Consider the following 111216-nt stretch of genomic DNA (forward strand, 5'->3'; position numbering starts at 1 on the left):
CGGCCACGCCGACCGTTTCCTGCAGCTGCTTTTCACCGGCATGCCAGGGCGAGGGGCGCTGGCTGGGAATCGGTTCCATGGTTTGCCCTCCTTGTGAAAAGGGCTGCCGGGCGGGCCGGCAGCCTCGGGTCGGCTCAGGCGGCCTGCAGGCCGGCGGCGGTGCGTTGCATGGGCACGAAGCCCGGCAGCGCTTCGATGCGGGCCAACCAGGCACGCACATTCGGGTAGGCCTCCAGCGACACGTTGCCCTCCGGCGCATGGGCGATGTAACTGTAGTTGGCCACGTCGGCGATGGAGGGCTCGGTGCCGGTCAGGAACGCCGTCGAGCCCAGCTCGCCTTCCATCACCGTGAGCAGCACGTGGGCACGGTTGATCACTTCATCGGCGTTGAACGCCGCACCGAACACGGTGATCAGGCGCGCTGCGGCCGGGCCATAGGCCACCTGGCCGGCGGCCACCGACAACCAGCGCTGCACCTGGGCGGCGCCGACGGCGTCTTCGGCCAGCCAGCGGCCTTCGCCGTAGCGCTTAGCCAGGTAGACGAGGATGGCGTTGGAGTCGTTGACCAGGGTGCCGGCGTCATCGATCACCGGCACCTGGCCGAAGGGGTTGATGGCCAGGAAGTCGGCCTGCTTGTGGGCGCCGTTGGCCAGGTCGACGAAAACCAGCTCGGTGGGCAGCTGCAGCAGCGAGAGCATCAGCTCCACACGGTGGGCGTGGCCGGACAGCGGGTGGCGGTACAGCTTGATGGCGGGACGGGACATGGCGGTGACTCCTTATGGGTTCGGGTGGTTCACCGTGAACCGCCCGGCTGGGCGTTCACGACGATGGAGCCATGTTGAGCCCACGCACCGCCGAGCAGAATCACCATCAAAGGCAATCCACTCTTTCAGTTTCTGAAATAACGGGATGAGGCGGTCATGCCCGTGCAGCGGCCTTCTGTAGGGGCGAATTCATTCGCCCAGCAGCACCATCGTGGGAGCGAATTCATTCGCGATGGAATACCCGTCCATGCGCAGCCCTGTGCCGGCTGGGGGCCTTTCGCGGCTAAAGCCCACAGAGGGGTACCTGCGGGGCTATGCATCGCTGTGTTGGGCCTCGCTGCGCTCGGCACCAACCTACGGCACCGTGCCCTTGTAGGTCGGGTGCAACCCGGCTCAGCCCTCGAACGCAGGGTGCGCGAGCAGCCGTGGCACGGCGAAGTCGAGGAAGCTGCGCACCCGGGCGGCGGCGCGGCGTCCTTCGCGGTAGAAGAGTTGCACCGGTACGGGCTCGGCGGCGAAGGGTTCCAGCAGCCGTTGCAACTGGCCGTCGTGCAGCTCCTGGTGCACCTCGTAACTCAGGCAGTGGACCAGGCCGAAGCCGGCAACGGCGGCGCGGATGGCCGCCTGGGGGGTGCTGCAGATCAAGCGGGGCACGACCTTCACCGCGCCGCCGGCAAAGCGCCAATCCCCCGCATGGCCGGTGGACGAGGTCGCGATGGTGCGGTGCTCCTGCAACGCCTCGGGGCTTTGCGGGCGCCCCCGGCGCGCCAGGTAGGCCGGGGCCGCGCACACCACCGGTCGCACCCGCCCCACCGGCACCGCGAAGCCGGAGGAATCCGGCAACTGGCCGACCACCAGGGCCACGTCCACGCCCTCCTCCAGCAACCTGGGCAGGGCCTCGCACGCCTGGATGTTCAGCGAGAGCTCGGGGAAGGCATTGAGGTAATCGAGTGCGATGGGGGTGAACACCTGGTGCGCCATGAGCAGCGGCATGGCCAGGGTCAGTTGCCCCACGGGTTGCGCGTGCAACCCGGCCACGGAACGCTCCGCCTCGCCGAGCTGTTCGAGGATGCGCCGGCAGCTTTCGGCGAAGCGCTCGCCGGCCGGGCTCGGGCTCACGCCACGGGGGCTGCGTAACAGCAGGGCCGAGCCAATGCGCGCCTCCAGCGCGGCGACGGTGCGCATCACCGTAGCCTGGGACAGTTCCAGCGCCCGCGCCGCCGCCGCCAGGCTGCCGGCCTGGGCCACGGCCAGGAACACCTGCATCTCGCGGTGTTTACTCATCGCCCGGCCGCGCGCAGGGCGCTGTCGGCCCGCAGGCGCGTCACGCAATGGTCGATGAAGGTGCGCACCTTGGCCGACTCCCGGCGCCCGCCCTGCTGGATGATGTGCACCGGCAACGCCGCGGTCTCGAAGGCATCCAGCACGGTTTCCAGCTCACCCCGGGCCACGGCGCCCGCCACCTGGTAGGACAGCACCCGGGTATAGCCCCAGCCCAGGCGCGCGGCGTTGATCGCCGCCTGGTTGGAGCTGACCAGCAGGCGCGGCGTGGGCGTGAAGCCGAAGGGCCCGTCGGGCCCCTCGAACTGCCAGTGGCGCAACAGCCCGCTGGCGGAGGACATGACGATGGGCGCGTCCTGCAGCTCTTGCGGTCGGCGCGGCCGCCCCACCTTGTCGAGGTAGCCGGGTGCCGCGCACACCACCGGGCGTATCTGCCCCACCTGCAGCGCCCCGTGCTCGCCCTCGCGCAGGTGGCCGATGCGCACCGCCACATCCACGCCCTCCTCCACCATGTTCACCACGCGGTCCACCAGCAGCGCGTTGATCTCCACTTCCGGGTAGGCGTCCAGGTACTCGGCGATCAGCGGGATGAGGTACAGCTCGCCGAACATCACCGGCGCCGTCACCGTCAGCCGCCCGCGCGGGCGCACATGGCTGCCGGCGGCCAGCTCCTCGGCCTCTTCCAGTTCCAGCAGGATGCGTCGGCAGTCCTCCACGTAGCGCCGCCCGGCCTCGGTCAGGCGCAGGCTGCGTGTGCTGCGGGCCAGCAGCAAGGTGCCCAGGCGCGCCTCCAACGCCGCGATGGCGCGGGTCACGCCGGGTGGCGACATGCCCATCAGCTTGGCGCCGCCGGCGAAGCTCTCCGCCTCGGTCACCGCCAGCAGCACCTTCATTTCCTGGAACCTGTCCACCCTCACCGCCCGGCATCACGCCCCATTTTCGAGAGGACCACAGCTTAGCGCCCGGCCCCCGTCGAAGACGAGAGACAGTGCAACCCACACCACGACGCCGGCCGTTGTGTAGGGTGGATGGCGCTCTTTTCATCCACCAAAGGATCTTGCAGCCCACACCGCCGCCCACCTCGTGGGAGCGAATTCATTCGCGATGGAATACCCGACCACGCGCAGCCTTGTGCCGGCTGCGGGTCCTTCGCGGCTGAAGCCGCTCCCACCGGGGGCGCTCGCAGCGAGGCCGAACCCCACACCTGTCCAGGCTCCGGCGCCTGCTTTACCATGCCGCGCCGCACTTGCATCGAGGCCTTCCATGAGCACGCCCAGTTTCCGCAACGCCACCCTCTCCGACACCGACCGCTGCTACCAGATCGAGATTTCCGCCTATGAAGGCGACGAGGCCGCCACCCGCGAGAAGATCGAGACGCGCATCGCCCAGTACCCGGAAGGCTTCCTGATCCTGGAGCAGGACGGCGAGGTGGTGGGTTTCATCAACAGCGGTTGCGCCCAGGAGGTGGTGATGTCCGACGAGGCCTTCAAGGAGCTGGTGGGCCATGACGCCGCCGCGCCAAACGTGGTGATCATGTCGGTAGTGGTCGACCCGGCGCAGCAGGGCAAGGGCTTTTCCACGCTGCTGATGCGCACCTTCGTGCAGCGCATGCGCGAGATGGGCAAGGCGACCATCCACCTGATGTGCAAGGAGCGCCACGTCGAGCTGTACCGGCGCATGGGCTACGCCTATGTGCGGCCCTCCCCGTCCGACCATGGCGGCATGGCGTGGCACGAGATGGTCATGACCCTGTGATCGCCCGCATCAAGGTCGACAAGGCCTGCCCCGTGGTGCTGCGCCAGCGCGACAGGCTGGAGGTACTCGCCTTCCTCCACCCCATGGCGGGCCGGCAGCTGGTCAAGGGCAGCGTCGAGCCCGGGGAAGGCAGCGCGGCGGCGGCCGTTCGCGAGTTGGCCGAAGAGGCCGGCATCCAGGGCGAGGTGATCCTCGACCTGGGCACCTGGCAAGCCAGCACCACCGGGCACACCTGGGCCTTCCACCTCTGCCGGGTGGCCGCGGACCTGGCGGATGCCTGGAGCCACCACACGGCCGACGATGGCGGCCATGTGTTCCGCTTCTTCTGGCACCCGCTGGACGAACTCCCCAACGAGGAATGGCACCCGATCTTCCGCGACGCCCTGGCTGTCATCCGGCAGCGGCTGGCGGAAGCGGCCGCAAACTGACCCCTGAGCCGCTCGGGCCTGTAGAATCACCGCCTTTTTCCTGTGGGTGAACGATGCGGATCAGCAGTGGGCGAAGTGCGACGGTGTGTGGACTGGCGGCCATCCTCCTGTGGAGCACCGCCTCCGGGCTGATCCGCAGCGTGAGCGGCTTCTTCGGCCCCATCGGCGGTGCGGCGCTGATCTACAGCCTCGGCGCCGTCCTGCTCATCGCCCTGCTGGGCCGGCCGCGCCTGCGGTCCAGCTCGCGCTTTTACCTGGTCACCGGCACGACGCTGTTCGTCACCTACGAGATCTGCCTGTCCCTGGCCCTGGGCTACGCCCTCGACAGCAACCAGGCCATCCAGCTCGGCGTGGTCAACTACCTGTGGCCGAGCCTCACGGTGCTGCTGGCCATCGTCATGAACCGTCAGCCGGCGCGCTGGCTGATCCTGCCCGGCACCGCCATCGCGCTGTTCGGCATCCTCTGGGTGGTGAGCACCGATGGGCTGTCGCTACCGAGCCTTATCGCCAACGTGCAATCCAACCCGCTGAGCTACAGCCTGGCGGCGGCCTGCGCCATCACCTTCGCGCTCTACTGCAACGTCACCCGGCGCTATGCCCGGGGCGAGAACCACGTGGCGTTCTTCTTCATCCTCACGGCGGCCGTGCTCTGGCTGAAGTTCGCCTTCGCCGGCCAGGCACTGCCTGAGTTCACCCTGCGTGGCGGCGCCGAACTATTCGCCGCCGGCATCGCCATGGCCGGCGGCTACGCGTTGTGGAACATCGGCATCCTGCGCGGCAACCTCACCCTGCTGGCCACCGCCTCCTACTTCGCCCCGGTGCTCTCCTCGGCCTTCGCCGCGGCCTGGCTCGGCGCCAGCCTGACGCTGCAGTTCTGGCAGGGTGCGGTGCTGGTCACCGCCGGCTCACTGATCTGCTGGCACGCCACCCGGGAGCGCAAAGACCAACGCTGATCGCGCTTCCGATCGCGGGCGGAGGGCTCTAAGATGGCCCTCCACACACGTCAAGGAAGCCGCCAATGAGCACCCGAGGGAACGACCGCCAGATCGACAACATCGAGTTCAACGTCACCGACATCGCCCGCAGCAAGGCCTTCTATGGCGCGGCCTTCGGCTGGACCTTCACCGACTACGGCCCCACCTACAGCGAGTTCACCGACGGCCGCCTCACTGGCGGCTTCACCACGGGTGAGCCGGTGCGCCCGGGTGGCCCGCTGGTGATCCTCTACGCCGACGACCTGGCACAGACCCAGAGCCGCCTGCAGGCCGTTGGTGCCACCATCAGCCGTGAAACCTTCGCCTTCCCCGGCGGGCGTCGCTTCCACTTCATCGACCCGGACGGCTACGAGCTGGCGGTGTGGACCGCCGAATGACGGCGCTGCGCATACGCCCGATAGAGGCCGGCGAATGGCCGACCTACCGCGACCTGCGCCTGCGGGCCCTGCGCGACTCGCCGGAGGCCTTCGGCAGCACCTTCGCGGCGGAACACACGCGGTCGGACGACGCCTGGGCCAGCCGGATCGCCAACGCGATTGCCTCCGGCAATGACAGGGTGCTGTTCGCGCTCGACGAGAACGCTGCCTGTGGGTTGCTCTGGTGCCGCCGCTCGGCCAGCGAGCCCACCGTGGCCGACCTCTACCAGATGTGGGTCGACCCGGCACGCCGTGGCCTCGGTGCCGGCCGCGCGCTGCTGGCCGATGCCCTGGCCTGGGCGCAAGGCCTGGGGGTGCACCGCGTGCACCTCGGCGTCACCCTGGCCGAGAGCCCGGCCATGGGCCTGTACCGCGCCCAGGGCTTCCGCCCCGTCGGCGAGCCGGAGCCGCTGCGCGAAGGCTCCGCGCTGCTGGCCCAGGCCATGGAGCTGGAGCTGCCCGCCAGGGCGGGCTGAGGGCGCGCTACTTCGCCTTGAGCTTCTGGTAGCTCTGGTTCATGTCCTTGGCCCAGCCGTCGATCACGCCCGTGACGTCGCCCGGCTTCATCACCTGGTCGCTGTTCTCCAGCGGCCGCCCGGTGCCCTTGCGCACCACCTGGGCGATCACCTTGTTGCTGCCGCCATCGAGGAACTGCGCCTCGGTGGCCAGCTCGGTCTCCTGGTCGCGGATGCCGCTGGCGGTGCTCACCGCCGCCGCCAGCAGTGCCACGGGAACGACCTCATAGGGCTTGAGTCCCTCGGTCTTGCTGCTCACCCCGGTGATCGCCGCACGCACGACGATGACGCCGGGCCCGGGCTTGGTGGCCAGCGACAGGCTGTTGCTGATTTCGCGCTTGAGCGCCATGTCGTAGTAGCGGGTGATGCCGTCGAGGGTGCTCTGCGGGATCTTCTCGGTGGCCTGGGGGCGCGGGTAGAACTGGGTGGGTTCGACGTAGACGGCGGTGTAGCGGCCGATGTCCACCTTCGGATCGATCCAGCGCATCACCTCCGCGCCGGAAGGCGTGGTCGCCTTCTGCAGGCTGTCGTAACTGGAGAGGAACCCGGAATACTCATCCGGCTGGGTCACCGTACTCGAGCAGCCGACCAGCGCGGTGGACAGCGCCAGCGCCACGCCCAACGCCAATGCATGTTTCATCGAAGACTCCTTGTCCGAGCAAGTTTGGGAAGGCTGGAAGCGTCGGCGACGCCCTCACGTCATCGCCCCACGGGCACACCACCGAAGGTCTCGCACGGATGTGAGAAGTCGACCCCCGGCGCCTTGCCCCCGCACCCGAGCGCGAACGTGATCGAAACGGTGGATGCCGGATTGACGCTAGCAGACTCCCGCCAACTGCCAAGGAGGATCGAGCGAAACGCCTCTCCAGCAACCCTGGCGGCCCCGGTCTTCTAACGCGAGGCCAGCGGCTCGAGGAAGCGCTCACGCAACCGCGCGCGCAGGTCGTCGTCGATACCGAGCCCGTCCCTGAGGAACCCCTCCACCGTCCCGTAGTCCTCGCGCATCGCCTGCAGTGCCGCTTGCAGGTATTCATGCCGGACCTCCAGCAGAGGCTGCAGGATGGCGGGATCGGTACGCCCGCCGGAGGCCTGCCGGACCCGCTCGCCGATGCGCCGGTTCCTGTCCTCCAGGTATGGGTTGGAGGCCAGGTAGTCCTCCATCACCGTGTCTTCCGGCACGCCGAGCGCCAGCAGCAGGACGGCGGAGGCGAAGCCCGTGCGGTCCTTGCCGGCCGTGCAGTGATAGAGGACGGGCGTGCCCTGCTCGTCGAGCAGGCCATGGAGCCAGTCGCGGAAGACCTGACGGTGCTCGCGGACGAAGCTCCTGTTGGCGATCACCAGGAAGTCCTCCAGCCGGAGGTCGCCGATATCCCCGCTGTTGATGCGTCGGCTCAGCTCGCGCACGTCTATATTGCCCGCACGCACCGGCATCTCCACCCGCAGCGCAGCCAGCTCCGGCGACAGGCGATCGGGGGCGTCGTCGATCTCTTCGCGGCTGCGCAGGTCGACCAGGCGACGCAATTGCAGGCGCTGCAGCTCGCGCTGGTCGACCTCGTCGAGCGCGTCGAGGGTGCCGGCGCGGTAGAGCAGGCCCCACTTCACCGTGCGTCCATCTGCGGTGCGATAGCCGCCCAGGTCCCGCAGGTTTGGGACGCTGGGCAAGGCGAAGAGGCGCTGCGCCTCCCGCTCGGCGACGGGCAGGTCACGGGCCAGCGGAAGGCCGGCGGCGCTGGCCGGGCCACAGAACAGCACGACGCTGAGAACCAGGCAGATTCGGGTCATTTCCATTGTTCCTCGGTGGGTCACTTGGCGCGCTTGCGCACGGCGGCAGGGGTGAAGTCACTGGCATCGTGGGCAAGCTCGGAGAGGCGTATCGGTGCGTGCTCGTTGGTCAGCCGATCCACCAGGTAGGCACCGGAGATGAGGTCGTGGTAGACCGACGGCCCGGCTTGGTAGCTCCGGGTGTCGTAGGCGTAGAAGGTGGTCTGCAGGTTGGTGCGCCACAGGTAGTCGCGCGCGTCGTAGCTGTCGGCGAGCACGGCCCCCCAGGTGTCCTCGTCGATGTAGAAGCGGCGCTTGGCGTAGACGTGCCGCTTGCCGGTCTTGAGCCGGGCCTCCAGCACCCACACCCGGTGCAGCTCATAGCGCAAGGCGGCAGGATTGGGGTGGCCCGGGGTCTCGGTGAGGGCCGCCAGGCTCAAGGCCGGGTCGTTGATGCGGTAGTTGTGATAGGGGATGAACAGCTCCTTCTTGCCGAGCAGTGTCCACTCGTAGCGATCCGGCGCACCGTTGAACATGCGGCTGTCGTCGTTGACCCGCAGGCTGCCGCTGGCGCCGCTGGAGGGGTTGTCATAACCGACGTTGGGGGCCCGTCTGACGCGCCGGCTGCCAGGGTCGTACTGCCAGCTTTGCTGCGCATTGGCGAGGGGATCGACGAAGCCGTGGCCGAAGGTGATCTTGCCCAACTCGCGGGTCGGCTCCAGGGTCTTGTACATGAAGTGGCTGAGGATGGGAGCCTCGACCTCCACGCGGGGGTTATCGGGGTTGGTCCACACGTTGAACGTCTGGTGATGTTGCACCTGGCGTGCCCGCTTGCCGTTGGCCAGGGTCACCACCAGCGTATAGATCCCCTCCTCGCCGGGACCGCGCCCCTGGAGGGAGTGGTTGAGGATCAGCTCGTTACCGCTGCGTGGTATCGGGAAAGGCGATCCGCCGAAGGCGCCGGTGACGCCATGGCCGTCCTCGGTCAGCTTTGCTGTACGGCCATTCTCACGGAGGTGGCGCTCGATGTTCTCGCTGGCACGGAAGTCGCGATGGCTCGGGTAGACGTCCATCCAGTAGCTCTGCGGATAACGCTTGAACAGCGCCACCTGGCCATCGCTCAAGCGCTCCTGGTACTGCCCGACGTTCACGGCCGTGATGCGGAACAGGGGGCGCTCGGAGGCATAGGGATCGGGCTGGAGCGAGCCACTGCCGGCGAAGTCGACATGCTCCGGCGCACCGCGCCAGCGCCCGCTCCAGGCCGGGATGCTGCCATCGGCATTGCCGGCTCGCTCCGCGCCCATGGGCGTGAGGTCCTGGTCGAGACGGGCGAGCTCGGCCTCACTGAGAGCGGCCTCGGTCAAGGGGCTGAGGCCGATGGCGGCGGCGAGGAGAAGGTGACGCAAATCGGATTGGCGGGACATGGAAGGTCCTCCTGTCGTATGGGGTCGAAGGTGGTCAGAAGCTGTACTTGGCGCTGAGGGCGATGTGGTCACGGTCGGTCTGGGCGTTGTCGGCCGGGGTGCCGAGGTAGGCGTTGTAGCTCGCCTCCAGCGACAGGTTGCCGAGGTATTCCCAGGTCGTGCCGACGGACAGGCGGTTGCGGCCCCGGCTGTAGCTGCCCAGGGAGGACTTGCCGTTCACGCCCTGGTTGAAGGAAACCGGAATGGACAGGTCCCAGCCGGGCAGGACCTCGATGTAGCGCGCGTTGGCCCTGAGGGTGTAGCCCCATGCAGAGCGGTCGTTCCACAGCTCGTCGCTGGCGGCGCGCCCGGCCAGGTGCGCGCTGTCGTTGTCGAGCACGCGGTTGTAGCCGACCTCGCCGTTGAGGGTGAAGTTGTCGGCGAACGGCGTGTGGCCGAAGCCGTGGGTCACCGACAGCAGCGCCTGGCCGGTGCGGCCCCGCGCGGTGTGTCGGGCGCCGCCGATGTTTACCGCCAGCGGCAGGTGGTTCTGCACGCTGATCTCGCCATTGACGTTGGTGTCCACCACCACCGTCGCGAAGCTCGCGCCGTAGAGGTCGATGTCGTCGAAGTAGCGGGCACGGTAGGTGCCGCGCCTGCTCAGGTTGTCCACCACCGGCGTCTTGGCGTGATAGCGCAGGCGGTAGACGCCGAACTCGGTGTTGTTCAAGCGCTCGGCGACGTAGCGCAGGGCCAGGCCGAACTGGCCGCTGTCGCCGGGCTCGTCATCACGCAGGCGCTGCAGCTTCCCGGTGGAGTTGCTGAAGCCGCCCTTGTCGATGAGGTCGGTGGTGGAGAAATAGTTGCCGACCGCACTGAGTCGGGTCTTCTTCCACTCGTACTGGTAGTAGGCCTGCAGGTCGAGCGTTTCGGTGAGGCCGAAGGAGGCGAACAGCTGGCCCACCGGCAGGGTGCGCTCCTTGACCTCGACACCCGGCACGTTGGACTTGGTGGCATCGAAGGGACTCATGGCCGAGGCGACACCGTTGCCGTTGTAGACGCTTTCGCCCCAGTAGACCACCTGCCGCCCGAGGCGCAGGTTGAGCGGTCGTCCGTCGATGTGCCAGGTGCCGTAGAGGTAGCTGTCGAGCATCTCAAAACCACCGCCATGGGCGTCGCGGGTCTGCGAGGAGAAGCGGTCGGGGCGCGAGCACTGCCCGGCGGCGAAGCAGTTGGAGGTGCCCGTGCGGTTGTCGTTGCCACGGTGGTAGACGTCGTCGTAGTAGGCGCTGCCACGGATGAACAGGCCGAAGTCCCTGCGGTAGCTGATGTCGGCGTCGCTGACGATGCCCAGGCGGTGGCTGATCAGGCTGCCGCGCTTGAACGCGTTGTTGCCGTCGTTGCCGTTGGCGTTGTTGTTGCCACCCAAGGCGTGGGCCGGCTTCTCCGTACGCCAGGCCAGCCCGTAGGAGATCACGTGGCTGGCCTGGATCTTCACATCGTCACTGGGCTCGTAGAGCGCCGCAGGGGCAGTGGTGCTGGCCAGCAGTAGGCCGGCCAGGGCCGGAAGGGTGAAGCACGCTGTTGTTGTCATTCTTGGCCTCCAACCCGGTTGGCGAGATGCCGCCGGGCTCAGTCATGGGGGAGGCCACTATCGAAACCAGACACAGGGCCGGCCATAGTCCGTTGGGACTAGGCGCACCCATGACGGTCCCTGGCGCGCCAGGCACCGGGCGCGGCCGAACGTCACGGCGCAGAGCGGCGCGGGGTGATCGGCGCGCGTCCCCGGGCCAGGCGGGCAAGGCACCGTCGTACGCAGGCCCGGGCCATTTCCACGGCAGGAAGCGCCCATCCGCGCGAGGCGCATCGGAGCCCGGCGGACGAGCGCCGCGCAACGATTGCGTAAGGTTCGCCAGCGCCCCGTAAAGCCTGCGTAACGACGCGAGACAGGGCCCCGGCTTGCTGCTTAATTGAGGCGCACCACCTCTCAAGCGGGCCCGTGAAGATGTCTTCGGTTCAAGCCAGTCTCAGCAGCATTCCCCCCGACCCACTCCAGGCCGTTGGCCTCGCCGAGGGCCTCCTGCAGCGCCGCGACGGCGGCCAGGTATTGATCATCGTCGAGCGCCGGGAGGACTGGTCCTCCTACATCCCCAGCGAGGAGATGCTCACCGCGCGGGAGTACCTCGAGCAGTCGCGAGGCGGCGAGCTCGACAAGAAGGTCCAGGTCATCAACCTGTGCCGCCACTACAAGTACCTCGGCCACGGCTACTACTGCTCGCTGCTGGCCGAGGCGCGCGGGCACAAGGTCATCCCCTCGGTGCGCACCATCAGCGAGCTGGCGCGCAAGTCGCTCTACGGCCTGGCCCTGGACGACCTGGAGAAGTCCCTGGAAGAGGCCCTCGCCCAGCACCCCTGGGCCAACACCGAAGGCTTCACCCTCAGCCTGTACTTCGGCCGCACCGACTTCGAGCCGCTGCAGGACATCGCCCGCCAGCTGTTCGAGGCCTTCCCCTGCCCCATCCTCCTGGTGGACGTACGCAAGGGCGACACCTGGCGCATCGCCGGCCTGCGCCCGGGCTCGCTGCACAAGCTGCGCGAGGCCCAGGAAGACCAGTTCGCCAGCGCCCTCGACGGCTTCAACCGCAAGGTCTGGCGCCTGCCGCGCTCGCGCCGGGTGGCACGCTACGACCTGGCCATCCTGCACAACCCGGACGAGCCCCTGCCGCCCTCCAATGCCAAGGCCCTGGAGAACTTCGTGCGGGTTGGCAAGCGCCTGGGCATCGAAGTGGACCTGATCGAGAAGAAGGACTATTCGCGCCTGGCCGAGTACGACGCGCTGCTGATCCGCGAGACCACCAGCGTCGACGACCACACCTACCGCTTCGCCAAGAAGGCCGAGAGCGAGGGGCTGATCGTGATGGACGACCCGGCCTCGATCCTGCGTTGCACCAACAAGGTGTTCCTCACCGACCTGCTGCGCAGCCACGGCCTGAGCATGCCGGCCACCGAAATCCTCTACCGCGACAACCCCCAGGAGCTGGACAAGGTCGGCGAGCGCCTGGGCTTCCCCCTGGTGCTGAAGATCCCCGACGGCTGCTTCTCCCGCGGGGTGATCAAGGTGGAGAACCTGCAGCAGTTGCGCGAGGCCAGCGCCGGGCTGTTCGAGCACTCGGTGCTGCTGCTCGCCCAGGAGTTCCTCTTCACCGAATACGACTGGCGCATCGGCATCCTCAACCGCCGGCCGATCTTCGCCTGCCAGTACTTCATGTCCAAGGGCCACTGGCAGATCGTCAACCACAAGGCCCAGGGCGCCGAGGTCATCGGCGAATGCCGCACCCTGCCGGTGGAACAGGCGCCCAAGGCGGTGGTGGAGCTGGCCTTGCAGACCGCCAACCTGATCGGCGACGGACTCTACGGCGTCGACCTCAAGGAGGTGGACGGCAGCGTCAAGGTCATCGAGGTTAACGACAACCCCAACCTCGACGCCGGCATCGAGGACGCCCACCTGCGCGATGAGCTCTATAGCCTGGTGCTGGAGGACTTCATCCGCCGCCTCGAACTCAAGCGCCGTGGCGGCGCCCACTGAAGGAGCACGGCCCATGCGCCAGAGCTACAGGCTGACCGACGGCACCCTGCGCCCCTGCACGGACGACGCGGCGCCGCTGCAGCTGTGCATCGCCCCCGAGGCCGAGGAGCTGGAGTGGCTGCGCAGCCGCTTCGGCCTCGACGCCCATGCCCTGGCCTCGGCCCTGGACCCGGACGAGGTGGCCCGCGTGGAATTCCGCGCCGGCTCGCTGTTCCTCATCTGGAAGCGCCCGGAGAACTACTCTGGCGGCGAGCGTTTCGCCTTCGAGGTGTCCTCCTTCGGCATGCTCCTGGACGAACGCCAGTTGGTGCTGATCTCCAACGCCGACTCGCTGCTCGGCGGCCTCGCCGGGCGTCACGACCTGCACCAGCCGCTGGATGTGCTGCTGGCCATCCTGCTGGGCAACATCCACCACTACGAGGGCCACCTCAAGGTGATCAAGCTGGTCGCCCGCGAACTGCAGCAGCGCTTCAACCAGAGCCAGCACAACCGCCACCTGCTGCAGATGCTCGGCCTCAGCGAAAGCCTGGTGTATTACCTCAACGCCATCCACGGCAACGGCGCGGTGCTGGCCCGCCTGCGCAGCCAGGGCGAGCGCCTGGGCTTCCCCCCGGCAAGCCTGGAGCTGCTCGACGACCTGATCATCGAGAACGACCAGTGCATCAAGCAGGCGGAAATCTATTCCACGGTGCTGGCCGGCCTCATGGAGGCGCGCGGCAGCCTGCTGAACACCACCATGAACGAGATGCTGCGCAAGCTCACCCTGATCAACGTGGTGTTCCTGCCGCTCAACCTGATCGCCGGCATCGGCGGCATGTCCGAGTTCAGCATGATGACCGCCGCCATCCCCTGGTGGCTCTCCTACCCGCTGTTCGTCCTCGCCCTCGCCGTGCTGGCGGGTGTGATGCTGCTGGCCCTGCGCCGGCTGGTGGCCGCCCGCGCATCGCCCCCGGCCAGCTGACGCACCCCCTCCCACTCGCAACCGCCGCCGGGCATCCCGCCCGCTGGCATCACTCACCCCAAGGAAGCCTCATGGAACCCCTGCACATCGCCCTCAGCGTCCTCGTCGCCATCGTCGCCCTGAGCATCGCCATCAACTACGTCGACAGCCGCATGAAGCCCGGCGACCTGGCGCGACAGGCGCGCGACAAGGCGTCGCGACGGACACCCCGCCGCTAAGCCCCTCGCGCCGGGCGCAACCGTGCCCGGCCCCCTGCCTGAGCCAGGAAGCGCCATGAATTTCAGCTTTCGCGATGCCCGCCCCGACGACCTCGACGCCCTGCTCCACCTGGAGAACCAGTGCTTCGAACTCGATCGCCTGTCGCCGCGCAGCTTCCAGTGGATGATCGCCCGCGCCCACGCCAGCCTGGCGGTGGCCGAGGCCGCCGGCCGGGTCATGGGCTACGCGCTGCTGCTGTTCCACCGCGGCACCTCGCTGGCGCGGCTCTACTCCATCGCCATCGCCCCGCAGGCCCGTGGCCACGGCCTGGGCAAGGCGCTGCTGGCGGAGGCCGAACGCCGCGCCCGCGACCACGACTGCGCCTACCTGCGCCTGGAGGTACGCCCGGACAACCCGGCCGCCATCGGCCTCTACGAGCAGGCCGGCTACCGCCGCTTCGCCTGTGTCGACGACTACTACCAGGACCACGCCCAGGCGCTGCGCTACGAGAAGCGCATCGTCCAGCGCCCGCTCGAAGCCGCGCGGGCGGTGCCCTACTACCAGCAGAGCACCGAATTCACCTGCGGCCCGGCCTGCCTGATGATGGCCATGGCCGGCCTGCAACCCGGTCGGCCCCTGTCGCGGCGCGAAGAAGTGCAGCTGTGGCGCGAGGCGACCACGGTGTTCATGACCTCCGGGCACGGCGGCTGCAGCCCCCAGGGGTTGGCCCTGGCCGCCTGGCGCCGGGGCTTTCGCGTGCGCCTGCAAGTCAGCGTGGCGGGCCCGCTGTTCCTCAGCGGCGTGCGCAGCGAAGGCAAGCGCGAAGTGATGCGCCTGGTGCACGAGGCCTTCTGCGACGAGCTGCGCGCCAGCGACGTGGAACAGGTGCCCGCCAGCCGCCAGGACCTGCCGGCGCTACTCGCCGAAGGCGGCCTGCCGCTGGTGCTGATCAGCAGTTACCAGCTGACCCGCACCAAGGCCCCGCACTGGGTGCTGGTCACCGGCTGCGACGAGGATTTCGTCTACCTCCACGACCCGGACATCGACCACAGCCGCCACCGCCAGGCGCTGGACTGCCAGCACATGCCGGTGAGCCACGCGCGCTTCCAGCGCATGCGCCTGTTCGGCGGCAACAAGCTGCGCGCCTCGGTGGTGCTCTACAGCCAGGCTGGCAACCTGCCTTGATGGACGAACGCCCATCCGCCGACTAGCGTTCAAGAACCTTCCCCATGCAGCGAGCCCACCCCATGAACAGACTCCGAATCGCGCTAGCCTCCGCCGCCCTGCTGGGCAGCGCTCTCACCCCGACCCTCGCCAGTGCCGATGTCGGCTTCGGCGTCGGCCTGAGCTATGTCTTCGGCAGCGGGGGCGGCCTGTCCGTGGGCGTCAAGGCCTTCTCCAACGACGAGGACAACGAAACCGTCGGCTCCCTGGGCCTGGACTACCTGGTGCAATCGGGTGCCTTCCGCCCGAACATAGGTGTCGCCTACCAGGGCGAGGGCTACTTCAGCGGCGCGGATGTCGGCTACAACCTGGACAGCCAGTCGGTCGACTTCGGCCTCGGTGGCGGCTGGTCCAACAGCGACGACGACCACAAGACCCCGGCCCCCGCCCCGGCTCCGATCCTCATCTGATCGGCCACCGCAGCACCAACCTGAAACCCCGCCTGGCGCGGGGTTTTCTTTGGCTGCAGCGTCAATCCACCGCCAGGCGCATGGACAGCTCCACGTCCTCGGCGAAGGGCAGCGAGAGGTAGCCGCTGTTGGCCTCACGCACCCGCGCCAGGTACTCGGGGCAGTGGTCGGCGTTGTCGGCGATCACCAGCGCGCCGGGGCGCAGGCGGCTTTCCACCAGGGCGAGGATCTCCGGGTAGAGCGCCTTGGCACCGTCGAGCAACAGCAGGTCGATGGAGTCGGGCAGGTCGCTGGCCAGGGTGCGCAGCGCATCGCCCACGCGGAACTCCACCAGGTCCTCCAGACCGCCGGCGGCGAGGTTGCCCCGGGCCCGCGCCACCTTGGTGGGCTCGAACTCGCTGGTGATCAGGCGGCCGCCGCCGTTGTCACGCAATGCCGCCGCCAGGTGCAGCGTGGAGATGCCGAAGGAGGTGCCGAATTCGACTATGGTGCGCGCACCGCTGCTGCGCGCCAGCAGGTACAGCAGGCGGCCGGTCTCGCGGGAAACGGGCAGCGCGACATCCTTCAGGCGGCCGTAGAACTCGCGGTATTCGGTCTTGCTCCGCATCAGCCGCGCCACCTCGCCTTCGGGGAGGTCGGTCAGGCTCGGCGCCAGGGTCTGCCAGGCCGTTTCGGCCTCGGCGAACAGGCGGTCCAGCAGGGCGGCAAGGTGGGTATCGGTCAGGGTGTTCATGCAAGGTCTCCAGGAGTCATTGAGCGCATCGTTGGCGCCGGAATAGAATGCGATCAATTCGTCATCTTTTACTATTCGCATTGCCAGGCCCCGCCATGACCGAACGCCAGAACCCGCGTATTACCTCGCGCAAGCAACCCCAGCAGGCCCGCTCCAACGAGCTGGTGGCCACCATCCTCCAGGCCGCTATTCAGGTTCTGGCCAAAGAAGGCGCGCAGCGTTTCACCACCGCCCGGGTGGCCGAGCGCGCCGGTGTCAGCGTCGGCTCGCTGTACCAGTATTTCCCCAACAAGGCGGCCATCCTCTTCCGCCTGCAGAGCGACGAGTGGCGTCAGACCAGCGAGCTGTTGCGCCGCATCCTCGAAGACCTCGCCACCCCGCCGCTGGCGCGCCTGCGCACCCTGGTGCACGCCTTCCTCCATTCCGAATGCGAGGAAGCCGATATGCGCATCGCCCTCGACGACGCCGCCCCCCTCTACCGCGACGCCCCCGAGGCACGGGAAGCCAAGGCCGCCGCCGGGCGCATCTTCGAAACCTTCATGGAAGAGGTCCTGCCCCACGCCTCCGAAGCCGCCCGCACCCTGGCCAGCGAGCTGATCACCACCACCCTCGGCACCGTGGGCAAGCAATTCTCCGAGCGCCCGCGCACGAAGGAGGAGATCGAACGCTACGCCGACGCCATGGCCGACATGCTCTGCGCCTACCTGGAATCGGTCGCCGCGCGGGGATAGAGGGGGAACCGCCCCCGCGCGGGCATGACCGTTGTGGGTGGATGACGCTCTTTTCATCCACCAGGCGGAGTCGAATGCAGCACCGAGTGACGGGCACTCGCACCCCGAATGCACGACGCCTCCCGAAGGAGGCGCCGTGGTTCAGCCCAGGGGGTGGATCAGGCCAGGTCGAAGCGGTCGAGGTTCATCACCTTGGTCCAGGCGGCGACGAAGTCCTTGACGAACTTGTCCTTGCCGTCGGCGCTGGCATACACCTCGGCGATGGCGCGCAGCTGCGCGTGGGAGCCGAACACGAGGTCGACGCGGGTGCCGGTCCATTTCACCTGGCCGGTCTTGCGGTCGCGCCCCTCATAGCTGGTGGCCGAGGCCGGCTTCCATTCCACGCCCATGTCCAGCAGGTGGGTGAAGAAGTCGTTGCTCAGCACCCCGGGGCGGTCGGTGAAGACGCCGTGCGTGCTCTGCCCCACGTTGGCCCCGAGCACGCGCAGGCCGCCCACCAGCACGGTCATCTCCGGTGCGGACAGAGTCAGCAGCTGCGCCTTGTCCACCAGCAGCTGCTCGGCGGAAACGCTGTAGCGGCCCTTGAGGTAGTTGCGGAAGCCGTCGGCGATGGGCTCCAGGAAGCCGAAGGATTCCACATCGGTCTGCTCCTGGGAGGCATCCATGCGCCCCGGCGTGAAGGGCACGGTGATGCTGTGCCCAGCGCTCTTCGCCGCTTGTTCCACCCCGGCGCTGCCGGCCAGGACGATGAGGTCGGCGAGGGAGATCTTCTTGCCGCCGGCCTGGGCGCCGTTGAACTCGCCCTGGATGCTTTCGAGGATGGCCAGCACGTTCTTCAGTTGCTCGGGCTGGTTGGCTTCCCAGGAGCGTTGCGGCTCCAGGCGCAGGCGCCCGCCGTTGGCGCCGCCACGCTTGTCGGAACCCCGGAAGGAGGACGCGGCGGCCCAGGCGGTGGACACCAGCTGCGCCACCGACAGGCCCGAACCCAGCACCTTGGCCTTGAGCGCGGCGACGTCGGCATCGTCCACCAGCGGGTGGTTCACGGCGGGGATCGGGTCCTGCCACAGCAGTTCCTCGGCGGGCAGTTCCGGCCCCAGGTAGCGGGACAGCGGCCCCATGTCGCGGTGGATCAGCTTGTACCAGGCGCGGGCGAAGGCGTCGGCGAGCTGGTCCGGGTTGGCCAGGAAGCGCCGCGAGATCGGCTCGTAGATCGGGTCGAAGCGCAGCGCCAGGTCGGAGGTGAGCATCGACGGCGCGCGGCGCTTGCTCGGGTCGTGGGCGTCGGGGATCTTGCCATCGCCCGCCCCGCCCTTGGGCCGCCACTGGTGGGCGCCGGCCGGGCTCTTGGTCAGTTCCCACTCGTAGCCGAAGAGGTTCTCCAGGTACTCGTTGCTCCAGCGTGCCGGGGTCGAGGTCCAGGTCACCTCCAGGCCGCTGGTGATGGTGTCGCCGCCCTTGCCGCTGCCGAAGGCGTTCTTCCAGCCCAGGCCCTGCTCTTCCAGGCCGGCCGCCTCGGGCTCGGGCCCGACGTTGTCGGCCGGGCCGGCGCCGTGGGTCTTGCCAAAGGCGTGGCCGCCGGCGATCAGCGCCACGGTTTCCTCGTCGTTCATCGCCATGCGGCCGAAGGTCTCGCGAATGTCCTTGGCCGAGGCGAGCGGGTCCGGGTTGCCTTCGGGGCCTTCCGGGTTCACGTAGATCAGGCCCATCTGCACGGCGGCCAGGGGGTTCTCCAGGTTGCGCTCGCCCTGGTTGGTGCGGCTCTCTTCCTCGGCGTGCTTCCCGGGTTCTGCCACCAGGGTGCCGTCGCCCGGCTCCTGCACCGCCTTGGTGTTGCCGTAGCGCTCGTCACCACCGAGCCAGACGGTCTCGGTGCCCCAGTAGACGTCCTCGTCCGGCTCCCACACATCGGGGCGGCCGCCGGAGAAGCCGAAGGTCTTGAAGCCCATGGATTCCAGGGCGACGTTGCCGGTGAGAACGATCAGGTCCGCCCAGGACAGGTTGCGCCCGTACTTCTGCTTGATCGGCCAGATCAGCCGGCGCGCCTTGTCCAGGCTGACGTTGTCCGGCCAGCTGTTGAGCGGGGCGAAGCGTTGCTGGCCGGTGCCGGCGCCGCCACGGCCATCGCCGGTGCGGTAGGTGCCGGCGCTGTGCCAGGCCATGCGCACGAAGAGCGGGCCGTAGTGGCCGAAGTCGGCGGGCCACCAGTCCTGGGAGTCGGTCATCAGGGCGGTCAGGTCGCGCTTGACCGCAGCGAAGTCGAGGCTCTTGAAGGCCTTGGCATAGTCGAAGTCCGGGTCCATCGGGTCGGACAGGGAGGAATGCTGGTGGAGGATTTTCAGGTTGAGCTGGTTGGGCCACCAGTCACGGTTGCTGGTGCCACTGCCAGCGGCATGGTTGAACGGGCATTTCGATTCGGTCGACATTTTGATCCACCTCGGGTCGCGTTGGTCCATCTGCCCAACCCGCGCAGGCCGGAACACCGAGGAGCGGACCCGACGCAAGGCCGTCACGGCCACGCGGGAGCGCTGACTGGCAGGGTGTTCCAACCACGGTTGCAGCAGGACTCTGTTGTTATCCCTTCATCAGTTGGCGTCGGTCCAAGCCCAACGCCAGATCAAGACTAGACCCCCTGCACCGGAGGTCTAATAGAGCGAGCATTGGGGGTCGATAGCCTGGCTCTGTCAGCCGCCAGCATCCGATCGGGTCCATCAGGCTCATCGGCTCCACGCCCTACTGGCGCGGAGCCGATGTTCGAAGCGGTGTAACTACTGCGCGAGGAAGGCCAGCAGGTCTTCGTTCAATTGCTCCGAGTGGGTCACGGCGAAGCCATGCGGTGCGCCGGCGTAGACCTTGAGCTCGGCACCGGGGATCAGCTCCGCCGCCAGCTTGCCGGTGGCCTCCAGGGGCACGATCTGGTCGTCGTCGCCATGGATCACCAGGGTGGGTACATCGACCTTGGCCAGGTCGCCACGGAAGTCGGTGCCGGCGAAGGCGGTCACGCAGTCGATAGTGCCCTTGAGCGACGCCAGCAAGGCGATGTTCAGGGTCTGGGTGAGTACACCCTGGGAAACCTGCTGGCCGTGGTTGATGCCGTAGAACGGCGCGGCGAAGTCGGCGATGAACTGCGCGCGGTCCTGCAGCAGGCCGGTCTTGATGCCGTCGAATACCGCCTGGTCGACGCCCAGCGGGTGGTCGGCGGTCTTGCCGAAGATCGGCGTCACCGCGCCCAGCAGCGCCAGCTTGGCGACGCGGCCGGTGCCGTGGCGGCCGATGTAGCGGCTGACGTCGCCACCGCCCATGGAGAAGCCCACCAGGGTCACGTCCTGCAGGTCCAGGTGCTCGATCAGCTGGGCGATGTCGTCGGCGAAGGTGTCGTAGTCGTAGCCATTCCACGGCTGGCTGGAGCGACCGAAGCCACGGCGGTCGAAGGCGATGGTGCGGTAGCCGCGGCTGCTCAGGTACTGCATCTGGTATTCCCACATGTCGGCATCCAGCGGCCAGCCATGGCTGAACAGCACGGGCTTGCCGCTGCCCCAATCCTTGTAATAGAGCTCGGTGCCATCACGGGTTAAGAACGTGGTCATGCAAACCTCCAGTTGAACGTTGTTGGGATAGGTGGTGCTGGAGCGGGCCATGCGCAACCGCTCAAGCCCGCACTATCCCCTCCTCGGATAACAGTGGGATTGCACGTGTGTGCTGCGCTCTACGCCACCCTGCGAAGGTGCCCCAGACAACACCGCTGCCATCCCCGTCGTGGGCGAGCTCATTCGTGATGGCGCATCCGGCCATTCCCAGCCGGGTGCCTACGCTGGAGGTCTTTCGTGGCTGAAGCCGCTCCCACAGGAGATACCCTGCGGCCCCAGCCCCGCTTACCCGCGCTTGCGCTGCCTGAACGCTGCGGGCGATTCGCCGAGGTGCTGGCGGAACACGCGGCTAAAGGAGGCCTGGCTCGGGTAGCCGACCTCCAGGGCGATGGCGCCGATGCTCATCGCCGTGCCCAGCAGCAGCTGTTGCGCACGCTCCAGGCGCAGGCGCGTGACCAGGGCGCCGGGCGAGGTGCCGGCGAGCTGGGTGAAGTTGCGCATGAAGCTGGAGCGGGACATGTTCGCCTCGGCCGCCAGGGCCTCCACCGGCCACTCCCGCGAGAGGTCCGCCAGCAGCGCCAGCGCCGCCTTGCCCAGGCGCCGGTCACGCAGCAGAGCGAAGATTCCCGGCAATTCATGCTGCTCCTGCAGGTAGGCGCGCATCACCAGGGTGAAGAGGATCACCGACAGCCCATCGACCATCGCCTGGTTGGCCACCTCCTCGCCTTCGGCTTCCAGGCGCATCAGTTCCACCACGGCGGCCAGCCGGCCCTGCATGGCCTCCCCGGCCGGCACCACCAGCACATCCGGCAGTGCCTCCAGCAGGGTCGCACCCGGGCTGTAGTGGATGCGCCCGCAGAGCATCTCGAAGCCCTCCCCGCCCTGGCCGATGCGCAGCAGCGGGATGCGCCCGGGCTCTTGGTACGGGGGCGGCGGGGTGCGCACGCGTCCCGTCTGGTCTGCCTGCAACAGGTGGGAGTCGCTACGCGGCAGCAGCAGGATCTCCCCCGCGCGCAGGCGTCGGGGCGGCTGGCCGGCGAGTTCCAGGCGGCACTCGCCGCGCAGCAGGATGTGGTAGCTGGCCTGGCCCGCCGGCAGGCGTGGGTGGTCCAGGGCCCAGTTGCCGTGCAGCTGGCAGCGCAGGTCCAGCACGCCACGCAGGTTGGCCAGGTCGATCAGGTGGTCGAATGCATGCATTGGGACATTTCGGCAAAGGGATGGGCAGGAATGCAAAACGCCGGGAGCGCGCCAGCGGGACACTCTCCTCACCGGCCGATCACCGGCCCCGTGCAAAGCTAGGAGAAGCCATCATGCTGTTCAACTGGTCCGACTACGTTCCCGCCGTTAAAAAAGCCTTCGGCAAGCTCGGCAAGTCCCATCCCAAGATGCTCGCCGCCTACCAGGCCCTGGGTGCCGCCGCCAGCGATGGCGACGCGCTCGACGCCAAGACCCGCGAACTGATCGCCATGGCCGTGGCCGTCACCACCCGCTGCGACGGCTGCATCGGCGTGCATGCCGAGGCCGCGCGCAAGGCCGGCGCCACCGAGGCCGAACTGGCCCAGGCCCTGGCCACCGCCATCTCGCTCAACGCCGGCGCCGCCTACATCTACTCGCTGCGTGCCCTGGAGGCTTTCGAGCAGACGGCCTGAGGCCAGGGGCGGGTCAGGCTTCAGCCGACAGCTCCGCCCTCGTCCCCGCCGGGCCGCGTCCGGCGGGTGCCGTACGCAGGCACAGCTCGGCGCGGAAACCACCCTGCTCGCGGTTGCCCAGGCGCACCTCGCCGCCGATACGGCGCATCACCCGCTCGACGATGGCCAGGCCCAACCCGGCGCCATCGCTGGTGCCCTGGCTGTAGAAGCGGTCGAACAGGCGCGCCAGCTCCGCTTCCTCGACGCCGGGCCCGGAATCCAGCACCTGCAGCCGCACCCGGCCCTCGTCCGAGGCCTGCAACACCACACTGATCTCGCTGCCCTCGGGGGCGAAGTTCAGCGCGTTGGCCAGCAGGTTCTGCAGGGCGATGGCCACGCTGTCGGGCTCGCCGATCACCCGGCAATCGCCCTCCGCCGCCAAGGCCAGCTCGACCCGCCGCTGGATGGCCAGGGGCGCGAACTCCGCCAGTTCCTCGCGCACCAGCGCTTCGAGGTCGACCACCTGCTGCTCGGTCTCGCCGGTGTCGGGCTCCAGTCGCGCCATGGTCAGCAACTGGCTGGCGATGCGGGTGGCGCGCTGCACGCCCTGCTGCAGGAACACCAGGGCCTCGCTGCGCTCCTCGACGCTGTCCGCCTGCTGGGCGTTGCGCGCGTGGATGCGCAGGATCGCCAGCGGCGTGCGCAGCTCGTGGGCGGCGTCGGCGATGAAGCGGCGCTCGCGCTCCAGCAGCCCCTTGAGCAGGATCAGCTGGCGGTTCAGCGCCGCCTGCATGGGCGCCAGCTCCGGCGGCAATGGGTCGAGTTCCAGGGGTTCGAAGCTGTCGGCATGCCGCGAGCGGATGATCCGTGCCATGCCCTGCAGGGGCTTGAGCCCCCAGCCGATCATCGCCCAGATCACCAGGGCCATGAGCGGCACGCCCACCAGGGTCGGCCAGAGGGTGTGGCGGACGATGCGCTGGATCAGGTCCTGGCGGATGTCGTCGCGCTCGCCCACCCAGATCAGCAGGCCCTGCTCCGGGTCGTCGAGAAGGAAGCCGCACCACTCGTTGCCGTTCTCGAAGAAGTCATGCAGCCCGACACGAGCCGGCGGACCCGCAAGCCGGGGGGCCCCGGCGGAGCGCGCCAGCAGCTCGCCCGAGGTCGACCAGACCTGGAAGGTCAGCCGCGTCTCGTAGGGGTGGGCGATGCCGGCCTCGCCCACCCGGCTCATGGCGCGGTCGAAGGCCTTGTACAGCCGGGCCCAGTCCAGTTCGCCGGGTTCGCGTTGTTCCAGCACGCCCTGCAGCAGGCGCGCGCCCTGGGCCAGCTGGGCGTCGTAGATTTCCTCCACCTCGTGGTGGGCGTCGCGGAAGGCCAGCACCGAGATGAGCACGCTGCCCAGTACCACCAGGGCGGTGACCGGCAGCAGCACCCGCGCGCGGATCGAGATCACGGCCGCAGCTCCACCACGTAGCCCACGCCGCGCACGGTGTGGATCAACCCGCTGAAGAGCTTCTTGCGCAGGTTATGGATCAGCACTTCCAGGGTGTTGCTGGCACCGGGGTTCTGCCAGCCGTAGAGCGCATTGCTCAGCCGGTCGCGGGTCACCACCACGCCGGGGCGCACCAGCAGCTGGTAGAGCAGCTGGTACTCCATGGGCGTGAGCGCCACGCGCTCGCCCTGGTAGGTCACCTCCTGGGTGGCCGGGTCGATGGCGATGCCGGCGTGCTGGATCAGCGGCTGCGCGCGCCCCTGGCTGCGCCGCAGCAGGGCGCGGATACGGGCCTTGAGCTCGTCCACGTCGAAGGGTTTGACCAGGTAATCGTCGGCGCCGGCATCCAGGCCACGAATACGGTCCGCCTTGCCATCCCGGGCGGTGAGCACGATCACCGGCAGGTCGCCATTGGCATGGGCGCGGCTCTGCTGCAGCACCTCCAGGCCATCCAGCCGGGGCAGGCCGAGGTCCAGCAGCATCAGGTCGAAACGCTCGGTGCGCACGGCATGCAGCGCGCTGGGGCCGTCCTCCACCCAGTCCAGCCGGTAGCCTTCGCCGCGCAGGGCGACGCGGATGCCCTTGGCCAGGGCCTGGTCGTCTTCAACCAAGAGGACACGCATGGGTTCACCTTCGAAGCGGGGATGGGTGGGCAGGCGCGAAATGATGCCCGCAGCGGCGCGGCGACCTGTACGGACGACTGTTACCAGCCATTACAACCTAAGCTTTCCTTAAGTTTCCGTCGGCATGGTGACGCTCCCAGCCACGGAGAACCCCTCATGCGCAACCTGCTGCTCGTCCCCGCCCTGCTGCTCGCCACCTCGTCCGCCTTCGCCGCCACCGAATGCACCACCGCCGACCGCGCCACCTGGCAGGACCCGGACAAATTCCAGGAGAAGCTCAAGGCCGACGGCTACCAGATCAAGAAATTCAAGGTCACCTCGGGCAACTGCTACGAGATCTACGGCTTCGACAAGGACGGGCGCAAGGTCGAGATCTACCACGACCCGGTGTCCGGCAAGGCGGTGAAGACCGAGATCGAAGACTGATGGCGCGGGCGACGATCCTCCTGTGGGACCCGCTGGTGCGGGTGTTCCATCTGTCGCTCGCCGGGGTCTTCGTCGCCAACTACTTCTTCAACGAGGCAGGCGACGATTGGCACGTCTGGCTCGGCTACTACGCCGCCGCCTGGCTCGCCGTGCGCACGCTGTGGGGCTTCGTCGGCCCGCGCAGCGCCCGCTGGCGGGATTTCTGGCCGACACCCGCGCGGCTCGCCCGGCACATGCGCTCGCTGGTCATCGGCCCGCCGCTGCATCGCCTCGGCCATTCGCCCCTGGGCGCGCTGGTGATGCTGCTGATGATGACGGCCATCCTGCTGCTGGCGGTGAGCGGCTTCCTCATGCAGGAAGTCGACGCGCTGTGGGGCGAGGACTGGCCCCTGGACGCCCACGTGTTCATCGCCGACGCCTTGCTGGCACTGGTGGGCCTGCACGTGCTGGCCGCCCTGGTGGAGAGCCTGCGCCTGCGCGAGAACCTGCCGCTGTCGATGCTTACCGGGCGCCGCCGCCCGCCCGAGTGAGCCCCATGCCCCTGCCCTGCACAGGAACCCGCCCCATGCGCCTCGCGCTACTGCTCGCCCTGACCCTGGCCGCCACCGCCGCCCGCGCCGACATCCCCCACGCCGACATTCAGTGCACCGACGCCGCGCGCTCCACCTGGCTGCCGCAGTCGCAGTTCCGCGCACAGATGAAGGCCCAGGGCATCCAGATCACCAAGTTCCTGGTCACCGCCGGCAACTGCTACGAGATCTACGGTTTCGACGCCCAGCGGCACAAGGTCGAGCGCTACCACGACCCGGTCAGCGGTCGCTCGATGAAGGTCGAGCAGGTCCGCCCGCGCAACTGAATTTCACCACACGCCACCCCTGCCTCCGACGCCACAGCCAGGATGCCTTCCCGTGCACACCTTCTCCCCTCTCGGCCCGCGCTCACGCCTGATCGCCGGCCTGCTGATCGTCGCGCTGTTCAGCGGCGCCTGGATCGGCCACCCCGCGCGCGCCGTCGCGCCCTTCGCCGCCAGTGCCCAGGGGCCGGCCACCGCAAGCCCGCTCCTGGCGCAGCAGGCCAGCCGTTTTGCCTCATCCAACCTGGACGACTTCGTGCATTCGGCCTCCATCGCCGAGCTGCCCGGTGACGACCTGATCGCCGTGTGGTTCGCCGGCAGCCGCGAAGGGGCCGCGGATGTGCAGATCCGCGCCTCGCGCTTCGACGCACAAGCCGGCGAGTGGACCGCCGAGCGCGTGCTGGCCACCCGCGAGAGCACACAGGCCGCCGTGCGCAAGCACATCCGCAAGCTGGGCAACCCGGTCATCGCCCTGGCACCGGACCGCCGCCTGTGGCTGTTCTACGTCTCGGTCTCGGTGGGCGGTTGGGCCGGCAGCGCGATCAACCTGATGGTCTCCGACGACCTCGGCGAAAGCTGGTCCGAGCCCCGCCAACTGGTGACCACGCCCTTCCTCAACATCAGCACCCTGGTGCGCGCCACGCCGGTGTTCCATGCCGACGGCTCCATCGGCCTGCCGGTCTACCACGAGTTCCTCGGCAAGTTCGCCGAGTACCTGTACCTGGACGCCAGCGGCCAGGTGCGCGACAAGTTCCGCATCAGCAAGGGCAAGCACTCGCTGCAGCCGACCATGGTCCCGCTGGACGAGCGCCGGGCCGTGGCCCTGCTGCGCTACGCCGGCGACACCCACCACCGGGTGCTGGCCAGCCGCACCGAGGATGCCGGGCGCAGCTGGAGCGAGCCGGCGCCGGTGGAGCCGAGCAACCCCAACTCCTCCCTCGCCGCGGTCGGCCGCCCCGACGGCAGCCTGCTGGTGGCGCTCAACGACCTGGAGGACGGGCGCTTCCGCCTGACGCTCTACGGCACCGACCCGCAGATGCGCAACTGGCAGGTGCTCAGCGAACTGGACGAATCGCCCGATCCCTGGGGCGAGCCCTTCGACCCGCAGGTGTACCGGGAAATCATCGGCCACAAGTTCCGCAACACCGGCGGCGCGCGCCTCAAGGAGCGCGAGGCGGTCTTCCTCGACCTCGCCCAGCAGCGCATGTGCGCCCGGGACGGCTGCGCCTTCGAGTACGAGTACCCCTACTTCATCCGTGGCAGCAACGGCACCTACCACCTGGTCTATTCCTGGAACGACATGTTCATCAAGCACTTCAGCTTCAACGAAGCCTGGCTGAGGGAACGCCAATGAGCCTCGCGCTGTGGCAGGCCCACCTGGCCCTCACCCTCTTCGTCTTCCTGCTGCTCACCCGCAACGGCAACCGCCCGGGCTGGAAGCTGGCGAGCCTCGCGCTGAGCCTGGGGCTCGGCTTCCTGCCGGTGCAGGGCATGCCGCTCGCCCTGTTCATCCGCAGCTTCACCGACGACCTGTCGCTCGCCAGCCTGGTGCTGCTGGGCTGGTTGGCAGCCCAGAGGCTTGGCCTGGTGCCGCTCGACGACAGGGGCCGCGGCGAGGCCCTGGCGCTATTCGCGGTATTCGCCCTGGCGCTGTACCCGGCCACCCTTGGCCTCAGCTATGTCGACCCCTATCGCCTGGGCTTCGAGCCTCGCCCGCTGCTGCTGGCCTGCGGGCTCGCCGCGCTGGCGCTGCTGTACCGGCACAACCCGCTGGGCGCCGCCATGCTGGTGCTGCCGACCCTCGGTTTCACCCTCGGCCTGAAGGCCTCCGGCAACTACTGGGACTACCTGATCGACCCGCTGCTCGGCCTCTACTGCTGCGCCTGGGCCCTGCAGGCGCTGATCCGCCGCGTGCTGCGGGCGCTGCGCCGCCCCCGCGCGCCCTTCCCTCCCGCCACCGAGGCCAACCTATGACCTGGCTGCACTCCCGGCGCCTGCGCTACCTGGCCGGCGTCGCCGCCACCCTGTTCCTGCTGTTGCTGGCACTGCGCGCGCTGTTCTTCTTCGGCTTCTCCGCCTTCGATGCCCGTGCCCTGCTGAGCGACGGCGACCTGGCGAAGACCCTGGGCATCGGCCTGGCCTTCGACCTGCGCCTGGCCATCCTGCTGGTGCTGCCGCTGGCGCTGCTGGCCTGGCTGCCACGCTGGAACCTGCTGCGCAGCGCCGGGCTGCGCCACCTGGCGCGCACCTACCTGGGGCTGGCACTGCTGGCGATCCTGCTGGTGTACATCCTCGATTTCGGCCACTACGCCTACCTCGGCGTGCGCCTCAACGCCACCGTGCTGCGCTTCGTCGAGGACGCCGGCATCTCCGCCGGCATGGTCTGGCAGACCTACCCGGTGCTGTGGATCACCCTGGCCTGGCTGGCCACCGCCGCCGCGACCTTCTACCCGCTGCTGCGCCTGGAACGCGCCACCCTGGCCCGCCCCCCGCGCACCATTGGCCGCCTGGCCGTTGCCTGGGGCAGCGCCTGCGTGCTGCTGGCAACCCTGTTCGGCCTGCTCGGGCGTGTCGACAGCCTGAACCTGGAAAACCCGGTGCCCCTGCGCTGGAGCGACGCCTTCTACAGCGGCAACAGCGAGATCGCCGCCCTGGGCCTGAACCCGGTGCTGTTCCTCTACGACACCCTGGAGGTGAAGCCGGTGGACTTCGACGAGGAGCAGGCCCGCCTGCACTACGACCTGATGGCGGACTACCTGGGCGTGACCCGGCGCGACGCCCAGGCACTCGACTATGTGCGCGAGCAGCCCACACAGCCGGGGATCGGCAACGGCCAGCGCCCGCCCAACGTGGTCTTCGTCATGCTCGAATCCCTCGGCACCAGTGCCGTGGGCGCCTACGGCAACCCGCTGAACCCGACGCCCAACCTCGACCGCCTGGCCAACCAGAGCTGGTTCTTCAAGCACTTCTATGTGCCGGTCACCGGCACCGCCAAGACCGTCTGGGCGAGCATCACCGGGGTGCCGGACGTCTCCCGCCAGGAGACCGCGACGCGCAACCCGCTGATCACCCGCCAGCACACGCTGATCAATGCCTTCGACGGCTACGAGAAGCTCTACATGATCGGCGGCAACGCCGGCTGGGCGAATATCAACGCGCTGATCCACCAGAGCATCGACGACGTGCGCCTGGTGGAAGAACGCCACTGGCGCTCGCCGCGGGTGGATGTCTGGGGCATCTCCGACCTGGACTTCTTCAAGGAGAGCGACGCGATCCTCCGCGCGCTGCCGAAGGACCGCCCCTTCTTCGCCTACCTGCAAACCTCCGGCAACCACCGGCCCTTCACCATCCCCCGCGACAACGACGGCTTCCAGGCCGAGCAGCGGCCCCTGGAAGAGGTCCAGCGCCATGGCTCGCGCAGCCTGGAGCAGTACAACGCGGTGCGCCTGCTGGACTTCAACATCGGCCGCCTGTTCGAGCTGGCCAAGGCCGGCGGCTACTACGAGAACACCCTGTTCGTGCTGTTCGGCGACCACAACACCCGCATCAGCCAGATCCCCCACATGCCGCCCGCCTTCGAACAGCTGGGGCTGGAAAGCAACCACGTGCCGATGATGATCCACGCGCCCGGGCTGCTGGCGCCGCGCACCTTCGACGAAGCCGTGGGGCTGGCGGACTTGCTGCCCACCGTGGCCGGGCTGCTGGGTGTCGACTACCGCAACGGCGGCATGGGCCGGGACATCCGCCAGGCGGCACCGGAGGGCGAGCGCGTGGTACCGCTGGTGCTGCGCGAGGGCACCTTCCCGGTGATCGGCGGCGTCACCCGCGACTTCCTCCTGCAGATGCAACACGACGGCAGCGCGCCGACCCTCCACGACCTCCGCTCGCCGACGCCGCTGGAGAACGTCGCCGAGCGCCACCCGCAGGAATTCCAGCGCCTGCTGGCGCTGACCCGGGGCATGCACGAAACCTCGCGGGTGATGCTCTACCGCAACGTGCGCCACTGACATCACCCGGCGGCGTGATGGCGCGTCGCCAATTTTTAACGGACTTTTCACATCCGCCCCGCTACGATGCACGCCTCTTTGGGGAGTAGCCTGTCGCCGAGCCCTTCGGCGGCGTCCGTATCAACATTCTCGGCAACCTGCCGTGGTGCGGACACCTTCTGGTTGGTGAGACCATCGACATGGCCGTGCCGGCGTCGGGCGCGTGGTCATGTCGTGGACTCGGCCCGACTGGAAGAAGCACGTGAACCCGATTTCCCTCGTCATGCTCGCCCTGGCCATGTCCACCGATGCCTTCGCCGCCGCCATCGGCAAAGGCGCCAGCCTGCATAAGCCGCGCCTCAGCGAAGCCCTGCGCACCGGCCTGATCTTCGGCGTCATCGAAGCCATCACCCCGGTGATCGGCTGGCTGATCGGCCAGGCCGCCTCCAATTTCGTCACCGAATGGGACCACTGGATCGCCTTCACCCTGCTCCTGCTGCTCGGCCTGCACATGATCTACGCCGGCCTGCGCCCCGAGCAGGACGAGGCGCCGGAGAAAGCCCGCTCCCACTCGTTCTGGGTGCTCGCGGTCACCGCCTTCGCCACCAGCATCGACGCCCTCGCCGTGGGCGTGGGCCTGGCCTTCGTCGATGTGGACATCTGGGTCGCGGCGCTGGCCATCGGCCTGGCGACCATGACCATGGTCACCCTGGGCGTGATGCTCGGCCGCGTGATCGGCACCGCCATCGGCCAGAAGGCCGAGATCATCGGCGGCCTGGTGCTGATCGGCGTCGGCGCCGCCATCCTCTACGAACACCTGGTGATCTGATGCCGCTTCCGTCAAGGGTGGCGTGCTAGAGCAGCACGCCCTTGATCGGCTGCACCGGCTCGGGTGCCGGTTCGTCCAGCAGCTCCAGCACCGTGATCTCGATGTTGCGGCACATGGCGTTCAGCGGCAGGTCGTTGGGCTGGGTGTCGAAGGGGTCGGAGATCTGGTCGCCCAGGGCGTCCAGGCCGAAGAAGGTGTACGCCAGCACGCAGACCGCGAAGGGCGTGAACCAGCCGATGGCGTCCACCAGGCAGAACGGCAGCAGGAAGCAGTACACGTGGACGATGCGGTGCAGCATGAGGATGTAGGGATAGGGGATGGGCGTGTTCTTGATGCGCTCGCAGCCGCCCAGCACGTACGACAACCGGGTCAGTTGCTCGTCGAGGGTGGCCTGGACCCTCTCCCCCGCCCCCGCTTCGCGGCTCGCCGCCATCACCCGCTGGCCGATCAGCCCCAACAGCGCGCTGGGCACGTTGCCCTTGCCCGCCAACTGCGCACGGGTGGGCTCGTCCAGCAGGCGCTGCACGTCGGCACCATCGCCACCGCCACGCAGGTGGTCGCGCAACGCATGGCTGAAGGCGGCCAGCGCATCCACCAGCCGGCGGCGCTCGGTTGGCGCCATGGCCGGGGTCAGGCTCAGCAGTTGGCGGGTCAGGTTGCGGGTGACGATCAGCAGCTCGCCCCACAGCGTGCGCGCCTCCCAGAAGCGCTGGTAGGCCACGGTGTTCCTGAAGCCGAGGAAGATCGCCAGGGTCAGCCCCCAGAGCGTGAAGGGCGTGGCGGTGAGGATCACCTTGTAGTGATAGAGCGTGCCGTGGGTGGCCACCACCACCGAGCTGATCAGCACGGTGAACAGCACCTTGCGCCAGATGGCCGGGATGATCGACCCCTTGAGGGAGAACAGCAGGACCGGGATCGAAGGATTCTGGGGGCGCGTGATCATCGGATAGGGCTCGGCAGGTACGGCGGGGATGGGCGCAACTATAGAGCCTGGCGACCCCGTTTGGCCTGCGACGCACAGCAGCACCCGAGGTGCGGGCAAGGCAAAGTGTACCGCTCCGGCCGTTCGCAACTGAGCATTGATCGGCATCGCTGTATAAAATTTAATACTGCGCCTCGGTACCGTGCCGATACAGCCTTGGAGGGCAAGAATGACTGCATCAGCAGCGAAGGAAGCCGTGGGCGAGCACTACAGCCTGGACGCCATGAAGTACGCGCAGAGCATGACCTGGCGCGCCATCGAACAGCTCTCGGAGCTGATTCGCCCCGGCATGCTGGAATCCGAGGCCACCGCCCTCGGCAAGCAGGTGCTCACCGACCTGGGCATGCAGCGCATCTGGCACCCGCTGCTGATCCGCTTCGGCGCCAACACCCTGAAGACCTTCAAGCAGCGCTCCGATGGCGACCCGCGGCTCGGCGAGCACGACATCTATTTCATCGACCTGGGCGCGGTGTGGGACGGCCACGAAGGCGACGCCGGCGCCACCTTCACCACCGGCAATGACCCCGAGATGCTGGCCTGCGCCGCCGCCTGCAAGACCCTCTTCGACCAGGTCGAGCGCTACTGGCGCGAAGAACAGGTGGCCGGCCAGGAGCTGTACCGCTACGCCGCCGAACAGGCCGAGGCCATGGGCTGGGTGCTCAACCTCGACATCAAGGGCCACCGCGTCAGCGACTTCCCCCACGCCATCTACCGCGCCGGCGACCTGGGCGATTTCGCCGCTTGCCCCAACGTCGGCCTGTGGATCCTGGAAATCCAGCTGGCCCACCCGCAGCGGCCCTTCGGTGCGTTCTACGAGGATCTGTTGGCCTAGCACCGTTGGGCCTCGCTGCGCTCGGCGCCAACCTACGGCGCCGTGCCCAAGCCGAACCATGGTGCCGACCGGTGCGTAGGGTGGATGGCGCTCTTTTCATCCGCCAGGCGGCCTTGCAGCCACACGCATGCCCACCTCGTGGGAGCGAATTCATTCGCGATTAAGCCTTCGGCCACTCGCAGCCGGGTGCCGGAGGCAAGTCTTTCGCGGCTGAAGCCGCTCCCACAGGGAGCCCGCCGCGAGGCCGGGTTCTGTCGTTGGTCGACACCAAGCGAAGCCGCTGGAAAAGTCGACTAATCTGCATATTCGAAGACTGCGGTATTACGGAGCTACTCACCGGGAAGGAGGTTGAGCAACAATTCTCGCCGTCATGCGCCAGTGAAGTTCAGCATGGAAAACCTACTGTCTCTGCTTTCTGAAACCGTTCCCGACGCCAAGACGGTCGAGCAACTCACTCGTCCGTTGCTGACACTGCTCAGCAAGGTCACCGGGATGGAGTCCACCTACCTCACCACCATCGACCTCGATGCCGGCGTCCAGCGGGTGGAGTTCGCCCGCAACGCGGGGGATATGGAGATTCCCGAAGGGCTCGCCGTGCCCTGGGGAGACACCCTGTGCAAACGCGCGCTCGATGAGAACCGCCTTTATTCGGACGATGTCTCCGAATGCTGGGGGGACTCCGAGGCGGCCAAGGCGCTGGGCATCCGCACCTATGTCAGTGCTCCGCTGCGGGCCCGCGACGGCCGGCTGCTGGGCACCGTGTGCGCGGCCAGCGCCAGCCAGATGGCGCGCGCGCCGGAAGTGGAACCGACACTGTTGCTGATGTCCGGCCTGCTGAGCTTTTCCCTGGAGCGGGAAATCCTCGTGGAGCAGTTGCAAAGCACCAATGCGGAGCTGGCCCGGCTGGCCCTGACCGATGCGCTGACGGGGCTCTACAACCGCCGCGCCATCCTCGCGGAGATTCCGCGCCTGCTGGCCCTGGCCCGGCGCGAGGACCGCTACTTGCTGGTGGGGGTGGTGGACCTCGATGGCTTCAAGGCCATCAACGACGAACACGGCCACCAGTCCGGGGACCTGTTCCTCACCCAGGTGGCCACCAACCTGCAGAACGGCCTACGCACCAGCGACATGCTCGGCCGCACCGGTGGGGACGAGTTCATCGTCGTGGCCCTGGGCCCGCGTGGCGAGCAACAGGACCTGGCCAGCGAAATGAGCCGTGCCGCCACGCACCTGCAACAGCGTCTGGCCAGTGCCACCGTCGGGCACTACACCTTGAGCGGCGAGAGCAGCATCGACTACTGCGGTGCCAGCGCCGGCGTGGTGGCCCTGCTGCCCGAGGGCGTCGACGCGGAGGAAGCGATCAAGCGCGCCGACCGCGAGATGTACCGCATCAAACAGGAACGCAAGCGCAACGCCGCCACCATGCACTGAGCCTGGGCGCCCGTCGGTGGGCGCTCAGATCTTCGGGCCGATATGCCGGCGCAGCACCGCCAGTTCGATGAACTCCGGCGCCTGCACGGCATTGGCGCTCAGCCCGGTGGCGGCTTCGCGCTTGGCCGCGCGAACCAGCTGTTCGCGGTCCAGCCCCGCGTCCACGGCGGCAGCCAGCACGGCCTCCAGGGCCACCCAGAGGGCGTCGTTCACGGCGGTGTGGCGAATGTCTTCCATCGGTCTCGTCCTTCTGCAAGAGAGGGAAAGGGTAGACCAGTCGGGCAACCCCGCTCCCCCGCCTTGCCGCCGGCCGTCGCGGCTGCTTTTCTTCTCACGCTTCAGGCGCAGATGGACTGAACGCCTGGCCGACTTCGCCGCTCATAGTTGTTGACCAGCCCACGCGCGGAACCTGACCCACGACATGGAATCGCCTCAAGACACCCCCCGCGAGAATGCCCCGCCCGCCACCCCCGGCTTCCTGCGCAACGGCGGCGAGATCGCCGCGCTGCTGCAACACGGCCACTGCAAGGACTCACCGCTCGGCCCGCCCGAAGACTGGTCCCCGGCGCTGAAGACGCTGATGGCCACGGTGCTGCCGGCCAAGGCGCAGATCGTGCTGTTCTGGGGCCCTGACTACGTGGCGCTGTACAACGACGCCTACGCGCCGAGCATCGGCACCAAGCACCCACGGGCCCTGGGCCGCCCGGCGCAGGAAAACTGGAGCGAGCTCTGGGACGACCTCGAACCCCTGCTGCGTGGCGTTCGGGACACCGGCGAGACCTTCGTCGCCAAGGACCGCCCCTTCTACATCGAGCGTCACGGCCACGGCCACGGCGAGACCGTCTACTTCGACGTCTCCTACTCGGCGGTGCGCGAGGCCGATGGCACGGTGGGCGGCGTGCTGTGCATCGTCACCGAGACCACCGAACGGGTTCGCTTCGAGCACCGCCAGGCCTTCCTCCTCGAACTGGGCCGCATCCTGCCCTCGATCACCGATCCCGAGCGCATCGCCACCCTCACCGCACGCCGCCTCGGCGAGGAACTGGGGGCGGCGCGGGTGCTGTTCGGCGAGGACAACGGCGACGGGCAGACCTTCAGTGTGCGCCATGAATACCTGCGCGACGCCCGCTCCGCCGCCGGCCACCACCGCTACCGCAATTTCGGCGCCCACCTGCTGGCCTCGCTGCAGGCGGGCGAAAGCGTCGCGCGCGACGACCTCCACCAGGACTCCGGCCTGGGCCCCGGCGAAAGGGCACTGGCCCAGGAGCTTGGCCTGGCCGCCACACTGCACGTACCGGTGCTGCGCCATCAGCAGTTGGAGGCGATGCTGGTCATCCACCACGCGCACCCCCACGTGTTTTCCGAACAGGAACGCCGGCTGGTGGAAGAAACCGCCAAGCTGGCCTGGATGCTGATCAGCCACGCCCGTGCCGAGCGCGCCCTGCACGCCAGCTCGGCGCAGATATCGGCCATGTTCGACCAGGCCAGCGCCGGCATCGCCGTGTACGACCGCACCTGGCACTTCACCCTGGTCAACGACCGCTACTGCCAGATCGTCGGCCGCCCGCGCGAGGCCCTGCTCGGCCTGAGCCTGCCGGAAATCGCCCACCCGGAAAGCCCCTCCGCACGCCTGCACCTGCGCACCCTCGACACCGACTCGCCCTTCGAGATGACCGAGCGCTACGCACGCCCCGACGGCAAACCGGCCTGGGTGCACAGTCAGATCACTCCGCTGGTGGATGAGCAGGGCAACGTCAACAGCATGCTCTGCGTGTGCATGGACATCAGCTCGCGCGTCCAGGCCGAGGCGCAGTTGCGGGAGCTGAACGAGGACCTGGAGGCCCGCGTCACGGCCATGGTCGCGCAGCGCGAAACGGCGCTGGCGCAACTGCACGAAGCCCGCAAGATGGAAACCATCGGCCAGCTCACCGGCGGCATCGCCCATGACTTCAACAACCTGCTGACGCCGATCATGGCCTCGCTGGAACTGGTGCGCCGGCGCGTGGATGACGAGCGCAGCCGCACCCTCATCGACAGTGCCCTGCAGGCCTCCGACCGCGCGCGGGTGCTGGTGGCACGGCTGCTGACCTTCGCCCGCCGGCAGACGCTCAACCCCCGGGCGGTGGCCCTGAGCGTGCTGGTCAATGACATGCGCGAACTCATCGAGCGCTCGCTGGGGCCGATGATAGACGTCGAGGTGAACATTCCCGGCCGCCTGCCGGCCGTGGTGGTCGACCCGCACCAGCTCGAACTGGCCATCCTCAACCTCGCGGTCAACGCCCGCGACGCCATGGAGGGCCGTGGCCAGCTGACCCTCGCCGCGGCGCTGGACACCGTGCCCGCCGGCCGGGTACAGGGCCTCGCCGAGGGCCGCTACGTCAGCCTGAGCGTCAGCGATACCGGCAGCGGCATGGACGAGGTCACCCTCGACCGCTGCCTGGAGCCCTTCTTCACCACCAAGGGCGTGGGCAAGGGCACCGGGCTCGGCCTGTCGATGGTACAGGGCCTGGCCGCGCAATCCGGTGGCGGTATCGACATCGGCTCCGAAGCCGGCAAGGGCACCCGGGTGACCTTGTGGCTGCCCATCAGCGCCGAACAGGGCAGCCACGAGACGCCCCTCGCCGACGCCGCGCCAGCGCCACAGAAACCCACCCACGTGCTGCTGGTGGACGACGAGGAGATGGTCCGCCAGACCGTCGCCCTGCAACTGCAGGACCTGGGCTACCAGGTGACCGAAGCCAGTTCGGCCAGCGCCGCGTTGCGCATCATCGAACAGGGCCCGCTGCCAGACGTGCTGGTCACCGACCACATCATGGTCGACCAGACCGGCGCCCAGCTCGTCGAGGAATTGCGCCAGCGCAAGATCGCCCTGCCGGTGCTGATCATCACCGGCTTCGCCACCCTCACCTCGGCGCAACTCCAGGGTACCGAGGTGCTGAGCAAGCCCTTCCGCCGCGCGGAGCTGGCCGAGCGCCTCGCCAGGCTGGTGGAGGCGGCCGGCTGAGCCCGGCCCCTTGCCCTCCTCCGCTTCGCTCCCTATCCTGCGCCGGTCGCGGTCAATCCCGCGGCCGGGTTTGACGACCCGAACATACTGGCGCGAATGCGTAGCCAAGGCGCATGCGAAAAACGGCGGACGTTTTTTGCAGGCATCGGCGCGCATGCAGTTTTTAGCTGCTCTGCTCTATGGCAGATCGCGCAGGGAGACCCTCGCGGGTCTGCCGGTTTCCAGTATGCCGGTTCGTCAACCCTGCGCGGTCTGCCACCCTAATGTTTGACGACGTTGGTGGCAGTCTTCCAATTCATACTGGAGCTCCACTATGCATGACGCATCCACCCCCATCGTTTTCCAACGCCACAACCACCAGTTGCGCACCGTGATGGTCGACAACCAGCCCTGGTTCGTCGCCCACGATTTCGCCCGCCTGATCGGCGCCCTGCGCCCCTACCGCATGACCCGCCTGGTGGACCCGCACCAGCGCCGTGTCGTGGTGCTGCGCCACGCCAGCGGTGGCCGCGAGGAGGTGCTGGCCATCAGCGAGGCCGGTGCCTATCGCCTGCTGTACCGCTTCAACCACCCCGAGCATCGCGGCATCAGCCGCTGGCTCAGCGAAGAGGTGGTACCCATCCTGTACGACCAGCACCGCGACGACGAGGCCACGCCACGGCGGGCCTACATGGTGTGGGCCGAACACCCGGTGAACGCCTTGAAGTGGCAGAGCGAACTGTGGATCGCCCGGGGCGACCTGCCGGTGTTCCTCGCCGCCCACGATGACCCCGCACTGAGCGATGAACCGAGCTGGAAGCGCCTGCGCTGACGGCAGGGGCGCACCCAGGCTATGCCTGTAGGTGGGAGAAAAATGGCTCTGTCTGCGTTCGCTGCTGTGAATTCAATGAAAAGGCTCAAGAACAGTGCTTGAAGCGTCTTTCTGGATTCCTGGAACGCCCACCCATGGGTTTCGCTTCGCTCTACACCATCCTACGAAAGCCGCCAGCCGCGGCGCATACCGGTGGTGATGCGCACATCCAGGCATAGCCAAAAAAAATCCACCTGGGCCAAGTGAAAACCCGGGTGGATGAAGAGGTGAAGGTCACACCTTTAATGGGAGGGCGGGCCGGCTCGATAGGTTCAGGCTACTTGCTGTGCTCCGGCGACGACGGCCCCTCCACCGCGCCCCGTGGCCCGGCGATGCCCCAGTAGACAAGGCCGAGTATGGGGAACAGCGAGATGCCCAGGGCCCACAGCGCCTTGGTGCCCACGGTCTTGTCGCTGCGGAAGACGCTGATGATGGCCCAGATATCGAGCAGGATCAGGATCGCCGCCATGGCGATCCAGAAATAGGAAAAGGGTGCGGACATGATTGTCTCCTCCGCTGGTGGCGATGACGGGGAGCCGCCGCACACAGCGCTCCCCCTTGCAACATTGGAAGAGCCTGCCACCCCACAGGTTCAGGGAATCGAGCCCTGAAAAGCCACCAGGGTGGGCCTTCGCCACCGCGTGAACATCACCGCGCCATCGCCGAGTCATCACGAAAACCGTTTGTCGATCAATCGCTTAGCGAAGCGCGAGGCGAGGCGAACAATTCCGCCGGGCTCCGTTCAGAGTTCAGGTAGGGCCAATCCCGGCCTGCCTGAAAGGAGCACCATCATGAGCAACAAGAACCCCGGCAACTTCAGCAACGACCGTGAAAAAGCCTCCGAAGCCGGCCGCAAGGGTGGCCAGAGCAGCGGCGGCAACAACTTCGCCAATGACCGCGAGAAAGCCTCCGAAGCGGGCCGCAAAGGCGGCCAGAGCAGCGGTGGCAACCGTAACTCGTAAGTCGTAGTACGCAGCCCGGGCTTCGCTCAGGCGAAGCCGGGGCTGGACCTCAATCCGCCTCGCCGCCTTCGAGGCCCATCTGCCGCCGCAACGCATCCACCAGGTCCGCCAGGGCTTGCCGCCCGCTCCGCCCCTCGCCTCTCCTGCGCTGATAGAACCCAAGCTGGAACTCCGCCCCGCTGCCCGCCTCGGCCAACCATCGCGCCCGGCTCAGCGCCGCCTCGTCGCCCACGGCCCGCGCCTGTTCGCCGACCTGCCCGAGCACCGACTCCAGCCAGCCCCCGAAACCGGTGACGACACGCGTGTGCGGGTCGACGAAGCGCCCGTGGCGGCCATGGCGCATGGCCTGCCAATGGTTCTCACGGGTGATCAGACGCGTCAGCGGGTCGCTCACCCAATGGGGCTCGTCGCCCTGGGAGGCGACCGCCACCATGGCGCGGAACAGCCCGGCGATGCACAGCACATCATCGAGCCGCGGGCAGGCATCGGCGATGCGCAGCTCCAGCGTGGGGAAGCGCGCGGAAGGCCGCAGCGCCCACCAGACATCGGCCTCGGTGCGGATCAGCCCGGAGCCCAGGAGCAACCGCCGGTAATCGTCATAGGCCGCCTCGTCGGTGAAGTGATCGGGTATGCCCATGCGCGGCCATTCCCCGCAGGCCGCCTGGCGATAGCTCAGCAACCCGGATGGGCGCCCCTCCCAGAACGGCGAGGAGGCGCTGAGCACCAGCAGCAAGGGCAGCCAGGGCGTGACCCGGTTCATCACCCGGATGCGGTCCAACCCCTCGGCGATACCCACGTGCACGTGCAGGCCGGACAGCACGCTACGCCTGGCCACCAGTTGATGATCGTCGAACAGTTGCTGGTAACGGGCCGGCGCGCTGCTCCTCTGCTGGCGCCAGCCGCCCAGGGGATGGGTGCCCACCGCGAGGATGCCCAGCCCGTGCGGGCGCCCCAGCGCGTCGAGCGTGGCGCGTACACCAGCCAGGCAGTCACGGGCCTCGTCCAGGCTGTACAGCACCGGTGTGGCGATCTCGATCTGGGTGGTGAACATCTCGGTCGCCAGCCGCTCGCCCAGCGCTTGCCGGCAGGCGTCGACGTAGCGTTGCACCGAGCGCCGGGCCAGCCCGCGCGTCGCGAGGTCGGTGATGAAGTACTCCTCTTCTATCCCGAAGCCACCCGGCGAATCGGTTGCCATCAGCATTCTCCTTCAGTGATGCATCCCAAGAGGACGCCCGTCGCCCCCGCCCGGTTCCAGTCGTTTCGCCTGGCGAATTAAGTCGGAATCTTTTCCGGCCTGGCCCCCTCACAACCAAGAGGTGCAAAAGCGCCCGTACGAGAGCAGCGAAGCGCCCGCTTCGCGAGGTCCTGCCCGTTCCGGAGAAACTGCCGATGTCCGTTCTCAGCCCAGTCGATACCACCCAGGCCGATGTGCCCCTGGCCATGGCCCCGCTCGGCCCCGCCCAGCGCCTGTATCAGGAGCTGCTGCAACAGCCCGCGGACAGCCTGGACGATGCGCGGGCCTTCCTTCACGAACAACTGCGGCAGGCCGCCGCGCTGCCTTGCGACCTGCCGGGCGAGCCCGCCGACCTGGCGGCCTGGTCCCGCCGCAACGCCGCCCAGGTCACCCACCAATACGCGGCGTACCTGGAAGAGCGCCGCAACGGTGCGGGCCGCCGCTACTTCGGCGACCGCGCCCATGCGCTGTACTTCCTCCGTGGCGTGGCGCCCACCAAGCTGGTGGATGGCGCCTGGCTCCATGGCACCCTGCGCCACTGGCGCGACACCCGCTTCACCCCGCTGGTGCGCACCTTTCTCGAGGAGCTGGGCGATGGCGTGGCCGCGCAGAACCATGTGCTGCTGTACCGCCGCCTGCTCGCCAGCCACGGCTGCGACGACCTCACCGGGCTGGACGATGCGCACTACCTGCAGGGCGCCACCCAGCTCGCGCTCGGCGCCCTGGCCGAGGAGTTCCTGCCCGAGGTCATCGGCTACAACCTGGGCTACGAACAGCTGCCGCTGCACCTGCTGATCAGTGCCTTCGAGCTCGACGAGCTGGACATCGACCCGTACTACTTCCAGCTCCACGTGACCATCGACAACAGCGCCACCGGCCATGCGCACAGGGCCGTGCAGGCGGTGCTGGACAACCACCCGCCGGTGGCCGACGCCGAGGACTTCTACCGCCGCGTCAGCCTCGGCTATCGCCTCAACGACCTGGGCCTGGGCTCCCGCGCGGTGATCGCCGACTTCGACCTGGAGCGCGAGCTGCTGGAGATGTTCGAGCGCAAGCGCGGCGTCGCCGGGCAGGTGCACTCCGACTACTGCCGCATCGAAGGACGCACCGTCAACCAGTGGCTCGGCGCCGACGAAGGCATCGCCGGCTTCCTCTCGGCGCTGCAACGCCGGGGCTGGATACGCCGCCACCACGACCCCGCCGAGAGCCGCTTCTGGCAGCTGGTGCAAGGTGAGCGCGCGGCGATGTTCGGCGTGTTCTCGCTCTACGAGCAGCAACTGCTGCATGACTGGATCGCCGGCACCTGGGAGCGCCCCGGCACGGGCGCGCTGTCCCGCAATGGCGTGTTCCGCAGCCGCCACCGGCAGCCGCACCTGCCCTCCCAGGAGCGCCAGCGCCCCTCGCTGCAACCCCGGGAAAACCCCGAGCAGCGCCAACTGCTGGACGAGCTGCAGCGGCTCGACGAAGCCCGTTACGAAGCGCGGCTGATCGAGCTGCAGGGCCCCGCCACCCACTGGACGCCGGCCGGGCTGCTCGCCACCCGGCTGTTCTCCGAACTGACCCGCTGAGGAGCGCACCTTGTATTACCCCCTGGATCACCTCGGCGTGGCGGCCGACCACCCGCTGCTGCGTCTGGGCCAGTTGCTGGCCAAGCGCGGCTATCGCTTCACCACCATCACCCCGCTGTCGCACCAGCGCGTCAATGCGCGGCCGGGCAACCGGGAAGCGCGCACCCTGGAGGACGTCTTCGGCTGGAGCCGCCCCTTCCGGGAGTCGCTGGTGGGCGATGAGCTGTTCGCCTTGCTGCGCGAGGCGGACGCCCTGGAAGCCCAGGGCGAGCTGTGGTCGAGCCGCATCCGCTGGTCCAGCCTCGACGGCCACCTGTTCGTGCATTCGCGCTACCCGACCACCGACGCCGACGCGGTGTTCTTCGGCCCCGATACCTACCGCTTCGCCCAGGCCCTGCACCAGCACCTGGCGGGCGAAACGCGCACCGCCCTGCGGATCGCCGACATCGGCTGCGGCGCCGGCCCGGGCGCCCTGCTTGCGGCACTGGCCAAGCCCCAGGCGGAGGTCCTGGCCCTGGACATCAACGACCGCGCGCTGACCTGCACCGCCGTCAATGCGTGGCTGGCCGGCGCGGCGAACCTGATCCCGCGGCACAGCGACCTGCTGCATCAGGTGGACGGGGCGCTCGACCTGATCATCGCCAACCCGCCCTACATGCTGGACCCGGCGGAGCGCGCCTATCGCCATGGCGGCGGCGAGCATGGCGCCGGGCTCTCGCAGGCGATCATCGAGGCCGCGCTGGAACGCCTCGCCCCCGGCGGCTCGCTGCTGCTGTACACGGGGGTGGCGATGTTCGGTGGCCGCGACCCGTTCCGCGACAGTTTCCAGCCGCTGCTCGACGCCCATGCCTGGCCGTGGCGCTACCGCGAAATGGATCCGGACGTGTTCGGCGAGGAACTGGACAACCCCCTTTATGCCCAGGCCGACCGCATCGCCGCGGTGGTGCTGGAGCTGACGCGCCCGGCCGATGGCTGAGTGCCCCACGACGAGGACCACGCCATGCAGGACGATAAGGACGACCCCATCAACGACCCCGGCAACGAAGACCCGGGCTCCGCCGTCGAACGGCTGCCCGAGGACGATGCCGAGGTGCACCCGGACGACCCGGACATTCAGGGCGACGATGGCTCGGGGGACCCGCAATGACGCCCGCCCCGGTACCGCCCGAGCAGGCTGCCGAGGGCCGGACGCGCATCATCACCTGTGAGAAGGACCAGCAGTTCCACATCGGCAACGATGTGGTGATCACCATCACCGAGATCCGCGGCTTCTCGGTGAAGATGGCCATCGGCGCGCCGCGCTCCGTACCGGTGCACCGCGAGGAAATCTACCGGCGCATCCAGCAGGCGCTGGAAGCCGAGCAGCGCAAGACCACGGGCGCCCGCGAACCCTGACGGGCGAACCGCAGCGGGCGCCCTGGACTCAGGCGGGCACTTCGACCTGCACGGGCAGGTGTTCGTTGGCCGCGGGTTCGCCAGCCTTCGCCGCGCGCTTGTGGCCACGGAGGTTCTCGAAACAGAAGTTGGTCGCCTCCACATACCCTTCCGCCGAGCCACAGTCGAAGCGCCGCCCCTTGAAGCGGTAGGCGAGCACGCACCCCTGCCGGGCCTGCTCCATGAGCGCGTCGGTGATCTGGATTTCGTCACCCTTGCCCGGTGCGGTGCGTTCGATGTGCTCGAAGATGTCCGGCGTGAGGATGTAGCGGCCGATGATGGCCAGGTTGGAGGGCGCATCCTCCGGTTTGGGTTTCTCCACCATGCGCTCGACCCGCACCAGGTCGTCGCGCAGGGCATCGCCGACGACGATGCCGTACTTGCCGGTCTCCTCCCAGGGCACCTCTTCGATGGCGACGATGGAGCAGCGGAACGTGTTGTAGAGCTGGACCATCTGCGCGAGCACGCCATCACCGCCGGGGTTGAGGCACAGGTCGTCGGCGAGGACCACGGCGAAGGCCTCATCACCGATCAGTGGGCGGCCGCAGAGGATGGCGTGGCCCAGCCCCTTCATTTCCACCTGGCGGGTATAGGAGAAGGTGCATTCACTGATCAGCCGGCGGATGCCGCCCAGGGCCTGCTCCTTGTCGGTGTTGCTGATCTGCTGCTCCAGCTCGTAGCTGATGTCGAAGTGGTCCTCCAGCGAGCGCTTGCCACGCCCGGTGACCATGGCGATCTGGTGCAGCCCGGCCGCCAGTGCCTCCTCGACGCCGTACTGGATCAGCGGCGTGTCCACCACCGGGAGCATCTCCTTGGGCATCGACTTGGTGGCAGGCAGAAAGCGCGTGCCATAGCCGGCGGCGGGGAACAGGCATTTCCTGATCATCGGGGCATCTCCTTGGTATGGGTGCAGTGAGATGCTGACTGCCGGCATCGCCGCTCGGTTCAAGGAAAATGGGCTGAGCGCGGGCGCGGTCTATGCTTGGTTTTCCCAGCCAGCGGAGAACGCCATGACCAAGGACGAGATGAAGAACCGTCTCAACGACGCGATCCAGGCCACCCTCGACTCCCAGCGCGGCGGCCCCTTCCCCGCCCGGCAGATTTCCTACTCCGTGGCCATCGGCATGGCGGCGGCGATGCAGCTGTGCGAGCTGGTGGAGGGCGAGGAATATAGCCAGATCATCCAGCGCATCACCGACAGCATCCAGCACGAGTTCGCCAAGGCGGCCGAGGCGAAATCCTGATCATCGGATCACCTGTTTTTTTGTTGAAACATTCTCCTGGCCACTCCGCTCTATAGCGCTGTCCGCCCCTTCCCGTGGGTCATCGCAATCAGGAGGAGATATGGATTGGCTCATCAGCTACCGCAACGCTGAAGGTCAGGAGCAGTCGGTCACCATTCGCTCGGGCCATCTGCCCAACCACAAGACGGCTGCCCGCTGCGTGGTGGAACACGCGTTCGGCGACAAGCCCCCCAGGCCGCTCGGCAACCTGTCCGCTGTGGTCTGGCTCGCCAGCTGCGGGTTGGAGATTCTGGACATCAGCCTGCTGCGGGATGATCGAACGGGGCTACAGCCGATAGCGTTTTCCCGCCCGCAGCCCTACTACCGCCAGAAGCGCGAGGCGGAGGCAGCGCAGCCGGAACAGCCCGCGCCGTAGCGGCGCTCACGGCGGCGGCTGGAGCGCGCGCAGCTCCTCCAGCCGCCGTTCTATCAGTTTCAGGGCGGCGCCGATGCCCGCGTCGAACGGGTCGGTGCCACCGACCACCTCCGTTACCGCCCCCGCCTCCCGCAATTGCTCGGCCAGCCTTTGCAACTCCGTCTCCGCGTGACTGCCCTCGCCACTTGCGCGAGCCCGTGCAATCAGCCGCCGCAACGCCTGCAGCGGTTCTTCCCCCTGTGAATACGGGGCGGCGACTATTTCCAGAGCCAGTTCGAGCCCGGCCAGGTCCTGGCGGGTGAGCGTTCGCATGGGGCTTCCTGAGCGCAGGTGTTTCATCAGTGACACGCGGGAAGCGGCCCGAGTTGCAGATTTCGACTGTCCCACGCAGGTGCCGGCGAGGCGGATTCCCTGAACGTTTCAGCGGGCGGCCGGACAGACCAGAAAAGCCCCCGGACGAGGTAACCGCCATGGCGACCCAACGCATCACCGCCCACCAGCTCGGCCTGGACCAGGCACTGGCCCGCGCCGAGGAAAGCGCCCTGTTCAAATGGCTGATCGCCAGCTTCCTGTTCGGCAAGCCCATCCAGCAGGCCATCGCCGTGCAGGCCTATCGGGTGATAGTCGAGGAGCACGGGCGCGATACGCCGCGCAAGCTGGGCCATTGCAGCCACGCCGAGCTGGTGCGGATGCTCGGCCAGGCGCACTACGTGCGCTACGACAATTCCACCGCCGAGCGCCTGCTCAAGCTGTGCGGCAAGCTGCACGACGAATACGGCGACCGCCTCGGCTCCCTGGTCGAGCGCAGCGCCGACCGTGCCGAGTGCGAGAAGCGGCTGCTGGCCTTCGAGGGGATCGGGCCGAAGACCGTGGAGATTTTCATGCGCGAGGCCGGCCCTGCGCTGTTCGGCAGGGCGACCCGGCACGGTTGAGCCGCTCAGGGCGAGATGGGGTCGCTTGCAGGGAAGGTCTCTTCCACGGCGTTATCGACCTTGGCCTCCAGGGCCCGCTGGCTGCGCAGCGGGTGGTCTTCGATGCGCGGCAGTGCGGCGCGCAAAGCGGCCACGCGCTGGCGCAGGTACTCCAGCTCCGTATCGGGGTCGAACACCAGTCCCTTCATGCTGCAGTGGCCGCTGACCCCGCGCAGCAGCAATGCGGCACCGCCCAGGGCCTTGATCACCCCCGGGGCACCGCCGCGGTACACACCGGACGCGATGGAAACCAGGCCGGCGGCGACCGAGAAGGCGCGCTCGACGCCATGGACGTTATGGGGTTGTGGGTACATGAGGCTGTCTCCTGAGGGTTGAGGCGGCGCTAGCGCGAGGCGCGCCGCAAGTCATGGGAAAGGTTGCCGTGGCCATGGCCCTTCTGCGGCGCGGCGCGCACGCCGAAACGCTCCCATACACGTTCGTGGAAATAGAAGGCGATGGTGTTGCAGGCCGGTTCGATCAGGGCGATCAGGCCGCCGGTCAGCAGGCTCCCGGTGAGCAGGTAGGCCACGGTGAAGGCGATGGTGAAGTGCAACACCGCGAAGCTCAGCGTCTTGACCAGCGGCTGGCGGCGCTGGGGCGGCGTCGCCCGGGGCGGTGCCGTGTTCGTCGAGCGTTCGTTGCGTATCGCCATGGGCCTTCTCCTGGTTCTGTCGGTCGCTATGGATTGGAAGGGCAAGGGCCCGGTCGAGGTTCAGGGAATCGGGCGGGTGGTGCCCGGGCGGGTACAGGCGCGACGCCCATCCGATTGCTGCAACTTTCCGTCGGGGCGCCGCTTCTACTGCCATGAACCCACGATCCCAGGAGATCGCCATGAGATTCGCCCGACTCGCTCTACCCGCCCTGCTCTGCGCCTCCCTCAGCGCCCCGCTGTTCGCCGCCGACACGATCGACGCGGACGATTTCGTCGACGAAGCCAGTGCCGGCGGCATCGCCGAGATCGAGGGCGGCAAGCTGGCACTGGAGAAATCCTCCTCGGCCAGCGTCAAGACCTTCGCCCAGCAGATGATCGACGACCACGGCGCGGCCAACCGCGAGCTGGCGGTGCTGGCCCGCGAGAAGAAGCTGGAGGTGGCCACCGAAGCCGAGCTGATGAGCAAGGCCAAGGCCCTGATCCTCAAGCTGCGTGACGGTGAGAACTTCGACGAGGCCTATGCCAACAACCAGGTGGCGGCCCACGAGAAGACCATCGAGCTGTTCAAGGAAGCCGCCGCTTCGGATGACAAGGAAATTGCCGCCTGGGCCACCAAGACCCTGCCCAAGCTCGAGCATCACCTGCAGATGGCCCGCGACCTCGCCGCCACCCACAAGAAGCCCTGATGCAGCGGCAGCAGCGACCTGGGTGGATGCCGACAGTGGCGTCCACCCCCTCTGCCCCAACCAGGACTCCGCTGGTGGACAAAAAAAGCGTTGTCCACCCTACGAAAAGCCACTCCGCAGTCATGCCGGCGAGGGGCCGTCTCGAGCCTGCAGGTCGGGTGAAACCCGACACCACGGCACCCTGCCACGCGGGTTTCACCCGCCCTACGAATCTCTCTCCAGGGTACATACGTAGGGTGGATGACGCTTCACCCATCCACCATCGGAGCCCCATCCAGCACCGCTGACGGAGGTACGCAGCCTGGCGCCGCCGGCCAGTCTCTCGCGGCTGAAGCCGCTCCCACAGGAATGCACCGATGTGCTCGGGATCACGGGCGCAGGATCACCTTGCGGCAGTCGTCCTCGGCCTTGTCGAACAGGCGGTAGCCTTCGGCGGCGTCCGCGAGGTCGAGGCGGTGGCTGATGATGATCTCGGGGTTCAGCTCGCCCTTCTGGATGTGTTCCAGCAGGCCGGGCAGCAAGGGGTGGACATGGGTTTGCCCCATCTTGAAGGTCAGCCCCTTGTCGAAGGCATCTCCGAACAGGAAGCCGTGGATGAAACCGGCATAGACACCCGGAACGCTGACGGTGCCCCCACGGCGCACGGCGGCGATGCACTGGCGCAGGGCGACACCACTGCTGGCCTCCAGCTTCAATGCCGTGAGCACGGTTTCGGTGGTGCTGCCCTTGGCCTCGAAGCCCACGGCATCGATGGCCGCATCCACGCCCCGGTGCCCGGGTGTCTGCTCGATGATGGCTTCGGCCGGGTCGTCGATCTCGTCGAAATTGATGGGTATCACCCCATAGGTGCGCTGCGCATAGGCCAGGCGGTAGGCGTGCTGGTCGACCATGAAGATCTGCTCGGCGCCGAGCATGCGCGCACAGGCGGCGGCCATCAGCCCCACCGGGCCGGCGCCGTAGATGGCCACGCGGCTGCCCTGCCCGATGCCGGCATTGATCACCGCCTGGTAGCCCGTGGGCAGGATGTCGGTGAGGAACAGGACCTTTTCATCGTCCAGCTCGTCGGGGATGCGGAAGGGGCCGGTATTGGCCTTGGGCACCCGTACCCGCTCCGCCTGGCCGCCCGGGAGCCCGCCATAGAGGTGGCTGTAACCGAACAGTGCGGCGCCCGAGGGAATCTGCTTCTTGTTGAGAATGGCGCCGCGCCCGGGGTTGGTGGTCTCACAGGCGGCGTGCAGGTTCATCTCGCAGAAGAAGCAACTGCCGCAGGCGATCACGAAGGGCACGATCACCCGGTCGCCCCGGCTCACGGCGGTGACGGCGGGCCCCACTTCCTCTACCACGCCCATGAACTCGTGACCGAACACGTCGCCATGTTTCACCTGGGGAATCTTGCCGCGATACAGGTGCAGGTCCGAACCGCAGATGGCGGTGGCCGTCACCCGCAGGATGATGTCGTCCGGCTCCTGGATAATGGGGTCCGGCACGTTGTCGACGCGGACATCGTGGCTGCCGTGGTAGGTGAGTGCACGCATGGGAAACCTCCGAAACGAGTGGGCGTTCATCAGTCCGAAAGGTGGATGCGCGAGGCGTTCAGGGTTTCGGGATGAGTGGCGTACCGTTGCCACTCAGGAGTGGATAGACGAAGTGACCGCGTCAGCGGCCATGCCCAGGCAGTCGATCTCGTGGATCATCCCGGTGGCCAGCGCCGCCTCGGCGTCGAGGATGCGTGGCGCGGCCTTGAGGTAGTCGAGGATGTGCAGCGGTTCGGCGCCGGCCGGGGTGCGTTCGGCGACGATGCGCGCGTAGAGGTGCAGGTCGTAGTCCAGGCTCATGGCGTATTCCGACATCCGCGCGTGGTCCACCGAGCCGTTGAGGTTCCAGTGAAAGGGGTGGAAGAGGAACTTGCTGTGCTGGCAGGCGCTGCGCCGCTGCCCGGCGAGGAAGATGATGTTGCCCATGGATTCCACCGTGCCCAGGTTGTGGGTGCGCACGGGGATGGGCAGCGAGATGAGGAAGTTGTACAGGGAGAAGCCGTAGCTGCACTCCCCGCCCATGGTGGCGATCTTGATCACCAGTTCGTCCGCGCCCTGCTGCACGGCCTGGGTGCAGCGCTCGATGAGCTGGCCGCTGGTGGTGGAGTTGATCGGCGCGGTGAAATGCACGATGTGGCTGGCCATGGCTGCCCTCCTCCTTTTTTGTCTGGGTGGTTCTGAGTGGTGGCCTCTGCCAGGTCAGCTCGCGCCTGCCTGGCGCGGGCGGTCGGGCGCGTCGCTGCTGCCGGGGCGATCCTCGGTGGAGGGGTTGCGCGGGGCCTGCCACTCCGGGTGCAGCTCGGGCGGAATGCCTTCGCGCTCGCGGGTGGGCGCCTCGCGGTCGCTGCCCGGGCTCGATTCGACGCTCTGGTTATCGGGAGTGCGGGGAAGGTCGTTCATGGTCGTCTCCAGTGGGTTGCTCAGGTTCGGTGGAGCCGCCCGCGCCGCTTGTTGTTCCGTCAATCCGTCGGCCGGTGGCGGCCCTCGGCAGCCCCGGTCATCCCATTGCCTGAACTCCGCCGAAGCCGCCGCAGTCACTCCAGCATGACCCTCGGAGGACCGCACCATGCACACCCACTATGAAGGCCAGGCCACCCTCGTCTACGCGCTCGGCCGCCAGGGCAGGTCGACCATGCCGACCGCCTGCAGCACCACCGTCGTGCTCGACGAAACCATCCCCGGCCTCTTCAGCCTCACCTGCGACCTGGACCTGGGCGATGCCGACTCGCTGCGCATCACCCTGCCCAACGGCCTCAGCGTGGAGGGGCTGATCACCTACCAGGATGGGCGCACGCTCAATATCGTTACCCTGAACTGAGGAGCGGGACATGAACCCAATGCGGATGGCAGCCCTGCAGGAAGCGTTGTGGATAGCGCTGGAGGCCACCCTGGCGGCCGCGGAAGAAGCCGGTGTGGACCGCGAAGACCTGCTCGCCGCCGCCCGGGACATCGCCACCTCGGCGCTGAAGAGCGGCTCCGACCAGGCTGCGTCGCTGATCGCCCAGGCCGCCTTGCGCCGGCACATCGGGCAACGCCCCTGAGCGCCCTATCGACCCATGTCCCCCTGCGCAATTGACTCGGTGCCAATAAACTCCTTGAGCGCAAGGCCTGGATCGTGGTGTCTATGCGGCTGAAACGGGCACCCGGATGGTGCCTGGGGTGGGGTTGAAATCAGTAGGCGGAGAGCCGAAGCGTGGTACCTGGATATTTCGAAAAGCTGCTGAGCATCGCCAATGACCCGAAACGGGGCTGGGCCAACCGCCTGGCCGCGACGCGCATGGCGATCCGCAAGGCGGCGCAGCAGCACGACCTGCAGCAGGGCAAGCTGTGGGACCAGCGCCGCCGCATGCGCGAGCACCTGCCCTTCACCCGCCACACCCTCAAGGAACTCGAAGCCGCGCAGCACGCGCACCTGGCTTCCTACCAGGCGCTGCTGCGCTCCACCGGCCAGTTGCTGATCGCCAACGAACCGCAGGTGCTGGACGAGCTGGAGAAGCCCCGCTTGCTGGACCTGCTCGGGGTCAACCCGACGCACCGCCGGCGCATCCCCCGCAACGTCGAGCGCCTGCTCTGCGTGGTGGTGCTGCAGGGGCTGGAAGACAGCGCCCGGCAGTTCAGCGGCCGCCAGCTCGCCGCACCCCGGAGTGGGCCGCTGGCCCGGGCCTTCAACGAGGTGATGGTCTGCACCACCCTGCACACACTGCGCAACACCCCCGGCAAGATCGGCCGCCAGGCCGGCACCCCGCCACAACGGCACAGCGAGTGCGCCGCCCCGGTGCTGACGGTGTACAACGCCGACGGCAGCAGCCGCGTCTACCCGCTGGGCTGACCGCCCTCCCCACAGGCGCCCCGCACGCACTCGCGCAGCCAGCGGTGTGCGGGGTCGGCATCCATCCGTGGGTGCCAGAGCATGGAGACCTTGATGGGCTCTACATCCAGCGGCAGCGGGAAGCTGAACAGCCCCGCGCGCAGGCTGCCGCTGTGGCGCTCGGGCACGGTGGCGATGAGGTCGGTGGCGCGGGCCAGCGCCAGGGCGGCTGAGAAGCCGCCCACCAGGGTGACGACATCCCGTTCGAGGCCGGCAGCCTTGAGAGCGTCGTCCACCGGGCCGCGGTCCTTGCCACGGCGCGACACCAGCACATGGCGCCCACCGGCATAACGTTCGGCGGTGATGGCACCACGGGTCAGCGGGTGGCCTTGGCGCACCACGCCGACGAAGCGGTCCTGGAACAGCGCACGGGTGCGGATCTCCGGGCCGGCGTCGGCGCCTACCACGCCGGTATCGAGATCGACGCTGCCGTCACGCAGGGGCGCACTGTCCTTGTCGGTCTTGGCCACGAAGCGCAGGCGCACGCCCGGCGCCTCGGCCCCCATACGCTCGATCAGTGCCGGGCCGAAGTTCTCCACGAAGCCATCACCCACGCGGAGGGTGAAGGTACGCACCAGGCGCTGCAGGTCGAGGTGCTCCACCGGGCGCAGCACGCCCTCCACCCCCAGCACCAGTTGGCTGACCTGCTCGCGCAACTCCAGCGCCCGGGGCGTGGGCACCAGGCCGCGGCCGGCGCGTACCAGCAGCGGGTCACCGAGGGTTTCCCGCAGCCGCGCCAGGGCCCGGCTCATGGCCGAGGGGCTCAGGTGCAGGCGCTTGGCAGCACGCGCGACGCTGCCTTCGGCGAGCAGCACGTCGAGGGTGATCAGCAGGTTGAAATCGGGATGGCTCATGGACGGAAAAACTAGCACGGCCGGCTCACCTATGGCGTTGGATGCATGAATAAAGTGCAAATGCTGCGCCTTCCGCCCTATCAGCACCGCGCCCAGACTGTGCTGGCGACCCACCCACGGAGCCCCGCCATGCAGCCCCCCACAGCCAACCCAGCGACCACCGAACAGGCGAGCGGCTCGAAATGGGCATTGGCCAGCCTTGCCCTGGCCACCCTGCTCGCCTCCCTGGGCACCAGCATCGCCAACGTCGGCCTGCCGACCCTGGCCGAAGCCTTCGGCGCCCCCTTCCAGAACGTGCAGTGGGTGGTGCTGGCCTACCTGCTGGCCATCACCACACTGAGCGTGGGTGCGGGCCGCCTCGGCGACCTGCTGGGGCGCCGTCGCCTGCTGCTGGCGGGCCTGCTGCTGTTCAGTGGCGCCTCCACCCTGTGCGGCCTGGCGCCGTCCCTCGGCTGGCTGATCGGCGCCCGCGCGCTGCAGGGCCTGGGTGCGGCGATGATGATGACCCTGGCGATGGCCCTGATCGGCGAGACGGTGCCACGTGAGAAGACCGGCAGCGCCATGGGCCTGCTCGGCACCCTGTCGGCCATCGGCACCGCGCTGGGCCCCTCCCTCGGCGGGTTGCTGCTGGCCGGGCCCGGCTGGCGGGCGCTGTTCCTGGTCGGCCTGCCCCTGGGCCTGCTGGCCTTCGCCCTCGCCCACCGCCACCTGCCGCGCGACCGGGTGAACGACGGCGACACCCGCTTCGACATCCCCGGCACCCTGCTGCTGGCCCTGACCCTGGCCGCCTATGCCCTGGGGCTGACCCTGGGCCACGGCCACTTCGGCTCGCTCAACGGCGCCCTGCTGCTGGCGGCGGGCCTGGGCCTGACGCTGTTCATCCGCGTGGAAAGGCGCGTCGCCTCACCGCTGCTGCGCCTGGCAATGTTCCGCGACCCGCAGCTGCGCGCCGGGCTGGCCATGGGGGCGCTGGTCACCAGCGTGCTGATGGCAACCCTGGTGGTGGGCCCCTTCTACCTCTCCGGCGCGCTGCATCTGGCGCCGGCCCAGGTGGGGCTGGCGATGTCCTGCGGGCCGCTGGTGTCGGCGCTGATGGGCGTGCCCGCCGGGCGCCTGGTGGACCGCCTCGGCGCCGCGCCCATGGTGCGCATCGGCCTGCTCGGCATGGCGCTGGCCACCCTGGCCCTGCCGCTGCTGCCGACGCACCTGGGCGTGCTCGGCTATATCGTGCCGCTGGCCGGGCTGACGGCGGGCTATGCGCTGTTCCAGGCAGCCAACAACACCCGGGTGATGGCGGAGGTGCCGGCACAGCGGCGCGGCCTGGTGTCCGGCCTGCTCAACCTGTCGCGCAACCTGGGGCTGGTCACCGGTGCCTCGGCCCTGGGCGCGGTGTTCGCCCTGGGCGCGGCGAGCGACGACATCACCCGCGCGGCGCCCGAGGCCATCGCTGCCGGCATGCGCGGCACCTTCCTCGTCGCCCTGGGGCTGCTGCTCATCGCCCTGCTGATCGCCTTCGCCGACCGCCCGCGTCGCGCGCCTTGATCAGCCCACCTGCTGGCTGCGCTGCACCAGCGCGACAATGGTGGCGAAGAGTTCTTCCTCGGCCTGGGCGGGGGTGATTTCCTCGGCGGCGGCGGCGTGGGACAGCGCCTCCGCCGCGCCGAGCATGGCCCGCAACCCAGGGGCGCCGAGGCCGCCCTGCCCGGTGAAGGGGCTCAGCACTGCGCGGCATTTGGCGAGGAAGATCGCCTCGTATTCACGCTTGATGCGCTCCAGCTCCGGCGAGCCGGCCAGGGCCGCGGTGACCCCGGGTATCTCCCGCCCCTGCTGCAGCACGCAGGCGACGTAGGACGAGGCGATGACCCGGGCGATGCCCTCGAGCGTTGGCTCGGCAGTGTCCAGCGCGGCATCCATGACCGCCGTCTGCCGCGCGTCGAAATCCTGGTAGAGCACCGCCAGCAAGCCCTGGCGGGTGCCGAAGTGGTCGTACACCACCGGCTTGGTCACACCCGCCAGCTCGGCCAGGCGGCCCAGGGTCAGCGCATCGCTGCCCTCCTCCCGCACCAGGCGCCAGGCCGCTTCCAGCAGTTGTTTCTGCCGTTCCTCGCGGGACAACCGACGGCGCGGCTGCGCGGCGGAATCCTGTTGCTTCTCATCGCTTGACATGGGAAACCTACCAAAAGTAACTTACCAATCGTAACTTACTGAAAGTATATAAGCGCTTTCAGCTCTCCCGCAATCGAGCCACAGGAGCCACCGACATGCACGCCCTTATCGTTGTCGCCCATCACGATCCCGAGTCGCTCACCCATGCCATCGCCGCCGAAGTCGCCCGTGGCGTGGCCGAGTCCGCGCCGGGCAACGGCAGTGAAACCGCCGACCTGTTCCAGGAAGGCTTCGACCCCCGCTTCAACCCCGCCGACCACGCCGTGCACCGCCACCAGGCCACGCCGCCGGCGGATGTGCTCGCCGAACAGGCACGCATCGACGGTGCCGATGCCCTGGTGCTGGTCTACCCGGTGTACTGGTGGTCGATGCCGGGCCTGCTCAAGGGCTGGATCGACCGGGTGTTCAGCAACGGCTGGGCCTTCGACTTCGTCCTCGACCAGCGCTTCGAGAAGAAGCTCGGCCACCTCAAGGTGCACCTGATCGGGGTCGGCGGTGCCGATGCCGGCACCTATGAACGCCACGGCTACCTGGAGGCGATGAAGGCGCAGATCGACCACGGCATCTTCGATTACTGCGGGGCCCAGGTGCTCAGCTCCGAGCTGCTGCTGGAATCGGAAAGCCGCGACCCGGCCGACTACCTGCGGGCAGCCCGCAGCCTCGGCCAATCGCTGTTCGCCCAGGCACCCGCAGCGCGCCCCGTGGAGGCATGAGCCCCACAGCCAAAGGCGGCCCCACTCGTAGGGGCGACTGTAGGGGCGACTTCAGTCGCCAAGCAGTCCGCAGGACTGCCCCAACTCCGCGTTTCCATCCGGCACCGCTGGTGGATGAAAAGAGCGTCATCCACCCTACACACCGGTTGGCACCGTGACCGGATTGGGCAACGTGCCGTAGGTTGGCGCCGAGCGCAGCGAGGCCCAACACAACCCTGTCCGGCCTCACGGCGGGCTCTCCCTGTGGGAGCGGCTTCAGCCGCGAAAGACTCGCCGCCGGCACCTGGCTACGCGCTGTCGGATGCTCCATCGCGAATGAATTCCACGAGATGGGCAGCGAGGTGGAGGCCCGGATTGGGCCAGCCGACCGGGGCAACTGGCCCGGGCGGGGGAGTTTCCGTAGAATCCGCCGCCCCTTCCCTTGTCCCGCCCTCCCCCGGTAATCCATGAAACCAGCCCGCATTCGCGCCGACGTCCTGGCCGGCCTGACGACTTCTTTCGCCCTGGTGCCCGAGTGCATCGCCTTTGCCCTGGTGGCGCAGCTCAATCCGCTGATGGGTCTGTATGGCGCGATCATCATCTGCACCCTGACGGCGCTGTTCGGCGGGCGGCCGGGCATGGTGTCCGGTGCAGCCGGGTCGATGGCGGTGGTGATCGTGGCGCTGGTGGTTCAGCACGGCGTGCAGTACCTGCTGGCCACGGTGCTGCTGGGCGGGGTGATCATGATGGCCTTCGGGTTGCTGCGCCTGGGCAAGCTGGTGCGCATGGTGCCGCACCCGGTGATGCTGGGCTTCGTCAACGGCCTGGCGATCATCATCGCCCTGGCCCAGTTGGAGCACTTCAAGGCCGGCGAAGCCTGGCTGTCGGGCATGCCGCTGGCGACCATGCTCGGCCTGGTGGCGCTGACCATGGCCATCGTCTACCTGCTGCCGCGCCTGACCCGCGCCATCCCGCCGGCCCTGGCGGCCATCCTTGGCGTCGGCCTGCTGGTGTACTTCGTCGGCCTGCCCACCCGTACCCTGGGCGACATGGCGCATATCGCCGGCGGCCTGCCGACCTTTGCGCTGCCCGAGGTACCGTGGAGCCTGGAGACGCTACGCATCATCGCCCCCTATGCGCTGCTGATGGCGATGGTCGGGCTGCTGGAAACCCTGCTGACCCTGAACCTCACCGACGAGATCACCGAGAGCCGGGGCTACCCGGACCGCGAATGCGTGGCCCTGGGCGCGGCCAACATGGCCTCGGGCCTGTTCGGCGGCATGGGCGGCTGCGCGATGATCGGCCAGACCGTGATCAACCTCAGCTCCGGCGGCCGTGGCCGCCTCTCCGGCGTGGTGGCCGGGGGCATGATTCTGCTCTTCGTGCTGTTCCTCTCGCCGCTGATCGAGCGCATCCCCCTGGCCGCGCTGGTGGGGGTGATGTTCGTGGTGTCGCAGCAGACCTTCGCCTGGGCCTCGCTGCGGGTCCTGCACAAGGTGCCGGTCAACGACATGCTGGTGATCATCGCGGTGACCGTGATCACCGTGTTCACCGACCTGGCCACCGCGGTGATGCTGGGCATCGTCATCGCCGCCATCAACTTCGCATGGCAGCACGCCCGCGAGCTCTACGCCGACAGCCACCTGGAAGCCGACGGCAGCAAGCTGTACCAGGTGCACGGCACGCTGTTCTTCGCCTCCACCACGCCCTTCCTCGCCCAGTTCGACCCGGCGGGCGACCCGGCCCAGGTGACCCTGGACTGCCGCCATTTGAGCTTCGTCGACTACTCGGCCCTCACCGCGCTGATGACCCTGCGCGAGCGCTACACCAAGGCTGGCAAGCACCTGCGCGTGGTGCACCTGTCCGAGCGTTGCAAGCAGTTGCTCAAGCGGGCGGGTGTGCAGCACTGAGTGGCAGGTTTCTTCCTGGGATAGAGGTGCAAGCATCGACACCGCTTGGTGGATGGGAAGAGCACCATCCACCCTACAGGTGCCGCAGATGGGACCGCGCTGCGTGGGTGGTTCTTGCGTAGGGTGGATGATGCCTTTTTCATCCACCAGCGGAGCCACTGCACCCATGAAAATGCCCGGCCACCGCTGATGCGATGGCCGGGCATTTTGCTTTTCCCGAGCCCTTGCGGCTCAGGCCCCTGCGTCGATCAACCCGCCTCGGACAGCGAGGCCATGTCGATCACGAAGCGGTAGCGCACATCGGATTTCTCCATGCGCTCGAAGGCCTCGTTGATCTGGTCCATGCGGATCATTTCGCAGTCCGGGAGGATGTTCTTGCGGGCGCAGAAGTCCAGCATCTCCTGGGTCTCGGCGATGCCGCCGATGGGCGAGCCGGCGAGGCGACGGCGGCCGAGGACGAAGGGGATGGTCAGCTGTTCGTCGATGGGGCCGATCTGCCCGACTATCACCAGGGTGCCGTCGATATCCAGCAGCGACATGTAGGGCGAGACGTCGTGGCGCGAGGGCACGGTGTCGATGATCAGGTCGAAGCTGGACTGCGCGGCGGTCATCGCCTTCTTGTCGGAGGACACCAGCAGGCGGTCGGCGCCCAGGGCCTTGGCGTCATCGGCCTTGTCAGCGCTGCGGCTGAGCACGGTGACTTCGGCACCCAGGCCGACGGCGAGCTTGACCGCCATGTGGCCGAGGCCGCCGAGGCCGATCACGCCTACGCGGCTGCCGGGGCCGACGTTCCAGGTGCGCAGCGGCGAGTAGCTGGTGATGCCGGCACAGAGCAGCGGCGCCGCCTTGGCCAGGTCGAGGCCTTCCGGCACGCGCAGGACGAACTCCTCGCGCACCACCAGGTGCTTGGAGTAGCCGCCCAGGGTGACTTCCTTGGTGATGCGGTCACGGCTGTTGTAGGTCTGGGTGTTGCGCTCGCGGCACAGCTGCTCCTCGCCCTTGCGGCACTGGTCGCACTGCATGCAGGAGTCGACCATGCAGCCCACAGCCACGTTGTCGCCGACCTTGTGGCGCGTCACCGCCGAGCCCACTTCGATCACCCGGCCGATGATCTCGTGGCCGGGCACGATGGGATACAGGCTGAAGCCCCAGTCGTTGCGGGCCTGGTGCAGGTCGGAGTGGCAAACGCCGCAGTAGAGGATTTCCATCGCCACGTCGTTGGGGCGCAGTTCGCGGCGCTCGAACTTGAAGGGCGCGAGCGGTGCAGCGGCGGTTTGCGCGGCATAACCGATTGTGAACATGAGCAGTACTCCAGGGGTTGAGGATCAGCCGACGCGTCGGCCTTCGATGGGATAGGCGGGCCCGGAATCCGGCCAGGAGCGAAGATTAAGCGTCGACGGGGTCTGTCCGGTAGCCGACTACTCCGGCGTGATTGCCCATTCCTGCCAATCGTCGAACGCCTTGAAAGGTGCATTCCAGAGCTCTCGACGCATTGCCTGATACTGCAACGAGGCGCTTGGCCATTCGCCGTATCGATGATGGGGCATTAGCCCGGCGAGGCCTCTGCCAGGCTCTGATACGAGGTTTGTGGAGCGCCGGACCGGCTCTCCGGGGAGTCGACCCACCCTGCCCGCCAGGCGGCGAAAAACCTGGCCATGCGGTTAGCTTGTGCGGCGCCATGACGCATAGGGCGGAAGTGAATGAGCAATCAACTGCCCAGACTTATATATGTAAGATGCATTGCACGCGTTTCGCTCGAACCGATATTTGACCAATTGCCCGATACTCCAACAGTGCAACTTGGCGAGTGCAGCAATCCTCTTCTCGCGCCTATAAATCGCGGCCAAAAAAAAGCCGCTTCAAGAGAAGCGGCAAATAAACCAAAGGATGATGAAATGGAGCAAGGCGCCACTCCGACAACGAACTGGAGCAGCGCCCTGAGGTATTCATCGCCGCCAGAATACGCGCCACACCCAATCGCAAACTATTAATTTCATTGATATTAATCATCAACCCCATCAGTTACGGATTACTTGCGCGCGCGTGTTAACTGTTACCCGCCACTTATTCTGCGGACCTTATAAGCAACAATTAGTTCGCGCTGTCACGGTTGGGAATCTACAGTTTCCCGGTCGATCGGCAATTGAATAAGCGGTCTCTTCCTGCCGACTCCAAGCCATCAAAAAAACCAATATCTGGGAGCATCCATGCATAACCGAAACTATATAGCCGCCGCCTGCACGCTGTTGGCCCTGAGCATCGCCCAGGCCCACGCCAGCGAGCAGTCCGACGCCAAGGGCTTCGTCGAAGACGCCAGCCTCAAGGTCCTGCTGCGCAACGCCTATTTCAACCGTGACTACAAGGACAAGACCAACGACGCCAAGGTCTGGGGCCAGGGCTTCATCGGTACCTTCGAGTCCGGTTTCACCCAGGGCACCATCGGTTTCGGCGTGGACGCGTACGGCCTGCTCGGCATCAAGCTGGACAGCGGCCGGGGCCGTAACTACAGCGCCTTCTTCGACACCGACAGCGACGGCCACCCGGTGGATGACCTCTCCGAAGCCGGCGGCGCGGTGAAGCTGCGCTTCTCCAACACCGTGCTCAAGTACGGCAACCAGTTCCCCTCCCTGCCCGTGCTCGCCTATGACGACAGCCGCCTGCTGCCGCAAGCTTTCACCGGCACCCTGGTGACCAGCAAGGAAATCGAAGGCCTGGAACTGAACGTCGGCCGCTTCACCGCCGACAGCCCCATGGGCGACCCGGCACGCGACCCCAATCGCCTGAAGAGCATCGATGTGATCGGCGGCAGCTACGTCGTCAACGATGCGCTGTCCGTGGCCCTGTACCACTCCGATGTCGAAGACACCTTCAAGAAGTACTACGGCAATGTGAACTACACGATTCCGTTCAACGCGGAACAGGCCCTGAACTTCGACTTCAACATCTACCGCACCGACTACGACGACAACTCCGATGCCGCGCTGGACTTCGGCGGTGACGGCAACAACGACAAGAACACCCTGTGGAGCCTGGCCGCCAAATACAGCGTCGGCGCCCACGCGTTCATCATCGCCCACCAGCGCAACACCGGTGACGCCGGCTATGCGTACGACTACGGCGACGGCGGCAGCACCATATACGTAGCCAACTCCTACTACTCCGACTTCAACCTGAAGAACGAGCGCTCCTGGCAGGCGAGCTACGAGCTGGACTTCGCCACCTACGGCGTACCCGGCCTGAGCTACAAGGTCGCCTACGTGCGCGGCAGCAACATCGAGGCCGGCGGCGAGAGCGACGGCACCGAGCGCGAGCTGTTCAACCAGTTCAAGTACGTGGTGCAGGACGGCCCGGCCAAGGACCTGTCCCTCAAGCTGCGCAACTCGATCTACCGCGCCGACAACAACGTGGGCCCGGACCTGAACGAAATCCGCGCCTTCGTCGAGTACCCGATCAGCATCCTCTGATCACCCGCATGTGCGCCGGGCAATCCGGCGCGCTCGCCCTCGTCGCCCTGGCGGCGCCGAGGGCAGCAATGTCCGGCCTCGCTCAGGCGTTCCCCGTAGGAGCGGCTTCAGCCGCGAAAGACTCGCCGCCGGCACAAGGCTGCGGGTGGCCGGTTATTCCATCGCGAATGAATTCGCTCCTACAGATTCCCGCAAGCGCTTCGCAAGCAGTGCTCGCTCCTACGGGATCGTGCCCCGGTACCCGTAGGTTGGCGCCGAGCGCAGCGAGGCCCAACACAGCGCTGCTTCACCCGGGCATTGCCTAACCCGCTCAGCAGAGCGTCATCGCCGCCAGGCAGGCACGGTTGCGGCCTTCCTGCTTGGCCTGGTAGAGCAGCTGGTCGCAGCGCGCCAGCAGGTCCTGGGCCTGGACCAGGCCCTCGCCGCTGGAGAGCGAGGCGCCCAGGCTGATGGTGTGATGGCGCAAGCCATCGGGGCGGTGCAGGTGCTCCATGTCCAGGCCCGCCACCTGCACCCGCAGGCGCTCGGTGATGTGCTCCAGCTCGGCCTGGCAGCTCACCTGCAACAGCACGACGAATTCCTCGCCGCCATAGCGGAAGACTTTCGCCTGGCCGTCGCGCAGGGTGTGCACCAGGCTGTCCACCACCTCGCGCAAGCAGCGGTCGCCGGCCAGGTGGCCGTAGTGGTCGTTGTAGGGCTTGAAGTAGTCGATGTCCGCCAGCAGCAGCGCGAAGGGCCGGCCGTGCAGGCTCATCTGGTACCAGTACTCCTCCAGCACGCGGTCGAAGGCGCGGCGGTTGCCCACGCCGGTGAGCGCATCGGTGCTGGCCAGTTCGTGCAGGCGGCTGTTCAGCGTGGCCAGTTCGGCGCGCTGGCGGCGGCCCTCCTGGTCGGCGAGGAAGGCCTGACGCACGCCACGGATATTGGTCCAGCTGATGAACAGGCTGAAGACCAGCACCGGCAGGTAGACCAGGGTGAAGATCAGCAGCGCCTTGGTATCGCCGGGATGGAGCAGCGCGACGTTGTAGAGGATCACCCCGGAGATGACCAGCGAGCAGGCCAGGATGCCCCGGAACGAGTAGCGCACCCCCAGGTTGCCCAGCACGATGAACACCACCGAGGCATAGAGGAAGGTGGCCACATCGGGCGAGTCGCTGCGCTTGAGCAGCTCGAACCAGGCGACGGTGGAGACGATGTCATGCAGCGGCATGAGCATGTCCATCAGCAGCACGCTGCGGCTGTAGCGGAACACCAGGAAGATATTCAGCAGCCCGAGCAGGCTGAGCAGGCCACGGGTGACCAGCGACTCCATGGCCATGTCTGGGATCAGCACCGCGTCGGCCAGCACGTAGGAGTCGTAGGCGATCATCGCGATGAAGTTGATCGCCAGCAGGAAGCCCCGGTGGTGCTCCAGCACATAGGCGCGGAACGCCGGCTGCAACAGGTCGGGAATGCGCCCTCGGCGGTGCCGGGCCGGTACTGTCGGGGACTCGGGAAGGGTCATGGGCGCTTAGCCTGGGCTGCCGCCGGGGCGGCGGTCATAGCAGTTGGCCAGTCTAAGCAGGCGCGCGGGCCGCGTCTACTGGGACGAGAATCATTCCGCCCTCACCGCGCGCCCTGCCCCATGGCTCACTCGGCCAGGGAAAGCACCACACCCACTTGCGGCTCCAGCTGCCCTTGCAAGGCCGCCAGGTAACGCTCGCGCACCACCTCGGCGCCGTGGCCGTACTCGAAGATCAGCCACGAGCGAGCGAAGCCGCTGAAGGCCTGCCAGCGCTCGGCGAGCGTGCGGGCGAAGGCCTCCGATCCCCACAGCTGGTGCAGGCGCTTGCCCTCGTTGGGGGCGAAGAAGAACACCGGTTTCGGCCCGGGCAGGCCATTCGGCAGTGCCTGGCGCTGGTCCCAGTGGGAGGCACCAACCTGGCAGCTGTAGCGCAGCGCCGCCTGCAGGTGGCCGTGCAGGCGAGCGAGCAACTGGCTGTTGCCCGCCAGGTCGATGACCATCGACGGCACATCACCGGCCAGGGATTCCACCTCGCCGTATTCCAGCACCCGGTCATAGCAACCCAGCCCGGCGGCGAAGGCGCGGTTGGTCGTCGAGGACAGGCCGATCACCTCGTAGTCCTGGCCACGCTCGGCACGGTGCCGGCTGAGCAGGTAGGCCAGGCTGATGGCGGTCTTCGACGACGCACTGGTGATGATCACCTGGCGAGCGCCGAAGGCCTGGTTGCCGGCGACGAATTCGTCGAGCAGGAAGGCCGTGGTGAACAGCGGCCGCAGGAGCATCTGCGGGGCCTCGCTGTCGTCGCTGTAGAGCGGGTCGGTGGCGCAGTTCAGGTAGTGGTTGTAGATGGCCGGCAGGCCCTGGCGATGGGCGATGGTGTCGGTGAAGCCCTGGGCATCGACGCGCCCCGGCTCCATCACCACATGGCTGGCCATGGGGTAGTAGCCGTAGAAGCGCTCACCCTCGGCGACACCCTCGCAGTGCGACTGCAGCACCACGGCGAAGCCCCAGACCGGGATCAACCCCTGGCCCTCCACCGTGGGGAAGAAGCGCCAGTAACCCATGGCATCGCCCAGCGCCGCATAACTGATGTTGTTGGCGGTGAAGGCGAAGCGCTCGACGCCCAGCAGCACCTGCCCCTCATCCAGCTCGACGGCCAGCTCGCGGCGGTGGGACTGGCAATCGTCCAGCTGCGTGCGGTTGATCCGCAGTTCCTGATAGGTGCTCATGGGGCGGTTCCTTGTGGGGTGGGCGGCCAGCGGAAAGCCAGTCTAGAAAGGCGCCGGAAGCGCGTCCAGATGCCGCCATGGATCAATCAGCCGCTGAATGACGTGCACACGGTACAGGTGCATGGGCCACCCCTCGAAAAGGCTCTGGCGTGAGGCTGCCACGGCGATTTAGCATGGCGCCCTCATCTGCAGGAGCACACCACGTGAAGCTTTGCGCCGCGCAACTGTCGTCGATCACGGGCGACATCGAAGGCAATATCGGCAAGCACTGCGCGTTCATCCGGCGGGCGGTGGAACAGGGCGCCGCCTTGATCCTGTTTCCCGAGCTCTCGCTGACCAACTATGCGCCGTCCCTGGCCCAGGGCCTGGCCACCACGCCCGACGACCCACGCCTCGACGCCCTGCAGCACCTCGCTGACGTGCACGGCATCATCATCTGCGCCGGCCTACCGGTGACCGGCGCGCCGCTGCCGCGCATCGGCATGGTCATCTTCCAGGCCCACCAGCCACGCGGCCTCTACTGCAAGCAGCGCCTGCACGCCGACGAGCTGCCCTGGTTCAGCCCGGGCGAAGGCCAGGCGCTGATCCGCCTCGGCGAACACAGCCTGGCGCCGGCCATCTGCTACGAATCCATGCTCCCCGAGCACGCCGACGAGGCCGTCGCGGCAGGTGCCGACTTCTATTTGGTCAGCGTCGCCAAATCGGCCAACGGCATCGCCGCCGGGCAACAGCACTACCCCGCCATGGCCCGCCGCCATGCCATGCCGCTGCTGATGAGCAACAGCATCGGCCCGGTGGAAGACTTCCTCACCACCGGCCAATCCGCCGCCTGGAACCGCCAGGGCGACTGCCTCGGCACCCTCCCCGACGGGCAGGAAGGCCTGGTGCTGCTGGACCTGGAAAGCGAGCGCGTCGAGCTGATTCCCGGCCCCTGACGCCCCCGCTGCGGGGCGTGCAACAACCCTCTTTCACGCAAAGGAATTCCCATGTTCATCAGGACGCTGATGCTTCTCGCCGCCGTTTCACTTTCGCTGCTGCAAACCGCCGTGGCCGAGGAGGACGCGCAGATCGTCGAACGCATCGACGCCCAGGTCCGCGCCAACGCGCAATGGACCCAGGAGGCCGAACAATGCCCGGCCGACCTGATGCCCGCTCGCCGAGCACTGGAAGTCAACGCCTATGACTGCAATACCGTCGACCAGCTGGATGGCTGCCTCACGCTCTGCACCGCCGGGGACGCCTACTCCTGCCTGCGCACGGCCGTGACCCTGCAGCAACTCGGCGGCGACCCCGCCGGCTTCGAACCCCTGTACCAGCGCGCCTGCAAGCTGGGCGCCGCCTCCGGCTGCACCAACCACGCCGCCGGGCTATACCGCGCCGACATGCAGAACGAGCGCGTGCAAGCCTGCGCCGCCCGCAGCTTCACCCGCGCCTGCGACCAGGACGACCCCTGGGCCTGCACCATGCTCGGCATGTACCTGGCTCGCGGTATCGGCGTGAAAAAGGACCTACCAAAAGCCCTGGAGGTGCTGGAGAAATCCTGCAAGCACGGCGAGGAAGACCCCGCCTGCAGCAACGCCCTCCAGCTCGGCGCGAGCATCAGGAAGACGCTGGATGAGGCCAAGCCAGCCGATTGACGACGCGTTCCGCCATGCCTGGCCCCACAGCATGGGTTTCGCTTCGCTCTACGCCATCCTACGAAAGTCCGTGCGCACCACGTCGTGATGCGTTGGGCGAAGAAAGCTGGAGCAGCCGCCAACGCCCCTCCAGGAGGCCGAACGCAGTCGTTGCGTAGGGGGACGAACGGCATGGATGCCGTGAGAGGCGCGACTGGCCATGGATGGCCCTTCGCGCCGGCCCCCGGAGCGGCGATGGAGTGAGGGAACCTCGGCGAAGCCGGGGCCGGATGATGGGGCAAGCCCTTTTGGTTCCTTTTGAGGCGATTGTCAAAAGGGACTCGCCCGGGTGGGCGAAACCAGAAGCATCAGCAGAACTCGGCAATCAACCGAGTTCGAATCTCCCAGCCACACTTAACGCAGACCGCGTCTGCCTTCCGCCTTACTCGCTGGGCAGGTGCCGGCCGTGCTTGGCACCCAGCTTGTCGACGTAGTCCACGTCCTCGTCACACAGCATGTAGCCCGCCATGTAGGCGTCCCGGTCGATGTCCGCGCCTTCGCCGGCGGCGTAGCGGGCCTCGTCATAGGCGGGCAGCTGGTAGTGGGCGAGGAATTCGGTGATCAGCGCCTCGCGCTTGGCATCGCCAACGTCATAGCCGCCGTCGTAGAACAGCCGATCGATGCAGGACACCGCGCCCCGGTAGCGCGACTGGGCCGCGTCGAGGGTGGTCGCTTGCACAGCGACGGGCAGCAGCAGGGAGCCGATCAGCAGCAGGGAACGGAGCGCCATGGGAAATCCTTCTCGTTGGGGTGGGTGGCGGAGTGCCAGCGGCGCCACGTTAGCAAGCGCCGCCCGCCGCTGCCGTGAAGCCGGTCCCCTTCTGCTCAGCGCCCACCCCGCAGGGCATCGGCGAACTTCCAGCAGGCGAACAGCGCCAGCACCAGGCCCGTCACGGCGAGCACCGCACCGGCATTGCCCACCTGCTGCAGGGCGATGTGCTGGCTGACCAGGCTGCCCAGCAGCGCGCCACCGCCGATGCCGACGTTGTACAGCCCGGAGAACAGCGCCATGGCCACGTCCGTGGCGTCGGACGCCAGGCGCAGCACGCTGGATTGCTGAGCCAGGCCGAAGCACATGATCGCCATGCCCCAGAGCATGCTCATGCCCAGCAGCCAGCCATGGTGCTGGGCCAGCGGCAGGAGCAGCAGCAGGCTTGCCGCCAGGGTGCTGACCGCCACCAGCAGCAGCCCCCGGGGGAAGCGGTCGCTGTAGCGACTGAAAAGCACCGAGCCGAAGATGCCGGCGCCGCCGGAGAGCAACAGCAACAGGGTGGTCATCTGCCCGCTCATGCCGGCCACGTCCCGGGAGAAGGGCTCGACGTAGCTGTAGGCGGTGAACTGCGCGGTGATCACCAGCACGGTGAGCACGTAGAGCGCCACCAGCGGCGGGCGCTTGAGCAGCATCGGCAGGCTGCGCAGGGAGCCGGAGTTCTGGCTCGGCAACAGCGGCAGGGTGCGCGCCAGGCACAGCGCCGTGAGCACCGCCAGCCCGGCGATGGCGAGGAAGGTGGTGCGCCAGCCCAGGGCCTCGCCCACCACGCGACCGAGGGGAATGCCCAGGACCATCGCCATGATGGTGCCGGTGGCCAGCAGCCCCAGGGCCTTGGCCTGCTTGCCCGGCGGCGCCACGCGCACCGCCAGCGACGCGGTGATGGACCAGAACACCGCATGGGCGAAAGCGATGCCGATGCGGCTGAGCATCAGCACGCCGAAGCTCCAGGCCACACTGGACAGCAGGTGGCTGACGATGAACAGCAGGAAGACGCACACCAGCAGCGTGCGCCGCTCGATATTGCGCGTGAGCAGCATCAGCGGCAGCGAGGCCAGGGTCACCACCCAGGCGTAGAGGGTCAGCATCAGGCCGACCTGGGCGGTGGGCATCTCGAAGCTGCGGCCGATGTCGCTGAGCAGGCCCACCGGGACGAATTCGGTGGTGTTGAAGATGAAGGCGGCCAGGGCCAGGGCGATCACGCTCAGCCAGCTGCCGGCGCGGGGTTCGGGGGTTGGGTCGAGGGTGGGGCGTTCAGGGCTCAAGGGCTGTTCCGGGGCTAAGGCTGGGGTCGGGACAGGGTCGATGCGCCTCCACCGCGCATGCCAGGGGCCACCCGGGGAGCAAGGCACGGGGCGGACGGCTGCGGCAGGGTTTGTTCTTGGAATGGGAGGGGGTACGGCCTGGAAGCGGCGATTCTACGCCCCCATCGCCCCTCGCACCACGGCGAATGACCGGTGGGTCGCCGGAGTGGGCCGGCGAGTGGTGGGAGCGGTTTCAACCGCGGGCCCGGCACGGCATATTTCGCGAATGAATTCGCTCCCACGACGAGGTGGCCTGTGACATTGAGCGGGGGCAGACCTGCGGTCTGCTGGGCGAATGAATTCGCCCCTACAGGTACGGCGCCCCCGTAGGTCGGGTGCAACCCGACGGCGTTGATTGTGCCCATTCCTCATGGAGCAGATCGCACAAAATGCTTGTCAGAGCCCAAGGGTTCCCGCTATCTACGTGAACCCACCTGATTGCGGTGCGCCGATCGACAGTGCCTGAAGCACACCCCCGGCGCGTCACACGACTGCCGGTGCCACGCCAAAATCCGCGCCCGGCGCTCATCACCCCGATGCGGGGGGCCGAGCGGCCCGCCCGACATCGCTTTTCATGGAATAGAGAATGCCCCCGAGACACGTGGTCAACGCCGAAGTAAGCCCCAAAGGCAGCCTGGAAACCCTCTCCCAACGCGAAGTGCAGCAACTGAGCGAAGCCGGTTCCGGCAGCATCTACACGCTGTTCCGCCAGTGCGCCCTGGCCATCCTCAACACCGGCGCGCAGATCGATAACGCCAAGACCATCCTCGACGCCTACAAGGACTTCGAGGTGCGCATTCACCAGCAGGACCGCGGCGTGCGCCTGGAACTGCTCAACGCCCCGGCCGATGCCTTCGTCGACGGCGAGATGATCGCCAGCACCCGCGAGATGCTGTTCAGCGCCCTGCGCGACATCGTCTACGCCGCCAGCGAGCTGGACAGCCTGCGCATCGACCTGGAGAGCTCCCAGGGCATCACCGACTACGTGTTCCACCTGCTGCGCAACGCCCGCACCCTGCGCCCGGGCGTGGAGCCGAAGATCGTCGTGTGCTGGGGCGGCCACTCCATCAGCACCGAGGAATACAAGTACACCAAGCGCGTCGGCCACGAGCTGGGCCTGCGCAGCCTGGACGTGTGCACCGGCTGCGGCCCGGGCGTGATGAAGGGGCCGATGAAGGGCGCCACCATCAGCCACGCCAAGCAGCGCATCGTCGGCGGCCGCTACCTGGGCCTGACCGAGCCGGGCATCATCGCCGCCGAAGCACCCAACCCCATCGTCAACGAGCTGGTGATCCTGCCGGACATCGAGAAACGCCTGGAGGCCTTCGTCCGTGTCGGCCACGGCATCATCATCTTCCCCGGTGGCGTGGGCACGGCGGAGGAGTTCCTCTACCTGCTGGGCATCCTCATGCACCCGGACAACCTCGAGCTGCCCTTCCCCGTCATCCTCACCGGCCCGCGCAGCGCCGAGCCCTACCTGCAGCAACTGCACGCCTTCGTCGGCGCCACCCTGGGCGAGGAGGCGCAGAAGCGCTACCAGATCATCATCAACGACCCGGCCGAAGTGGCCCGGCAGATGGCCCAGGGCCTGAAGGAGGTGAAGCGCTTCCGCCGCGAGCGCAACGACGCCTTCCACTTCAACTGGCTGCTGAAGATCGACGAAGGCTTCCAGCGCCCCTTCGACCCCACCCACGCCAACATGGCCAGCCTGCAGCTCAGCCGCTCGCTGCCGCCCCACGAGCTGGCCGCCAACTTGCGCCGCGCCTTCTCCGGCATCGTCGCCGGCAACGTCAAGGACAAGGGCATACGCCTGATCGAGGAACACGGCCCCTACGAGATCCACGGCGACGCGCAAGTGATGCAGCCGCTGGACCGCCTGCTCCAGGCCTTCGTCGAGCAACACCGCATGAAGCTCCCCGGCGGCGCGGCCTACGTGCCCTGCTACCGCGTGGTGGAAAGCGGCCACTGAGCCGCCAGCGGAGCCAGGCAGGGGTGCAGGGACGGCCCCTGCATCCCGCATTCCCTGCCTTCCCGGGCTGAAGTCCGGGCTACGCCTTACACGCCCTGGATGAACACCAGGGCCTTGAGCCCGCCTTCCGGGTCCACGTCCTCGAATTCCGGCGGGTTGGCCAGGCGCTCGCGGAAGGCCAGCCCCGGCGCTTCCTCGGCCATGGTGCGGACGATGAAATCCGCCCCCGTGGCCGGGTCGTTGACGCAGGCCAGCACCTGGCCGCCCTCGGCCAGCAGCTCCGGCAGGCGGCGGAGGATCTTGCGGTAGTCGCGGTCCAGCTCGAAGCTGCCCTTCTGGAACGACGGCGGGTCGATGATCACCAGGTCATAGGGCCCGCATTTCTTCACCTTGCCCCAGGACTTGAACAGCTCGTGGCCGAGGAACATCACCTGGGTCAGGTCGTGGCCGTTCAGCCGGTGGTTGTCGCGGCCCCGGCTCAGCGCGGCGCGGGCCATGTCCAGGTTGACCACCGCCGCGGCGCCGCCAGCGATGGCGGCCACGGAAAAGCCGCAGGTGTAGGCGAACAGGTTGAGCACGCGCTTGCCGGCGGCCTGCTCGCGCACCCAGCGGCGGCCGTAGCGCATGTCGAGGAACAGGCCGATGTTCTGGTTGCGCATCAGGTCCAGGCGGTAGGCCAGGCCATCCTCGTGCATGGTCCACTGCGCCACCGCCTCGCCCCACAGCAGCTCGGTCTCGCTGCCCGGCAGGTAGCGCCGCTGCAGCAGCAGGCTGCGCACCGGTGCCGCACGCCAGGCGTCGCTGGCCGCCAGTTCGGCGAGCATCGCCTTCAGCGCGGCCAGGGCCTCGTCCTCCGGTTCGCGGAACAGCGCCACCTGCACCACGCCCTCCAGCCAATCCACCACCAGGTGCTCCAGCCCCGGCCAGCGCCGGCCACGGCCGTGGAACAGGCGGCGGGTCTCGGTGGGCAGGTCGCCCAGGGCGGCAGTCAGCTGGAGGCGGAGGGTGTCGAGGGCGGCGGGGGTCATGAAGGGAGTCCTGGTTCAGAGGCGCGGCATTCTAACCGCAGCGCTGCTAGGCTGCCTGTGTCCCGACTCTTCGGAGGTTTTCCCGCGACCATGGTCACAACCATGACGTCCCTGCGTAATCGTCGAGCCCGACAGCCATGAACAGGCCGCCCCCCATGGAGAACCCCCAGGGCCATATCCAGGCACGCCGCCTGGCGTTCGGCTTCACCGCGCTGGTGATCGTGGCGATCCTGGCCATGGAGAGCTGGCAGGTATGGAAGGCCCACCAGCAAGAGTTCCGCCGCGCCGAGGTCAACGCCACCAACGTCGCCAGCGCTGCCGCCCAGCATGCCCGCGACGCGGTACGCCAGGCCGACGCGCTGCTGGTGGGGCTGATCGAACGGGTGGAATGGGACGGCATCGACAAGCTCCAGGTGGAGCGCATGCGCGGCCTGATGAAGCGCCAGCAGCGCTACCTGCCCCAGTTGCACGGCCTGTTCATCTACGACAAGGACGGCAACTGGCTGGTGACCGACAAGGACCACGTCCCCCCCGGCGCCAACAACGCCGACCGTGAGTACTTCATCCATCACCGCGAACACGCCGACAACGACCTGTATATCGGCAAGGTGATCAGCAGCCGTTCCACCGGCGACCTGGTCATCCCGGTGTCACGGCGCATCGACAACCCTGACGGCAGCTTCGCCGGCGTCGCCCTGGCCACGCTCAAGGTGGATTACTTCGTGCGCTTCTACGACAGCTTCGACGTCGGCGACTCGGGCATCATCATCCTCGCCCTGCAGGACGGCACCCTATTGGTGCGCCGCCCCTTCCTCCCCGAATCCATCGGCGCCAGCCTGGCCAAGGGCCTGGTGTTCAGCGAGCTGCTGCGCGAGGCACCGGCGGGCACGGCGATCTTCCATGGCCAGGTGGACGGCGTGGAGCGGCTGTTCAGCTACCGCCAGTTGGCGGACTACCCGCTGGTTGTGGAAACCGGTATTGCCACCCGCTCCATCACCGCGCCCTGGCTGGACCAGGTGGCGCGCTCGGCCATGGTGGTGGTGGCGATGATCGTCGGCCTGGTGCTGTTCGCCCAGGCGCTGATACGCCGCATCGAATCCGGCGCCCTGGCCGAAGAGGAGCTGCGCCTGGCCCACGACGCCCTCGAACAACTGGCCATGGTCGATGGCCTCACCGGCCTGGCCAACCGACGCCGCCTCGACGCCGTATTGCCCATCGAAGCCAACCGCGCACGACGCCAGGGCGCGCCGCTGGGCATCGTCATGCTCGATATCGACCACTTCAAGCGCTACAACGACCGCTACGGCCACCCCGCCGGTGACCAGTGCATCAGAGCCGTCGCCCAGGTGGTGGGCAGCTTCGCCCGCCGTGCCGGCGACCTGGCTGCCCGCTATGGCGGCGAAGAGATGACCCTGCTGCTGCCCAACACCAGCGAGGCGGAAACCCGCGCTGTCGCTGAACAGGTGCGCCTCGCCGTGCGCGAGCTGGGCATCCGCCACGAAGGCAGCGACCTGGGGCTGGTCACCCTCAGTGCCGGCATCTACGCCTACATCCCCGTTCCCAACGACAACACCCCGGACAGCCACCTGCTGCGCGCCGCCGACGAAGCGCTCTATAGCGCCAAGGCCGCCGGGCGTGATCGGGTGCATCCGCCGCTGGCCGAGCCCACCGGCGAAGCGCTGGGGTGACCTGCGGAGCGGTTCCAAGCCTGCTGCGTCAAGCAGGCCCTATGCCCGGGTGAACGGGCTCCATCGAGCCGCACCATGGTCGAATCGAATGGCCCGCCACCGCCGCTCGCCTCGCCCCGGCCCTCGGCTGCGCGCGCAGGCAGCAATGATTTATCGCGGATGATTGATTTATACATTTGATAATAATTATCATTTGATAAATCTAAAACAATGCGAGCCATCATGCACAACAGGAATAAGAACAGGCTGCTGGGTCTTCTGCTGGCCGGCTGCAGCACCCCGCTTGCCGCCCAGGTCGTCAGCCTTGAAACGGTGGAAATCTCCTCCGCGCCCATCGAGAACGCGGTCCAGCGCGCCCACGCCGAACGGCGCGAGGCCGGCAGTTCGAAGGCCGTCATCGAAGCCGAACAGCTCAACCAGTTCGGCGACCAGCCGCTGGGCGATGCGCTGCGCCGCCTGGTCGGCGTGTCGTTCGCGGGTGCCAACCGCGCCCGCGAGGTGCAGTTGCGGGGCATCGGCCCCGAGTACGCGCAGGTGTTGGTCAACGGTCGGCGCATCCTCGATGCCAACTCCAAGCGCAGTGTGCAGCTGGATCGCATCCCCAGCTCACTGGTCGAGCGCGTGGAAATCATCCGCTCCCCCCTGGCCAGCCAGGAGGGCCAGGGCGCTGCCGGGACCGTCAATATCATTCTCAAGCAGCGCGCCAAGGGCGGTAACGGCGAACTCGGCATCGGCGCCGGGTACCTGGAAAGCAACGGCGGCCTGGGGGATGCCACCGCCGTCTACAGCCTGGGCAACGACAACGTCACGCTGAACCTGGCGGGCGGCGTGCAGCTGCAGCGCCGCAACGAGAGCAAGGACTCGCGGGTGTTCAACGGCAGCGGCGCCAATGGGGGCGAGCTGGGCACCAATGCACGCCGCTTCGAGCAAGGCAACTTCCTGCCCTCGCTGGAGCTGCGCCTGGACGACGACAACCGCGTGAACGTCCAGCTCGACTACCTGAAGACCACCGAATACCGCGACGACATCGCCGCCGAGCTGGAAACCGCGCAGAACGCGGTCCGTCGCACCGAGTTCGAAGACCGCGAGCGCGAACGCACCAACCTGGGCCTGCTCAGCGACTGGACGCACCAGTGGAGCGATGACACCGAGCTGCTGCTGAGCCTCGACCTGCAAAAGGCCGACGAGGACACCCAGCGCGACGCCAAGCGCTACCGGGCGAACGGCACCCTGGATCGCACCCGCCTGCGCGACGAGAACATCCACATGACCTCGGTCTCGCCCAGCCTGAAGGTCAAGACGCTGCTCGACGCCCACCGTCTCGAATGGGGCGCCGGGGCACGTCGCGAAACCCGCGAAGAAGACAACCGCAACATCGAGAACGGCACCCTCAGACCGATCAACGCCGCACGCACGTACCAGATCAGGGAGGACATCACCCACCTGTTCGCCCAGGACACCTGGCTCCTGCCCTGGGGCGACAACCTGACCTACGGCCTGCGCCTTGAGGACGCCCATACCCGCACCCGCGATTTCAACGGCGCCAAGCAGCAGACCAGCAAGCTGAGCCCGCTGCCGTCCGTCAATTACCTGGGGCACCTCAGCGCCGATACCGACTGGCGCCTGGGCATCGCCCGGACACTGCGCCGACCCGATCTGCGCGAACTGAGCCCGACCATCACCCCGGACTCCGGCACGCTGGCCAGGCCCGATACCGGCGGCAACCCTGGAATGACGCCCGAATCCATCTGGGGCGTCGACCTGGGGCTGGATCACTTCTTCAATGACCAGCGCGGCCTGCTCTCGGCCAACCTGTTCCATCGCCGGTTCAACGACAAGATCGAGAACGTCCTCAGCCAGCAGAGCGGCGGCCGCTGGCTGAGCCGCCCGGAGAACGCCGGCGACGGCCAGGCCAGCGGCCTGGAAATGGAAGCACGCGTGCCGCTGGATGCATTGGGCTTGCCGCAGCTGACGCTGTGGTCCAACGCCACCGCCGTGCACACCCTCCTGAAGAGCGCAGCCACGGGCGAAACCCGACGTTTCCTCGATCAGCCGGACTACCTGTTCAATGCCGGTGCCGACTACTACCTGGCCAGCCTGCGCACCACCCTCGGCGCCAACTACAACTGGAACAGCGGCTACAACCAGCGCTATCGCCTGGCCTCGGGCCAGACGGTAGAAGGCGATCAGGATGCCGTCGGGCGGGTCGATGTCTCGGCACGCACCCAGCTCAGCGAGAACACCAGCCTAAACCTCTCGGTGCTCAATCTCTTCGCCCAGGACGAAGACAGCCGCGCCACGACCTATGGCAGCAACGGGCTGCTGGAAAGCAACAGCCTGAGCGAGGAAGGCACCTACCGCACCTTCTACGTACGCGTGCAGACCGCGTTCTGATCGCACTCACCGATGCGCGAGGCTATCGGCGCAGCAGCGCCGGTAGCCCTGCGTTCCGGCATCAGCAAGGCCGACGGCGCGCTACAACGCATGCCTGCAACCACCAGCGCCGGATGAAAAAACAGGGTCCCCACTGCCCGCGCCCTTCAGTTCCCCCTGCTCCCAGCCGATAATCATTCAGCCGCTACGCTTGATCCCATGACGGGCGCGGTTGTCCCCTGGCACCCCAGAACGATCCATAACAAACCGGGAGTCGTCCCCATGCTTCTACGCCGCATGAAGATCGCGCCGCGCGCCATCTTCAGCTTTTCCCTGGTCACGCTGCTGGTGATCCTGCTGGGGCTGTTCGCCCTGCACCAGATGAAAGGCATCCGCGCCTCCACCGTGATCCTCAATGAAGACAGCATGCCCAGCTATGCGGCACTGGGCACGATCAACGAGAAGATGCTGCGCCTGCGCATCGTCTCCTTCCGCATCCTGGTGGACCGCGAGCCCGAGCTGCTGCGCGCCACCAACCAGCGCGAAGCGGAGCTCATCGCCCAGCTGCACCAGGCCCAGGAGCTGTACGAGAAGCTACTGGACGACGGCGAGGAAACGGCCCAGTACGGCCGCTTCAAAGGGGTGCTGGAGAGCTACTACCGGGTCAACGAAAAGCTGATGCAGCTGTCCGGCGCCAACCAGCTCGAAGAAATGCGCGCGCTGCTGGGCGGCGAGTACAAGAAGCTTTCCGATGAGCTGGGCGTGCAACTGGAGGCGCTGATGAAGATCAACCAGCGCATCGCCGCCGATACCGCGCTGCAGTCGACCGCCCAGTACGACAACGCGGTACTGGTGGTCAGCGCGGTGATGATCCTCGCCGCCCTGCTCACCGGCGTGCTCGCCCTGATCCTCACCCGCAGCATCGTCACCCCGCTGGACGAGGCGATGAAGGTGGCCGACACCGTGGCCTCCGGTAACCTCACCGAGCGCATCGAGGTGCACGGCAGCGACGAACCGGCCCTGCTGCTCGGCTCCCTGCGCACCATGCAGCAGAGCCTGAAGACCACCATCGAGCACATCGCCCGCTCCTCCGACCAGTTGGCCTCCGCCGCCGAGGAACTCAACGCGGTGACCGAGGACTCCAGCCGTGGCCTGCACCAGCAGAACCAGGAGATCGAGCAGGCCGCCACCGCAGTCAACGAGATGACCACCGCCGTGGACGAAGTGGCGCGCAACGCCGTCGCCACCTCCGAGGCCTCGCGGGAATCCGACCGCACCGCACGCGGCGGCCAGGACCAGGTCAACCGCACGGTGGACTCCATCAGCGACCTGGCCCGTGACGTCGGCCAGACCTCCAGCCAGGTGGAAGAACTGGCCGGCAAGGTGCAGGGCATCAGCAAGGTCCTCGACGTGATCCGCGCCATCGCCGAGCAGACCAACCTGCTGGCCCTCAACGCCGCCATCGAGGCCGCCCGCGCCGGTGACGCCGGCCGCGGTTTCGCCGTGGTCGCCGACGAGGTGCGCGCCCTCGCCCACCGCACCCAGCAGTCGACCCAGGAGATCGAGCAGATGATCGGTGGCATCCAGCAGGGCACTAACCAGGCGGTGGATGCCATGCAGAACAGCAGCCAGCGCGCCCGCGCCACCCTGGAGATGGCCCGTGCCGCCGGCCAGGCGCTGGACACCATCACCGAAGCCATCAGCCACATCAGCGAGCGCAACCTGGTGATCGCCAGCGCCTCAGAGGAGCAGGCCCAGGTGGCCCGCGAGGTGGACCGCAACCTGGTAAACATCCGCGACCTGGCCCAGCAGACCGCCGCCGGCGCCCACCAGACCAGCTCCGCCAGCCAGGAGCTGTCGCGCCTGGCCATTGACCTCAATGGCCTGGTGGCGCGCTTCCGCGTGTGATCGCAGCGCCTGCGCACCCCCTCGCGCAGGCGCTGCACAAGCGCACATGCGTACAAGCCGGCCGCCGGCCGTTGTGCAAGGCTGACGGCCCGCTGCCCCTCTGCACGGATAAAGGAACCCACGCATGAACCGCAGCGAAATGCGCCGCGTCGACCTGAACATGCTGATCGTCTTCGAGACGCTGATGCATGAACGCAACCTGACCCGCACCGCCGAGAAGCTGTTCCTCGGCCAGCCGGCGATCAGCGCCGCCCTGTCGCGCCTGCGTGACTATTTCAACGACCCGCTGTTCGTGCGCAGCGGCCGCGCCATGGAGCCCACCACCCGCGCGGTGGAGATCCTCCAGCAGCTGCGCCCGGCACTGGACGCCATGTCCAACGCCCTCAGCCACGCCCACGAGTTCGACCCGGCTACCAGCAACCTGGTGTTCCGCATCGGCCTTTCCGACGACGTCGAGTGCGGCCTGCTGCCGCCGCTGCTCAACCACCTGCGCGAGGTGGCGCCGAACATCGTGCTGGTGGTGCGCCGCGCCAACTTCCTGCTGATGCCAAGCCTGCTGGCCTCGGGGGAGATTTCCGTTGGTGTCAGCTACACCACCGAGCTGCCGGCCAACGCCAAGTGCCGCACCCTGCGGCGCATCCAGACCATGGTGCTGCGCGCCGACAAGCGCCCCGAGCCGCTGACCCTGGACGACTACTGCAGCCGTCCCCACGCGCTGATCTCCTTCTCCGGCGACCTGTGCGGCAACATCGACCAGGACCTGGCGCGCATCGGCCGTTCGCGCCGCGTGACCCTGGCCGTGCCGCAGTTCAACGGCTTGCGCGCGCTGCTGGCCAACTCCGAGCTGATCGCCACCGTGCCCGACTACGCCGCCAGCGAACTGGTGGCCGGCGGCGGCCTGCGCGCCGAGCCACCACCCTTCGAGATCGTCCCGGCCAAGCTGACCATGGCCTGGCGCGGTGCCCAGGACAACGACACCGCCGAGCGCTGGCTGCGCACGCAGATCGTGCGGTTCATGAGCGAAGACGGGCTCTGAGGCGAATTAACAACGTTTAACTCGCGCCCCAGGGCGGCGCCCCGAACAATCCCGGTGATCCTCCCGTGGCCCCAGGCCACGGGCCAGCCACCGCGAACCGGGATGAACGCCATGGCCAGCCTCCAACACGACAGCACCTGCGAGCACGAACAGCCCGTCGATGCCGGAACTTCCGGCGGCCTCGCCCCCTGGCGCGAGCGCCTGGCCAAGCAGATGCTCCTCGACCACCTCGCCGAGGGCATCCCCGTCGCCCGCCTGGCCGAGGCCTGCGCCCTCTCCCGCAGCCACTTCGCCCGCGCCTTCAAATGCAGCACCGGCATGACGCCCCAGGACTGGCTGCGCCAGCAACGCCTGGCCCGCGCCAAGGAGCTGATCCGCACCTCCGACCTCAGCCTCACCCGCATCGGCCTCGAATGCGGCTTCTACGACCAGGCCCACTTCTCCCGCCTCTTCACCCGCGCCGAAGGGGTCAACCCGATGAGCTGGCGGCTGATCGGCGAGTGATCCCAATGATTTCGTTCCCGTGGTGCCTCATGTAGGTCGGGTGCAACCCGACAGCGACGCAGCCCATGCACCGCGGGTTTCACCCGCCCTACGTGCTCGACCTACGGGCTGGCTCGCGACCCATGTAGGGGCGACTTCAGTCGCCAAGCAGGCCGCAGGGCTGCCCTGACACGGTGCCCCTGGCGGCATCGCTCGGTGGATGAAAAGAGCGTCATCCACCCTACACACCGGTCGGCACCGTGGTTCGGGTGGGGCACGGCGCCGTAGGTTGGCGCCGAGCGCAGCGAGGCCCAACGGTGCGAGGTTCGGCCTCGCTGCAGGGTTCGCTCAACCTGCAAACTCAATGGGCACTACCGGCATCGGTGCTCCGCGCCAGAGGCTGGGCAGCGGCAGCGCCTGGCGCCATTCGGGGGCACGCGGGGGGTGCAGTTCCAACAGCTCGCCGCCGCTGTGCAACTTGTCCAGGGCGTAGGCGCGGGTGGTTTCCAGCAGGCGGTAGCACACCTGCTCCTCCTCCGGCTCCGCCAGCAGCAGGGATTTCGCCACCAGATGGCTGATGGCCTCGTACAGCCGTGTCTCGCTGAGGCGCTCGCAGCCGATGACGCGAACGGCGCTTTCGAAAGTGAAGGCCTGCTTGAACAGCGCCAGGCGTTGCAGCACGACACGCTCCAGGGCAGAGAGCAGACCGTAGCTCCAATCCAGGTTCGCCCGCAGGCTCTGATGCCGGGCCGCTGCGGTGCGACGCCCCTGGGCCAGCAGCTGGAACTGGCCATCGAGCAGCCGTTGCAGGCCTTCGAGGCCCAGGCCATCCACCTGGGCCGCCGCCAGTTCGATGGCCAGGGGCAGGCCGTCGAGACGACGGCAGATGTCGCTCACCAGCGGCACGTCCCCGGGGCGCAGGCGGAAGCCGTCCTGGCGCGCACGGGCGCAGGCGACGAACAGGCGGATGGCCGCACAGCCCAGCGCCTCGTCCACGCCGCAGTCGCCCGGTGGTGGCGGCACCGGCAACCCCGCCAGGCGCTGGATGCACTCGCCTTCGGCCAGCAAGGGTTCGCGGCTGGTGGCCAGGATCGCCAGGCGCGGCGCACGGCGCAGCAGGCCTTCGGCAAGCAGCGCGCTGGCATCGATGACGTGCTCGCAGTTGTCCAGCACCAGCAGCGCGTGGCGCTGCCGCAGTTGGCAGCCGAGGGCGGCGAGGGGCTCGCCGTTGGCCGGCGCCAGGCCAAGCACCGTGGCCACCGCAGCGGCCACGCCTTCGGGCCCGCAGGCGGCCAGGTCGATGAAGTGCACGCCGTCCGCGTAGTGCTCCAGCAGCAACTCGGCGACGCGCAGGGCCACGGTGGTCTTGCCCATGCCGCCGGGGCCCACCAGGGTGAAGAAGCGCCGCGCCGGCAACTGGCTCACCAGCGTGCCGACCACGGCATCGCGCCCCTCGATACGGGTCAGCCGCATGGGCAGGTTGTGTGCCGGTAGCGCCGCCGGGGTCGAGACACTGCCTTCACAGGCGACTTCGGCGACGAAGCTGTAGCCGCGCTGCGGCACATTGGCGATGAAGCGGCGCCCGTCGCGACCATCGCCAAGGGCGCGGCGCAGGGCGGCGATGTGCACCCGCAGGTTGGTTTCCTCCACCACAGTGGTCGGCCAGACGCGGGCGATGATGCAGTCCTTGCCGACCAGGTGGCCGGCGTTCTCCAGCAACAGCTGGAGGATGTCCAGGGCGCGGCTGCCCAGACGCAGCGGCTGGCCGTCTTCGAGCAGCAGGCGCTGCTGAACGTGAAAGCGGAACGCGCCGAAGCGCAGGACCCGCTCATCCCGGGTGGTGCTGATGTCGTGCATGTCACTGTATGCCGGCAACCGGCGGGCACCCTGCGAACTGCCTGCAAGGCCCCGATCCGGGCCCGTGCACCCTCCTTTCGAGAATGCTTCCCATCATCCCAGCCTGATGCGACAGGACAACGGCAACGGGAGGATAAGAACGGCCAAGGCGATGCCCAGGACGGACACGGGCCCCGGCGAGGCCCTTGGCCCGGCACCCCGGGGTCAACTGAACTGGCGGCGATACTGTGCAGGGCTGAGGCCAAGCTTTTCGGCGAAGAGGAAACTCATGTGCCGCACGCTGCCGAAACCGCTGCGATAAGCCACGGTCTTCAGGGGCAGGTCGCCGGTTTCCAGCAGGTGGCGGGCGCGGTCGAGGCGCGCGCCCTGGAGGAACTCCATGGGCGTCATCTTCACCTCGCGGGCGAACACCCGGGAGAAGTGCCGGGGGCTCATGGCCACCAGGGTGGCCATGCGCTCGATGCTGAAGGGCTCGTCCAGGTGCTCCAGCACGTGGTTCTGCACCCGCGCAATGGGCGAATCACCTCCCACCACGCCGGCCGCCAACGGGCTGAATTGCGCCTGGCCGCCCTGGCGCTGCATCACCACCAGCAGCACCTTGGCCACGTCCAGGGCCAGCTTGCGGCCATGGTCCTCGGCGACCACGCCCAGGGCCAGGTCGATGCCGGCGGTGACGCCGCCGGAGGTGAGCAGCTTGCCGTCGCGGATGTAGATCTGGTCGGTCTCGATCTCGGCGCCCGGACAGCGCGCGGCCAGGCGCTCGATGTAGTGCCAGTGGGTGGTGACGCGGCGGCCTTCGAGCAACCCGGCCTCGCCGAGGATGAAGGCACCGGTGCAGATCGAGCCATAGCGCCGCGACGCCTCGGCGGCCCGGCCAAGCCAGGTGAGCATGGCCTCATCCTGGCGGTCGTTGTAGGCACCCGGGCCACCGGGCACCAGCAACAGGTCATAGGTCGGCTCGGCGTCCTCTATCAGCAGATCGGCCTGCATGGCCAGGCCGTTGGAGGCGCGCACCGTGCGCTCGCCGGCGGCCAGGGTGACGATGCGATAGGCCTCTTGCGGCGGCAGGTAGCGGTTGGCGATGGAAAACACATCCATGGGGCCGGCCACATCGAGCATCAGCAGGTCGGGGAATAGCAGGATGGCAACGGTCTTCATGCAGCGGCAGGGTCGTTCCGAGGGAGGGTGTGGGCAGTATGAACAGGCTCTGGGACACTGTCTGCGAACAATTTCCCGCCTCCGCCCGAGCCCCCATTGGCGCCGCCGCTGCACCGCCTGTCGGGAACCCGGGACAGCGCCTTGCGCCGGCGTGCGCTTTGAAAAGACTTGTTGCTATTCCTCCATCGCCGCCGTTCGGTCGAATCTCCAGAATGGCGCCTCCCTGAATCTTCGGATAGCCGACGTGGATTACCTCCTGCAACTCGTGTCGAACCCCACCGCCTGGATCGCCCTGGCCACCCTGGTGGTCATGGAAGTGGTACTGGGTATCGACAACCTGATCTTCATCTCGATCCTCACCAACAAGCTGCCCGAGCACCAGCGCGCCAAGGCCCGCCGCCTGGGCATCGGCATGGCGCTGATCCTGCGCCTGGGCCTGCTCGGCACCGTGGCCTGGATCGTGCAACTGGTGCACCCGGTGTTCGAGGTGTTCGACCACGCGTTCTCCTGGAAGGACATGATCCTCATCGCCGGCGGCCTGTTCCTGCTGTGGAAGGCCACCACGGAAATCCGCCACTCGGTGGACCCGGCGCCGGAAGGCGACCTGTTCGTCGGCAAGCAGGTCGCCGCGATCGGCTTCAGCTCGGCCATCGTGCAGATCCTGCTGCTGGACCTGGTGTTCTCCGTCGACAGCATCATCACCGCCGTGGGCATGACCGAGCATGTGCCGATCATGGTCATCGCCGTGGTCGCCGCCGTCACCGTGATGCTGCTGGCTGCCGATCCCCTGGCGCGCTTCATCAACAACAACCCCACGGTGGTGATGCTGGCCCTGGGCTTCCTGATCATGATCGGCATGACCCTGATCGCCGAAGGCTTCGGCGCCCACGTGCCCAAGGGCTACATCTACGCCGCCATGGCCTTCTCCGCCGCCATCGAAGCGCTCAACATGCTGTCCCGCCGCGCCCGTCGCAAGGCACAGCCGCAGGAGTGACGCACCGCCCCTCTCCTGCGGGAGAGGGGCGACTTCCGTTGCCCAGGACAGCACCGTAGCCCGGGCTTCAGCCCGGGGCCGCGCCCACCCCCGCCTGGTGGATGAAAAGAGCGTCATCCACCCTACACCCCGATAGGCACCGGGCCCGGTGGGAGCGAATTCATTGGCTCTGTCTGCGTTAGCTGTTGTGGTTTTAAAGCAAGCGCTCAAGCACGGCCATTTCCGGGCGCCCAAGAGTTCGTACCACCTCCACCGCATGGGTTTCGCTTCGCTCTACACCATCCTACGAAAGCCCGTGCGCACCACATGGCGATGCGCTGGACGAAGAAAGTTGGAGCAGCCGCCAACGCCCCTCCAGGAGGCCGAACGCAGTCGTTGCGCCGGGGGACGAGCGGCATGGATGCCGCGAGAGGCGCGCCAGGCCATGGATGGCCCATCGCGCCGGCCCCCAGAGCAACGATGGAGTGAGGGAACCCCGGCGAAGCCGGGGCCGGATGATGGGGCAAGCCCTTTTGGTTCCTTTTAAGGCGATTGTTAAAAGGGACTCGCCCGGGGGGGCGAAACCAGAAACATCACCAGAACTCGGCAATCAGCTGGGCTCAATTCTTCTAGCAACACTTAACGCAGACAGAGCCATTCATTCGCGATGCCTTTCACGGATGAAACCGCCCCCACCTGCCCTGTTCGCTGCAAAAACCGCGAAACTGACCTGAACCCTTCATATAGATATGAGATCAACATCATATCGATGCGCCAGGTGGCGATCGAAGCGCCATATCGTTACGAAGGAGTCGAACTTCGATGAATATTTCCCCTGAACTGGCCCTGTCCCAAGCCCGCGAACGGCTGCAGCACATGCGCAACGCCGCTGATGGACGCACCCTCGCCTACCGTTTCGGCGTGGCACAGGGTTATATCAACGCGCTGCGTGATTTCGCCGGGCTGGATGCGGAAACCTGGCGCCACCTGCTCGACGAGGCCGAAGCCGTGCGCCAGGAAACGGATGCCGCGCTGCATCCGCTGGTGCCCCAGGCCTTCATCCTCGCCCAGGCCGGCCCGGCCACCGAAGGCCAGCCCGCCCTGTCCTGATCGCTCCGCTCCAGCCTGCCCGGGCCCTCGCCGGCCCGGGTCAGCTGCGCGAGCGGTGCCACTCCTCCAGCTGCTCCGGTGACATCGGTCGGGCCACGTAGTAGCCCTGCACCTCGTCGCAGCCCCACCACTGCATCAGGCGGTACAGCTCCTCGGTCTCCACGCCCTCGGCCACCACGCGATAGCCCAATTGCCGCGCGAGCTGGATCACCGCGCCCACCACCCGCTGGTCGCGCAGCTCGGTCTGCACGTTGCGCATGAACGACTGGTCCAGCTTCACCGAACTGGCGGGCAGGTCGCGCAGGTAGGACCAGTTGCTGTAGCCGGTGCCGAAGTCGTCGATGGCCAGCTCGATGCCCTGGTCGCGCAGGCGGAACAGGTTGCGCCGCACCTCCTCCGGGTTCTTCATCAGCACGCTTTCGGTGAACTCCAGCTCCAGGCATGAGCCGTCGATCTGGTGGCTGCGCACCAGCTCGATGATGCGGTCGACGAAATCGGCATCGTCCATGTCGCTGGCCGAGACGTTGATCGACACCTTCCAGCCCCAGCCCTGCCGCTGCCATTCGCGGGCCTGCACGATGGCCCGCTCGGCCACCCACAGGCTCAACGGGCGGATCAGCGCGGTGCGCTCGGCCAGAGGGATGAATTCCGCCGGGCTGATGCCTCCCAGTTGCGGGTGGCGCCAGCGCAGCAGCCCCTCGACCCCGACCAGGCGACCGCTGACCAGGTCGACACGGGGCTGGTACTCCAGACGCAGCTGGTCCTCGGCGTGCACCGCCCTGGACAACGACGACAGGAGGATGAAGGCACGCTGCTGGGCATGGTCCAGCGCGGCCTCGTAGTAGCGCCAGCGCACCCCGGTTTCCCGGGCGTTGTCGGCGGAGCTGACCAGCAACCGCAGCCAGTCGCGATTGTCCGTCTGCGGATCGAGATCGAGAATGCCGGCGCCGAAGCGGATCTGCAGCGGGATGCCCTCGCACTCGATGGGCGCCGAGAAAACGTCGGCGAGGCGGTGGGAGAGCCTTTCCACGGCCTCGCGCCGGGCGCCGTGGATGATGAAGCCAAAGCGCGTGGGGCTGATCTTGTAGAGCAGGTGCCCCTCCGGCAGCGCCTGCTGCAGACGGGTCTTGATCAGCAGCATCAACGCCGCCGAGAAGGGGTAGCCGAGCACCTTGACGATGTCGTTGAGGAAGGCCGGCGCGATCATGTCCGCCGCGACCACGGTGATGCGCTGACCGGCGCGCAGCGCCCCCTCCACGTCCTCCTCCAGGCGCAGGCGGTTGTACAGGCCAGTTGGCTGGTCGATGAAGGTGGCCTCGCGGATGTTGCGCAGGCGCAGCATCGCCAGTTCCGCGAGGGACTCCAGCATGGCGGCATCGCGCGCCGACAGCGGCGGGCGCGGCTCGCTGTCGATGATGCAGAAGCTGCCCAGGGCCAGGCGCTCCTCGGTGAGCAGCGGCACGCTGGCGTAGAAGCGGATGCCGGGCTCGCCGGTGACCAGCGGGTTGTCGCAAAAGCGCTCGTCCAGGCGCGCATCGCCGACCTGGAACAACTGCTCCGACATCACCGCGTGGGCGCAGAACGCGTCAAGCCGGGGCGTCTCGCTCACGGCGAGGCCCACCCTGGCGCAGAACCACTGGCGGTTGTCATCGATGATCGAGATCAGCGCGATGGGCACCTCGAAATACCGGGTGGCCATCTGCACCAGCTTCTCGAAGACCTCGTCCTGTCGATTTTCCAGCGGCCGCAGCGCGCGGACCCTGTTCTGGCGTTCGGTTTCATTGGTGGGGAGAGGGGTTACGTCCATATGTCCTCCCGACGATTGGACCCTTGGCTCTGACAGCCTTCGACGACCTTTGATTCAAGCAGCCCGATCGCCTCGGCGCCGCCCCGTGTATTCACAACGCCATTCTCGGACTCGTCCGATGGGACAGGAACCTCCCCGGAGGCATCCTGAATCCGCTCCAGATAACGCCGCCAACCTGTCGCGGCGGGCCTGCTCGCAGCAGGCGGCGGTATCGGAGCGCCCATTTTCGTCACCCTCTCAGAAAGGTACTTCGATGAGCATTTCCAAGCGCACCCTGCGCAAGCTGCCCCTGGCCCTCGCGGTCGGCCTCGCCACCCTGGCATCCCAGCAAGCCTTTTCCCATGGCTACATCGAGAGCCCGAAATCCCGCTCGCTGATGTGCAGCATGGGCGGCGGCAACCTCAACGCCAATTGCGGCTCCATCCAGTGGGAACCGCAGAGCGTGGAATACCGTCCCGACGCGCAGAACCACTTCGGCGGCAAGTGGTGCGGCGGCACCTTCCGTGAATGCGGCCCGGCCGATGGCACCATCGCCGCCGGTGGCCACAACTCCTACAGCCCGCTGAACGAGCAGACCGCCACCCGCTGGCACAAGACCACCATCAAGTCGGGCATGCAGGAATTCCGCTGGAAGTACACCGCTGGCCACGCCACCGCCTACTGGCAGTTCTACATCACCAAGAAGGACTGGAACCCCAACCAGCCGCTGACCCGCGCCTCCTTCGAAGCCGCCCCGCTGCTGCACGAAGACTTCGCCACCAGCGGTCATGCCAAGCCGGTTTCCCAAGGCTCCAGCACCCACCGCCTGAACATTCCCGCTGACCGCAGTGGCTACCATGTGATCCTCGCCACCTGGCGCATCGGCGACACCGACGCCACCTTCTACCAGGCGGTCGACGTCAACATCGACAACGATGGCGCCGGCAACGGCGGCACCACCCCGCCGGCACCGGAATGGAACCAGATCGGCGCCGTGCAGCCCGAGCCCCTCAGCGTCGGCGACACCGTGACCCTGCGCGCCTTCGCCAAGACCGGGCAGCTCAACAGCATTTCGCTGAAGATCGAGAACGCCAACCAGGCCCAGGCCAACAACTGGCCCTTCCTGCTGGCGCAGAAGGTCAACGCCGCCGACCTCGGCTACAAGCTGGGCGAGCTGAACACCACCGGCGACGTCGTGCCCAACTACGGCCGTAACGGCATCCACGTGAAGGCCGACAGCAAGGTCGTGCGCGTCGAAGTGCAGAAAGACCAGCCGAGCGTACCGGGCTCCCTGGGCCTGACCGGCCTGCAGGACAGCTACCAGATCAAGGATGGCAAGGCCGACCTGCACTTCAACGCCATCGCCCAGGGTGGCGAGTACCAGGTCAAGGCCACGGTGCTCAACGCCAAGGGTGAGACCGTCGCCCACCAGGAAGCCGCACCGGGCAACACTCCGCACTTCCACATCCCGCTGCTGAAGGCCGAAGCCGGCAAGCACGACCTGGTGGTCGTGGCCACGCCGAAGAAGGGCGAGCTGCTGCAGCAGACCCACAGCTTCAGCCTGATCGCCGAACCGGGTAACGGTGGCGAGAACCCGGGCGAAGGCGAAAACCCGGGCAACGCCAAGTACGACTTCGTCTTCCCGGACGGCCTGGCCGACTACAAGGCCGGCACCACCGTGCTGGCCAAGGACGGCAACGTCTACGAGTGCAAGCCCTTCCCCGCCAGCGGCTACTGCAAGCAGTGGACCCCGGGTTCGAACCAGTTCGAGCCGGGCAAGGGTTCCCACTCCGGCATGGCCTGGGATCGCAAGTAACCCGACCGGGGCCGGGCCATCGCCCGAGCCCCCACCCCGATGAACCGGAACGCCCGACGGCCAGGAGCCGCCGGGCCGTTCCCGTCCCCGACGGAACTGCCGCCATGACGCTCATCCCCACCCTGCCGCGCGCGCTGCCGCCCCAAGCCCTGCATGGCCTGGCTGCGCTGCTGTTGTGCGCCTGGCTGGCCTGGCTGGGCCTGGGCAGCGGCGACTACCACCAGGCCCTGCGGGCCCAAGCCGACGCACCGCCGACCCGACCGTCGCTGCCGACGGCCATGCCAGCGCCGAGCCTGGATGCCACCACCATCGCCCTGATGTTCGGCGCCATGCCGCCGCAGCAGGACGCCCACGAGGAAGACCCCGGCATGCTCCTGACGCTGCTCGCCAGCCTGCGTGCCGACCACCCTGAAGATTCCCGCGCGCTGATCGCCTCCCCCGGCGGCAGCGCCTTCCACCGCCCCGGCGAGCGCCTGCCCGGTGGCGCCCTGCTGCGCAGCGTGGAGGCCGACCACGTGCTCATCCTGCGCAATGGCCGCGAACAGCGCCTGGGCTTCGCCCGCCCCGCCGAAACCCTGCTGGTGCCCCTGGCTGCGCCAGCGCCCTCGCCCGAGACGACGCCATGAACCTCACCCGCACCACCCGCGCCCTGCTGATGCTCGGCACCCTGCTCTGCCCCCTCGCCGCATACGCTGCCAAGGACGAGCAGCGCCAGTGGACCCTCAACATGAAGGACGCCGACCTGCGCGACCTGGTCAGCGAAGTCGGTGCGATCACCGGCAAGACCATGGTCCTGGACCCACGCATGAGCGGCAAGGTCACCGTGCAATCGGCCGCCGCCATGGACCAGGCCGGGATCTATGCGCTGTTCCTCAGCGTGCTGCGCAGCCAGGGCTTTGCCGCGCTGGATCAGGGCAACCGCGTGCTCATCGTGCCGGTGGCCGACGCCAAGACCCGCGCCAGCGAACACGACGGCAGCGCCGGTGAAGCCGTGGTCACCCAGGTGCTGCCGCTGCACAACGCCAGCGCCGCCGAAGTGGCCGCCGTGGTGCGTCCGCTGGTGGCCACCGACGCCTATATCGCGCCCTCCACCACCGCCAACGCCCTGGTGGTGACCGACAGCGCCAGCAACGTCGAGCGCATCCGCCAGGTGGTCCGCGAACTGGACGACTCCGGCCAGCGTGCCTTCAGCACCCTGAGCCTGAAGCACGCCTGGGCCAGCGACCTGGCCAGCACCCTGAGCGAGAGCGTCAACCAGGCCAATGGCGGCGCACCGGGCGCCAAGGCGGTGGCCGATGCCCGCAGCAACCGCCTGATCCTCATTGGCCCGGAGCCGGCCCGCGCGCAGATGGCGCGCCTGGCCCGCGCCCTGGACACACCCGGTGACGCCAGCGACGGCACCCGCGTGGTCCGCCTGCACCACAGCGACGCCAAGCGCCTGGCCGAGCTGCTCAGCGGCATCGGCAAGCGCCTGGAAGTGGGGCGTGGCGGCAAGGACGGCCAGGCCGGCTCCATTCTCATCAGTGCCGACGAGAGCCAGAACGCCCTGGTGCTGATGGCCGAGCCGGCGCAACTGGCGATGCTCGACGGCATCATCGCCCAGCTCGACCGCCCCCGCGCCCAGGTGCTGGTGGAGGCGGCGATCGTCGAAGTCAGCGGCGACATCAACGAAGCCCTCGGCGTGCAGTGGGCCGGTCGCGGCGGCGATATCGCCGGCGCCGTGCAGTTCGGCGGCAACGGCATCGCCATCGGCTCGGTGATCAACGCCCTGGAGGACGGCAAGCGCCCGACGCTGCCGGACGGCACCCTGATCGGCATCGGCAGCCGCAACTTCGGTGCGCTGATCAGCGCCCTGTCCAGCGACTCCAACAACAACCTGCTCTCCACCCCCAGCCTGCTGACCCTGGACAACGAGGCGGCGGAAATCCTCGTCGGCCAGAACGTGCCCTTCCAGACCGGCTCCTACACCACCGACAGCGCCGGCGCCTCCAACCCCTTCACCACGGTGGAGCGCCGCGACATCGGCATCACCCTCAAGGTCACCCCGCACATCAACGACGGCGACACCCTGCGACTCAAGGTCGAGCAGGAAAGCTCGGAGCTGGCGGCCGCGCCGGCGGGCATCTCCACCAGCGACGTGATCACCAACAAACGCGCGGTGAAGAGCACCATCCTCGCCGACGACGGACAGATCATCGTCATCGGCGGGCTGATCAAGGACAACGTCAAGACCCAGGTCAGCAAGGTGCCGCTGCTGGGCGACATCCCGCTGCTGGGCGCGCTGTTCCGCTCCAGCAAGGACGTGGTGGAGAAGACCAACCTGATGGTGTTCCTGCGCCCCACCCTGTTGCGCAGCAGCGAAGCCGCTGAACGCCTCGGCCAGCGCAAGTACGAAGACCTGCGCCAGTTGCGCAGCAACGACCCGGCGGCCAACCGCCTGCTGCTGCCCAGCGCGCCGCGCCAGCTGTTCGACCCCACCGCCGAGCCGGCCATCGACCTGCGCAACGGGGCCCGCCGATGAGCGCCGTGGCCCGCCTGCCCTTCAGCTACGCCCGGCGCCACGGGGTGCTGCTGGACGATGGCGAACTGCTGTGCCGCGCCGACACGCACCTGGCCATCCTCACCGAGGTGCGCCGCCTGCACGGCGAGCCGGCGCGCTGCCGGGTGCTCGGCCAGGACGCCTTCGCCGAACGCCTGGCCCTGCACTATCGGGACGGCCAGGGCGACGCCCAGCAGGTGGCCGCCGGCCTGGGCGAGCAGATGGCCGGCGACAACGACCTCGCCAGTCTGGCCGAGCACCTGCCGCAGACCACCGACCTGATGGACCAGGAAGACGACGCGCCGATCATCCGCCTGATCAACGCCATCCTCGGCGAGGCGGTGAAGGCCCATGCCTCGGACATCCACCTGGAGACCTTCGAGCAGCACCTTTCGGTGCGCATGCGCGTGGACGGCCTGCTGCGTGAAATCCTCCGCCCACGGCGCGAGCTGGCCGGGCTGCTGGTGTCGCGGATCAAGGTCATGGCGCGGCTGGACATCGCCGAGAAGCGCATCCCCCAGGACGGCCGCATCGCCTTGCGCATCGCCGGCCACGAGGTGGACGTGCGCGTCTCCACTCTGCCCTCGGCCCACGGCGAGCGGGTGGTGATGCGCCTGCTGGACAAACAGGCCGGGCGCCTCGACCTCGCCCGCCTGGGCATGGACGCCGCCACCCGCACGCGCCTCGAAGGCGCCCTGGCGCGGCCCCACGGCATCCTACTGGTCACCGGCCCCACCGGCTCGGGCAAGACCACCACGCTGTACGCCGGGCTTTCCAGCCTCAACAGCGAGTCGCGCAATATCCTCACCATCGAAGACCCGGTGGAGTACCACCTGCCCGGCATCGGCCAGACCCAGGTCAACACCAAGGTCGACATGACCTTCGCCCGGGGCCTGCGCGCCATCCTCCGCCAGGACCCGGACGTGGTGATGGTGGGCGAGATCCGCGACCGCGAAACCGCCGAGATCGCCGTGCAGGCTTCCCTCACCGGGCACCTGGTGATCTCCACCCTGCACACCAACAGCGCCGTGGGTGCGGTCACCCGCCTGGTGGACATGGGCGTCGAACCCTTCCTGCTCTGCACCTCGCTGCTCGGCGTGCTGGCCCAGCGCCTGGTGCGCGTGCTCTGCCCCCATTGCAAGGTCGAAACCCGCGCCGACGCCGCTGCCTGCGCCCAGCTGGGCCTGGCCCCGGACGCCGCGCCCCGGCTATGGCAGCCGAGCGGTTGCCCGGCCTGCCAGCACAGCGGCTACCGGGGCCGCCAGGGCCTCTACGAACTGGTGCTGCTGGACGAAACCTTGCGCCAGCTGATCCACCAGGGCAGCGGCGAGGCCGACCTGGCACGCCATGCCCGCCAGCACGGGCCGAGCCTGTTCGCCGACGGCCGGGACAAGGTCCTGGCCGGCGTCACCAGCCTCGAAGAGCTGCTGCGCGTGACTCGGGAGGATTGAGATGGCGGCCTACGAATACCTCGCCATGGATGCAGGCGGCGGCAAGCAGCGCGGCGTGCAGGAAGCCGACAGCGAACGCCAAGCCCGCCAGCTGCTGCGTGAACGCCAGCTGGTGCCGCTGCGCCTGCGCCTGGCCAAGGGCAGCCGCAGCGCCGGTGGCAAGCCGTCCGGGCGTGGCCTGGGCGCCGCCGAACTGGCCCTGCTGACCCGCCAGCTGGCCACCCTGGTGCAGGCCGCCCTGCCCCTGGAGGAAGTGCTCGCCGCCGTCGCCGCGCAGTCGGAAAAGCGCAGCCAGCAGGCCATGGTGCTGGCCATCCGCGCGCGGGTGCTGGAGGGCCACGGCCTGGCCCAGGCGATGGCCGGCTTCCCCCGCGCCTTCCCGCCGCTGTACCGCGCCACCGTGGCCGCTGGCGAGCGCGCCGGGCACCTCGGCCAGGTGCTGCTGCAACTGGCCGACTACACCGAATCGCGCCAGGCTGCGCGCCAGCAGGTGCAACTGGCCCTGCTCTACCCGAGCATCCTGCTGCTGGCGGCCTTCGGCATCGTCGGCTTCCTGCTGGGGTTCGTGGTGCCGGACGTGGTCAAGGTGTTCATCGACAGCGGCCAGGAACTGCCCGCACTGACCCGCGGCCTGATCGCCGCCAGCGAACTGTTGCAACACCACGGCCTGGCCTTGCTGCTGGCCAGCGCCGGGGGCATCTGCGCCTTGCGCCTGGCCCTGCGCAGGCCCGCCACGCGGCTCGCCTGGCACCGTTTGCTGCTGCGCCTGCCGCTGCTCGGGCGCCTGGTGCGGGCCAGCGACTGCACGCGCTTCACCAGCACCCTGGCGATCCTCGGGCGCAGCGGCGTGCCCCTGGTGGATGCCCTGGAGATCGCCGCCGAAGTGGTGGCCAACGGGCAGATTCGGACCGGTCTGAAAGACGTCGCACGCGCCGTGCGCGAAGGTGGCCCGCTGACACGGGCCCTGGAACGCAGCGGCCACTTCCCGCCGATGATGCTTTACATGATCGCCAGCGGTGAACGCTCCGGCGAACTGGACGCCATGCTCGACCGCGCCGCGCGCCAGCAGGAAGCGCAACTGGCCACCCGCATCGCCATGCTGGTGGGCCTGTTCGAGCCGGCGATGCTCGTGTTCATGGGCGCCAGCGTGCTGGTGATCGTGCTGGCGATCCTCATGCCCATCCTCAGCCTCAACCAACTCATCGCCTGAACGGCAGGACTCCCCATGCACAGCAAACGCAGCCAAGCCGGCTTCACCCTTATCGAGATCATGGTCGTGGTGGTCATCCTCGGCGTGCTCGCCGCCCTGGTGGTGCCGCAGATCATGAGCCGCCCCGACCAGGCCAAGGTCACCGCCGCGCGCGCCGACATCAACGCCATCGCCATGGCCCTGGACATCTACAAGCTCGACAACCACGGCTACCCCGGCACCCAGCAAGGCCTCGATGCGCTGGTGAGCAAACCCAATGGCAGCCCGCCGGCGCGCAACTGGAACCCCGACGGCTACCTCAAGCGCCTGCCCGTGGACCCCTGGGGCAACCCCTACCAGTTCATCACCCCCGGCAGCCAGGGCAACGCCTACGACCTGTTCTCCTTCGGCGCCGACGGCCGCGCCGGCGGCGATGGCCTCAACGCCGACATCGGCAACTGGGATCGCTGAAATGCCGCAGCATGTGAAAACGCTTCCCGTAGCGGGCTGCCGCACCGAGGGAGCCAAGGCAACGCCTAAGACCTGGTCTCCTTTGGCGCCGACATCGGTTGGGATGTCGCACCGTGCCCTTGTAGGGGCGAATTTATTCGCCAAGCGGTGCGCAGCATCGCCAACGCATCACGCGGGGCGTTCGCCCCTCCGTTGGAGCGAATTCATTCGCGATGCCGCCCACACCGGAGCCCACCCATGAACCGCGCGCGGGGCTTCACCCTGCTGGAAATCCTCGTGGTCATCCTGCTGATCGGCCTGGTGGCGGGATTGGCCGGCCTGGCCCAGGGCGACCACGGCGGCCAGCAGGCACGCCGCGAGGCCGAGCGCCTGCGCGTGCTGATCGCCCTGCTGCGCGAGGATGCGCTGCTCGCCCAGCGCCAGTTCGGCCTGCGCGTGGACGCCGACGGCTACGCCGTGCAGCGCCTGGAGCCCGACGGCCGCTGGGCCCCCGCTCCCGGTTACCGCCCGCAGCACCTGGCCGAGCCCCTGCGCTTGCGCATGGAAGCCGCCGAGGATGCCGCGCAGCTGGGCAATGCACCCGGGGGCACCGCGCCGCAGTTGCTGGTGCTCTCCAGCGATGAAATCTCGCCCTTCACCCTGTACCTGGAGCTGCGCGGCAAGCCGCTGCTGACCCTGGCCAGCGATGGCCTGGAAGAGGTGCGCATTGAAACGCTGTGAGGGCTTCACCCTGCTGGAGGTGATGGTCGCCCTGGCCATCTTCGCCACCCTCTCGGTGGCGCTGTACAGCGCCGCCGGGCATATCGCCGGCAACAACGCCGGGCTCACCGAGCGCAGCCTGGCCCAGTGGCTGGCGGACAACCGCCTCAACGAACTGCGCGCGGGCATGCGCGAGCCACAACGTGGCTACCGCCAGGAGCGCATCGCCTTCGCCGGCCGCCAATGGCTGCTGGGCACCGAGATCGGCGTCGCGCCCGACCCGCGCCTGCTGGAAGTGAAGGTGGACGTGGCGGTGCCCAACGACCCACCGCTGACCCGCGCGCTGCTCAGCGGCTTCATCGAGGCGCCGCGATGAACGAGCGCGGCTTCACCCTGCTGGAAGTGCTGATCGCCATCGCCCTGTTCGCCCTGCTCGGCCTGGCCAGTTACCAGTTGCTGGAGCGGGTGCTGCACAGCGAGCGGCGCATCCAGCAGCACGAGCAGCAGCTGCGCCAGTTGCAGCGCGCGCTGGACATCTTCCAGCGCGACCTGTGGCAGGCCCTCCCCGCCGCCCTGCCCGATGACCCGAGCCGACGCCAGGCGCTGATCGGCCGCGACCACCAGCTGCGGCTGATGCGCGGCGGCTGGGCCAACCCTTTGCAGCAGCGCCGCAGCGAGGTGATGTGGGTCGAGCACCGCTGGGAACAGGGCCAGTGGCTGCGGGCCTACCGGGGCGACGACGGCGCGGAGCACAGCCAGCGCCTGCTGGAAGGCGTGGAACTGACCCGGCTGCGCTACATCGATGACCAGGGCCAGCCCACGGACGCCTGGCCGGCAGGCGGCGGCCCGCTGAACCTGCCCCGGGCGCTGGAGATCGAGCTGGACGCGCCGGGCTACCCGGGGCTGCGCCGGGTCATCCTGCTGCCGGGCCTGAAGGTGCCGGACCATGAGTGAACGGCACCGCCAGCGCGGCGTGGCGCTGATCAGCGTGCTGCTGGTCACGGCGCTGGTCACCCTGATCATCAGCGACATGCTCGCCCGTCAGCGCCTGAGCCTGGCCAGCAGCGCCAACCAGTTGCAGCAGCAACAGCTCTGGCAACTGGCCCTGAGCGGCGAGGCCTGGGCCCGCCAGCAGCTGCACGATGACCTCGCCACGCGCGAGGAGCCGCTGCGGGTGCACCTGGGCCAGGGTTGGGCCCGGAACGGCAACCTGTTCGACATCGATGGCGGGCAGATCCGCATCCGCATCGAAGACCTGGCCGGGCGTTTCGACCTCGACACCCAGCGCAGCACCAGCCGCCTGGCCCGTGCACGCTACCAGCGCCTGCTGGCCAACCTCGGCCTGCCCCACCACGACCCGGCGCTGCTGCCGCAACGGCCCGGCGCCGACGGCAAGCCGCAGCCCTTCGCCGACAGCAGCGAACTGGCCCGCCTGGAGCAACTGGACGCAGCCGGCCTGCAACGCCTGCGCCCGCATGTCGCCACCCTCGGCGGCGTAGCGCTCAACCTCAACACCGCATCCGCCGAGGTGCTGGCCAGCCTCGAAGGCCTCGACCCGGCCATCGCCCGCACCCTGGTGCAGGCACGACCGCCCCAGGGCTATGCCAGCGTGCAGGCCTTCATGGAGCAGCCGCTGCTGCACGGCCGCGAGGTGAGCAGCCGGGAGCTGGGCGTCGACAGCCGGCATTTCCGTGCCCACCTGCAGGTGCGCCTGGGCGAGCGGCAGCTGTACCTCGCCAGTGACCTGCGCCTGGAGCGCGATGGCCGTATCAACGTCCTGCGCCGGCAACTGCTGGCGCCCGACCTTTCACACCCGGAGTAACCCCCGTGCACGCCTGGCTCCACCTCGCCACTCCCCATGACGACAGCCCCCTGACCTGGTGGCTGGACGCCCACGCCCCCGAACAGGGCGACCTCCACCAGGCGGCCACGGCGCTGGCCGGCCAGCGGCTGACCCTGCTGCTGCCCGCCGAAGCCGCCAGCACCCATGAAGTGGAGGTGCCGTCCCGCAGCGGCCGCTGGCTGCGCCAGGCGCTGCGCTCCGCCCTGGAGGAGCGCCTGCTGGATGACATCGACAACCTGCACCTGGCCCGGGGCCCCCTGCTGGACGGGCGCCGCTGCCGGGTGATCGCACTGGACCGTGCCTGGCTGCAGGGGTGTCTGGCCCGGCTCGCCCAGCACGGCCTGGTGCCCAGCCGCATCCACCTCGATGCCGACTGCCTGCCAGCGGGCGAGCCCTGCGCCCTGTACTGTGCGGGCCGCTGGTTGCTGGGCGGCGGAGCAGGCCAGTGTGCGGCGTTGCCCGACGCGCAATGGGACGCCCTCGCGGAGCTGCTGCCCGAGGGGCTCGTGCGCCGTGAGGAATCCCCCTGGCCACTGCTGGTGGAAGGCGCGCCACGGGCCATCGACCTGCGCCAGGGCGAATTCGCCCAACGGAACGGCAAGCGCGTGCCCGTCGGCGCCCTGGCGCTGGTCGCCGTTCTCGCCGGGGGGGCCCAGCTGGCCCAGGACCTGCTGCATCGCCACTGGCTGGAACAGGGCAGCGCCGCGCTGCAACAGGCCAACCTCGACGAGTGGCAGCGGCGTTTCCCGGAGGAGCCTCGGGTGGTCGACCTGGGCCGCCAGGTGCAGGCGCAGCTGGTTACGGCGCAGCGCCCAGCCCAGGGCCTGGCCAACAGCCTGGAAAGCCTGGCCAATAGCTGGAGTGCCGGTGGCGGCAGCCTGGCCCGGGTGCAGCGCCTCGATTACCAGGCTGGCGAAGGCTGGACCTTGCGCGTGGAGGCCGGCTCCTTCGCCGATATCGAACGCCTGCGCGAAGGCCTCGCCAGCCAGGGCCTGGAGGTGCAGGCCGACTCCAGCGTGCGCAGCGCCCAAGGCGTGAGCACGCGCCTGCGCATCGCCGAATAAACCCCGCAACCGGCACCCGCCAAACCAAGGAACCCCGCTGATGAACCCGCTCTCCTCCCTGCACAACCGCTGGCGCCAGCTGCCCGCCCGTGAGCGTCGGGCGCTGCTCCTGCTGGGCCTGTTCCTCGGCCCGGTGCTGGCCTGGACGCTGCTGTTGCAGCCCCAGCGCCAGGCCCTGCACCAGGCTGAGCAGGACTACCAGCAGGCCCTGGCCCTACAGGCCGACCTGGCCCGTCTGCCGGCTGCGCGCCCGCAAGCGACGCTGACCGCCGAGGCCCTCCCCGGCCTGCTGGCACGCACCAGCGCCGAGGCGCGGCTGAACATCGAGCGCATGGACCATGAAGGCGCCGGGCGCATCAACCTCGGCCTGGAGGGGGCGCTGGATGACCTGATCGGCTGGCTGCGGCAGTTGCAGCAAGCCGGCGCCCGGGTCGCCAGCCTGGGGCTGGAGGTCAGCCCCGACGGCCAGGCGCGGGCGCGGTTGCAGGTGGAGGCTGGGGCCTAGCGCGCCTCAGGCCTGGCGACCCACCCAGATCGGCGGCCGGCGGTTGGCCCAGGGCAGTGCGCGTTCCAGTTGCCCGGCGAGGCGCAGCAGCAGGTCTTCGCGGCCGCAGTCGGCGCTGAACTGCAGGCCGATGGGCAGCCCGCTGGCCGCGTCCTGGGCCAGGGGCACGGACATGGAGGGGGCACCGGTGACGTTGGCCAGGGCGGTGAAGGGTGATTGCCGGAACACCCGCTGCATCCAGCCGCGGCCGTCCAGCGCTTCCTGGCCCCGGTTGTATTCGCCGATGGGCGGGGCCAGGTGCGGCAGGGTCGGGCTCAGCAGCAGGTCGAAGCGGGTGAAGAATTCGCCCATGCGCCGGGCCACGGTGTTGCGCATGTGCATGGCACCGAGCAGGTCGATGGCGCTGAGGCCGCGGCCCAGCTCATAGAGGGCCAGACTGGCCGGCTCCAGGGTGCTGGCGTCGATGGGCCGGCCGGTCTGCGCTGCCAGGGCGTCGATCCAGTCGGCGGTGTTGGCGGCCCAGAAGCGCGCATTGAGTTCGACGAAGGCCTCCCAGCTCAACCCGATATCCGGCTGCACCGCCTCGACCCGGTGCCCCATTTCCTGCAGCTGCCGGGCGAGCCCTTCCGTCGCCTGGACGATGGACGCCGCGCTGCGTCCCCCATCGAGCGGGTGCAGTAGCAGCCCGATCTTCAGCGGGCCGGGTTCGCGCCCCACTTCCTCCAGGTAGGGCCGCACGGGCGCGGGGATGCGGTACGGGTCGCCCGTGGCGTGGCCCTGGATGGCATCCAGCAGCGCGGCGCTGTCGCGCACCGAGCGGCTGAGCACGCCCTGCACCGCCAGCCCGCTCCACACCTCGTCCAGCGCCGGGCCGATGGACACCCGCCCGCGGCTGGGCTTGAGGCCGAACAGGCCGGTGACCGACGCCGGCACGCGGATCGAGCCGCCGCCATCGGTGGCATGGGCCACCGGCACCAGGCCGGCCGCCACGGCAGCGGCGGCGCCACCGCTGGAGCCGACGGCACCGTGCTGCGGGTTCCAGGGGTTGCGGGTGGGGCCGTTGGCCAGGGACTCGGTGGCGGTGCTGGCGGCCAGCTCCGGCACCGTGGTGCGGCCCAGGGTCACCAGGCCGGCCTGGCGGAAGCGCTGCATCAGGTTGGAATCAGCCGGGCTCACCAGCCCCTCGGCCAGGCGGCTGCCCAGCTCGTTGCGGCGCCCGGCCATGGCCACGCCCACGTCCTTGATCAGGAACGGCACGCCGTGCAGCGGCCCGGCGGCAGGCGCCGGCTCGTCGTCCCAGTACTCGACCAGCGCGTTGATCGCGGGGTTGAGCGCCGCGAAAGCCGCCAACGCGGCGTCCCTGACCTCGGCGGCGGTCACCTCGCGGCGGGCGATGAGCGCGGCCAGGCCGAGTGCATCCTGAGCGGCGTATTCAGACAGATTCATGGGGCTCTCCAGGTTCACCTGCCAGCTGAAGCAGGTATGATTGATACCATTCAGTATCGAGCGATACTGCTCGGTATACAGTGATACTCATCAGTATCGCCCGTCAAGCGGAGAACGCCATGCGACCCGAGCGCGTCATGCGCCTGCCCCCTCGCGAACGCATCATCGATGCCGCGCAGGAGCTGTTTTTCAACGAGGGGATCACCCGCGTCACGGTGGACGCCATCGCGGCCAAGGCCGAGTCCACCAAGATGACCCTGTACCGTCACTTCGAATCCAAGGATGCCCTGGTGCTGGAGTGGATCCGCCTGCACATCGAGCAGTACCGCGACATCTTCGAGCGCCTGGCGCAGGCCCACCCCGGCGACGCCCGGGCGCAGCTGCTAGGCTTCGCCCAGTTCATCGCCGACGATCTGTCCACCTCCTCGTACCGGGGTTGCTCGTTCACCAACGTGATCGCCGAGATACCCGACGACCAGCACCCCGCCCGGGTGCTGATCGAGGCGCACAAGCAGGCGCAGTTCCGCCGCCTCGCCGCGCTCTGCGTCGAGGCCGGCCTGACCGATGCGCAAGACGTGGCCGAGGAATTGACCTACCTGATGGAGGGCGCGCAGATCGTCTCGCAAAACAAGGGCATCGAGCGGGTCGGCGAGAAGCTTCTGCGCATGGTGAGGAAGAAGATCGGCGCCTGAGGCGGTCCAACACAGCAATTCATGGCCCAGGAGCCACCCGATGACCGAAGCGGCCCCCACCACCATCAGCGTCATGCGGCGCTTCCGCCAGAGCGCCGAGCAGGTGTTCGACGCCTGGCTCGACCCGGCTATCGCCTCGCGCTTCCTGTTCGCCACGGCGGACGGCGAAATGCGCGTGGTGGACATCGACGCCCGGGTCGAAGGCAGCTACTGCATCATCGAGCGACGCGGCGAGGAGGATGCCGAGCACCTGGGCGAGTACCTGGAGATCGAGCGGCCGACGCGCCTGGTGTTCACCTTCGGCATCGACCGCGACGACCCTTCACGCGACCGCATCAGCCTCAGCTTCACCCCCCTGGGCGAGGGCTGCGAACTGCTGCTGGAGCATGAGATGCGCCCGGCCTGGGCCCACTACGCCACCGCCACCCGCGACGGCTGGAACATGATCCTCGGCCATCTCGCCCGCGCCCTCGACAACCCCTGAGCGCCGCCTCAGGCGCCGGGGTAGACCACCTCCTCGGCCTCGGTGGGCAGCGGCACTTCCCATTTGAACAGCATCCGCGCGATGTCCTGGTTGCGCAGGCTGCTGTCGCGCCGGGTGTTGCGCCGGCGGATCTCCGCTTCGCTGGCCTCCAGGTACACCAGTTGCACGCGGGCGTCGTAGGCGTAGAGCAGGTCGAGGGTCTTCTTGCGCATCTGCGCCGACAGGTGCGTGGCGTTCCACACGAAGGGCTGGCGCGAACGCAACAGTGCCTTGGCCTGGTCGATGGCGAAGTGCGCAGCGGCCCCCTCGTTCTGGCCATGGCGCAGGCCCAGCGCCTCGCGTGCATCGTCGAAGGAGATCACCGGCAGCTCGGGCTGGTGCTTCGCCTGCCAGGAGTTCTTGCCGCTGGCCGGCAACCCGGACAGCACGATCACCTGGGAGCCCTCCACCTCGCGGTGCAGGGGATAGTCCGGCAGCACCCGCGCGCCACGGAAGTAGCGCACCCGCGTGTAGTCGTCGACGAAGGCCTTGGGCCCGCGCAGGCAGCCCTCCTCCTCGGCCAGTTGCTCCACCAGCTCGATGTCGTCCAGCAGCGCCTGCTTGCCGTGGAAGTGACGGCCCTGCATATCGGCCCGCGCCACGGCGCAGAGCATCCACACCGGCAGCTCCCAGGACAGCTTGTGCAGGATGAATTCCGCCGAACGCCCGCTCTTGTCCCCCGCCAGGGCGAAGAACGGCAGCTGGTGCACGGCGATGATCCGGCAGATGCGCTCGCGCAAGGCGAAGGGCACGCCGGCGCGCCACAGCAGGATGCGCACGTCGATGGCGCCGCGCCGGGAATGGCCGGGCTGGCCGATCTTGCCGGTGGCCTCGTCGATCACCGTGGTCGCCGGCTTGGCGATGTCGTGCAGCAGCGCGGCGATGAACAGCACGAAGCGCTCGTCGTCGTCCGCCGTGGCGTAGGCGCCCTGCCCCAGCAGCGCCTCCACCACCATTTGCGTGTGGGTCCAGACATCGCCTTCGGCGTGGTAGACCGGGTCTTGCGGGGTGCTGGCCAGCTCGCCCAGCGCCGGGATCAGCGCCAGGCAGGCGGCGAAGTCCGCTGCGCCGCCGGGTGCGGGCACCAGGGCCCGCAAGTGTTCCAGGTTCATGGGTGTCGTCCTTGTGCAGCGGCCAGATCGGCCCAGGTCACCACCGGCTCGGGGGCGTAGAGATCGACGCCCGGAGCCAGCAGATTGGGAATGAACGGCTGCTGTGAATGGTGGATGCCGGAGTCGAGGATGGCCTGGACGAAGTCCGGCCGTACCCACTTGACCCGGCCAAGGGTGTGTTCGGGGCTTTCGATCTTCAGGTACAGCCCTTCCATCAGCTCGGAGCTGTCGCCGTTGGCCCAGGCGCGGGCCAGGTCCAGCCCTTCGCGCCGCACGGTGTGTTCAAAGGCCTCGCGCCAGCCGGCGGAGCGCGCCAGTGACGGCCGCACCAGCTTGAGCAGATCCGCCAGCCGGGGCGGCGGCGCGCCTTCGTGGAGCACCGGCACGGACAGCACCGGGCTGCCGGCCAGCAGCGCGCGCCGCGCCCGGGTGGAAAGGAAGGCCCGTTGCTGGCGGTCCCAGATGTCGAACTCGAGGAACAGGTGCGGCAGGCGGTCGTAGAACACCGAATGCAGCTTGCTGCATACCTCGCCGAACAGCACGTAGCGGTCCTCCAGCCGTTCCAGCAGCAGGTGCTCGTGGGCCCGGGCCCACTGCTTGAACTGGCTGAACTGGCGCTCGCGGCCACCACCGATCAGGTAGTGCCCACGGGACTGCAGCAGCAGCTCGCCACCGGCGGAAAAACTGATGGCGGCATTGGCGCCATCGAGCTTCTCTTCCACCACCAGGTGGCAGCCGGCGAGCTCGCGGTAGGCCAGTTGGTCGGCGTCGCTGTCACCGACCTGCAGGCGTGAGGATTCGAGGTGCGGGGTCCGCGGGTATTTGAACAGCTCGAGATTTTGCGCATGGGCGCAGGAATGATCCGTCATGGTCTTCTCCTGTGAAAAAGGGAAAACCGACGACGCGCTTCAGCGGGGAATCAGTGGAAGCCACCCAGGGGCGGCCAGCAACAGGGCTCGGTGAACCGTCGTCGGTATCAGGCGTGTTGGCTGGCGCGGGGCATTGGCTTCACCACTTGGATGGAGGGGTGGATCGGAAAGGCGCGCATTGAAAACCCGCAGCACACGCGCTGTCAACACGGTCGTGTGAAGTGCGTCGCAGAGCGCTTGCCCGACATGGCGCCAGCTGGCAATCTGCCGCCACTCCACTTCCCAGGAAATGTCCATGGACCGGATCGAGGCCGCCCTCACCACCCTCAAGTCCCTGCTGCTCACCGACGAGACCATCATCCAGAGTTCGCACCAGCTGCGCCTGAAGGCGCTGAAGCACCGGCGGGAGATCGTGGTCGCCACCAACATGCGCCTGATCGTATTCATCCGCCGCGTGTTCGGCGGCTACCGCATGCACGACATCCGCTGGCAGGACCTGCAGGACGCCGCCATCGACGAGAACCTGCTGCCGGGCCTGTTCGGCGCCGTGCTGAGCCTGCGCCTGTACAACGGCACCCTGGTGCGCATCGACGGCCTGGAGCCGGTGAGCGCCCGCGCCCTGTACGTGTACTGCCAGCGGCAGGAACAGGAGTGGCGCGAAAAGAACCGCGTCCGCGGCATGGAAGAGCGCTCGGGGTTCGGCTTTGCCAGCATGCCGGGTACCACCGGCGTTGCCGGAACCGCCGGAACCGCCGGAACGGCGGGCGCCCCCATGCCCAACATCCCCATGCCGGGAACCCCGGCCTTCGACGCGCTCTTTTCCGCCGCCTTCTCCGGTGCGACGCCTGGCACGGTCAGCCACACGACCGTCGGCTCACCGCGCACCACCAGCAGCACCACCGTCGAAAGCACCGTGGATGAAGGCGACTCCTTTTCCTTCCAGGGCAAGGGGGATTTCGGCGCCCTGGCCGGCATGGCCAAGCTCATGAACCCGGCGACCGCGTCCGCCAGCGCCGAGAAGCTGGCCAAGGGCATGGCCGAGGCGAAGAAGCAGTTCGACGCGGGCAAGCTGTCCGCCGCCGAGTACGAGAGCGCGAAAGCCAAGGTCCTCAGCAGCCTGTGACCGCCCGCCCCGCCACCGGCGCGCCCTGCGCCGGTCGGCAAACAACCTGAACTCCCCGCCAGACACCGCGCTCTCTTGATCAATGGCCAGGCCCACGGCCTGCAAGAACAAGATCAAGGGAGCCTGTGATGAACTCGACCACCCTGCCCGCCGATGCCGCCCGGGAACGCGCGACCACGGGCGACGACCCGCACTGCTACGAGACCGACCTGCCGGCGCGCCTGGACCGCCTGCCCTGGGGCCGCTTCCATACGCTGCTGGTGATGGCCCTGGGCATCACCTGGCTGCTGGACGGGCTGGAGGTGACCCTGGCGGGCTCGGTGGCCGGCGCGCTGAAGGACAGCCCCGTGCTGCACCTGACCAACGCCGAAGTGGGCCTGGCCGGCGGCATGTACATCGCCGGAGCAGTGCTGGGGGCGCTGTTCTTCGGCTGGCTCACCGACCGCATCGGCCGGCGCAAGATGTTCTTCCTCACCCTGGCCGTGTACATCAGCGCCACCGCCGCCACCGCCTTCGCCTGGAACATGTGGAGTTTCATGCTGTTCCGCTTCCTTACCGGCGCCGGCATCGGCGGCGAGTATTCGGCCATCAACTCGACCATCCAGGAGTTCACCCCGGCGCGCTTCCGTGGCTGGGTGGACCTGGGCATCAACGGCACCTTCTGGGTCGGCGCGGCCCTGGGCGCAGTGGGGTCGGTGATCCTGCTGGACCCGGACATCCTCGGTGGCGACATGGGCTGGCGCCTGTGCTTCGGCATCGGTGCGGCCCTGGGCCTGGTGATCCTGCTGATGCGCCTGTGGCTGCCGGAAAGCCCGCGCTGGCTGATGATCCACAACCGGCCCAAGGAGGCCCTGGCGATCATCGACGACATCGAGGCGCGCTTCCGCCGCGAGGGCCATGAGCTTTCCAGCGTCGAGCACCTGCCGAAGATGCGCCTGCGCGGCCGCGACCACACGCCGCTGAACGAGGTGTTCCATACCCTGTTCAACGTGCACCGGCGTCGTGCCATCGTCGGCCTGAGCCTGCTCACCAGCCAGGCGTTCTTCTACAACGCCATCTTCTTCACCTATGCCCTGGTGCTGACCGACTTCTACGACGTGCCCAGCGAGAACGTGGGCTGGTACATCCTGCCCTTCGCCCTGGGCAATTTCTGCGGGCCGCTGCTGCTCGGCCGGCTGTTCGACCATGTGGGGCGGCGGGTGATGATCAGCGGCACCTACATCATTTCCGGCGTGCTGCTGACCCTGAGCGGCTACCTGTTCCAGCAGGAGATGCTCGACGCCACCCAGCAGACCATCGCCTGGATGGTGATCTTCTTCTTCGCCTCGGCAGCGGCCAGTTCGGCCTACCTGACGGTGGCGGAGACCTTCCCGCTGGAGATCCGCGCCCTGGCCATCGCCGTGTTCTACGCCTTCGGCACCGGTTTGGGCGGCATCGTCGGCCCGTTGCTGTTCGGCCAGCTGATCGAGAGCGCCGAGCGCAGCAACGTATTCATCGGCTACCTGATCGGCGCCGCGCTGATGGTCGGCGCCGGCCTGGTGCAGGCGTTCTGGGGCGTGGCAGCGGAGCGCCAGCCGCTGGAAAGCGTGGCGGCGCCGCTGTCCCAGGTGGACGAGGTGCCGCGCACGGCCTGATCAGCCCTCCAGGCCCAGGCGCTGGTGCCACTGGGCGATGGACTCCTGCGGGTAGAGGTCGAAACGCTGGTCCTTGACGCCGGCCTCCACCTCCACCCATTCGGCTTTCGAGCCGAGCATCAGGTGGGTGTGCTCCGGCGGCACCGGCAGGGGCGTGTCGATGGCCGAGGCGAAGGGGTGGATCAACTCCGGCCATTCCGGGCTGAACAGCCACAGCCCGCTGCCGCACAGCGAGCAGAAATGCCGCTCGGCGGTGCTGGCGTGGGCCCGCTTGTCGCCCTCCTCCTTGAGCCGCGCGTGGTAGACGCTGATGTGCTTGCGCCCGGTGACCTTCAGGCTCTGCGCATCCCCGGAGAGGTTGATGGCATAGCCACCGCCGCCCTGGGTCTTGCGGCAGATGGAGCAGTAGCAGCGCTGGTAGGGATAGGGGTGGGCGCTGTCCAGGCTGAAGGACACGGCTTGGCAATGGCAGGAGCCTTCCAGGTGCATGCTGACCTCCGGGGTCGAATGGATTGCAGGGCATCTGGACAGGAGGATCGCCGGGGTTGCACGGGGTCGTTCGTCGGTTGGGCCGTAGGGCGAGTGAAACCCGCGTGTATGCAGGCACAGGGCCGTCGGGTTGCACCCGATGTAGGGGCGCCTTCAGTCGCCAAGGAGCGTGCAGCGCTCCCGGCCAGGCACCCTCCCCGACCGTAGGAGCGAATTCATTCGCGAAATGGGTGGAGCGCAGCGAGGCCCACCCTCACCGCCCGGACGGACCGCCATTGGTGGATGAAAAGAGCGTCATCCACCCTACACACCGGTTGGCGCCGTGGCCCGGGATTGGGCACATGTGTAGGGTGGACCACGCCTCACCGGTCCACCTTGCGTGCCTCCCGGCAACACCGATTAGTGGATGAAAAGAACGTCCCAGGCACCGCATCGTAGGGCGGGTTAAACCCGCGTGTGCCGGGGTGTCGGGTTGCACCCGACCTACAACAGCCAGATTGCCAGCAGCACGACGAGTACGCAGACCAGCAGCCCGACGGCAGAGACCCAGGCGGATTCGGGCATGTCATCCAGGAAGCGCCCCCGTGGGTAGCGGCCGAGGGTGAAGGCTTTCACGAAGGGCCAACCAATCCAGAACAGCACCCCCTCCACCAGCACCTCGAGCACTGCACGGAGAAGCCAGCCGATAACCCGCAACACCCCGCCAAAGATCTCCTCCATCCCTTACTCGCACGCCCCGCGCTGGAAGAAGAAGTAGCCCATGTAGTGCAGCACCATCTCCTGCTTGCCGATGGAGACGATTTTGTAGTTGCCCATGCCTTCGGTGCTGATGGTGTCGCCTTCGACGCGGTAGGCGCCGCTTTGGGTGAAGCCGCCCATGCTGTAGTCGAGGGTGCCGGCGCGGGTGAAGTCGTAGGTGGAGTTGTCGGGTTCGCGCTCGCCGTCCTGGGTCGGGGCCAGGCCCTTGAGGCACCAGGGGCCGTAGAGGTCGTCGAGCCTGTAGTCGGCCGCGCCCGCGCGGGTGGCGAGCAGCAGCGTGGCGAGGGTCAAGGCGAGCGAGGTGGGTTTCATGGTCGATCCTTGGGCGGGAAAAGAAGGGAGGACTAGGTGATCTGCATGAACACCGAAAGCAGCATGGGCCAGGCGAGCTTGACCAACTGCGGGACCAGCAATATGACCAGGACCAGGCCGGCGAGCAGGCGCAGGCCCTGGCAATCGGCGTCGCGGTAGAAGGTCCAGGCCACGCGCGCCAGGTAATGCAGGGCGACCAGTATCGGCCCGTAGACCATCGCCAGCAGGCCCAGCATGCGCAGGTCGAAGTCCTGGTCGAGGCCACCCTGGCGCAGGCTTTCCTGGCCCGGATCGAGCAGCAGCCCGACCAGCATGGTCCGTATGCCGATCATCAGCAGCGCGCTGGTGATCAGGTTGCCCAGCAGCGAGGCCTGGGCCGGTTCGACCAGCAACGCACGCACCAGGCCGGCGGTACCCGCCCAGGCGCCCAGCAGCAGAAACGCCGAGAACAGATGAGTGCTCCAGGGCAACAGCAGGGAGAGCAGCGCCAGCGGCAGGGCCGTGAGCACGCCGAACAGCAGGTAGCAGAGCAGGCGCAGCGTCACCCCGAGGGAACGGAGCTGAGCGCTCATGGCCGGCACCGGCGGGCCTGGTGGGAGGTGGATGGCATGCGTACGTCCTTGTACCGGGCGGCGTTATTCGCCGATGTCTTCGTTCCAGAGTTCCGGGCGGGCTTCGATGAAGTCTTCCATCAGGGCGATGCAGGTGGCGTCCTGCAGCACCTCGACCTCGACGCCGCGGGAGCGCAGCAGTTCTTCCTCACCGAGGAAGGTGCGGTTCTCGCCGACGATGATGCGCGGGATGCCGTAGAGGAGGATCGCGCCGCTGCACATGGAGCACGGCGACAGCGTGGTATAGAGCACCGCTTCGCGGTAGACGCTGGCGGGCTGGCGGCCGGCGTTTTCGAAGGCGTCCATTTCACCGTGGCGGATGGCACTGCCTTCCTGTACCCGGCGGTTGTGGCCACGGCCGATGATACGGCCCTTGTGGACGATGACCGAGCCGATGGGAATGCCGCCTTCGGCCAGGCCCTGGCGGGCTTCGTCGATGGCGGCCTGCATGAATGCGTCCATGGTGGTGCTCCTTGCGCGGTTGCGTCGATGGAGCGAACGCTACGAGATGGCCGGCGGGCTGTCCACTGGTGCGTGAAGGCGATGTGACGAAGCGATGAACGCCGTGCCGGGGGCGGCACGGCGTGAAGCAATCAACGCTCGCGCAAGGCTTCGGCGCGGGCGCGGATGATGGGCTTGAGCAGGTAGCTGAGGATGCTCTTCTTGCCGGTCATGATGTCCACCGAGGCGACCATGCCGGGGATGATCAGCAGCGGCTTCTCATCGGTACCCAGGTGGCTTTTGCGGGTACGCAGCTTGATCAGGTAGAAGCTGTTGCCCTCTTCGTCGGTGATGGTGTCCGCGCCGATCTGCTCCAGCTCGGCCTGCAGGCCGCCGTAGATGGTGTAGTCGTAGGCGGTGAACTTCACCATGGCCTTCTGCCCGGGGTGGAGGAAGGCGATGTCCTGGGGACGGATGCGCGCCTCCACCAGCAGGGTGTCGTCCAGCGGGACGATTTCCACCAGGTCGCTGCCCGGCTGGATCACGCCGCCGATGGTGTTGATCAGCAGTTGCTTGACGATGCCACGCACCGGCGAGGTGACCAGGGTGCGGTTGACCCGGTCCTCCAGCGCCTTGCCGGTGGCCTCGGCCTTGTTCAGGTCGGTGCGCGCCTCGTTGAGCTGGGTGAGCGCCTCGCTGCGGAAGCGCGAGCGGGTTTCGGCGATCTTCTGTTCCACTTCCTTGATCGCCGATTCGGCGCGGGGAATGGCCAGGTTGGTGGCCTCGAGCTGGCCACGGTTCTCCACTTCGGCGCGGCGCAGGCGCAGCACTTCCACCTTGGAGATGGCGCCGTCGGCCACCAGGGGCTCGGAGATGGCGATCTCCTGGCGCAGCAGCTCCAGGCTGTTGCGGTACTGGCCCTGCTTGGAGGCGAATTCGCGCAGTTCCTGCTGTTTCTGCACCAGTTGCTCTTCGAGGCCGGCGACTTCGTCGTGCAACTGCTGCTGGCGGCTGCCGAACAGCGCTTCCTCGCTCTGCGCCTGGCCGGGTGCCTTGGCGCGCAGCTCTTCGCTGATGGCCAGCTCGCGGCCCTCCACCTCGGCGCTCAGGCGCTCGACGCGCAGGGCCATGGCGACGCGGTCGGCATCGGTTTCGCCGACGTTGGACTGGAAGCGCGTGGCATCCAGGCGCAACAACGGGTCGCCGATTTCGACCACCTGGCCTTCGTGGACGAACATCTCGGAGATGATGCCGCCTTCGAGGTTGGAGATCTTCTGCAGCTTGGACGAGGGGATCGCCTTGCCATCGCCACGGGTGACTTCGTCGATCTCGGCGAAATGCGCCCAGAAGCCGAGGAACAGGGTGAAGCCGATCAGCGTCCAGATGGTCAGGCGCACCACGCGGGGGGCGTCCTCGACCAGCGCCTTGCTGACTTCCGGCAGGGGCTGGCCGGAGAGGTCTTCGCGGCCTTTGAAATAGCTCAGCAACGATTGGCCCAGAGACTTACGCGACACTGATCTGCCCCTTTTTCAGCGCTTCCATCACGGCGTCCTTCGGACCGTCGGCGATGATCTGCCCTTTGTCGACGATCAGCAGGCGGTCCACCAGCGAGAGCATGGAGGCGCGGTGGGTGACCAGCAGCACGGTCTTGTTGGTGATCACCGCGTTGAGGCGCTGCTTGAGGCGTTCCTCGCCGGTGTTGTCCATGGAGCTGGTGGGCTCGTCGAGCAGCAGTATGGGCGGGTCGAGCAGCAGCGCGCGCGCCAGGGCGACGTTCTGTCGCTGGCCGCCGGAGAGGTTCTGCCCACGCTCGCCCACTTGCAGCTCGTAGCCCTGGGGGTGCAGGCGGACGAATTCGTGGACGCCGGACAGCTCGGCGGCCTGCAGCACCAGTTCGTCCTCGACGTAGCGGGCACCGGACACCAGGTTGTCGCGCAGGGTGCCGGCGAGCAGCTGGATGTCCTGGGGCACGTAGCCGATGTTGTGGCGCAGGTCGCTGACGTCCAGCTGGCGTACGTCGACGCCGTCGATCAGCAGGCTGCCGGAGTCGGCCTGGTAGAGGCCGACGATGAGCTTGGCCAGGGAGCTCTTGCCCGAGCCGCTGCGGCCGACGATGCCGATCTTCTCGCCGGGGCGGACGATCAGGTTGATGTTGTTCAGCGCCGGGGTCTGCTGGTTCGGGTAGGTGAAGTTCAGCTGGCGCATTTCGACGGCGCCCTGCAGGGTCTGGCGCGTCAGCGGGCGTTCATCCTCGTGGCGCTCCTGGGGCAGCTCCATCATGTGGTTGACCGAGAGCATGGTCAGGCGCGCCTGCTGGTAGCGGGTGATCAGGCCCGAGAGCTGGGTCATCGGGCCGAGGGCGCGGCCGTTGAGCATGTAGCAGGCGATCAGGCCGCCCATGCTGAGCTCACCGGCAATGATCAGGTAGACGCCGGCGACGATCATCACCACGCCGGCCAACTGCTGGATGAGCAGCGTGAGGTTGAGCGAGAGGCTGGAGAGCATCTTCACCCGCAGCTCGAGGCGGCCGAGGGTGCCGATGGTCTGCTCCCAGAGGTACTGGCGCTCGCTTTCGGCGTTGTTGACCTTGACCGCGTCGAGGCCGGCCAGGGTTTCGATCAGGCTGGACTGGCGCTCGGCGGACAGCGCCATGGTGCGGTCCATGGTTTCCACCAGGGGCTTCTGCAGCAGCCAGCCGATGGTCATCGCGAGGACGAAGGCGACCACGGGGATCCACACCAGGTGGCCGCCGAGGATGCCGATCACCAGGAGGATCAACAGAGTGAACGGCAGGTCGATCACGCTGGTCATGGTCAGCGAGGCGAGGAAGTCCCGCAGCGACTGGAATTCGTGGATGTTCTGGGCAAAGCTGCCGACCCGCGCCGGGCGGTTCTTCATGGCCATGCCGACGATACGCTCGAACAGCGTGGCCGAGATGATCATGTCGGTCTTCTTGCCGGCAAGATCGAGGCACAGCCCGCGCATGGTCTTGAGCAGCAGGTCGAACAGGTAGGCGCCGGAGATGCCGATGGCCAGCACCCAGAGGGTGGCGGCGGCCTGGTTGGGCACCACGCGGTCGTAGACGTTCATCACGAACAATGGGGCGCCGAGGCCGATCAGGTTGATCAGCAGGCTGGCGGCCACCGCATCTATATAGAGCCAGCGGGAACGCTTGAGGGTGTCGCGGAACCAGTGGCTGACCCGGGGAATGAGGCTGCCGTGGTTGAGGTCGAACTTGTGCTGCGGCTGGGCGAAGAACGACTGGCCGCTGTAGTCCTCGGCCAGCAGTTCGCGCTTGACCCGCACCTCGCCACCATCGCTTTCGCTGAGCAGCAGGCGCGCGTCGCCATTTTCTTCCCAGGCCAGCAACAGGGCACAGCGCCCTTCCTTGAGCAGCAGCAGGGCCGGCAAGGCGATCGCCGGGATCTGCTCCAGCTTGCGTTGCAGCACCCTCCCCTGCAGGCCCGCACGGGCTGCGGCACGGGGCAGCAGCTCGGGGGTCAGGCGCTGGCCGGGCAGCGGCAGGCCGGCGGTGAGCATGGCTCGGCTGGCCGGACGCTGATGCTGCAGACAAAGGGAGAGCAGGCTATCCAGGAGTGGATCGTCAAGCTGTCCGCGTGGATCGTGACTGAAGGGTACTCGGCTGACTTCTGGATCCACGCTTGGACACTCTTTCTCTAGGACGGGTGAAGGCTCAGTTCAGGCCCGGCAGGGTCGCCTCGGGCTTGAGTTCGGACTGGACGACGGAGGCCATCGGCGCGACCACGCCCTGGCTCTTGAGCAGTTCGCCAATGGTCGCCTTGATCCGGTACTGAGTAAACAGTTCGACGTAGCGAATTTCCACCAGGCGGCGGGACGCGGTGAACAGTTCGTTCTCGCTGTCCAGCAGGTCCAGCAGGGTGCGCTCACCGATGCTGAACTGCTTCTGGTAGGACTCGCGTACCCGGGTACTGTAGTCGACATATTGCTGGGCGATCGGGATTTGTTCGCGGGCGTTGGCCAGGGCGTTCATGGACAGACCCAGGTCTTCGTTGAGCACGCGCAGGGCGTTGTTGCGGATGTCCAGCGCCTGGTTGATCTGGTAGGCCTTGGATTCCAGGTCGGCCTTGTTGCTGCCACCGGCGAACAGGTTGTAGCGCATGCGCAGCATGGCCTGCCATTCGTTGACGTGGCCGTTCTGGCCGTCCAGGTCGTTGTCGGCACCACGGCTCAGCTCGGCGTCGAAGCGCGGGTAGAAGAAGGACTTGGCCGCGTCGTACTGCTTCTCGGCAGCGGCGACGTCCGACTCGGCGGAACGCAGGATCGGGCTGTTGGCCAACAGGGTCTGGCGGGCTTCGGCGATGTCGGTGGGCAGTTGGCCCGCCAGGCCGGCCGGCTCGCTCAGGTCCACCGGGTCGATGCCGACTACGCTATAGAAGTTGGTGCGGGCGTCAGCCAGGTTGGTCTGCTCGGTGATCAGGTTGTTGCGGGCCTGGGCCAGGCGCGCTTCGGCCTGGTCCTGGTCGGCCAGGCGACCGACGCCACGGCTGCTGCGCAGGCTGATCTGGTCATAGATGCGCTGGTGGCTCTTCAGGTTGTTTTCCGCCAGGCGGACCATCTCCTGGCGCTGGATCACGTCGATGTAGACCTGGGCTGCGTCCAAGGCCGTTCTTTCCGACGTACCGAGCAGCGAGTAGGCACGGGAATTGACTGTGGCTTGCTGGCGGGCCACTTCGCTGGAGGTGGCGAAGCCGTCGAACACCATCTGTTGCAGGCGCAGCGACGATTCGCCACGGGTCATGGTCTTCCAGTGGTCGCCCTGGCCACGGGTGGTGGTGTTGTCGGAACCCTCGCGGCCGTAGCCGGCGAGCAGGTCGACTTTCGGCAGGTAACCGCCCTTGGCGGCCTTCAACTGGTAATCGGCGGACATCCGGCTATTGATGCCGGCCTGGACTTCGGGGTGTACATCCAGTGCGCGCTGCATGGCTTCGGAAAGAGTCTGGGCATGGAGCGGAAGACTCGCAGCAAGAGCGAAAGGCACGACACAAGCAAAACGCAGACGCATGGATTGGCATCCTTATCAGAGTGTTGGAGACAGTAGTTTGAAGGCCGAAATCACCGTCATGAAATTGGCATCAACCTCGCTCTCGCGGAGCAGAAAACCGTGATCCAAGTCTCATTGAAAAATTCCGGACGGCCATCGAATATCAAAGTGACATTACGAAAACGATTGTTTAGGATGGATGCCAATTGGTCAATACATTGGCATAAACTTAATAGCAAAACGCGATAAGCCAATAAATTGACGACAAAAAAATACCACCTTTAAACAAGGGAATGCCTGCATCGAAACGGCTCTTCGCAAGAGCACCGAAGCAGCACGCCGAAGCTAGAGCCAAACCAGGAGAGTCACCCTCATGAGCAGTGTCGTTGCAATCGTCAAGAGCGTTGTCGGCCAAGTAGTTGCAGTCTCTCCGGAGGGTGTGCAGCGCCAGCTCATAGAAGGTGATCGCATCTTCCAGGGCGATCAGCTGATCACCGGCGCTGCGGGCATGGTGACCCTTGAACTGCCCAACGGCAAAATGCTCGACCTCGGCCGCGACACCCAGTGGAGCAGCGCCGAGATCGCCCCCCAGGCCGCTGACGACAAGCCGGCCACCCAGGCACCCAGCGCCGATGAGCTGCAGAAAGCCATCGCCGCCGGCGTCGACCCGACCCAAGCCTTCGAAGCCACCGCGGCCGGCGGCGCCCCTGCTGCGGGCGGTGCTGGCGGTACTGGCGCGGCCGGCGGCAGCCACAGCTTCGTGCTGCTGGACGCCACGGGCGAGCGCGTCGACCCCACCGTCGGTTTCAACACCGAAGGCCTGGCCTTCCAGGCGGCCGGCGGTGACGAAACCCAGGACCCGCTGCAGAACGTCGCCCCCGAGTTCACCGACGGCTCCGGCAACCCCATCACCACCTT

At 67.9% G+C, this 111216-nt stretch carries 112 protein-coding genes and 3 pseudogenes (2 of these 115 cut by a window edge); 68 read left to right on the forward strand and 47 right to left on the reverse strand.

Going from position 1 to position 111216, the window contains the following annotated elements; translation table 11 throughout:
* The 4 genes from PI990_RS18645 to PI990_RS18660 form a co-directional block, all read right to left on the reverse strand.
* A protein-coding gene (locus PI990_RS18645; protein ID WP_271658062.1) for a pyridoxamine 5'-phosphate oxidase family protein crosses the window boundary here: on the reverse strand, positions 1 to 79 show its 5' portion. It extends 1982 nt beyond the left edge of the window; 79 of the gene's 2061 nt are visible here — the first part of the coding sequence; its start codon is at positions 77 to 79; its stop codon lies off the left edge, out of view.
* Between the two features lie 55 nt (positions 80 to 134).
* Positions 135 to 764 (reverse strand): glutathione S-transferase family protein, encoded by a 630-nt coding sequence (locus tag PI990_RS18650; RefSeq protein ID WP_021220081.1) that lies wholly within the window; start codon positions 762 to 764, stop codon positions 135 to 137.
* Between the two features lie 393 nt (positions 765 to 1157).
* A complete protein-coding gene (locus tag PI990_RS18655; protein ID WP_271658063.1) occupies positions 1158 to 2048 on the reverse strand; it encodes a LysR family transcriptional regulator in 891 nt (296 codons plus the stop codon).
* Positions 2045 to 2956 (reverse strand): LysR family transcriptional regulator, encoded by a 912-nt coding sequence (locus tag PI990_RS18660; protein ID WP_271658064.1) that lies wholly within the window; start codon positions 2954 to 2956, stop codon positions 2045 to 2047. The genes PI990_RS18655 and PI990_RS18660 overlap by 4 nt, the downstream gene beginning before the upstream one ends.
* 352 nt (positions 2957 to 3308) lie before the next feature.
* On the opposite strand from PI990_RS18660, the gene PI990_RS18665 reads away from it, so the two are divergent.
* The 5 genes from PI990_RS18665 (at position 3309) to PI990_RS18685 (ending at position 6115) form a co-directional block, all read left to right on the forward strand.
* Positions 3309 to 3800, forward strand: a complete 492-nt coding sequence (locus PI990_RS18665) for a GNAT family N-acetyltransferase (protein ID WP_271658065.1) — start codon at positions 3309 to 3311, stop codon at positions 3798 to 3800.
* Positions 3801 to 3808: 8 nt separating this feature from the next.
* Complete coding sequence (locus tag PI990_RS18670) at positions 3809 to 4228, forward strand: NUDIX hydrolase (protein ID WP_271661326.1); 420 nt, start codon at positions 3809 to 3811, stop codon at positions 4226 to 4228.
* 83 nt (positions 4229 to 4311) lie between these two features.
* Positions 4312 to 5181: an aromatic amino acid DMT transporter YddG gene (gene yddG, locus PI990_RS18675; RefSeq protein ID WP_271658066.1), complete on the forward strand. Its 870-nt coding sequence runs from the start codon at positions 4312 to 4314 to the stop codon at positions 5179 to 5181.
* Between the two features lie 65 nt (positions 5182 to 5246).
* Complete coding sequence (locus tag PI990_RS18680; RefSeq protein ID WP_184490152.1) at positions 5247 to 5600, forward strand: VOC family protein; 354 nt, start codon at positions 5247 to 5249, stop codon at positions 5598 to 5600.
* Positions 5597 to 6115 carry a GNAT family N-acetyltransferase gene (locus tag PI990_RS18685; protein WP_271658067.1) on the forward strand — a complete coding sequence of 173 codons (519 nt, stop codon included), beginning with the start codon at positions 5597 to 5599 and terminating at the stop codon, positions 6113 to 6115. Before PI990_RS18680 ends, PI990_RS18685 begins: the two co-directional genes overlap by 4 nt.
* A gap of 7 nt (positions 6116 to 6122) precedes the next feature.
* Here PI990_RS18685 and PI990_RS18690 read toward each other — a convergent pair whose 3' ends face one another.
* From PI990_RS18690 to PI990_RS18705, 4 genes are all read right to left on the reverse strand, one after another.
* On the reverse strand, positions 6123 to 6794 hold the full coding sequence (locus PI990_RS18690; protein WP_271658068.1) for a DUF3313 domain-containing protein: 672 nt from the start codon (positions 6792 to 6794) through the stop codon (positions 6123 to 6125).
* A 251-nt stretch (positions 6795 to 7045) separates the two neighbouring features.
* Positions 7046 to 7936, reverse strand: a complete 891-nt coding sequence (locus tag PI990_RS18695) for a tyrosine-protein phosphatase (RefSeq protein ID WP_271658069.1) — start codon at positions 7934 to 7936, stop codon at positions 7046 to 7048.
* Between the two features lie 20 nt (positions 7937 to 7956).
* On the reverse strand, positions 7957 to 9339 hold the full coding sequence (locus PI990_RS18700; protein ID WP_271658070.1) for a DUF1329 domain-containing protein: 1383 nt from the start codon (positions 9337 to 9339) through the stop codon (positions 7957 to 7959).
* 34 nt (positions 9340 to 9373) lie between these two features.
* On the reverse strand, positions 9374 to 10912 hold the full coding sequence (locus PI990_RS18705; RefSeq protein WP_271658071.1) for a DUF1302 domain-containing protein: 1539 nt from the start codon (positions 10910 to 10912) through the stop codon (positions 9374 to 9376).
* A gap of 411 nt (positions 10913 to 11323) precedes the next feature.
* On the opposite strand from PI990_RS18705, the gene PI990_RS18710 reads away from it, so the two are divergent.
* The 5 genes from PI990_RS18710 (at position 11324) to PI990_RS18730 (ending at position 15697) form a co-directional block, all read left to right on the forward strand.
* A complete protein-coding gene (locus PI990_RS18710; protein ID WP_271658072.1) occupies positions 11324 to 12904 on the forward strand; it encodes a RimK family protein in 1581 nt (526 codons plus the stop codon).
* Positions 12905 to 12917: 13 nt separating this feature from the next.
* Positions 12918 to 13865, forward strand: a complete 948-nt coding sequence (locus PI990_RS18715) for a magnesium transporter CorA family protein (RefSeq protein WP_271658073.1) — start codon at positions 12918 to 12920, stop codon at positions 13863 to 13865.
* 71 nt (positions 13866 to 13936) lie between these two features.
* Complete coding sequence (locus PI990_RS18720; protein ID WP_021220067.1) at positions 13937 to 14083, forward strand: hypothetical protein; 147 nt, start codon at positions 13937 to 13939, stop codon at positions 14081 to 14083.
* Positions 14084 to 14138: 55 nt separating this feature from the next.
* Positions 14139 to 15248: a peptidase C39 family protein gene (locus PI990_RS18725; RefSeq protein WP_271658074.1), complete on the forward strand. Its 1110-nt coding sequence runs from the start codon at positions 14139 to 14141 to the stop codon at positions 15246 to 15248.
* 62 nt (positions 15249 to 15310) lie between these two features.
* Positions 15311 to 15697 (forward strand): hypothetical protein, encoded by a 387-nt coding sequence (locus PI990_RS18730; RefSeq protein WP_271658075.1) that lies wholly within the window; start codon positions 15311 to 15313, stop codon positions 15695 to 15697.
* A 61-nt stretch (positions 15698 to 15758) separates the two neighbouring features.
* Here the strand turns inward: PI990_RS18730 and PI990_RS18735 are convergent, their stop codons facing one another.
* On the reverse strand, positions 15759 to 16430 hold the full coding sequence (locus tag PI990_RS18735) for an O-methyltransferase (protein ID WP_271658076.1): 672 nt from the start codon (positions 16428 to 16430) through the stop codon (positions 15759 to 15761).
* 95 nt (positions 16431 to 16525) lie between these two features.
* Here PI990_RS18735 and PI990_RS18740 point away from each other — a divergent pair, with 95 nt between their 5' ends.
* Complete coding sequence (locus tag PI990_RS18740) at positions 16526 to 17161, forward strand: TetR family transcriptional regulator (RefSeq protein WP_271658077.1); 636 nt, start codon at positions 16526 to 16528, stop codon at positions 17159 to 17161.
* Between the two features lie 158 nt (positions 17162 to 17319).
* Here the strand turns inward: PI990_RS18740 and katG are convergent, their stop codons facing one another.
* From katG to PI990_RS18755, 3 genes are all read right to left on the reverse strand, one after another.
* Positions 17320 to 19584, reverse strand: coding sequence for a catalase/peroxidase HPI (katG, locus tag PI990_RS18745; protein ID WP_271658078.1), 2265 nt, complete (start codon positions 19582 to 19584; stop codon positions 17320 to 17322).
* Between the two features lie 342 nt (positions 19585 to 19926).
* Positions 19927 to 20745 (reverse strand): alpha/beta fold hydrolase, encoded by an 819-nt coding sequence (locus PI990_RS18750; protein ID WP_271658079.1) that lies wholly within the window; start codon positions 20743 to 20745, stop codon positions 19927 to 19929.
* Positions 20746 to 21030: 285 nt separating this feature from the next.
* Positions 21031 to 21942 (reverse strand): AraC family transcriptional regulator, encoded by a 912-nt coding sequence (locus PI990_RS18755; RefSeq protein WP_271658080.1) that lies wholly within the window; start codon positions 21940 to 21942, stop codon positions 21031 to 21033.
* 113 nt (positions 21943 to 22055) lie between these two features.
* On the opposite strand from PI990_RS18755, the gene PI990_RS18760 reads away from it, so the two are divergent.
* Positions 22056 to 22394: a carboxymuconolactone decarboxylase family protein gene (locus PI990_RS18760; RefSeq protein ID WP_271658081.1), complete on the forward strand. Its 339-nt coding sequence runs from the start codon at positions 22056 to 22058 to the stop codon at positions 22392 to 22394.
* 13 nt (positions 22395 to 22407) lie between these two features.
* Here PI990_RS18760 and PI990_RS18765 read toward each other — a convergent pair whose 3' ends face one another.
* Together PI990_RS18765 and PI990_RS18770 are read right to left on the reverse strand one after the other, a co-directional pair.
* On the reverse strand, positions 22408 to 23826 hold the full coding sequence (locus tag PI990_RS18765; RefSeq protein WP_271658082.1) for an ATP-binding protein: 1419 nt from the start codon (positions 23824 to 23826) through the stop codon (positions 22408 to 22410).
* Positions 23823 to 24488, reverse strand: coding sequence for a response regulator transcription factor (locus PI990_RS18770; protein ID WP_271658083.1), 666 nt, complete (start codon positions 24486 to 24488; stop codon positions 23823 to 23825). Before PI990_RS18770 ends, PI990_RS18765 begins: the two co-directional genes overlap by 4 nt.
* 156 nt (positions 24489 to 24644) lie before the next feature.
* Here PI990_RS18770 and PI990_RS18775 point away from each other — a divergent pair, with 156 nt between their 5' ends.
* From PI990_RS18775 to mntP, 7 genes are all read left to right on the forward strand, one after another.
* The gene (locus PI990_RS18775; protein WP_271658084.1) at positions 24645 to 24914 is read left to right on the forward strand and encodes a PepSY domain-containing protein; all 270 of its coding nucleotides are present in this window, start codon (positions 24645 to 24647) and stop codon (positions 24912 to 24914) included.
* Positions 24914 to 25444 (forward strand): cytochrome b/b6 domain-containing protein, encoded by a 531-nt coding sequence (locus PI990_RS18780; RefSeq protein WP_271658085.1) that lies wholly within the window; start codon positions 24914 to 24916, stop codon positions 25442 to 25444. Before PI990_RS18775 ends, PI990_RS18780 begins: the two co-directional genes overlap by 1 nt.
* Before the next feature lie 35 nt (positions 25445 to 25479).
* Positions 25480 to 25770, forward strand: a complete 291-nt coding sequence (locus tag PI990_RS18785; protein ID WP_271658086.1) for a PepSY domain-containing protein — start codon at positions 25480 to 25482, stop codon at positions 25768 to 25770.
* A gap of 88 nt (positions 25771 to 25858) precedes the next feature.
* Positions 25859 to 27121, forward strand: a complete 1263-nt coding sequence (locus tag PI990_RS18790) for a sialidase family protein (protein WP_442969345.1) — start codon at positions 25859 to 25861, stop codon at positions 27119 to 27121.
* Positions 27118 to 27741 (forward strand): hypothetical protein, encoded by a 624-nt coding sequence (locus PI990_RS18795; protein ID WP_271658088.1) that lies wholly within the window; start codon positions 27118 to 27120, stop codon positions 27739 to 27741. Before PI990_RS18790 ends, PI990_RS18795 begins: the two co-directional genes overlap by 4 nt.
* Complete coding sequence (locus PI990_RS18800; RefSeq protein WP_271658089.1) at positions 27738 to 29774, forward strand: LTA synthase family protein; 2037 nt, start codon at positions 27738 to 27740, stop codon at positions 29772 to 29774. Before PI990_RS18795 ends, PI990_RS18800 begins: the two co-directional genes overlap by 4 nt.
* 241 nt (positions 29775 to 30015) lie before the next feature.
* Positions 30016 to 30582: a manganese efflux pump MntP gene (gene mntP, locus PI990_RS18805; protein ID WP_271658090.1), complete on the forward strand. Its 567-nt coding sequence runs from the start codon at positions 30016 to 30018 to the stop codon at positions 30580 to 30582.
* A gap of 25 nt (positions 30583 to 30607) precedes the next feature.
* Here the strand turns inward: mntP and PI990_RS18810 are convergent, their stop codons facing one another.
* Positions 30608 to 31525 carry a bestrophin family protein gene (locus PI990_RS18810; protein WP_271658091.1) on the reverse strand — a complete coding sequence of 306 codons (918 nt, stop codon included), beginning with the start codon at positions 31523 to 31525 and terminating at the stop codon, positions 30608 to 30610.
* 208 nt (positions 31526 to 31733) lie between these two features.
* Here PI990_RS18810 and PI990_RS18815 point away from each other — a divergent pair, with 208 nt between their 5' ends.
* Entirely contained in the window at positions 31734 to 32396 is a 663-nt protein-coding gene (locus PI990_RS18815; RefSeq protein ID WP_271658092.1) for a M24 family metallopeptidase, read from the forward strand.
* 390 nt (positions 32397 to 32786) lie between these two features.
* The gene (locus tag PI990_RS18820) at positions 32787 to 33827 is read left to right on the forward strand and encodes a GGDEF domain-containing protein (RefSeq protein WP_043242199.1); all 1041 of its coding nucleotides are present in this window, start codon (positions 32787 to 32789) and stop codon (positions 33825 to 33827) included.
* Between the two features lie 24 nt (positions 33828 to 33851).
* Here PI990_RS18820 and PI990_RS18825 read toward each other — a convergent pair whose 3' ends face one another.
* Entirely contained in the window at positions 33852 to 34064 is a 213-nt protein-coding gene (locus PI990_RS18825; protein WP_021220043.1) for a hypothetical protein, read from the reverse strand.
* A gap of 184 nt (positions 34065 to 34248) precedes the next feature.
* On the opposite strand from PI990_RS18825, the gene PI990_RS18830 reads away from it, so the two are divergent.
* The gene (locus tag PI990_RS18830; RefSeq protein WP_271658093.1) at positions 34249 to 36831 is read left to right on the forward strand and encodes a PAS domain-containing protein; all 2583 of its coding nucleotides are present in this window, start codon (positions 34249 to 34251) and stop codon (positions 36829 to 36831) included.
* A 313-nt stretch (positions 36832 to 37144) separates the two neighbouring features.
* On the forward strand, positions 37145 to 37642 hold the full coding sequence (locus PI990_RS18835) for a BRO-N domain-containing protein (protein ID WP_271658094.1): 498 nt from the start codon (positions 37145 to 37147) through the stop codon (positions 37640 to 37642).
* Between the two features lie 316 nt (positions 37643 to 37958).
* Here the strand turns inward: PI990_RS18835 and PI990_RS18840 are convergent, their stop codons facing one another.
* A complete protein-coding gene (locus PI990_RS18840; RefSeq protein WP_271658095.1) occupies positions 37959 to 38183 on the reverse strand; it encodes a PLD nuclease N-terminal domain-containing protein in 225 nt (74 codons plus the stop codon).
* Positions 38184 to 38487: 304 nt separating this feature from the next.
* Here PI990_RS18840 and PI990_RS18845 point away from each other — a divergent pair.
* Positions 38488 to 38643: pseudogene (locus PI990_RS18845) on the forward strand (general stress protein); the annotation flags it as partial.
* Between the two features lie 49 nt (positions 38644 to 38692).
* Here the strand turns inward: PI990_RS18845 and PI990_RS18850 are convergent.
* The gene (locus PI990_RS18850; RefSeq protein ID WP_271658096.1) at positions 38693 to 39838 is read right to left on the reverse strand and encodes a carboxylate-amine ligase; all 1146 of its coding nucleotides are present in this window, start codon (positions 39836 to 39838) and stop codon (positions 38693 to 38695) included.
* A gap of 194 nt (positions 39839 to 40032) precedes the next feature.
* Here PI990_RS18850 and PI990_RS18855 point away from each other — a divergent pair, with 194 nt between their 5' ends.
* The 4 genes from PI990_RS18855 to PI990_RS18870 are packed head-to-tail and all read left to right on the forward strand — an operon-like array spanning position 40033 to position 42840.
* Complete coding sequence (locus PI990_RS18855; RefSeq protein ID WP_271658097.1) at positions 40033 to 41445, forward strand: iron-containing redox enzyme family protein; 1413 nt, start codon at positions 40033 to 40035, stop codon at positions 41443 to 41445.
* Between the two features lie 10 nt (positions 41446 to 41455).
* Positions 41456 to 42421 carry a class I SAM-dependent methyltransferase gene (locus PI990_RS18860; protein WP_271658098.1) on the forward strand — a complete coding sequence of 322 codons (966 nt, stop codon included), beginning with the start codon at positions 41456 to 41458 and terminating at the stop codon, positions 42419 to 42421.
* A gap of 24 nt (positions 42422 to 42445) precedes the next feature.
* On the forward strand, positions 42446 to 42592 hold the full coding sequence (locus PI990_RS18865; protein ID WP_184490185.1) for a hypothetical protein: 147 nt from the start codon (positions 42446 to 42448) through the stop codon (positions 42590 to 42592).
* A complete protein-coding gene (locus PI990_RS18870; RefSeq protein WP_271658099.1) occupies positions 42589 to 42840 on the forward strand; it encodes a carbon storage regulator in 252 nt (83 codons plus the stop codon). Before PI990_RS18865 ends, PI990_RS18870 begins: the two co-directional genes overlap by 4 nt.
* Before the next feature lie 28 nt (positions 42841 to 42868).
* Here PI990_RS18870 and galU read toward each other — a convergent pair whose 3' ends face one another.
* A complete protein-coding gene (gene galU / locus PI990_RS18875; RefSeq protein ID WP_271658100.1) occupies positions 42869 to 43765 on the reverse strand; it encodes a UTP--glucose-1-phosphate uridylyltransferase GalU in 897 nt (298 codons plus the stop codon).
* Positions 43766 to 43889: 124 nt separating this feature from the next.
* On the opposite strand from galU, the gene PI990_RS18880 reads away from it, so the two are divergent.
* Entirely contained in the window at positions 43890 to 44123 is a 234-nt protein-coding gene (locus tag PI990_RS18880; protein WP_184490188.1) for a hypothetical protein, read from the forward strand.
* A 100-nt stretch (positions 44124 to 44223) separates the two neighbouring features.
* On the forward strand, positions 44224 to 44538 hold the full coding sequence (locus PI990_RS18885; RefSeq protein ID WP_184490189.1) for a hypothetical protein: 315 nt from the start codon (positions 44224 to 44226) through the stop codon (positions 44536 to 44538).
* 6 nt (positions 44539 to 44544) lie between these two features.
* Here PI990_RS18885 and PI990_RS18890 read toward each other — a convergent pair whose 3' ends face one another.
* Complete coding sequence (locus tag PI990_RS18890; protein ID WP_184490190.1) at positions 44545 to 44850, reverse strand: hypothetical protein; 306 nt, start codon at positions 44848 to 44850, stop codon at positions 44545 to 44547.
* Between the two features lie 158 nt (positions 44851 to 45008).
* Between PI990_RS18890 and PI990_RS18895 the strand changes: the two genes are divergently transcribed.
* Positions 45009 to 45470: a DNA methylase gene (locus tag PI990_RS18895; protein WP_271658101.1), complete on the forward strand. Its 462-nt coding sequence runs from the start codon at positions 45009 to 45011 to the stop codon at positions 45468 to 45470.
* Positions 45471 to 45475: 5 nt separating this feature from the next.
* Here PI990_RS18895 and PI990_RS18900 read toward each other — a convergent pair whose 3' ends face one another.
* On the reverse strand, positions 45476 to 45823 hold the full coding sequence (locus PI990_RS18900) for a YgaP family membrane protein (RefSeq protein ID WP_043242083.1): 348 nt from the start codon (positions 45821 to 45823) through the stop codon (positions 45476 to 45478).
* A 29-nt stretch (positions 45824 to 45852) separates the two neighbouring features.
* The gene (locus PI990_RS18905; RefSeq protein WP_263401983.1) at positions 45853 to 46161 is read right to left on the reverse strand and encodes a DUF2061 domain-containing protein; all 309 of its coding nucleotides are present in this window, start codon (positions 46159 to 46161) and stop codon (positions 45853 to 45855) included.
* 179 nt (positions 46162 to 46340) lie between these two features.
* On the opposite strand from PI990_RS18905, the gene PI990_RS18910 reads away from it, so the two are divergent.
* Positions 46341 to 46847, forward strand: coding sequence for a DUF4142 domain-containing protein (locus tag PI990_RS18910; RefSeq protein WP_081711470.1), 507 nt, complete (start codon positions 46341 to 46343; stop codon positions 46845 to 46847).
* 368 nt (positions 46848 to 47215) lie between these two features.
* Here PI990_RS18910 and PI990_RS18915 read toward each other — a convergent pair whose 3' ends face one another.
* The 3 genes from PI990_RS18915 to PI990_RS18925 form a co-directional block, all read right to left on the reverse strand.
* Positions 47216 to 48382, reverse strand: coding sequence for a zinc-dependent alcohol dehydrogenase (locus tag PI990_RS18915; RefSeq protein WP_271658102.1), 1167 nt, complete (start codon positions 48380 to 48382; stop codon positions 47216 to 47218).
* 93 nt (positions 48383 to 48475) lie between these two features.
* Entirely contained in the window at positions 48476 to 49027 is a 552-nt protein-coding gene (locus PI990_RS18920) for an ATP-dependent Clp protease proteolytic subunit (RefSeq protein WP_271658103.1), read from the reverse strand.
* A 54-nt stretch (positions 49028 to 49081) separates the two neighbouring features.
* Positions 49082 to 49282 carry a hypothetical protein gene (locus PI990_RS18925; protein ID WP_021220024.1) on the reverse strand — a complete coding sequence of 67 codons (201 nt, stop codon included), beginning with the start codon at positions 49280 to 49282 and terminating at the stop codon, positions 49082 to 49084.
* Positions 49283 to 49448: 166 nt separating this feature from the next.
* Here PI990_RS18925 and PI990_RS18930 point away from each other — a divergent pair, with 166 nt between their 5' ends.
* The 3 genes from PI990_RS18930 (at position 49449) to PI990_RS18940 (ending at position 50711) form a co-directional block, all read left to right on the forward strand.
* Positions 49449 to 49700 carry a hypothetical protein gene (locus PI990_RS18930; protein ID WP_271658104.1) on the forward strand — a complete coding sequence of 84 codons (252 nt, stop codon included), beginning with the start codon at positions 49449 to 49451 and terminating at the stop codon, positions 49698 to 49700.
* Between the two features lie 10 nt (positions 49701 to 49710).
* Complete coding sequence (locus PI990_RS18935) at positions 49711 to 49923, forward strand: hypothetical protein (RefSeq protein WP_271658105.1); 213 nt, start codon at positions 49711 to 49713, stop codon at positions 49921 to 49923.
* A gap of 152 nt (positions 49924 to 50075) precedes the next feature.
* On the forward strand, positions 50076 to 50711 hold the full coding sequence (locus PI990_RS18940; RefSeq protein WP_271658106.1) for a hypothetical protein: 636 nt from the start codon (positions 50076 to 50078) through the stop codon (positions 50709 to 50711).
* Here PI990_RS18940 and PI990_RS18945 read toward each other — a convergent pair.
* Complete coding sequence (locus PI990_RS18945; RefSeq protein ID WP_271658107.1) at positions 50696 to 51604, reverse strand: LysR family transcriptional regulator; 909 nt, start codon at positions 51602 to 51604, stop codon at positions 50696 to 50698. The genes PI990_RS18940 and PI990_RS18945 overlap by 16 nt on opposite strands.
* A gap of 129 nt (positions 51605 to 51733) precedes the next feature.
* Between PI990_RS18945 and PI990_RS18950 the strand changes: the two genes are divergently transcribed.
* Positions 51734 to 53146 (forward strand): MFS transporter, encoded by a 1413-nt coding sequence (locus tag PI990_RS18950; RefSeq protein ID WP_271658108.1) that lies wholly within the window; start codon positions 51734 to 51736, stop codon positions 53144 to 53146.
* Here PI990_RS18950 and PI990_RS18955 read toward each other — a convergent pair whose 3' ends face one another.
* Positions 53147 to 53770: a TetR/AcrR family transcriptional regulator gene (locus PI990_RS18955; RefSeq protein ID WP_271658109.1), complete on the reverse strand. Its 624-nt coding sequence runs from the start codon at positions 53768 to 53770 to the stop codon at positions 53147 to 53149.
* A gap of 95 nt (positions 53771 to 53865) precedes the next feature.
* On the opposite strand from PI990_RS18955, the gene PI990_RS18960 reads away from it, so the two are divergent.
* Both PI990_RS18960 and PI990_RS18965 read left to right on the forward strand, forming a co-directional pair.
* Positions 53866 to 54483 carry an NAD(P)H-dependent oxidoreductase gene (locus tag PI990_RS18960; protein ID WP_271658110.1) on the forward strand — a complete coding sequence of 206 codons (618 nt, stop codon included), beginning with the start codon at positions 53866 to 53868 and terminating at the stop codon, positions 54481 to 54483.
* Positions 54484 to 54929: 446 nt separating this feature from the next.
* Positions 54930 to 56372, forward strand: coding sequence for a SulP family inorganic anion transporter (locus tag PI990_RS18965; RefSeq protein ID WP_184491663.1), 1443 nt, complete (start codon positions 54930 to 54932; stop codon positions 56370 to 56372).
* A 248-nt stretch (positions 56373 to 56620) separates the two neighbouring features.
* On the opposite strand, the gene PI990_RS18970 is transcribed toward PI990_RS18965, so the two are convergent.
* The gene (locus PI990_RS18970; RefSeq protein WP_021220015.1) at positions 56621 to 57673 is read right to left on the reverse strand and encodes an NAD(P)-dependent alcohol dehydrogenase; all 1053 of its coding nucleotides are present in this window, start codon (positions 57671 to 57673) and stop codon (positions 56621 to 56623) included.
* Between the two features lie 399 nt (positions 57674 to 58072).
* Between PI990_RS18970 and PI990_RS18975 the strand changes: the two genes are divergently transcribed.
* Positions 58073 to 58363 (forward strand): hypothetical protein, encoded by a 291-nt coding sequence (locus PI990_RS18975; protein ID WP_271658111.1) that lies wholly within the window; start codon positions 58073 to 58075, stop codon positions 58361 to 58363.
* Positions 58364 to 58579: 216 nt separating this feature from the next.
* A complete protein-coding gene (locus PI990_RS18980) occupies positions 58580 to 59836 on the forward strand; it encodes an OprD family porin (RefSeq protein ID WP_184491667.1) in 1257 nt (418 codons plus the stop codon).
* A 310-nt stretch (positions 59837 to 60146) separates the two neighbouring features.
* On the opposite strand, the gene PI990_RS18985 is transcribed toward PI990_RS18980, so the two are convergent.
* A complete protein-coding gene (locus PI990_RS18985) occupies positions 60147 to 61340 on the reverse strand; it encodes a GGDEF domain-containing protein (protein WP_184491670.1) in 1194 nt (397 codons plus the stop codon).
* A 125-nt stretch (positions 61341 to 61465) separates the two neighbouring features.
* Positions 61466 to 62569 (reverse strand): DUF2855 family protein, encoded by a 1104-nt coding sequence (locus PI990_RS18990; RefSeq protein ID WP_184491673.1) that lies wholly within the window; start codon positions 62567 to 62569, stop codon positions 61466 to 61468.
* A gap of 203 nt (positions 62570 to 62772) precedes the next feature.
* Here PI990_RS18990 and PI990_RS18995 point away from each other — a divergent pair, with 203 nt between their 5' ends.
* Positions 62773 to 63504, forward strand: coding sequence for a carbon-nitrogen hydrolase family protein (locus tag PI990_RS18995; RefSeq protein ID WP_271658112.1), 732 nt, complete (start codon positions 62773 to 62775; stop codon positions 63502 to 63504).
* Positions 63505 to 63555: 51 nt separating this feature from the next.
* Complete coding sequence (locus PI990_RS19000) at positions 63556 to 64206, forward strand: tetratricopeptide repeat protein (RefSeq protein WP_271658113.1); 651 nt, start codon at positions 63556 to 63558, stop codon at positions 64204 to 64206.
* Positions 64207 to 64627: 421 nt separating this feature from the next.
* On the opposite strand, the gene PI990_RS19005 is transcribed toward PI990_RS19000, so the two are convergent.
* Together PI990_RS19005 and PI990_RS19010 are read right to left on the reverse strand one after the other, a co-directional pair.
* Positions 64628 to 64975 (reverse strand): hypothetical protein, encoded by a 348-nt coding sequence (locus PI990_RS19005; RefSeq protein WP_271658114.1) that lies wholly within the window; start codon positions 64973 to 64975, stop codon positions 64628 to 64630.
* A 95-nt stretch (positions 64976 to 65070) separates the two neighbouring features.
* Positions 65071 to 66279, reverse strand: coding sequence for a sugar transporter (locus tag PI990_RS19010; RefSeq protein WP_271658115.1), 1209 nt, complete (start codon positions 66277 to 66279; stop codon positions 65071 to 65073).
* 625 nt (positions 66280 to 66904) lie between these two features.
* Here PI990_RS19010 and ppnN point away from each other — a divergent pair.
* Complete coding sequence (gene ppnN, locus PI990_RS19015) at positions 66905 to 68287, forward strand: nucleotide 5'-monophosphate nucleosidase PpnN (RefSeq protein ID WP_021220007.1); 1383 nt, start codon at positions 66905 to 66907, stop codon at positions 68285 to 68287.
* Positions 68288 to 68373: 86 nt separating this feature from the next.
* On the opposite strand, the gene PI990_RS19020 is transcribed toward ppnN, so the two are convergent.
* Positions 68374 to 69315 carry a class I SAM-dependent methyltransferase gene (locus PI990_RS19020; RefSeq protein WP_271658116.1) on the reverse strand — a complete coding sequence of 314 codons (942 nt, stop codon included), beginning with the start codon at positions 69313 to 69315 and terminating at the stop codon, positions 68374 to 68376.
* Between the two features lie 137 nt (positions 69316 to 69452).
* Here PI990_RS19020 and PI990_RS19025 point away from each other — a divergent pair, with 137 nt between their 5' ends.
* The 6 genes and pseudogenes from PI990_RS19025 to PI990_RS19045 all read left to right on the forward strand — a co-directional run bounded on the left by PI990_RS19025 (position 69453) and on the right by PI990_RS19045 (position 76824).
* Positions 69453 to 71003: a sensor domain-containing diguanylate cyclase gene (locus tag PI990_RS19025; protein WP_271658117.1), complete on the forward strand. Its 1551-nt coding sequence runs from the start codon at positions 69453 to 69455 to the stop codon at positions 71001 to 71003.
* Between the two features lie 222 nt (positions 71004 to 71225).
* The gene (locus tag PI990_RS19030; RefSeq protein WP_271658118.1) at positions 71226 to 73397 is read left to right on the forward strand and encodes a TonB-dependent receptor plug domain-containing protein; all 2172 of its coding nucleotides are present in this window, start codon (positions 71226 to 71228) and stop codon (positions 73395 to 73397) included.
* Positions 73398 to 73673: 276 nt separating this feature from the next.
* Positions 73674 to 74378: pseudogene (locus PI990_RS31625) on the forward strand (MCP four helix bundle domain-containing protein); the annotation flags it as partial.
* A gap of 312 nt (positions 74379 to 74690) precedes the next feature.
* A pseudogene (locus PI990_RS31630) lies at positions 74691 to 75284 on the forward strand (methyl-accepting chemotaxis protein); the annotation flags it as partial.
* 124 nt (positions 75285 to 75408) lie between these two features.
* Complete coding sequence (locus PI990_RS19040; protein WP_021222430.1) at positions 75409 to 76320, forward strand: LysR family transcriptional regulator; 912 nt, start codon at positions 75409 to 75411, stop codon at positions 76318 to 76320.
* 111 nt (positions 76321 to 76431) lie between these two features.
* Positions 76432 to 76824 carry a helix-turn-helix domain-containing protein gene (locus PI990_RS19045; protein WP_271658120.1) on the forward strand — a complete coding sequence of 131 codons (393 nt, stop codon included), beginning with the start codon at positions 76432 to 76434 and terminating at the stop codon, positions 76822 to 76824.
* 327 nt (positions 76825 to 77151) lie between these two features.
* Here the strand turns inward: PI990_RS19045 and PI990_RS19050 are convergent, their stop codons facing one another.
* Entirely contained in the window at positions 77152 to 78660 is a 1509-nt protein-coding gene (locus tag PI990_RS19050; RefSeq protein WP_271658121.1) for an ATP-binding protein, read from the reverse strand.
* 204 nt (positions 78661 to 78864) lie between these two features.
* Positions 78865 to 79818, reverse strand: a complete 954-nt coding sequence (locus PI990_RS19055; RefSeq protein ID WP_271658122.1) for a GlxA family transcriptional regulator — start codon at positions 79816 to 79818, stop codon at positions 78865 to 78867.
* Between the two features lie 244 nt (positions 79819 to 80062).
* On the opposite strand from PI990_RS19055, the gene PI990_RS19060 reads away from it, so the two are divergent.
* On the forward strand, positions 80063 to 80812 hold the full coding sequence (locus tag PI990_RS19060; protein ID WP_021222434.1) for a TerC family protein: 750 nt from the start codon (positions 80063 to 80065) through the stop codon (positions 80810 to 80812).
* An 801-nt stretch (positions 80813 to 81613) separates the two neighbouring features.
* Positions 81614 to 81901 (forward strand): hypothetical protein, encoded by a 288-nt coding sequence (locus PI990_RS19065; protein WP_021222435.1) that lies wholly within the window; start codon positions 81614 to 81616, stop codon positions 81899 to 81901.
* A 40-nt stretch (positions 81902 to 81941) separates the two neighbouring features.
* Here the strand turns inward: PI990_RS19065 and PI990_RS19070 are convergent, their stop codons facing one another.
* Positions 81942 to 83708, reverse strand: a complete 1767-nt coding sequence (locus tag PI990_RS19070; protein WP_271658123.1) for a putative bifunctional diguanylate cyclase/phosphodiesterase — start codon at positions 83706 to 83708, stop codon at positions 81942 to 81944.
* A gap of 253 nt (positions 83709 to 83961) precedes the next feature.
* On the opposite strand from PI990_RS19070, the gene gbpA reads away from it, so the two are divergent.
* The 12 genes from gbpA to gspM all read left to right on the forward strand — a co-directional run bounded on the left by gbpA (position 83962) and on the right by gspM (position 95264).
* Complete coding sequence (gbpA, locus tag PI990_RS19075) at positions 83962 to 85503, forward strand: N-acetylglucosamine-binding protein GbpA (protein ID WP_271658124.1); 1542 nt, start codon at positions 83962 to 83964, stop codon at positions 85501 to 85503.
* A 104-nt stretch (positions 85504 to 85607) separates the two neighbouring features.
* Positions 85608 to 86129 (forward strand): type II secretion system protein N, encoded by a 522-nt coding sequence (locus PI990_RS19080; RefSeq protein WP_052351289.1) that lies wholly within the window; start codon positions 85608 to 85610, stop codon positions 86127 to 86129.
* Positions 86126 to 88024 (forward strand): type II secretion system secretin GspD, encoded by a 1899-nt coding sequence (gene gspD, locus PI990_RS19085; RefSeq protein ID WP_271658125.1) that lies wholly within the window; start codon positions 86126 to 86128, stop codon positions 88022 to 88024. The genes PI990_RS19080 and gspD overlap by 4 nt, the downstream gene beginning before the upstream one ends.
* Positions 88021 to 89493 carry a type II secretion system ATPase GspE gene (gspE, locus tag PI990_RS19090; protein WP_271658126.1) on the forward strand — a complete coding sequence of 491 codons (1473 nt, stop codon included), beginning with the start codon at positions 88021 to 88023 and terminating at the stop codon, positions 89491 to 89493. The genes gspD and gspE overlap by 4 nt, the downstream gene beginning before the upstream one ends.
* 1 nt (position 89494) lies before the next feature.
* Complete coding sequence (gene gspF / locus PI990_RS19095) at positions 89495 to 90703, forward strand: type II secretion system inner membrane protein GspF (protein WP_271658127.1); 1209 nt, start codon at positions 89495 to 89497, stop codon at positions 90701 to 90703.
* Positions 90704 to 90718: 15 nt separating this feature from the next.
* Positions 90719 to 91153, forward strand: coding sequence for a type II secretion system major pseudopilin GspG (gene gspG, locus PI990_RS19100; RefSeq protein WP_271658128.1), 435 nt, complete (start codon positions 90719 to 90721; stop codon positions 91151 to 91153).
* A gap of 237 nt (positions 91154 to 91390) precedes the next feature.
* On the forward strand, positions 91391 to 91873 hold the full coding sequence (gene gspH, locus PI990_RS19105; protein ID WP_184491727.1) for a type II secretion system minor pseudopilin GspH: 483 nt from the start codon (positions 91391 to 91393) through the stop codon (positions 91871 to 91873).
* Positions 91860 to 92228 carry a type II secretion system minor pseudopilin GspI gene (gene gspI / locus PI990_RS19110; RefSeq protein ID WP_442969285.1) on the forward strand — a complete coding sequence of 123 codons (369 nt, stop codon included), beginning with the start codon at positions 91860 to 91862 and terminating at the stop codon, positions 92226 to 92228. The genes gspH and gspI overlap by 14 nt, the downstream gene beginning before the upstream one ends.
* On the forward strand, positions 92225 to 92806 hold the full coding sequence (gene gspJ, locus PI990_RS19115) for a type II secretion system minor pseudopilin GspJ (RefSeq protein ID WP_271658130.1): 582 nt from the start codon (positions 92225 to 92227) through the stop codon (positions 92804 to 92806). Before gspI ends, gspJ begins: the two co-directional genes overlap by 4 nt.
* On the forward strand, positions 92799 to 93674 hold the full coding sequence (gene gspK / locus PI990_RS19120) for a type II secretion system minor pseudopilin GspK (RefSeq protein WP_043245988.1): 876 nt from the start codon (positions 92799 to 92801) through the stop codon (positions 93672 to 93674). The genes gspJ and gspK overlap by 8 nt, the downstream gene beginning before the upstream one ends.
* Positions 93675 to 93679: 5 nt before the next feature.
* Entirely contained in the window at positions 93680 to 94759 is a 1080-nt protein-coding gene (gene gspL / locus PI990_RS19125; protein ID WP_271658131.1) for a type II secretion system protein GspL, read from the forward strand.
* Between the two features lie 40 nt (positions 94760 to 94799).
* The gene (gene gspM / locus PI990_RS19130; protein ID WP_271658132.1) at positions 94800 to 95264 is read left to right on the forward strand and encodes a type II secretion system protein GspM; all 465 of its coding nucleotides are present in this window, start codon (positions 94800 to 94802) and stop codon (positions 95262 to 95264) included.
* Between the two features lie 6 nt (positions 95265 to 95270).
* On the opposite strand, the gene PI990_RS19135 is transcribed toward gspM, so the two are convergent.
* Positions 95271 to 96710 (reverse strand): amidase, encoded by a 1440-nt coding sequence (locus PI990_RS19135; RefSeq protein WP_271658133.1) that lies wholly within the window; start codon positions 96708 to 96710, stop codon positions 95271 to 95273.
* Between the two features lie 119 nt (positions 96711 to 96829).
* On the opposite strand from PI990_RS19135, the gene PI990_RS19140 reads away from it, so the two are divergent.
* Positions 96830 to 97402 carry a TetR/AcrR family transcriptional regulator gene (locus PI990_RS19140; RefSeq protein WP_271658134.1) on the forward strand — a complete coding sequence of 191 codons (573 nt, stop codon included), beginning with the start codon at positions 96830 to 96832 and terminating at the stop codon, positions 97400 to 97402.
* 40 nt (positions 97403 to 97442) lie between these two features.
* Entirely contained in the window at positions 97443 to 97886 is a 444-nt protein-coding gene (locus PI990_RS19145) for an SRPBCC family protein (RefSeq protein ID WP_271658135.1), read from the forward strand.
* 8 nt (positions 97887 to 97894) lie between these two features.
* Here PI990_RS19145 and PI990_RS19150 read toward each other — a convergent pair whose 3' ends face one another.
* Both PI990_RS19150 and PI990_RS19155 read right to left on the reverse strand, forming a co-directional pair.
* Positions 97895 to 99037, reverse strand: coding sequence for an AAA family ATPase (locus PI990_RS19150; RefSeq protein WP_271658136.1), 1143 nt, complete (start codon positions 99035 to 99037; stop codon positions 97895 to 97897).
* On the reverse strand, positions 99034 to 99906 hold the full coding sequence (locus PI990_RS19155) for an RNA ligase family protein (protein ID WP_271658137.1): 873 nt from the start codon (positions 99904 to 99906) through the stop codon (positions 99034 to 99036). Before PI990_RS19155 ends, PI990_RS19150 begins: the two co-directional genes overlap by 4 nt.
* Before the next feature lie 295 nt (positions 99907 to 100201).
* On the opposite strand from PI990_RS19155, the gene PI990_RS19160 reads away from it, so the two are divergent.
* Both PI990_RS19160 and PI990_RS19165 read left to right on the forward strand, forming a co-directional pair.
* Positions 100202 to 101029 carry a PH domain-containing protein gene (locus PI990_RS19160; protein ID WP_271658138.1) on the forward strand — a complete coding sequence of 276 codons (828 nt, stop codon included), beginning with the start codon at positions 100202 to 100204 and terminating at the stop codon, positions 101027 to 101029.
* Between the two features lie 128 nt (positions 101030 to 101157).
* Entirely contained in the window at positions 101158 to 102663 is a 1506-nt protein-coding gene (locus tag PI990_RS19165; RefSeq protein ID WP_021222455.1) for an MFS transporter, read from the forward strand.
* Here the strand turns inward: PI990_RS19165 and PI990_RS19170 are convergent, their stop codons facing one another.
* From PI990_RS19170 to PI990_RS19205, 8 genes are all read right to left on the reverse strand, one after another.
* Positions 102664 to 103152, reverse strand: coding sequence for a GFA family protein (locus PI990_RS19170; protein WP_271658139.1), 489 nt, complete (start codon positions 103150 to 103152; stop codon positions 102664 to 102666).
* A gap of 483 nt (positions 103153 to 103635) precedes the next feature.
* A complete protein-coding gene (locus PI990_RS19175) occupies positions 103636 to 103872 on the reverse strand; it encodes a hypothetical protein (RefSeq protein WP_271658140.1) in 237 nt (78 codons plus the stop codon).
* Positions 103873 to 103875: 3 nt separating this feature from the next.
* The gene (locus tag PI990_RS19180) at positions 103876 to 104223 is read right to left on the reverse strand and encodes a hypothetical protein (protein WP_271658141.1); all 348 of its coding nucleotides are present in this window, start codon (positions 104221 to 104223) and stop codon (positions 103876 to 103878) included.
* Between the two features lie 32 nt (positions 104224 to 104255).
* Entirely contained in the window at positions 104256 to 104795 is a 540-nt protein-coding gene (locus PI990_RS19185; RefSeq protein ID WP_271658142.1) for a hypothetical protein, read from the reverse strand.
* A 63-nt stretch (positions 104796 to 104858) separates the two neighbouring features.
* Positions 104859 to 105296: a nucleoside deaminase gene (locus PI990_RS19190; protein ID WP_021221981.1), complete on the reverse strand. Its 438-nt coding sequence runs from the start codon at positions 105294 to 105296 to the stop codon at positions 104859 to 104861.
* 131 nt (positions 105297 to 105427) lie between these two features.
* The gene (locus tag PI990_RS19195) at positions 105428 to 106789 is read right to left on the reverse strand and encodes an HlyD family type I secretion periplasmic adaptor subunit (protein WP_037022326.1); all 1362 of its coding nucleotides are present in this window, start codon (positions 106787 to 106789) and stop codon (positions 105428 to 105430) included.
* Positions 106779 to 108935 (reverse strand): type I secretion system permease/ATPase, encoded by a 2157-nt coding sequence (locus tag PI990_RS19200; protein WP_271658143.1) that lies wholly within the window; start codon positions 108933 to 108935, stop codon positions 106779 to 106781. The genes PI990_RS19195 and PI990_RS19200 overlap by 11 nt, the downstream gene beginning before the upstream one ends.
* 34 nt (positions 108936 to 108969) lie before the next feature.
* A complete protein-coding gene (locus PI990_RS19205) occupies positions 108970 to 110319 on the reverse strand; it encodes a TolC family outer membrane protein (RefSeq protein ID WP_031288730.1) in 1350 nt (449 codons plus the stop codon).
* Between the two features lie 352 nt (positions 110320 to 110671).
* Here PI990_RS19205 and PI990_RS19210 point away from each other — a divergent pair, with 352 nt between their 5' ends.
* Positions 110672 to 111216 carry the 5' end (the start) of a retention module-containing protein gene (locus tag PI990_RS19210; RefSeq protein WP_271658144.1) on the forward strand. It continues 15178 nt past the right edge of the window, so 545 of the gene's 15723 nt are visible here — the first part of the coding sequence; it begins with the start codon at positions 110672 to 110674; its stop codon lies beyond the right edge, outside the window.

It is taken from the genome of Pseudomonas sp. TUM22785, assembly GCF_028198105.1.
In the GTDB taxonomy this organism is placed as follows: domain Bacteria; phylum Pseudomonadota; class Gammaproteobacteria; order Pseudomonadales; family Pseudomonadaceae; genus Metapseudomonas; species Metapseudomonas solani.

Excerpts from the sequence above, each read along its gene's own strand:
- PI990_RS18985 (WP_184491670.1), bottom strand. The coding sequence starts at position 61,340 with ATGACCCTTCCCGAGTCCCCGACAGTACCGGCCCGGCACCGCCGAGGG.
- PI990_RS18910 (WP_081711470.1), top strand. The coding sequence starts at position 46,341 with ATGAGATTCGCCCGACTCGCTCTACCCGCCCTGCTCTGCGCCTCCCTC.
- PI990_RS18955 (WP_271658109.1), bottom strand. The coding sequence starts at position 53,770 with ATGTCAAGCGATGAGAAGCAACAGGATTCCGCCGCGCAGCCGCGCCGT.
- PI990_RS19165 (WP_021222455.1), top strand. The coding sequence starts at position 101,158 with ATGAACTCGACCACCCTGCCCGCCGATGCCGCCCGGGAACGCGCGACC.
- galU (WP_271658100.1), bottom strand. The coding sequence starts at position 43,765 with ATGATCAGGAAATGCCTGTTCCCCGCCGCCGGCTATGGCACGCGCTTT.
- PI990_RS18760 (WP_271658081.1), top strand. The coding sequence starts at position 22,056 with ATGCTGTTCAACTGGTCCGACTACGTTCCCGCCGTTAAAAAAGCCTTC.
- PI990_RS18775 (WP_271658084.1), top strand. The coding sequence starts at position 24,645 with ATGCGCAACCTGCTGCTCGTCCCCGCCCTGCTGCTCGCCACCTCGTCC.
- PI990_RS18785 (WP_271658086.1), top strand. The coding sequence starts at position 25,480 with ATGCGCCTCGCGCTACTGCTCGCCCTGACCCTGGCCGCCACCGCCGCC.
- PI990_RS18840 (WP_271658095.1), bottom strand. The coding sequence starts at position 38,183 with ATGTCCGCACCCTTTTCCTATTTCTGGATCGCCATGGCGGCGATCCTG.
- PI990_RS19025 (WP_271658117.1), top strand. The coding sequence starts at position 69,453 with ATGAACAGGCCGCCCCCCATGGAGAACCCCCAGGGCCATATCCAGGCA.
- PI990_RS18835 (WP_271658094.1), top strand. The coding sequence starts at position 37,145 with ATGCATGACGCATCCACCCCCATCGTTTTCCAACGCCACAACCACCAG.
- PI990_RS19000 (WP_271658113.1), top strand. The coding sequence starts at position 63,556 with ATGTTCATCAGGACGCTGATGCTTCTCGCCGCCGTTTCACTTTCGCTG.
- PI990_RS18710 (WP_271658072.1), top strand. The coding sequence starts at position 11,324 with ATGTCTTCGGTTCAAGCCAGTCTCAGCAGCATTCCCCCCGACCCACTC.
- PI990_RS19080 (WP_052351289.1), top strand. The coding sequence starts at position 85,608 with ATGACGCTCATCCCCACCCTGCCGCGCGCGCTGCCGCCCCAAGCCCTG.
- PI990_RS18965 (WP_184491663.1), top strand. The coding sequence starts at position 54,930 with ATGAAACCAGCCCGCATTCGCGCCGACGTCCTGGCCGGCCTGACGACT.
- PI990_RS18975 (WP_271658111.1), top strand. The coding sequence starts at position 58,073 with ATGAGCAATCAACTGCCCAGACTTATATATGTAAGATGCATTGCACGC.
- PI990_RS18810 (WP_271658091.1), bottom strand. The coding sequence starts at position 31,525 with ATGATCACGCGCCCCCAGAATCCTTCGATCCCGGTCCTGCTGTTCTCC.
- PI990_RS18795 (WP_271658088.1), top strand. The coding sequence starts at position 27,118 with ATGAGCCTCGCGCTGTGGCAGGCCCACCTGGCCCTCACCCTCTTCGTC.
- PI990_RS18850 (WP_271658096.1), bottom strand. The coding sequence starts at position 39,838 with ATGGCAACCGATTCGCCGGGTGGCTTCGGGATAGAAGAGGAGTACTTC.
- PI990_RS18880 (WP_184490188.1), top strand. The coding sequence starts at position 43,890 with ATGACCAAGGACGAGATGAAGAACCGTCTCAACGACGCGATCCAGGCC.
- gspK (WP_043245988.1), top strand. The coding sequence starts at position 92,799 with ATGAGTGAACGGCACCGCCAGCGCGGCGTGGCGCTGATCAGCGTGCTG.
- gspE (WP_271658126.1), top strand. The coding sequence starts at position 88,021 with ATGAGCGCCGTGGCCCGCCTGCCCTTCAGCTACGCCCGGCGCCACGGG.
- PI990_RS18655 (WP_271658063.1), bottom strand. The coding sequence starts at position 2,048 with ATGAGTAAACACCGCGAGATGCAGGTGTTCCTGGCCGTGGCCCAGGCC.
- PI990_RS19170 (WP_271658139.1), bottom strand. The coding sequence starts at position 103,152 with ATGCACCTGGAAGGCTCCTGCCATTGCCAAGCCGTGTCCTTCAGCCTG.
- PI990_RS18830 (WP_271658093.1), top strand. The coding sequence starts at position 34,249 with ATGGAATCGCCTCAAGACACCCCCCGCGAGAATGCCCCGCCCGCCACC.
- PI990_RS19030 (WP_271658118.1), top strand. The coding sequence starts at position 71,226 with ATGCACAACAGGAATAAGAACAGGCTGCTGGGTCTTCTGCTGGCCGGC.
- katG (WP_271658078.1), bottom strand. The coding sequence starts at position 19,584 with ATGTCGACCGAATCGAAATGCCCGTTCAACCATGCCGCTGGCAGTGGC.
- PI990_RS18730 (WP_271658075.1), top strand. The coding sequence starts at position 15,311 with ATGAACAGACTCCGAATCGCGCTAGCCTCCGCCGCCCTGCTGGGCAGC.
- PI990_RS19140 (WP_271658134.1), top strand. The coding sequence starts at position 96,830 with ATGCGACCCGAGCGCGTCATGCGCCTGCCCCCTCGCGAACGCATCATC.
- PI990_RS19070 (WP_271658123.1), bottom strand. The coding sequence starts at position 83,708 with ATGGACGTAACCCCTCTCCCCACCAATGAAACCGAACGCCAGAACAGG.
- PI990_RS18740 (WP_271658077.1), top strand. The coding sequence starts at position 16,526 with ATGACCGAACGCCAGAACCCGCGTATTACCTCGCGCAAGCAACCCCAG.
- PI990_RS19180 (WP_271658141.1), bottom strand. The coding sequence starts at position 104,223 with ATGAAACCCACCTCGCTCGCCTTGACCCTCGCCACGCTGCTGCTCGCC.
- PI990_RS19135 (WP_271658133.1), bottom strand. The coding sequence starts at position 96,710 with ATGAATCTGTCTGAATACGCCGCTCAGGATGCACTCGGCCTGGCCGCG.
- PI990_RS18865 (WP_184490185.1), top strand. The coding sequence starts at position 42,446 with ATGCAGGACGATAAGGACGACCCCATCAACGACCCCGGCAACGAAGAC.
- PI990_RS18680 (WP_184490152.1), top strand. The coding sequence starts at position 5,247 with ATGAGCACCCGAGGGAACGACCGCCAGATCGACAACATCGAGTTCAAC.
- PI990_RS19005 (WP_271658114.1), bottom strand. The coding sequence starts at position 64,975 with ATGGCGCTCCGTTCCCTGCTGCTGATCGGCTCCCTGCTGCTGCCCGTC.
- PI990_RS19055 (WP_271658122.1), bottom strand. The coding sequence starts at position 79,818 with ATGAAGACCGTTGCCATCCTGCTATTCCCCGACCTGCTGATGCTCGAT.
- PI990_RS18715 (WP_271658073.1), top strand. The coding sequence starts at position 12,918 with ATGCGCCAGAGCTACAGGCTGACCGACGGCACCCTGCGCCCCTGCACG.
- PI990_RS18690 (WP_271658068.1), bottom strand. The coding sequence starts at position 6,794 with ATGAAACATGCATTGGCGTTGGGCGTGGCGCTGGCGCTGTCCACCGCG.
- PI990_RS18695 (WP_271658069.1), bottom strand. The coding sequence starts at position 7,936 with ATGACCCGAATCTGCCTGGTTCTCAGCGTCGTGCTGTTCTGTGGCCCG.
- PI990_RS18855 (WP_271658097.1), top strand. The coding sequence starts at position 40,033 with ATGTCCGTTCTCAGCCCAGTCGATACCACCCAGGCCGATGTGCCCCTG.
- PI990_RS19190 (WP_021221981.1), bottom strand. The coding sequence starts at position 105,296 with ATGGACGCATTCATGCAGGCCGCCATCGACGAAGCCCGCCAGGGCCTG.
- PI990_RS18950 (WP_271658108.1), top strand. The coding sequence starts at position 51,734 with ATGCAGCCCCCCACAGCCAACCCAGCGACCACCGAACAGGCGAGCGGC.
- PI990_RS18780 (WP_271658085.1), top strand. The coding sequence starts at position 24,914 with ATGGCGCGGGCGACGATCCTCCTGTGGGACCCGCTGGTGCGGGTGTTC.
- PI990_RS18665 (WP_271658065.1), top strand. The coding sequence starts at position 3,309 with ATGAGCACGCCCAGTTTCCGCAACGCCACCCTCTCCGACACCGACCGC.
- PI990_RS19020 (WP_271658116.1), bottom strand. The coding sequence starts at position 69,315 with ATGACCCCCGCCGCCCTCGACACCCTCCGCCTCCAGCTGACTGCCGCC.
- PI990_RS19160 (WP_271658138.1), top strand. The coding sequence starts at position 100,202 with ATGGACCGGATCGAGGCCGCCCTCACCACCCTCAAGTCCCTGCTGCTC.
- PI990_RS18700 (WP_271658070.1), bottom strand. The coding sequence starts at position 9,339 with ATGTCCCGCCAATCCGATTTGCGTCACCTTCTCCTCGCCGCCGCCATC.
- PI990_RS19045 (WP_271658120.1), top strand. The coding sequence starts at position 76,432 with ATGGCCAGCCTCCAACACGACAGCACCTGCGAGCACGAACAGCCCGTC.
- PI990_RS18750 (WP_271658079.1), bottom strand. The coding sequence starts at position 20,745 with ATGACCACGTTCTTAACCCGTGATGGCACCGAGCTCTATTACAAGGAT.
- PI990_RS18980 (WP_184491667.1), top strand. The coding sequence starts at position 58,580 with ATGCATAACCGAAACTATATAGCCGCCGCCTGCACGCTGTTGGCCCTG.
- PI990_RS18935 (WP_271658105.1), top strand. The coding sequence starts at position 49,711 with ATGAACCCAATGCGGATGGCAGCCCTGCAGGAAGCGTTGTGGATAGCG.
- PI990_RS18800 (WP_271658089.1), top strand. The coding sequence starts at position 27,738 with ATGACCTGGCTGCACTCCCGGCGCCTGCGCTACCTGGCCGGCGTCGCC.
- PI990_RS19065 (WP_021222435.1), top strand. The coding sequence starts at position 81,614 with ATGAATATTTCCCCTGAACTGGCCCTGTCCCAAGCCCGCGAACGGCTG.
- PI990_RS18970 (WP_021220015.1), bottom strand. The coding sequence starts at position 57,673 with ATGTTCACAATCGGTTATGCCGCGCAAACCGCCGCTGCACCGCTCGCG.
- PI990_RS19040 (WP_021222430.1), top strand. The coding sequence starts at position 75,409 with ATGAACCGCAGCGAAATGCGCCGCGTCGACCTGAACATGCTGATCGTC.
- gspF (WP_271658127.1), top strand. The coding sequence starts at position 89,495 with ATGGCGGCCTACGAATACCTCGCCATGGATGCAGGCGGCGGCAAGCAG.
- PI990_RS18725 (WP_271658074.1), top strand. The coding sequence starts at position 14,139 with ATGAATTTCAGCTTTCGCGATGCCCGCCCCGACGACCTCGACGCCCTG.
- PI990_RS18825 (WP_021220043.1), bottom strand. The coding sequence starts at position 34,064 with ATGGAAGACATTCGCCACACCGCCGTGAACGACGCCCTCTGGGTGGCC.
- gspG (WP_271658128.1), top strand. The coding sequence starts at position 90,719 with ATGCACAGCAAACGCAGCCAAGCCGGCTTCACCCTTATCGAGATCATG.
- PI990_RS18915 (WP_271658102.1), bottom strand. The coding sequence starts at position 48,382 with ATGCGTGCACTCACCTACCACGGCAGCCACGATGTCCGCGTCGACAAC.
- PI990_RS19150 (WP_271658136.1), bottom strand. The coding sequence starts at position 99,037 with ATGAACCTGGAACACTTGCGGGCCCTGGTGCCCGCACCCGGCGGCGCA.
- PI990_RS19185 (WP_271658142.1), bottom strand. The coding sequence starts at position 104,795 with ATGAGCGCTCAGCTCCGTTCCCTCGGGGTGACGCTGCGCCTGCTCTGC.
- PI990_RS18890 (WP_184490190.1), bottom strand. The coding sequence starts at position 44,850 with ATGCGAACGCTCACCCGCCAGGACCTGGCCGGGCTCGAACTGGCTCTG.
- PI990_RS19145 (WP_271658135.1), top strand. The coding sequence starts at position 97,443 with ATGACCGAAGCGGCCCCCACCACCATCAGCGTCATGCGGCGCTTCCGC.
- ppnN (WP_021220007.1), top strand. The coding sequence starts at position 66,905 with ATGCCCCCGAGACACGTGGTCAACGCCGAAGTAAGCCCCAAAGGCAGC.
- PI990_RS18735 (WP_271658076.1), bottom strand. The coding sequence starts at position 16,430 with ATGAACACCCTGACCGATACCCACCTTGCCGCCCTGCTGGACCGCCTG.
- PI990_RS18990 (WP_184491673.1), bottom strand. The coding sequence starts at position 62,569 with ATGAGCACCTATCAGGAACTGCGGATCAACCGCACGCAGCTGGACGAT.
- PI990_RS18705 (WP_271658071.1), bottom strand. The coding sequence starts at position 10,912 with ATGACAACAACAGCGTGCTTCACCCTTCCGGCCCTGGCCGGCCTACTG.
- gbpA (WP_271658124.1), top strand. The coding sequence starts at position 83,962 with ATGAGCATTTCCAAGCGCACCCTGCGCAAGCTGCCCCTGGCCCTCGCG.
- PI990_RS18925 (WP_021220024.1), bottom strand. The coding sequence starts at position 49,282 with ATGAACGACCTTCCCCGCACTCCCGATAACCAGAGCGTCGAATCGAGC.
- PI990_RS18900 (WP_043242083.1), bottom strand. The coding sequence starts at position 45,823 with ATGTACCCACAACCCCATAACGTCCATGGCGTCGAGCGCGCCTTCTCG.
- PI990_RS18685 (WP_271658067.1), top strand. The coding sequence starts at position 5,597 with ATGACGGCGCTGCGCATACGCCCGATAGAGGCCGGCGAATGGCCGACC.
- PI990_RS18650 (WP_021220081.1), bottom strand. The coding sequence starts at position 764 with ATGTCCCGTCCCGCCATCAAGCTGTACCGCCACCCGCTGTCCGGCCAC.
- PI990_RS19205 (WP_031288730.1), bottom strand. The coding sequence starts at position 110,319 with ATGCGTCTGCGTTTTGCTTGTGTCGTGCCTTTCGCTCTTGCTGCGAGT.
- PI990_RS18770 (WP_271658083.1), bottom strand. The coding sequence starts at position 24,488 with ATGCGTGTCCTCTTGGTTGAAGACGACCAGGCCCTGGCCAAGGGCATC.
- gspH (WP_184491727.1), top strand. The coding sequence starts at position 91,391 with ATGAACCGCGCGCGGGGCTTCACCCTGCTGGAAATCCTCGTGGTCATC.
- PI990_RS18895 (WP_271658101.1), top strand. The coding sequence starts at position 45,009 with ATGGCGACCCAACGCATCACCGCCCACCAGCTCGGCCTGGACCAGGCA.
- PI990_RS18755 (WP_271658080.1), bottom strand. The coding sequence starts at position 21,942 with ATGCATGCATTCGACCACCTGATCGACCTGGCCAACCTGCGTGGCGTG.
- PI990_RS18820 (WP_043242199.1), top strand. The coding sequence starts at position 32,787 with ATGGAAAACCTACTGTCTCTGCTTTCTGAAACCGTTCCCGACGCCAAG.
- PI990_RS18720 (WP_021220067.1), top strand. The coding sequence starts at position 13,937 with ATGGAACCCCTGCACATCGCCCTCAGCGTCCTCGTCGCCATCGTCGCC.
- PI990_RS18870 (WP_271658099.1), top strand. The coding sequence starts at position 42,589 with ATGACGCCCGCCCCGGTACCGCCCGAGCAGGCTGCCGAGGGCCGGACG.
- PI990_RS18905 (WP_263401983.1), bottom strand. The coding sequence starts at position 46,161 with ATGGCGATACGCAACGAACGCTCGACGAACACGGCACCGCCCCGGGCG.
- PI990_RS19155 (WP_271658137.1), bottom strand. The coding sequence starts at position 99,906 with ATGACGGATCATTCCTGCGCCCATGCGCAAAATCTCGAGCTGTTCAAA.
- PI990_RS18945 (WP_271658107.1), bottom strand. The coding sequence starts at position 51,604 with ATGAGCCATCCCGATTTCAACCTGCTGATCACCCTCGACGTGCTGCTC.
- PI990_RS19175 (WP_271658140.1), bottom strand. The coding sequence starts at position 103,872 with ATGGAGGAGATCTTTGGCGGGGTGTTGCGGGTTATCGGCTGGCTTCTC.
- gspM (WP_271658132.1), top strand. The coding sequence starts at position 94,800 with ATGAACCCGCTCTCCTCCCTGCACAACCGCTGGCGCCAGCTGCCCGCC.
- PI990_RS18815 (WP_271658092.1), top strand. The coding sequence starts at position 31,734 with ATGACTGCATCAGCAGCGAAGGAAGCCGTGGGCGAGCACTACAGCCTG.
- PI990_RS18920 (WP_271658103.1), bottom strand. The coding sequence starts at position 49,027 with ATGGCCAGCCACATCGTGCATTTCACCGCGCCGATCAACTCCACCACC.
- PI990_RS19050 (WP_271658121.1), bottom strand. The coding sequence starts at position 78,660 with ATGCACGACATCAGCACCACCCGGGATGAGCGGGTCCTGCGCTTCGGC.
- gspD (WP_271658125.1), top strand. The coding sequence starts at position 86,126 with ATGAACCTCACCCGCACCACCCGCGCCCTGCTGATGCTCGGCACCCTG.
- gspJ (WP_271658130.1), top strand. The coding sequence starts at position 92,225 with ATGAACGAGCGCGGCTTCACCCTGCTGGAAGTGCTGATCGCCATCGCC.
- PI990_RS18885 (WP_184490189.1), top strand. The coding sequence starts at position 44,224 with ATGGATTGGCTCATCAGCTACCGCAACGCTGAAGGTCAGGAGCAGTCG.
- PI990_RS18930 (WP_271658104.1), top strand. The coding sequence starts at position 49,449 with ATGCACACCCACTATGAAGGCCAGGCCACCCTCGTCTACGCGCTCGGC.
- PI990_RS18960 (WP_271658110.1), top strand. The coding sequence starts at position 53,866 with ATGCACGCCCTTATCGTTGTCGCCCATCACGATCCCGAGTCGCTCACC.